Here is a 112799-nt window from a genome sequence, read left to right on the forward strand (position 1 = left end):
ATACCAACCTCGATTTCCTCGACTTCACCCTTCTAACCCGTGATATCAGCTGATTAGATCGCTCTTCAACAGAGCAGGATCAAGGACCTTCAAATCCGTCACTCGTCGATAGAATGCGCCGAGATACTCGTGGGTTCCTGGCTCGAATCCCTGTGATTTGAGATCGTCTTTGATCTCTTCGACCAGTGGTCCAACCGATTCTTCGACAATATAACTCACAACGTAGTCTGGAGTATAGTACGCTCCTGTGGCCTTCCGTTCGCCCTCATCATTGACTACGTACAGCCCCCCTTTATCAACTGTCTCAACCGCATCTGCAACAGAGACGTCAGTAGCTGGCTTCCAGACCTGTCCACCATCCTCCGAAACAGCGGCGTAATCCTCCGGTGCGATCCGAAATTGGTGCTCAAGCAGTCCCTCGTAGACACTGCCGAGATGGCGCGTGCCGAGGTCAGCGTAGTCAGCCAGCACGTATCGCCCCTCGTCGTTTTCGGTCGTTGAAACTCGGTAGATTACTTCTGCGATGTACCGATTGCTGACCTCATGATCCGCTAAGAAGTCATGTTTGTCTTCGTCGAACAGCCCACCATTGTATGGCGGAATCCCGAGTGACTCTTCACCTTCGTCGACGAGCTGGAAGAGGTCTTCAAGTCGACTCCACATCGTTGTCGAGTACTCGCTGTAAGCGCTGTCAAACCCGTCGTCAACTTCTCCGATCTCGTCATGGATCTCAAGTCGAAGCTCATCCAGACTGAAATTGTCTTCATACTCTTCGATCGAGTCCTTGCCTTCTGGGTGAATCAGGCCTCGAGACTCAGCGTAGAGAACGAACATCAGACGATAGAGCAAGACGAGCGATTGCTCTTTGAGTTTCTCGAGTCCCTCATCGTCGTCAGGATCGATTTCGAGGTCGTTTGTTTCTACGAATCCACGTCCAAGAACTCGTACAGCAGTGAAAACGTTGTCTTGTAGATCCTCTCCAAGTTCTTGTGCAACTGTCTCGCTCTCGGACCAAACCGAATCGAGAAACGTCGTCCCACCAGACTCTCGGAATGCGTCCGGTCGGAAGAAGGAATAAAAGTATTTGAACGTCTCAAGATCATCTCGCTCGAGTAGCTCCGGGAGATCAACTTCGTAATACGTCTGCGTTTCGTAATCTTTGGTTCCGTAGAGCCGCCACTTGCGACCGTTAGTCAGAATGCCCCACTGAATATTGTCAGGCGTTTTCTCGAGATAGTGTTTGATTTGATGGGAGGCGTTTCTGTATGGCCGTTGTTCGCTAAATCGCTGTGTGAAGTCAGCATCCCACTGTTTCGCTTCAAGAAGCCCGACTCCGCGTTCAAACAGATCGGATGTCTCCTCGGAGTCAAGATATACAGATGCGGCGTTCCGTCGCGCATCTTGATCTTCGAAAAGTAGCGTGTCTACGTATCCCCCTCCATCTGGGAGGGTCGCTTCGACTTGTGTTCCAAAGTCAAGAATGTCGAGTACTTCACTGATCCAATTATCAATCAGTGCATCTTCGCCATAGCTATCGAGTAGTTCACCTTCCAGCTCATACAACGACTGAAGCGAGTCCATTGCTTCTCTCGCCTCGTCATCGCGATCCCACTCGTCTCGATGCTTCAGACGCTCATCGAGGTAATATCCAGAAAATAGATTTGAGTTTTGATACGGTCGTTTAGAGAGTGTTGCTTGACTCATTCGAGATACTTGTAGCTACTTCAGTCAAGGGTCATGTAACTATTGGATAGCTATCGTTTCACCCAAGTCTTGTCAATTAAGTACCATAGTGTATTCACAATAGTTATATTATAGTGTAAGTTCTAACTGGTAGTAATGCTGAAATCCAAGGCCCTTCTCGTCGTCGACGTGCGCCAGCTCGCCATGATCTATGAGACGAGTCGTGACATCATGGAAGACGAGAAAGCCCACCATAGCGAGCGTCAGACGGCTGCTCGGCTGAATGAGGAGTGTGCCGATCTTCTTGAGCAAAAGAGATAGCTCGTCAAACTCGTCCCAAATATTTTATGTAAGAGTGTCGTATTTTCAACCATAATGAGTGGAGCAGACCGTGGAGCAGTCATTGCTGTAGTTGGCGGAGCAATGGTAGTTGTCGCTGGACTGCTTTCTCTTTCGACTGCAAGGGACCTACTCAATGGAGACATGACGGCACTGGAACCGGGCTGGATCGACTTCGCTGTAGCGTATCCAACAGTCTTCGCCGTACTGATCGTACTCCTAACCCTGGTATTCGGTGGATCGTTCGTTGCACTGCTTGACGCGGCATGAATGAGTGACCACCAACAACTGTCTCTCTTTTCCCAGTGATTAGTGGTGATTAGTGACTACACTTTCTGTTTCGAGAAGGCGGCAGACCACATACAGCAACCGTTCCCAGCACCGCCAGTCACTCTCTGGATACAGTCACCGGTCACTCACTGGGAACAGTTGCTGTAGCGGTTCGGTAGCGGTCTGTTGCGGTAGTTGTTGTCCGCCGCCTTCTCGAACCAAGTCCTGTAGAACACTATTTACCGCTGATTATCAGCTACCACTGTCACTAATTAGTACAGTTATTCGGCTGTTTGTTCCCACCCGCAGCTTCGCTGCGCATCCTATTAACTGTATCCTATAAGGTGACTCATATATGCCGTCTGTGTTAGTATAGCATGGCACATTGAGGTATGGCATGGCCGATCGTCGTTACAGTAGGGCAGCGAATACTGTCAATCAGATATAAACAGGATTGCCGGAATAGTTGCAGCTATATTTGCCGCTTGTGATATCTAAACGATCGCAGTACGGTGTGGATGCGGAGTCGATCAGGGGTTCAAATCAAACGGTGATATCTTACCCTGAATGACAGCGAACCCGCTCACGTCTATCGATTATAAATCCAGAAGCGGTAAAGTGGGGTCGGAGGGATTTGAACCCCCGATCGACTGATATCTCCGGTGCGCCTCGGAACTCCAGAGGGTCATCACACGGACACTGATCAGGTGCCCGATCAGTATATCAGTCTGGAGTGTCGTCCCGGGCGCGGTGCCTCTGGAGTCAGTCGCCATGCCGGGCTTGGCCACGACCCCTCGCTACTCAGTTGGGGCATGTACCCTAAAGTGGTTTCGATTCCGAACGCTCACAGCCACGGGGCACGACCCTCGGTGTCCGTCGAGTCGTCACCCGGATACGTTTCCGCAGCGTCCTCGGTCGTCTCCTCGACCGCGAGGTCCTCGAGTGCAACGTCGACTGCCGAGTCGCCGTCGCCGCCGTCAGTGACCGGATCGACGCCATCCGTTGGACCGATCTCGTCGCTCGAGTCACTCGAGTCGCCGTCGAACGGGATATCCAGCGCGAAGATCCCGGCGACGATCAGTGCAGCCAGGGGCGCCTGTCCGAAGGCCATCCCGAGCAGGGACAGCGGGAGCAGTCCCAACGCGACCGCGCTACCGAAGCGGAAGCGATCGATGTCCATGTACTCGCGCAGGTACGGCCCGCCGAGAGCGATCGACAGCGCGAAGGCGACGCCGACGGCGGCCGCAAGCGTCGCGTTCGCGACGAGTGCGGGGTCGTCCATCACGGCGAGTTCGGCCCCGCTCGGATCCAGACTGGCGACCAGGCCCAGTCCGATGATGACCATCGGGTTGGGGAGGTACTCGCCGATCGTCGCGCTGGCGGTCTTTGCCGCGATGGCGGCGATGACGAGTGCCGCGAAGCGCTCGAAGATGTCGATATTAAGGACGCTCTCGATCGCCGGTGCCAGTGCCGCCTGGACGGCAGCAAGCAGTATCAGCGGCACGCCGACCAGCAAGACGATCGCCGCCTGCTCCCGTGGCGTACCGCTCATCTCTGCTAAGATCACCGCGACAGTCGCGCTGCCGCCGAAGATCAACAGACCGACCTGGATCGCACCGAGTGGGTCGTCTAGCGCGCCCGCGAGGATCAGCGCCGGGAACACGCCGTCGATCAGCGGCAACATCATCACCAACGCCAGCAGTCTGGCGTCACCACCCACGATGCGCTCTAAGTTGAGGGCAACCGGGTGTCGTGAGGTACTCATCGGTCAGGGACGATGGCCATGACCCGAGGCCGGTGGGCAATAGGGTGGACGATCCCGAACTGACTGGCGCGGCAGCCAGCACATGGGATTGGAATTGCGGCCTCGCGCTGTGAGTTTCAGTGTAAATTTCCCGAACTGGAAATTGGCGGCGTCGCTGTCGACGCTCGTCCGACCAGCGGTTCGGGGTGCACTGAAACTCACAGCGATCATACCGAGACGGACGACGGGATTGTCAATAAACGTTGCGTGGGATACAGTTACACGTCCCATCGGATTCCCGACACTGGAGTCCAAATACGGGCGGTGATGGGCAGCGTTGTACGCAAGATTCGAGACCACGAGCCTGCAACGCCTCGACTCGAGTGGGACACCTCGTCGACTGACCGCGAGTGTCGACGAAGTTCCACTCGCTAACGGGCCGAAACCAACCGAATCAGACTCTGAGGGGCCTGTTACCTGCTCACACCCTGTCGCATCTCGCAACGTTTTTCCCCCGTGGGTTCCGACGGTTTACATGGCGAACGACGTTCCAGAGCACGAGCCCTATTCTGCGAAACTCGACGTACCGGAAGCGCTAACGTTCGACGACGTCCTCCTGCGGCCGAAGGAGAGTCGTGTCGAACCGGACGACGCCGATCTCACCTCGAACGTCTCGAAAAACGTCGAGGTCTCCGTCCCGATCCTCTCGGCGGCGATGGACACCGTCACCGAGAGCGGCATGGCCATCGCGATGGCCCGCCACGGCGGCCTCGGTGTTCTCCACCGAAACATGAACGTCGACGAGATGGTCGAGGAGATCGAGCGCGTCAAAAGCGCCGACGAGCTCATCATTCCGCTGGATGAGGTCGTCACTGCCGATCCCGAGATGTCCGTTCGTGAGGTCGACGAGCTGATGGCCCACGAGGGCGTCGGCGGGGCTCCCGTCGTCAACACGAACGGCGAGGTACTGGGGATCATCTCGAGTACGGACATCCGCCCACACCTCGAGGTCAACGAGGACGACCCGGTCACGGCGGCGATGACCGACGAGGTCATCACGGCACCAGAGGACATCGACGCCCGCGACGCGTTCGACCTGATGTACGAGCACAAGATCGAGCGCGTTCCGGTCGTCGACGACGAGAACCTGTTGGTTGGCCTCGTCACGATGCAGGGCATTCTCCAGCGCCGTGAGTACCAGGAAGCCGTCCGCGACGAGGAGGGTCGACTCCGCTGTGGCGTCGCGGTCAGCCCGTTCGAACAGGACCGCGCCGAGGCCGCGGACGAAGCCGGCGCTGACGTCCTCTTCATCGACACCGCCCACGCCCACAACCTGAACGTCATCGAGGGCGCCCGCGAGATCAAGGAGTCCGTCGACGCCGACGTCGTCGTCGGTAACGTCGGCACTCGCGAGGCCGCCGCGGATCTCGTCGACTTCGCGGACGGGATCAAGGTCGGCATCGGACCGGGATCGATCTGTACGACTCGCGTCGTCTCCGGTGCCGGCATGCCCCAGATTACGGCCGTCGCACAGGTCGCCGACGTCGCCAGCGAACACGACGTGCCGGTGATCGCCGACGGTGGAATTCGGTACTCCGGCGACGCGATCAAGGCGATTGCCGCAGGCGCTGATGCAGTCATGCTCGGCTCCTACTTCGCCGGTACCGACGAGGCCCCCGGCCGCGTCGTCACGATGAACGGCAAGAAGTACAAGCAGTACCGCGGCATGGGCTCGGTCGGCGCGATGAAATCCGGCGACAGCGACCGCTACCTCAAAGACGAGCCCGACGAGGAGGAAGATTACGTTCCCGAGGGAGTCGAGGCGGCGACGCCGTACAAAGGCACGCTCAAGTCCGAACTCCACCAGCTCGCCGGCGGCATGCAGTCGGGTATGGGCTACGTCGGCGCGGAGACGATCCCCGAGTTCAAAGAACGCAGCGAGTTCGTCCGCGTCTCCTCGGCCGGCCAGGCCGAGAGCCACGCCCACGACGTCGTCATCACCGACGAAGCACCGAACTACTCACCCGACGGCGACTGATCGGCTCGCACCCCTCACACGCTTTGCGGAACCACAACGCGGCCGACCGTCCCCGTTCCCGCTACCGTAACTCCGTTCTGCGGATCTTCCCGGTCGTCGTCGTTGGCAGTTCGTCCCGAAACTCGATCTCCCGGGGGTACTCGTATTCCGCCAGCCGTTCTCGAACGAGGTCCCGTATCTCCCCGCGCAGGTCGTCCGTTCCCGTCACATCCTCGATCGGCTGGACGACCGCCCTGATGATCTCGCCGCGAGTCTCGTCGGGCACACCGACGACGCCGACCTGTTCGACCGCGTCGTGCTCGAGGATCGTTTCCTCGACCTCTCTGGGCGCGACGCGGTAGCCACTCGTGATGATGAGGTCGTCGTCCCGGGAGGCAAACCAGAGATAGCCGTCCTCGTCGCGCTCGGCGAGATCGCCGGTGAGATGCCAGACGTCGCCAGCAGACGCCCCGTCCGATGCTGATCGTATCGTATCGCTTTGCTCACCGCCGTCGGGGCCGTCCTCGAGGGTTACCCGGGCGGTCTTCTCGGGGGCGTTCCAGTACCGCTCGAAGATCACGGGATCGTCGCCGCGACGAACCGCGATCTCGCCGATCTCGCCCGTCTCGACGCGCTCGCCCGTCTCGGTGTCGACGACCGCGACGTCGTGGCCCGGCACCGGTTTCCCCATGCTCCCCGGCTTCGCGGGGAACCACTCGCGACAGTTCGCCACGAGCAGGTTCGCCTCCGTCTGCCCGTAGAGTTCGTTGACGACGACGCCCTCGAGTTCCGTGTCGGCCCACGCTACGATCTCACGGGTCAGCGGCTCACCCCCGGAACAGATCGCCTCGAGCGAGAGGTCGTATCGCTCGGCGGGGTCGTCGACGCCCATCAACAGCCGGATCGCGGTCGGCGGGAGGAAGGCGTTCGTGACGTCGAAGTCGGCCATGATCTCGTAGGCGCGTTCGGGGTCGAACGACCCCATCGGGTGGCCGACGACCGACTGGCCGTAGTGCCAGGCCGGAAAGAGGAGGTCGCCGAGCGCGCCGATCCAGGCCCAGTCGGCGGGCGTCCAGTAGACGCCCTCGTCGGCGGCTCGTTCGAAGTACATTTCGAACGCGGGACAGTGGCCGAGCCAGATGCCGTGGGTGTGTAAGACGCCTTTCGGCTCGCCCGTGCTACCGCTCGTGTACATGACGATCGCGGGTGTGTCGACGTCGGTGTCGACCGGTTCGAACGCCGTCTCGGTCCAGTCGACGGCCGCGTCGAACGAGGCGACCGAGACGTCGAGATCACCGTCTTCGAGGGCGGCCTCGTCGCCGTCGACGACGAGGACGGATTCGAGTGCGGGACAGTCGGGTGCGACGTCGCGGATCGTCTCCCACTGGGACCTGTCGACGACAGCCACGCGGGCCTCGCTGTCGGTCAACCGGTAGCGAAGCGCGTCGTCGCCGAACAACACCGATAGTGGCAGCGAGATCGCCCCAAGCTTCCAGCAGGCCAGATGCGTAAGCGCGTTCGCGGGCTTCTGTGGAACGACGACGGCCACGCGGTCGCCCCGTTCGATACCGCGGTCGGCGAGTGTGTTCGCGACGGCGCTCGAGCGTTCGTCGAGGTCGTCGAAGCTGTACCGTTCACGGTCGCCGTCGGCCGTGAGCTGATAGAGTGCGGTCCGGTCGCCGTCCTCGTGTTTGCCGACCAGATCCGTCGCCGCGTTGAACCCCTCGGGGACGTCCCACGAGAACGACTCGCGAGCGTCCCCGTACGTCTCGGCGTCGATCGTGACGTGATACGCCATACCTTGTAATTGACACACATGACAAGAAAGAACTGTCGTCGAACTCCACGTCCTGACGCTGCAGTGTCTGCAGGCGGCGTCTCGGTCGGACGGATCGCCTCCGTCAGGTCGGTCCGACCGTGACCCGGCGACGGTCGCGCCGGGCAAGACAGCGGTCCGTCTCAGTATCGGTCCCACTCGCGGCGGGCTCGAGCCGACCTAGTACCGTTCCAACCGTCGACTGATGGGTCGAATCGGACGACACCGCAGGATTCGACCCATCAGTTCAGGCGTGGACCGCCACTAGTGGCGGTCCACGCCTGCACTGCTGGGTGAAACGGGACTAGAGATCCGCTTCCGGCGTCTGGAACGCTCCCTCGTCGAGGTCAGGATCGTACTCCTCGAGTGCGGTGCGGACGAGCTGGAACACGCCCTGTTTGCTCCAGCGGGCGGTGTTGATGTTCAGGTCGTAGAACGCGCGGTTGTCGATGTTGATCTCGTAGTAGGACTCGTAGCGACCGGCCTCGCTGACCTCGCGGACGCGCATTTCGGCTTCTGTCTCGATGCGGTCCTCGATGCGCTCCGAGCGGACGTCCTCGGGGGCGTCAAGCCAGATCCGGAGGTCCGCGCGGTCGCCAGCGAGCCAGCCTGCAAGGCGGGACTCGAGAATAAAGGGTTTGTTCGCCGTTCCCCACTTCTCGGCGATCTGCTGGAGGCGCTGATCGAGTGCACGATCGATCTCGTCGGATTCGTCGGCTTTCGCCGTCAGCTGGTTCAAGCTCATGTCCCGGTCCTCGGCGAGCTCCCGGAAAATGTCGCCGCCGGAGACGTACGGACAGCCCATCGCCTCGCTGAGCTGTTCACACAGTGTCGTCGCGCCACAGCCCGGCGGACCGGAGACGGTGATGAACAGTGTGGTGTCGATCTCGACCGTCGTCGTCGCTCCCGTGGCCATGCCTGGCACCTCGACGGTCAGGGTAAAAAGCGGTCCGGCCGCGACGCGTCGTGAGAGGGGTCCACGAGGAGTCGCGTACCGATAGATAGTGAAAACGGCGGATAGAGACGCCTACTGTTGTGAGAGCGCGTTGTCAGGGTACCCTGCTCGCCGCCGTGCACTCTGTCGTTCCGCTTCGGTCAGCCGATATCCGGACAGTTCCTCCTCGAGTGAACCGAGCGCCGCCCGACGCTCTTGGTGATCGGCAAGAAAGTCCGCGATACGCTCTGCTGCTACCTCCTTGAGTTCACCACTCAACAGCGTCCCTTCACGATACGCCGCTGCGAGCTGTTCGATCCGCTCGTCGCTCTCCTCGAAGAAATAGTATAAGAATAGATACGCGACGTCTACCTCCGGATCCCCTCCCTTTGCCCGGTGTTCTTCGATACTCGCCTGTCCACCCGAGTAGGCGTATGTGTGGATTTTATCGACGACCGTCTCGCGGTCATCCGAAAGGAGAATACTCGGGGCATCGTCGGACGTGCTCATCTTCCCCGGCCCGTCGAGACTCGGGAGGAACTTCGAAAGCAAGGCACCGGGCTTGGCTACGTCATACCGTTGTTTGGCCGCAATGTCACGGCAGACGCGAACGTGAGGGTCTTGATCGACCGCAATCGGCACGAGCGTCGGATGCCGACCGTCCACGAGTTGTGGGAGGAGCAGATGAGTCGCTTGGACGGCAGGGTAGAACGAGAGGCCAATGTTCTCAGGTTCTCCGTACGTCGCGTCTACTGTCGATTGAGTCACCTCCTTCGCGAAGGAAGCGGCGAGTGGATACACCACGTCGGCATCTGCTGTATCGACGATAATGCGAGTACGGTCGGGATCGAAGCCGACCGCGAGGAGGTCGCGGAGATTCTGGCGAGTGTAGTCACTAATTTCGTCCAGCGATTTCTCTTTGACAAAGTGTTTCTCGTCATCGGAGAGGGGAATATAGACGAGTGCGCCGGTTTGTTCTTGGAGATATTTTGCGAAGTAGAACGGAAAGATGTGGCCGATGTGCATCGGCCCGGAAGGGCCGCGTCCGGTCACAATCGAGTGCGCTTTACCACCGTTTGCGGCCTCGAGGAACGAGTCTATATCTCGTTCAGCATAGAATACGTCCCGGCGGACGAGCGGATGGCCAGGGTCGGGAAACCGCGTTTTCTGTTCGTGAGTGAGACGGTCGGCTCCGAATTGGTCACGGAGTCGGTCGTAATCGACGTCGCCTTCGACGGCGTAGGGCGTGACGGTGAAGTTTTCTGCTGGCATTGGTGTTGTTGATGAGGTGATTATACTGTCGGACAGTGGTCGCGCGACCGACCGTTACATCGTTGCTGTCCGACAGTAGTACTCGGCGTGCAGTACAGCAAAGAAGCGAGTGAGCATCGCAGTGGTGTCCGTCGGGTGACGCCCGACCGACCCTATACCCCGATACTGTCCACTTCCCGTAGTGCGTACCAATGCCAGCAGTTGGCGTGGGAAGTGGACACCGTACGCTGACTGTGGCGTACTGCAGACATATAATCTGTGGTTCGATTGTCGTGTCAACCCAGTTGCTGGATTTTTGTGACTCCGAATCCGTCCTGCTGGATACACACCCCGTCCTGAAGCGCAATCGAATGTCCCGGCACAGCCCCGATCCGTCCGTAACTATGCCGGGATCGGCGGACAGCGGTCCGTATCAAAGAAACGACCAGCGAGGTGACTCGAGTTCGATCTCGACGTGTTCGAGTCGCGGGTCCTCGTCGAGTTCGGCGACGAGTTCACGCTGAGGATCGGCATCGGCCGTACTGACCAGCGTCATCTGTCCGTCGTACCGGGTGCCGTTTTCGTCGACCCACTCGAGTTCGAGTCTGGCGCGGCGAAATCGCGTCCCCTCGACGTGGCGGATGCGTTCGAGGTCCTCGATCGGGGCGACGAAGTTGTGTTCGTCGCGGGCCTCGAGTTCGGCGAGTTCGCTCTCCGCGACGACGTCCCGTTCGCGATCGCCCATGTTCGCTCGCAACAGCATCGATCGATACGACTGACCGACGTAACACCAGACGAGGCGTTCGTCGGTCAACACCAGCTCCCAGAACTCGATCGAGTTCGGGCGCTGGCGGATCCACTGCGTGAACCGCGCGATCACCTCTTCGGAGCGTGTCATCATCGTTCGAACAGTGGGTGCAAGTCGTCGGGGAGCTTCCGTTCAGGCGACGTGAACTGCTGTGCGGCTATCGAGACGAAGATGAACACGATCATCGCGACCAGCAGGGAGATCGCCTCGGCCGGGACCTCTGCGGGGTAGGGGTACGTCCACATGACGATCTCGTTTGCCGACTGCACCGCCCCGTTGTCCGTGATCGCTGCAGCCTCGGGGATCACGTTGTAGATGATGTTGAACAACATCCCGACGACGAGCGCGGCGATGGCACCCCACTTCGAGGCGCCTTTCCAGTTCAGTCCCAACACGACGATCGGGACGAACGCGGCGGCGAAGAAGCCCCAGCTGATCGCGCCGAGGATGCCGACCAGCGCCTGCGAGTAGAAGACGACGATCGTCGCGAGCACGGTAAGCGTCGCGAGTGCGGCCTGGGTGACGCGGAGTTCGACCCGGTCGTCCGTGATCGGTCGGCCCAGCGCACGCGGGATGTCGCGTGCGATGGCCGCTGCACCGATGTTGAGAAACGAGTCGCTGGTCGACATGATCGCCGCGAGCAGCGCCGCGAGGATCAGCCCGGCGATGATGCTCCCCGTATGATCGAGGACGAAGACCGGACCGACCTCCGAGGCGGCGAACGTTGCCTCCCGCTCGCCGGCTTCGACCATCGCGCGCATCGAGAGCCCCGCCGAGAAGGCGATCAGACTCGAGATGGCATAGGAGATGGCGGCGATCGGAGCGCCCCACTTGAGGATGGTCATGTCACGGCTCATGTAGAACTTCGTGATGAGGTGGGGCTGGCCAGCAGCGCCGACGGAAAACAGGATCCACCAGGCGATGCCGACGAGGACGGCCGTCTCGGCACCGCCCAGGGTACCGAACGGCGAGACGAGCGCCGGATCCGCGTTCGCCAGATTCCGCGAGATGTTCTCCATGCCCCCGCCGAAGGACATCGCGTAGGCGAAGACGAACCCTGCGCCGACGATCATCGTCAGCGCCTGCAGGAAGTCGGTCCAGACACCGGCGATCATGCCGCCGAGCATACTGTACAACAGGAGGATCAACGCGCCGCCGAGCAGGCCCCAGATGACCGGGATACCGAAGATCGCACGCATGACGAACTGCAGCGCCGCGAGGTTGACCGCGAGGTAGGCGACGACGCCCAGTGCGACCGCGAGTCCGGAGAGACCGCGAACCCACTCGCTCTCGTAGCGGACGTACATCGCGTCGGGCAACGTCAGGACGTTGCGGATGTCGGCGAGCAGGCGCATGCGCTTGGCGAGGACGATCCACGTCAACAGAAAGCCAAGCGGCGCGGTAAAGAAGATCCACAGCGCCGTCGTTCCGAACTCGTAGACCAGTTCGGGACCGCCGACGAAACCGAACCCGGACTGGATCACCGAGAACGCGGTCAGTGCGAGCACCCACGTTCCGATGCTCTTGCCGGTGATCAGGAAGTCACTCGTCGAGTCGGTTCGCTTCCAGCCCCAGACACCGATCGCGATGACGATGAGTAGATAAACGGTCCCGAACCCGATGATGATCGGGTCGTCGGCGACCGGAATCCCCTCCTGCTGGAGCGGTGCCGTCGCCAGCGAGAGCGATTCACTCATCGTCTTGCTCACCTCCGTCACTCACTTCACCGCCGTCGGCCACTCCGGCCGGTGCCGTCGGTTGCTCCGGTGCCAGCGGGAACGACTCCTGACGCTGTCGTTCCCTGGCCGACTCGATGATATCGTCGATGATCTCTTCGCTTGCGATTCGGTGGAAGATCAGTGAGTAGTAGATCGCCGCGGCCAGCGGTAACGCCCAGATGAACGTGAAATAGACGAGCGTCGGGATCGGAACCCCGAGGACGTAGCTGTAGTCGGTGACGCCCGGTTCCCACGTCAGCCAGATCCCGACCAGACCGATCAGGAACAACACTGCCAGTCCACCGATCAGTCCAGTGTACGGCGCAAGATCCGGATCTCGTTCTCTTCGCTCGATCGTCGCTACGGCGATCACCGAAAGAATGATCCCCGCACCGACAAACGAGAAGACTCTGTACCACCCGAGACTCGCCGTGATCAGCGCGCCCAGTGACAGCACGCCGATCGCACCCATTGTCGTGTTTCGTGCCATTGTTTTGTGTTACCGTAGCTTATCGTCGGAAGCGTTGCTCGAGTGACGGCCGACCAGCTCCTCGACCATCACGAGCGCTCGTCTCGACGGTTCCTCCCGTCATATGTCGCCACCGACCGTGGTGATTAATATCACACCACACTGTATGGAGAATGTCATCGTTAACATGTCAACTGTTGGCTTGCAGCCGCGGTGTGGGCGACTGGATCCGAGCAGCGAAGAGAAACGCCTACGGTCGTCGGTCCCCGATCCTCGAGTGTGAACCGCCGTACGGTACTCGGACTCGCCGGAGCGTCCGTCACCGTCGGGCTCGCGGGTTGTCTCGACGGCGTCCGCGAACACTTCGGTCTACAGGGCGTCATCCCGATCGAGATCCACAACGAAGGCGAGCAATCCCGGAACCTCCACATTCAGGCCAGGGAGCACGAGACGAGTCGCGACAGCTACGAACAGAGCTTTACCGTCACACCGGGCGAGACCGTCGGTCCGCCCCACCTCGACGAGTCGGAACAGAGCTTTCGCGCCGCCATCATCGAAGACGAAGAGCAAGCGACGGTCAGAACGGCCTCGATCACGCCGGATACCTCACTCGTCGTAATCCGTATCTCCGACGACGACCTCGTGGTCGAAGTCCAGCGCGACGACGGCGAGGACGAAATCGCCGACGGCGAAGACGACGATGCGGTCGGCGAAACCGACGTTGACGAGACGGACGACGAAAGCGACGATGCCGAAACGGCCGCAAACGAGACCGAGACCGAAACCGAGACTGACGAAACGGACGAGTCGTAGTCGTCTCGTCCGACCGGGCCGTACGGCCGAGTCAGGGATAGGGGTGGAACGCCCGCTCGAGTCGCGGCTCGAAGCCGAGATCTTCGGGTACCGTCCGCGCCCGGTCGCCGAAGTACGGATCACCGGTAAACAGTGGCTGGGCGCCGGGAACGACGACCCGAACCGCCTCGAAACCGATGCGCTCGACGTCACGGGTCGTCACTCGTGCCGCGAACGGCGTCAGTCCGGCGTCGGTCGTCCGCTCGACGAGTTCCTCGAGTCCGTCCTGTCCCGACGGTGTGGTGTCCGGACCGACGCTCTCTGCTGGGACGGTTCGATCGACGTCGACGAACGACCGTGCGGCCTCGGGGAAGGCGGCGTACTCCGCGATCGCACCCGACGCGTCCTCGGCCTCCTCGGGGCCGAGACTCCGGAGCTCCATCCAGTTCTGTAACGCTTCCTCGAGTGCCGAGCGTACGGCGTCGGTGGCGTCGAGTCCCGCCGCCGAGCCGACGGCAAAGGCCGGCCACTCGTCGTCGGTCGGATCGACGTCCGTGACGTCCGGGTCGCGATGGACTGCCACGGCGACGACGGGGACGTCGATATCCTGCGTGACCAGCAACGGCGTCACCGACAGCCCCTCGCTTCGGGCACGCCGCTCGAGGACGGCGACGCGTTCGTCGTCGACCGCCAGTCCGAGGGGCTCGAACGTCGAGTACCACGCGAGCATCGTCGCGTCGCGTTCGATGACCTCGGTCAGTCCCGACCGGAGCGCGTCGACGGTCGAGGAGCCGAGCCCGAGGCCGGTCGTGATCGACGGGACGAGGGCATCGCCGGGCTGGGGAAACTGGACCGCCGCCGCCGGAAGCTGTGCGGGGTCACCGGTCGCGAGGTTCTCGCCGGGCACCCACCGATACGTCTCGCTCGAGTCAGAGGCGGGTGCGTCGTCAGGTCGGACGAGGTCGGTCGGAGGGATCGCGTTCTCGAGATCGTCCTCGCTCGCGTGGACGAACTCGTCGTCACGGAAGACGCCGGCACAGTAGCGCTCGAGGCCCTCGCCGACGGCTTTCATCAACGCCGCGTTCCAGTCGTCGGCGACGCCTGCGGCCTGGGTCGGTGCGCTGGCATCTGAAAAGCCCTCGGTGTCGGTCGTCGTCGCGAGGTAGTACGGCGCGGGGAACGACTCGACTTCGCCGATCGTCCGGACGACGCCGACGCGATCGTCGATTGCCGCCTCGGCGTGTTCGACGGCCGCCTCGAGTTCAAGCGAGTCGTCGTCGCGTTCGATCGTGCGATCACGGTCGCCGTCCTGGCAGTCACAGCCCGGGACGGGGAGAAACCGACGCCTGTGGTGTGGTAACTCGACGACGTGGCCGATTACGGATTGCTCCTCGCCCGAGAGGACACGGACACACTCCCGACCGGCAAGCGCACCCGCCAGCCGCGCCGCGCTGCGGTCGCCCTGTGCGGTCTCGGCGACCGTCTCTTCGGTCAGGTTCGCGTGGACGCGCTGGCGCAGACAGTCGAAACAGCCCGTCGACGGGGCAAAGCCCGACACTGCAGCGTCGACGTCCGCTATCGGGTGACCGCCGACGCCACCGATCTCGACGGCGATCCACGGCGTTTCGCCGGTCCGCGCCGCGTTGGCCGCCTGCTGGAACGTGGCTGCGCCGGCGACGTCGCTGACGATTCCGAAGCGGGCGTCGGCGAGCTCGTCGGCCGTTGCGTCCCTGACGGTGACGTCGACGTCTCCGAGGGCGGCGACGATCGCCTCTCGGACCGGATCGTCACCGACGACGTGTACGTGCATACGGGTACGATCACAGGCGAACGTCAAAAGCGCCGCGCTCGTTCGCAGCGGATCGACGTCGCGAAAACGGTGACGAGGACCGACCGAGATGCGTCTCTGGGGCCGCTTAACGGCTGTCGGCGTCCGTGTCGGTGTCGGTGTCTGTCTCCTGGCGCGTCTCCGAGATGTCGACGACGTCGCCGGTCTGGGCCGGCATGTCCTCGCCCTCCTGGATCGCTTGGGCCTCCTGTTCCATCGCCTCGACGTCCATCTCGATCTCCTCGATCTCGCCGAGGATTTCGGAAATATCGTCGAGGCCGATCAGTTCGCGGGTTTCCTCGTCGAACTCGAGGCTCTCGAGTTGGCCGTCGGCTTCGGCGACGTCGCTGCCGGTCAGGTGTTTGCCGTAGCGGCCGATCATCGAGGACAGTTCCTGTGGCAGGACGAACGTCGTCGACTCGCTTTGGCCGATCTGTTCGAGGGTCTCCATCCCCTTGTCGATGACTGCGCGTTCGCCCATCGCTTCGGCCGAGCGAGCGCGCAACACGGTCGAAATCGAGTCACCCTGGGCCTCGAGGATCTGGCTCTGTTTCTCACCCTGTGCGCGGATGATCTCACTTTGCTTGTCACCTTCGGCCTTCTCGACGGCGCTGCGGCGTTCACCTTGGGCCTCGAGGATCATCGCGCGGCGTTTGCGCTCCGCGGAGGTCTGTTGTTCCATCGCGCCCTTGACGTCACGCGACGGCGTCACTTCCCGAACCTCGACGCTCTCGACGCGAATCCCCCACTCGTCGGTCGGTTCGTCCAGTTCTTGCCGAATGCGTTCGTTGATCGTCTCCCGTCGACTGAGTGTATCGTCGAGTTCCATATCGCCGATGACCGCACGGAGGGTCGTCTGGGAGAGGTTCGAGACCGCTCGCTTGTAGTCGTCGACCTCGAGGAACGCGCGTTTGGCGTCCATCACCCGAATGTAGACGACGGCGTCGGCGGTGACCGGCGAGTTGTCCCGCGTGATCGCCTCCTGGCTCGGCACGTCGATCGTCTGGGTTCGCATATCGAACGTGTACACCCGCGAGACGAACGGCGGGACGATGTTCAGTCCGGGTTCGAGCAGTTTCCGATACTCGCCGAGGACCGTGAGTGCACCCCTGTCGTAGGCGTCGACGATCTCGACCATCGACCAGACGGTCGCGATCACGACGGCGACCACGAGCGCACCGACGAACAACAGCGCGTCACCTGTCTGTAGCGGCAGAGGTGTGAGTTCGAGTGACACCATCATGTGATAAACGGACCCAAGGCGAATAACGCTTTGCCCAACACGGGAGCAGCCGTCGGCCGGGGATACAGAGTCGCCGCGTCGATCGTTACAACGGACCGTATCGGCGACCCGACGCCTGCAAGCCACCACGGTTTGTCAGTCCTCGGCGTGATATCGACCGATGGCGACGACACGTACTCGCTCCGACCGCACCGAACTGCTGAAAAACGCGGGCGTCGTTACGACGGCAATCGACGGCCTGATCGAACTTACGAAAGGGCGTCGGAAAAGCGGTCTCCTGTTGCTTGGCGCCGCCGCCGTCTCCTCACGAATTCCTGGCTTCGGAACGGCCGTTTCCGTCCTGTTGCGTGCGTACCGCCGACTCCGGTAGCCGTTACGCTCCTGGCTCCTCGTCGCGCAGTCGCTCGAGGACCGCTTCGGCGTTCTCGACGGCCTGGTCTTTCTTCGCGGGGTAGGCCTCGACCTTCCCACGGAACGTGATCCCCTCGCCCAGGCGGACGTCGCCCTCGAAGGCGGCTTGCTTGTCGAGTCGCAAGAAGAGTTCGGTGTTTTCGGTAACCCGATCGTCGAGTTCGTCGATCAGGTCGTCCAAGTTCTCGAGGTCGGCGAGTCGCGAGAGGACATGCCGGACGTCGTCGGCGTTCTCGACGCGGGCCGAGAGGACGAGGATGCGGTCGCCGTAGTGGCCTTCGCTCTCGACGCGCTCGATCTCGAACGGTTCGTCTTCCTCGCCCTCGTCGGGGAGAAACGTCCGCAGCGCCTCTTCGACGCGTTTCTCATCCTCGGTGGCGTAACAGAACGTGCGTAAGTCGACGTAGTGAAGCGGGATCTGTGGCATCTGACCTCTCTGAAACCTGATCGAAATACGCGCCGATACCAGGTCGTGGCGCGGTGACTCGAGTCGTTATTCGTCGTCTGCGTCCTCGTCGGCCGCCTCGAGAGCGTCCTCGGGGACGCCGGTCTCCTGACCGTCCTCGAAGCTGATCGTGTAGGTGACGTCGCCGAACATCGACTCCATCGTCTGCGTGATGGTGCCGGTCTCGCCGTCGAATTCGCTGTGCTCGTCGTGTAAGACGACGCGGTCGTCTTCCTCGAAGCTCATAACCAACGCTTCCCCGCCATCGCGTAAAAAGGGACTGATTCAGTTCGCGTCGCCGTCACGGACACTCGAGTCCGTCGTTGCGGCGAACCATCGCTCGTAGCCGAACCCGACCGCGACTGCTACCCCGTAGCTGCCGGCCAGAAACGGCAGCCAGTAGAGCCAGAACTCGAACCGCGGGGCGACGGCGTTACCGATCGCCGTCCCGACCGTAAACAGCAGGTAGCCCGGCAGCGCAAGCGGGGAGAACAGCGACGCGTCGTGCCAGCCGATCGCGAACGGGACGACCAGCAACGCGTACGTCACGACCGTTGCCGGACTCGTGGCGGCGCGCCGAAGCGAAGCGGCGTATCGTCGACCGTCGAGAGTCGCCGGGTTTCCGCCGTCAGTCATGCGCGATCACCGTCGAGCAGTCCGTGCATCGCGAGGACGTGAGCCGTCGCCAGCCGCGTCGTCTCGACTTTCGTCTCGTGATCGAGCAGGAACGCCGTCGTCTCGAAGAGATAGGCGCTGGCTCCGAGCTCCCGGGCAGCGTGTTGGAACAGCAACGAGCCCGACTCGTTCGTCTCCTGGGCCCGAAACCGGTGAAACGGCAGGTACCAGGGGACGGCGTCCGAATCGAGGCGGTCGGCGAGTTCCGCGCCGCGGGCCTCCGGCGAGTGGAAGACCGCCTGACCGACGTACTCCCGGTGGAGGCCGTAGACACCAAGCGACCGGTGGAGGTCGAGGACGACGTCGGGCTCGTGTCGTTCGACGGCGTCCCAGATGCCGCGTGCGAGTTCGCTACGTAACTCGCCGTCGGCCGGGAAGTGGCGGTTCAGATCGCCGTCGATACCCTCCCGTTCGTTGGCCTCGACGGCCACGCGATCGGTCTCGGGGACGACGACCAGCGTCCCCGCGTCGGGATGCCAGTCGGTGGCTTCGTGGGCGACCTCGATCCCGCTTCGTTCGTCGCCGTGGACGCCGCCGAAGACCATCGCCGTCGGTCCGTCCTGTGGTGCCTCGATGGCGTACAGCATCGTCTCGTGGTCGGTGCCCGAGAGCAGCTGCTCTGTGGTCGTACTGGCCGTGCCTGCATCGCCGGGCTCACGGGCCGCAGTCAGCAGTTCCTCGTTGCTCGAGGGACGACTCACGACACCGGCCGTAGCCGCACCGAGCAGTACGCCGCCGGCTGCCAGAAACGTGCGACGTCGCATCGGTCGACCGATGGGCGCACTGGTACAAGCACGTTCCCATCGACGACTGACTGTTTAGTCCTCCGACATCTGCGATCTGTTAGTTGTAGTCGAAACTGACGCGGTTTACATAGTAACAGGAGAAAGCCCACGGCTTCAGCCGTGTGGAGGAGGTCAAACGCCGATCGCGTTGGGACCGTCGTACGCAGGCGAGTTCATCGCCTGTTCTCGAGTGCGACGACGGTATCGGACATGAGCCACGCGTCGTCGTTGTCGGCGTCCTCGATACTGAGGGCAAAAAACGACTCGCGGCCGTCGTCGACCGTAATTCGGTAGCTGCGACTCTCTAGCTGGGACTGTACGGACGGGTTCGATTCGACAGGGACCACATCTACTCTCAGGAATCGCCGCGTATAACGGACTCGGTCGGCAGGCGTTGTAGCGCGACGAGCGGTTCGGCTCAGCTCTCGAGTTCCTCGAGCAGCGTCTCGGCCGCCGCACTCGAGGACTCGGGGCCGCGGGCGGTGAGCAAGTCACCGTCGACGGTAACGCTTACGTCCTGCTCGAGTTCGGCGTTCCAGTTGCCGCCGGCGGCGGTGACCTCGTCTTCGACCCAGTAGGGGAGTTTCCGGCCGCTGGGCATGACGTCGTTCTCGTCGACGATCTCCGCTTCCCACTCGTTAGGGAAGCCGGTGACGTCGCGTCCGCCGACGAGCAGGTCGCCGTCGCTGGTACGGGTAAACGCGAGGATGCCAACGGCGTGGCAGACGACCAGTGCCTTGCCGTCGTCGCCGTCGACGGCGTCGCGCAGGAGCCGTCGAGCATCGTGGTCCTGGTTGACGTCCCACTCGGTACCGTGGCCGCCGGGGAAGACGACAGCATCGTAGTCGTCGGCGTCGGCCCGGGCTGTCGGGATCGGATCGTTCAATCGGTCGTCGGTCTCGTGGACCTCGCGGACGTGTTCGGCGGTCTCCTCGCCGACCTCGTCGGGATCGATCGACGTCTCGTCGATCTCCGGCGGTCCGCCCGACGGCGTTGCGACCGTGATCTCGACGCCCGCGTCCGACAGCGTCTCGAGCGGTTCGACGCACTCTTCTCCCCAGTAGCCTTCCTCGCTGACGACGAATAGTGCAGACGTCATTGTCGTGTCGCGGTAGGGACGGGGCCCTAAAAACGGCCAGCCCCTCCCTCGGTTCTGCCGCAATCGCTCGGACCGATATATTCATTTTTCCGACAGTCAGGTGCCCCGAGAGTGAGGCTTTTTCGCTGCCGACGGCGAATAACATGGTAGACAATGACAGATAGAAGAGGGACCCTCGACGGTCTCGAGGAACTGTTCGAACGACTGAACCGACAGCTCGAGACTGCTGCCCGGACGTGGGAGTCGGAACTGGAGAGACGGAGCCAACTCGACCTCTCGATGGGCGGTGTGGCGACGCGGCTGGATCTGGCCGATCACGGCGACGCGTTCGTCGTGACGGTCGACGTCCCCGGCTACGAGACCGACGACCTGGCGTGTCGGCTCCGTGGCCAGACCCTGCAGATCAGCGGCGAACGCGAACGAACGCTCGAGGACGAGACCACCGAGGACGGGACGTATCTCCGCCGCGAGCGCGAGACACGGTCGTTCACCCGGGAGATCGACCTCCCCGAGCCAGTCGACGCCGACGACGTGACGGCATCGGTCACAAACGGCATCCTGACCGTTCGACTCCCCAAACTGGAACCGACCGAGAGCGCACGCACGATCGACATCGAGTAACCCGACGGCTCGAAGAGCTCCGAGCGTCCACTCCCGTCGACCCCGCTACCAGACGTGTGCTCGCATCGACTGGCGCGCGGTCATACGGTCTGCTGTCGTCATACTCCTGGTCATGGTCCATTTAGCGTGACTACTGCCAGAATGGCGTTTGAGGGTATGTTTCGGTAGAATCTGGCCACCGCGTGTTAACTAAATTATGACCAGGAGTATCAGTTACCGCCGATCGCCGACCGCGTCCTGACGATCAGCGGGACAGCAGTCCGTATCAGTGGTCATCGTCGAGGTTCAGCGCGTCGAAGAACCGACGCGTGAGCCGACCGCCGGCGAACTCGAGGAGTTCGTCGGTATCGTCGCCCTCGTCGGCGAACAGCCCGAGTTCGATCCGGCCGCCGGCCATGTCGTGGTGGCCACCAACTGCGCCGAGTTCGCCGAAGGCAGTCTGGAGCGTCTCCCCGATGTGGACCCGCGGATCGATCGAGCGGGCGCTCAGCCGGATCGCATCGCCGACGATCCCGTAGACGAGGACGGTGTCGACGCCCTCGAGGTTCAGCAGGTAGTCCGCGGCCTGTGGGAGCGCATCGCTCTCGCCGGTCTTGCCGGCGCTCGCGACGAGCGAGGAGCCCCGGCGCTCACGGGTGGCGATCGCCCGCCCGATCGCGTCGAGGGTTCCCGGCGAGAACGCGCTGCCGTACAGCTGTTCTAACGTCTCGAGGTCGGCGTCGGGATACACTGTGAGGGCGGCTTCGTACTCCAGTCGGGTCGGTTCGCGGACGAAGTCGAGTCGCTCCCGGTGGAGGGCAAAGAGCAGCGCCGACGCGAGTCGCACCGTCAGTTCGGTCTCCAGTTCGCGGAGGTACTCGATGAAGATCGTCGCGGTCGCACCGATTCGGGTGCGGACGTCTTCGAAGGTCGCATCGACCGTCTCGCCGGGGTGGTGGTCGACGACGATCTCCGGCGTGACGTCCGCCGACAGTTCGGTGTTCTGACCGGGCTGGGAGTGATCGACGAAGCCGAGACAGTCGTAGTCTTCGATCGTGGTGGTTTCGAGCGGCTCGAGGGAGATATCGAGCATGTTGATGAACGCCCGGTTTTGCTGATGGGAGATCTCCCCACCGTAGGTGATCGTCACGTCCTCGACGCCGTGGTCCGTGGCGATCGCCTCGAGGGCCAACGCGCTGGCGAGACAGTCCGGGTCCGGATTGTCGTGACAGACGATCGCCAGTGACGCCGTCGTCTCGAGGACGGACACGAGCTCGGCCGCACGGGACATAGACCGGAATACGGGAGCGAGACGCTTGAACTTCGTGTCGGAACGCGCCGTCCGCAAGTGGGACCACGACATCAAATCGGTGGCCGACAGAGGTATCGACGGGACGGGCCGTGAGACGCGCTCGGATCGGTATATCGTTACAGCAATCCGTATCAATTACCGGTCAGCGCGTCGCTCGCCGGCGCGAACTCGATCGTTCGACCGACGTCCTCGCGGACGGCGCGCTCGTAGAGCATGTACGCCGCGGCGACGGTCTCGATTCCCGTTCCGCCGCTGTCGAAGACGGTGATTTGGTCGTCGCTCGTCCGGCCCGGCGCCTCGCCGGCGACGATCTCGCCCAGTTCCGCGTGGATGTCCCCCTCCGTAACGGCGCCCTCCTGGACGGCCAGCAGGAACTCCCCCGAGTCAAACGTCGCCCGGTCGCGCAGGTCGGGGACGTAGGTCGCTCGCTCGATGGTCGTCGTGTCTAGTTCGCGTTTCTCCGGCGAGTACTGACCCATCGCCGTTACGTGGGTCCCGGGATCGAGGGTTTCACCGTCGAAGACGGGCTCGCTCGCTCGAGTGGCCGTGATCACCACGTCTGCGCCGGAGACGGCAGCGTCACTCGAGTCGACAGCCCGGACGTCGGCGGCGAGCTCGTCGTCGAAGTCGACGGCGAATGCCTCGCGGCTCTCGGGAGTTGGCGAGTAGACACGAACCTCGTCGAACTCCCGGACGGTTGCAGTCGCTCGAAGCTGGCCACGGGCCTGAGCGCCGCTACCGATGACGGCGAGGGTGGTGCTATCCTCGCGGGCCAGTTCGTCGATGGCGACGGCCCCGGCAGCGCCGGTCTTGTGGGGGTTCATGCTCGCTCCGTCGAGCAGGGCAAGCGGTGCGCCGCTGTCGGCGTCGAACAGCGGCGTCATGAACCACGCGTCCTCGGCGCCGAAGCCGGCGGTGTACATGTAGCCGCCCATCGCGCCGGTGTCGGGAAGCACGGCGGCGTAGCTGGTGAGCATCCCCACGGGGTCGGTCCGGAAGAACTTCGACCGCGGCTGGGCGGGAGCGCCCTCGCCGCGCTGGCAGTACCCCTCGCGGACGGCCGCCACGTAGTCGGCCGGTTTCGCGAGGTCGGTAACGTCGTCGCTCGAGAGAAACAGGGTGTCGGTCACGAGAGAGAACGGAACGCGAACGGAGATAAAAGACGGGGGGGGGAGGAGAGAAAGGGAAGAGCGCAGTTCGTGATCAGTCCGCGTTAAGCGGCGGACGCGCAGATTTGGGCTCCTCGGAGCTGTCGGCCGGCGTGTTGACGAACATCGCGTGACCGATGATCACCATCGCGACGAAAGCGCCGGCAGGCACCGCAGCCGTCAACGAGATGCCCACGAGCGTGAGGGCTGCGGTGATTCCGAGCAGTGCGACTGGGATGAGGCCAAGAACAATGTCGTAATATCCAGTCATAATCTATGCTATAGTATGGGAAATAGGCATATAAGCGTTTCCCATAATTACCTGATACTGGATCTATTTCTAATTTGTATTTGCTGCGTTGGATACTCATAACTTATGAGGTGGTTATTTCGGGATTTCGAACCTGATATTTTTAGCAACCGACGACACTGTTCGGTTCGATGACTGATATTAGATTGCGAGAGTGTACTGCTAACCACCCGATGGAACGGGAACGATATTGGTAACATATACAATAAGTAGTAAATAATACATAATGGTCGTATATTTACTTTATTTCGGCCGTACTAACGGTGTATTCGGTTCGTGACAATTTCAGTGAGCGGTCCGATGAGAAACTCGATGAGACGTACTCCATCGCAGTCCAGTACCCATCCCGTCGGCGAACACGGGGAGAATACAGATCCTGTCTCGCAGTAGGAAGAACGAACGCGGAATCGTCCAGACGGTATCGAGTTGACGCTACCGACCGAGTCTCGCCCGACGCCCGACGAATCGTCCGCCGATGCCGGGCAAACGTTTCCGGTGGCCGAAACCGGCGAGTAGCCCGTCTTCGTCGCTGCACGTCCAATTATGGTCGCGTTTTGGCTCCTCGAGACACGATCGGACGAAAGCGAATAGCGAACTCGCGAAACGTTATGCGTTGTTCATCCGCTTGCTCTCACGATTCCCACAGCGGACACACTCCCGGACTCGGTACGGCTCTCGAGAGAATTGGGCGGTCTCCTCGTCGCCACCTTCGGTTACGAGCTGTATGGACACCTCGTGGAGCGTATCGGTTCCACAGACGTCACACGGTTCGGTCCGCCCGTTTGATACGCCATCAGTCGTTGCCATACATGAATTTCACGTCCCATCGACATATATCATCGCCAGTGACTTCGGTCGAGGAAAAGAGGTATATATAGGTGTTTTCACGAACTGAAAACACCGGCTCGAAGCGGCGTCTTCGGACGAGAGTCGAGCGGCCATTGACACCCAGCTGATTATATTTGAAACCGATACTGTCTCTTTTACTCGGAAAACCTTTAGCGGAGAACTTCCAAGGCGACTACGTATGGACGACGAATCCTCTATCGAGGAGATTCTCAACACGATCGGGGACGAGCACGCTCGCACCGTCCTCGCCTCGATCAGCCGCGAGCCCGGTTCCGCAAAGGAACTCGCGGAGCGGCTCGATCTCTCCCAGCCGACGATCTACCGGCGTCTCGAGGTTCTCGAAGCGAACGATCTCATCCAGGACCGAACGCTCGTCGCCGACGACGGGAACCACTACAAGGAGTATACGTGTAACTTCAACAGCACGGTCATCTCCTTGGAAGACGACGAATACGACGTCCGTATCTTCCGGGAGGAGAACCTCCAGGACCGATTCACGCAGCTCTGGGACGAACTGGGCGTGAAGTGACCGATAGCTTCCATGACCGTTCACACCACAACCGATCGGACGCCGACAGCAGAGGACGGTGAGATCGGATGACTGGGATCACCGACGCGATCCTCATGCTGATGCAGATGGCCGTTTTCGCCCTCTCGCTTGGCCTGACACTCATCAGCTTTCAGTCGTACAGACAGCGCCAATCGAAGCGACTCGAGTCTGCGTTCATCGGGTTCGCGTTTCTCAGTATGGGCGTCGGGTTCACGACGATCACCTCACAGCTGTCCGGTCCGATGACGCTCTTTTATATCGTCGAGACGGTTCCGTTTATCGTCGGCTTCGGGATGCTTTATCTCTCTCTGTACCGGTGATCGATCGACACGGTCGTCCGGTGACATTCTCGATCATGGTAATACTGTCGGACAGCGGTCCGTTTCATACGGACTACTGTACGTCGGTACCGGCGCAACCGCGACCCGGGCTGGGACTGCGCCGGGAAATCGGTACAGCAATCCGTCTCAGTCGCCGGCGTCGTTCTCCCAGTCCGACTCGAGATCCGTGAGACACGTCTCGGCGTGTGGGTTTCCGTGTGTAATGCCGGCGACGGCGTAATCGTCCTGGTCGGTCGTCAGTCCGGTGATGACCGTCCCGTACTCACCGTAGTCGGGTACCGAAACGACGAGTTCGTCGCCGTTTTCTGAGACGCCGCCGTCGTCCTCGATCTCGAAGACGACCGTCTCGACGCCCGACGCATCGACGTCCTCGCCGATCGTGACGCCGTCCTCGATTACGGTGTTTCCGTACCCCGCCTCGTCGTAGAACCCAGTGCTCGCGTAGACCACGTCGCCGTCCTCGAAGTCGCCGTTGACCGTCGCCCGCCTACAGGAGTCGAACGTAACGCCCGCGTCGGGATCGTCACCGTTCGCGTCGGCCTCGACGACGACCGTCTCGGTGGCTTCGTCGGCGCCCGTATCGACTTCGACGGGGAACGCCTCGCTGTCGCCCGTCGGCTCGCCGGCCTGGAACTCGAGGCCGAGGTCGACGGTCTCTCCCGGCTCGAGAGTCAGTCGTTCGCTGTCCTCGATCTGCGGATCGTGGCCGACGACGAGTTCGACGTCGGTGGTCCCGCGCTCGTCGCCGACGTTTGCGATCGTCGCGGCGACCTCGAGTGACTCCCCGCCACCGATCGGCGAGTTCGTCGTCATCGACGTCACTTCGAACGTCGCCGGCGTCGACTCGGCATCGTCGGTGTCGGCCTCGCCGTTACCGGCGTCGCTCTCTCCGTCCGACGCCTCGGCGGTGACCTCGCCGTCGTCCTCGAGATCGACCGTTTCGTCTGCGTCTCTGCCGTCGCTCGACTCTGCTTCGTTTCCGGCACTATCGTCCAGACAGCCGGCAGCGCCGATTCCGATTCCGACTCCCGTCGTCGCGATGAACGTTCGACGTTCCATACCGACCCCATCGCAGTCGTCCCACATCAAATTGTATCCAATCTGTTAGGTTCAGATACTTTCATCAGCGCTTATCTGACCTGTTTTCGTCAGCGTATAACGAGCTGTGTCGACTTTCAGAGACTGCAGCAAGACCAGCGTACGGGATCGTCTCTTCGTCTTATACTGCTGGACTGCACACACCGATCGCACTCGAGACGCGCTGACGACAGGAGACCGTATGACCGTTGTCCGGTAGTAGTAGCGATCGAAACGCCACGGATCCGTTCGATACCCGTTTGCAGGGACTACGGGTCGAGACCGAATCGTCGTGGCGGGCCTCGCGGGGGTCACGTCCACCGTGAAATCGGCTCGCCACTCCGGGACCGACGAACGTACTCGTCGTGCATCTCCTCGACGGCGTCGGTAAACTGCTTGCCGTCCTCGAGGTGCTCGCGAATCCGCTCGAGTTTCCATCGGCTGGGCGTCGTTCGGTCGCGCCAGCGCGTCTCGAGCGGCGAGAGGTAGTCGTCGATCGTCGACGTCGAGACGTCCTGCTCGCGGAGACCGCGGCGGGCAAACGAGAAGAGTTCGTCGTAGATCACGTTCCGGTCGGTCGTCCGCTCGCCGTCGGCGTCGATCCACGCGAGGTCGGCCTCGAGCCCGTCCTCGACCGCTGCATAGAAGCTCCGTTCGGCGGCGTCGCGCTCGAGGGTTGCGAGTGGATGGTCGGCCGCGACGAGCCCACAGAGGAGGCCGCTGATCAAACACTGGAAGCCGACGATTTCGTCGATCGTCGGCTGTGTGGGAAGCGGCCGGTACTCGAGGCGCATCGACCAGCAATCGCCCGTTCCAACCGGCTGGCCGCCGATGACGGTCCGGAGCCAACGCCAGTAGGTACCGCGTTTGTGGTCGAGTTCCCAGAACCGGTCGCCGAACGTTTCCCGGTCACCGTCTCTTACCCACTCGCGGAGAAACGGGGCACACGTCGGATCGGCGACGAGTCGGTCGACGGTGTCGGTCGCGTCTGTGAGATCACGCGGCATACGAACCTTCTCCCAGGCGTGGTTGATCGACATCTCGAACACCGGGATCCGGAGTTCGTGATAGGTTTCCTCGAGGAGTCGTTTCGGCTCGTCATCGTCGTCGAAGGCGTACAGATCCGGCGGTAACAGCGGCGAGTTCGTCGCCAGCGCGAGCACCGGTCCGAGCGTCCGGAGCGCGAGGTTGTAGTAGCGCGGAAACGACGCCACGTCGGGGATCTGGACGTGGGGTTGGATCGAACTCGTAAGCGACTCGAACAACAGCGACGGAAACTCACAGTCGACACCCGTCACCGAGAGCGTAATCGCCCCCGTCGTCTCCCCCAGAATATCGTTGTCGATCGCGTAGTAGCGCGGCGATGGCGTCATGTTCTCGGCGATCGTCACGTCCTCGCGCTCGGTCGTGGCCGTGAGATACGAATGGGTCCCCTCGGGTGGCGGACACGTCCACATCGCGTCCAAAACGATCTCGAGGCCCGCGTCGTCGGCCGCGTTCTGGACGTCACGGTATTGCTGTCGGAGCTGTGACGCCTGTGCATCGATCCCCGCCTCGTCGAACGCCGTCGCCGTCGTGTTGAGTTCGACGTTGTGCATGCCGAGTTCCCGCTCACAGCCTGCCTCGAAGACGTCGTCTGGGACTCGAGCGAGCCGTCCCGCGTCGTCGATGGCGTATGCCTCGAGTTCGAGACCGAGGCCGAAGCCGGGGCTGTCGAGCCGGCCCGACCGCAGGGCGTCGGTGAGACGAAGGGCCTGTTCGTCGACGCGGCGGTCGAACTCGCGTTGCGTCTCCTCACGCAGTGATCGATCGACGAGGTCGATCGGATCCGCCATTGTAGACCGTACTCGAGCCAGTCGCTTAGAGGGTGGTGTATGTACGTACTCGAGACGGTCGCTTCGGCGAGAGTATCGGCGTTGGGACCGGCGTTCGGTCAAGCCGTGTCGGCGTTCCGTGATTCCCTGACCGAAACGCCGGTCGCAGCCAGTCTCTCGGTGAGCGTAACGTGTCTTTTCTTTCTACCGGTCGACATGCGTCAGAGGGATGGTTCGGCCTCTTCCGCTGGATCGTCGTCGGCTGACGGCGCAGTGCCGTCGTCATCCGGCAGGTCGGTGCCCGCGCTGTCATCCGGTGGGTCGGAGCCGCCGTTGCCGTCCGGTGGCTCGACACCGGTATCGTCGTCCGGTAGGCCGGTGTCCCCGTTCCCGTTCGGCGGCCCAGGATCGGTATCGTCGCCTGGTGGTCCAGGATCGGTATCGTCGTCCGGTGGGCCTAAATCATCGTCGTCGTCCGGTGGGTCGGGCTCGTCATCGTCGGCGGGTAGTTGGTCGTCCCCCTCGTCGTCATCCGGTAGTTCGGGCTCGTCGTCATCATCGTCGGGTAGTTCGTCGTCTTCCACGTCGACTGTCGATTCGACCACCACCGTCGTGGACGCCGTGTCCGCTCCGGTGTCCACTTCCACCGGGAACGACTCGCTGTCGCCCGCTGGCTCGCCCGCCTGAAACGTCAGGGTGAGACCCGCTGATTCACCCGGCTCGAGTGTGAGCAGTTCGCTGTCCTCGACTTGCGGATCGTGACCGACGACGAGCTCGACGTCGGTAGTGCCGGTTTCGTCACCGACGTTCTCGATGGTCGTCTCGACCTCGAGCGTCTCCCCGCCGCCGATCGGAGAGTTCGTCGCTATCGAGGTCACTTCGAACGTCGCCGGTGTCGCTTCCTCGACGACGACCGTCTCGGAAGCCGTGTCCGCACCAGTATCGACGTCGACGGGGAACGCCTCGCTGTCTCCTGCCGGCTCCCCAGTCTCGAAGGTCAGCGTGAGATTAGCCGTCTCGTCGGGCTCGAGGGTGAGTAGTTCGCTGTCCTCGACCTGCGGATCGTGACCGACGACGAGTTCGACGTCAGTGGTGCCAGTTTCATCACCGACGTTTTCGATGGTCGTCTCGACCTCGAGTGTCTCTCCACCACTGACTGGTGAGTTGGTCGAAAGCGCTGTGACCTCGAACGTCGCCGGTAGCTCATCCTCAACGACGACCATCTCCGAAGCCGTGTCCGTACCGGTATCGACCGCTACCGGGAACTCCTCGCTGTCCCCTGCCGGCTCTCCCGTCTCGAAGATCAGCGTGAGATCGGTCGTTTCGTCCGGCTCGAGTTCGACCTGCTCGCTGTCCTCGATCTGTGGATCGTGGCCGACGACGAGCTCGACGTCGGTACTGGCGGCTCGAGGGCCGGCGTTTCGGATCGTCGCGTCCACTTCGAGCGTCTCGCCACCGCCAACGGGCGACTCGGCCTCCATCTCCTCGATCTCGAACGACGTGAGCTGTTCGAACTGCCACGAGTCCGATGCGTCGATGGCTCCGTTTTCACTGAGCACCCACGCGAGAACACCTTCTGGTACCACGTCGTCCGCATCGACCTCGAGCGTCGCCGTGTCGTCGCTACCATCGACGTCGGTGACGTCGAGAACGACGTCTAGTGCCAGGGCCCACCAGACGACGCGGTCCAGGTTTCCGTCGGGATCCGAGACGGCGACCTCGAGTTCGATCGTCTCGTCGGGCGCTCGGGGGAGCCGGTCGTCCGTCGACGGCTGCGTATCGGTGATACTCGGGGCCCCGATCCCGCCCGAAGCGACGTCGACCGTCAACGTGATCGCGTCGCTACCATCGATCTCTGCGGTTACTTGTCGATCCGACTCGAACGTGTGTTGCCAGAACGTGGTCCCTCGATGGTCGACGTATGCGCTCTCCCACGGCCCCATCGACGCCCCAGCGAACTCACCGTCGAGATACCACTCCGGCCACTCACCGATGCCGTCGACGCCGATCTCGAACACGATCGTCGTCCCCGGCTGGACGGAGAGCTCCGGCTCCGGTGGCTGAACGCGCTCGACGCCCTCGGTCTGTGTGTCTGCTCTACGCGTCTCCGTCACCCAGACGTAACCGATGCTCCCACCAGCGACGCCGCTGAGCAGCTCGCGCCGCTCGAGTTGTCTCCCTCCCATGAAACCCGCTACCTGTGTATCATTTGAGAACCTGTGGCACAGTTTCGGTACTCAACCAGCTGTTTTCGTTCGGCGGTCAGTCGACTACAGTCAATAATACGACATTATGTCGGGTAATGATCGTCTTTGTCATACTGCTGTCGACAGTATCAGTAGCGATCGTCTCGAGCGACGACGCGTACGAAGACATCCACCCCTCTCGGCCAGCAAACGGACAGCGAGGAGTAACGCTCCGCAACCACTAAACGCGGCTCCCACCAATCACGTTCCAATGAGCGACTGGACCGAGAAGTACCGTCCGACGACGCTGTCGGAGGTGCGCGGAAACAACAAGGCCCGCGACCAACTCGAGGAGTGGGCAAAGACCTGGGACGACCACCGGGACGCGGTGATCGTCCACGGGAGCCCGGGCGTGGGCAAGACCTCTGCGGCCCACGCGCTGGCCAACGACATGGGCTGGCCCGTCATGGAACTCAACGCCAGCGACGACCGGCAGGCCGACGTCATCGAGCGCGTCGCCGGTGAGGCATCGAAAAGCGGCACACTCACCGGCGGTGAGGCCGGACGCCGGCTCGTGATCTTAGACGAAGCGGACAACTTCCACGGCAGCGCCGATTACGGCGGCTCCCGGGAGGTCACCCGCGTCGTCAAAGACGCCAATCAGCCGATCGTCCTCGTGGCCAACGAGTTCTACGACATGAGCCAATCGCTTCGTGACGCCTGTGAGACGATCGAGTTCCGGGACGTCTCGAAGCGGTCGATCGTGCCCGTCCTACGGGACATCTGCCGGCGCGAGGACATCGAGTTCGAGGAAGACGCCTTGAAGAAGATCGCCGGGAACACGAGTGGGGATCTGCGGTCGGCGGTCAACGATCTGCAGGCGGTCGCCGAAGAGGCAGACCGACTCACCGTCGAGGACGTCGTCACGGGCCAGCGAGACACCACGGAGGGGATCTTCGACTTCCTCGATACCGTGATCAAGGAGGCAGACGCCGAGGGCGCGTTGCGGGCTTCCTACGACGTCGACGAGAACCCCGACGAGATGCTGAACTGGATCGAGGACAACGTCCCGAAAGACTACCACGGCCCGGAACTGGCCGACGCCTACGAGTACCTCTCGAACGCCGACCGCTGGCTCGGACGGGTGCGGGCGACCCAGGACTACTCGTACTGGCGGTACGCGACCGACAACATGACCGCCGGCGTCGCGGCCTCCCGCCGCGAAGAGAAGGGCGGCTGGACTCGCTACGGGCCGCCGAGTTACTGGTCGAAACTCGGTCGTACCAAGGGAACCCGAAACACCCGCGACGCCATCGCCGAACGCATCGCCGAACGCGAGGGGACGAGCGTCGCGACCGCCCGTCGGGAGATCCTCCCGTTTCTCTCGGCGATGACCCACCACTGCAAGAACCGCGATCTGACCGTTCAGATGGCCGCAGTCTACGACTTAGACGAAAACCAGGTCTCGTTCGTCACCGGCAGTGGAAAAGACACGAACAAGGTCCAGTCGATCGTCGAGGACGCCGGGGAACTGCGCGAAGAAGCGGTCGTCGAACACTCGGGATCGGCGTTTTTCGAGGCCGACGACTCGAGCGACGGGACGAACAACGACGAGTCCAGTGACGAAGCCAGCGACCAGGAGACGCTCGCGACGGCCGGCGGAGCGGACGAGGAGCCTACTGCCGACTCGAGTGAATCGAACGACGCAACCGAGACGGACGACGGCCAGTCCGGACTGAACGACTTCCTTTAGCCACCAGCGCGCGGTAGCAAGCGGTCACACGCGGTCTTATCGGTGTTCGGGCTCGAGACGAATCGGAACACCGTCTGTACAGAAAACCCTCTAATTTGACATATCAATTTGTAGTACAACCGATGGTATTACTTTGATCAACGGTGACAGTACCCAACGGTGACCGGCACATGAACGATCGACACCGGTGTCCCCTCTGTACCGAGACGTTCCCCGAGCGAACCGGCCTTCAGGTCCACCTCGAGGTCAACCACCGCAAGTCGGAGGTCGTCACTCTACTGGTCGATCTACACGAAGATACCGCCGAACGTCCGATAGACAGTGGGCCGACGGTCGCCGAAGAGGAGCGGTCGGCCCCGTCTGCTGACTGAACGCGATCGCTGTTCTGCGTCGCTCTAGTCGACCCCACCAGTCACGAGTCGATCCAGAAACGCCGGGGAGAGCGCGTCGGCGACGCCGATCGCCATCTCCTGTGGTGTCTCGTCGTCGAGCGGCGGGACCGTCTCGACGGGACAGTCGGTCATACGCTCGAGTTCAGCGGGATTGGTCCGTTCGGCGACGGTCGCGCCCGCGTACTCGTTGCAGACGATCCCGGCGACGTCGACGCCGCGGGACTCGAGTGCGTCGACCGAAAGTGCGCTGTGATTCAACGTCCCCAGGCCCGAGCGAGTGACGACGACGGCGGTCGCATCGAGATCGGCGACGAGATCGATCACCTCGCGGTCTCCGGCAAGCGGAACCCGCAGACCGCCGATCCCCTCGACGATTGGGACTGCGGTCTCGGCGACGGCGTCCTCACAGGCCGCTCGCACGTCGTCGTACGCGAGTTCTTCGTCAGCTACCTCGGCGGCGACCCGCGGAGCGAGTGCTGGCTCGAGATAGCGTGGACAGGTCGCCGACGCCTCGTCATCGCATGCCTCGGCGACGAACCCCGCATCGTCGTCCGGTGGGTACCCGGTCTGGGCGGGTTTGATCGCCCGGGCGTCGGCGCCGGACTCGCGCAGCCAGCGGGTGATCCCAGCGGTGACGACGGTCTTGCCGACGCCAGTGTCGGTGCCGACGATTGCGATCGGATCGGCGAGCGTGAGTTCCTCGAGATCGGTCATAGCAGTCCGACCTCCGCGCCGGCCTCCCGGAACGCCTCGAGACAGGCGACGACGTCTTCCTCGTCGTGTGTCGCCATCGGGGCGACCCGGATCCGGCTAGTACCGTCGGGAACTGTCGGCGGTCTGATCGCGGGCGCGACGACGTCGCGATCCTCGAGTGCCGATGCGAGCGCGAGCGCGTCCTCGCGGTCGCCGACGAGGACGGGGAGGATCTGGGAGTCACCCAGCACCGTAAAGCCCATCGACTCGAGACCGTCCCGAAGGTGGGATACGTTCTCCCAGAGTCGCTCGCGAGCGTCGCCGTGGCGGGCGACGTGTAACGCTTCGCTCGCCGCCGCGGCGGCCGGCGGTGCAAGCCCCGTCGAGAAGACGAACGACCGCGCGTCGTTGACCAGACACTCGATCAGTTCCTCGCTGCCCGCGACGTAGCCGCCCTGGCTGGCAAGCGCCTTCGAGAGCGTCCCAAGCTGGATCTGGACGCGATCCTCGAGGCCCTCGGCCTGGACGACGCCACCGCCGTCGACGTAGAGACCGGTCGCGTGGGCCTCGTCGACCATCACCCAGGCGCCAAACGCTTCGGCAGCGTCACAGATCTCCGCCAGCGGGGCGACGGTCCCGTCCATGCTGAACACGGAGTCGGTGACGACCAGCCAGGATTCGTCCGTGTCGGCATCGGCAGCGTCGAGTCGACGCTGCATCTTCGACCGGAGACTTCCCGCGTCACAGTGGTCGTAGACGATCGTCTCGGCGTCTGTCAGCCGGCAGCCGTCGATGATACTCGCGTGATTGTATTCGTCGGAGAAGATCACGTCCGGTTCGAGGGCGGTGATCGTCCCGATGTTCGCGGCGTATCCGGAGGAAAAAGCGAGCGCTCGTTCGGTCCCTTTGGTCTCGGCGAGTAGCCGTTCGAGGTCTCGGTGGACCATCGTATCGCCGGTGACCAGCCGGCTCGCACCGGCACCCGTCCCGACGGTCGCGGCGGCCTGGCGGGCCGCGTTCTCGACGCGCTGGTCGTCGGTCAGCCCCAGGTAGTTGTTCGAGGCAAAGACCAGTGCTTCGGTCGAATCCAGCACCGGTAGCTCGCTGCCCGACGGGGGCGCGAAGTAGCCCCGCTCGGCGACCCGATCGACGGGCGTGAGCGAACGTTTCAGCGTGGCGTCCTCGAGAGCCTCGAGTCGATCCTCGAGGTCGAACCCGCGGTTATCCATTCGAGTGTACGGTGTCAGCGCCATGGTTTCACTCTCACGATTCCGTCCAGGACAGACGCAGTCTCGATATTCCGTTCCGGATACTCCTCCGGACCACTGTCCCGACTGTGGTGCACTCGCGAGCGGTCTGTGGTTGTGCCACAGTCGCCCGTCATACGGACTCCTGTAAGTCGGTACCGGCGCAACCGCGACCCGGACTGTGGTTGCGCCGGGAAATCGGTACAGCAATCCGTATCAGAAGCCGGGCATCAGTTCAGCCGGGCCGAAGACGCCGTACTCGCCGGCGCGGTTTCGTCGGACGCCGGCTTTCAGGTAGCCAAGCGCCGGCCCGTTGACGTTCGCCTCCATGCTCGTCTCGTCGCCGAGCTGGAAGGTGTTCGTCGCCGTCTCGCCGTCGAAGGTTCGGCCGGTCACCGACACCGTGGTCGTCGTCGGCTTCTCGTCGCTGCGGACGTCCAAGATCCCGCCGACCTCGACGTCCTCGGCGTCACAGATCCCCGCACGCTCGAGGAGGATGTCGTCGGCGTGTTCCATGTCTTCGAACTCGATGACGCCGTCGTGGTCGTCGATGATCGCCTCGATCTCCTCGTCGCTGAGGTCGCGGGCGGTGTCGATATCGTACTCGGGGAGGTGGGCGATGTCCTCACGGACGGTGCCACGGTTGTCCTCGTAGCCCGACTTGAGGCCGACGCCCCACCAGATATCGACGGATTCGACCTCGACGAACGACTGGGCGGCAAGCGCCGCGGCACCGGTCAGGAGACCGGGCGTCGCCCCGGCGCCACAGATGAAGGTGATCCCCGCGTCCTCGAAGGCGTCGGTCCGCTCGTCGAGCATCCCGATCACGCGCGAGCGCTTGAGCACGTCGATCATGACACCCGAGTAGTCGCCCTCGAGGAACCGATCCGCGACGCGCGGGATGAAGTCGTGTTCGTAGTTCGGGAGCGCGAGCAAGACGGCGTCGATCCCGTCGCCGTGGTCGATCACGTCCTGGATGGGGTCGTCGCTGGGGCGGGCCTGCTTGGAGGCGACGACGCCTTTGTCGTCGCCGTGTTGTTTGACGCCTTCCGTTGTGGCTGTGGCGCCGCCGTCCGTCGCGACGTCGTCTTGTGGCCCGCTGTCGATGTTGCCCTCCGTCGCGGCCAGCAACTCGTCGACGTCGAGCCCGTCGAAGTCGATCGCAGTCCCGTGGCGGTCACAGGCTGCGACCGGCGTCAGGTGGTCTTTGTGCTGGCTCACTTCGAGTGCTCGTCGGCCGATGCCTCCGGTTCCCAGTACTGCAAACGTAACGTCGTCCATTGTATCGATGTCGTATAGTAGTCGTCAGTCGTCGCTCGGTTCTGCGCCGGTACTCGCTGCCGTCTCGGTCGACTCGGTGGCCTCGCCGTGGCGTGCCTTGACCGCTTCGGGGTCGAAGTCGTTGACCTCGCGGTTGGGCTCGAGGCCCGCTCGCTCGATGATCTCGATGTCGTCGCCGGGCGACTGGCCCTCCGTGGTGAGGTAGTCGCCGGTCAGCAGGCCGTCGGCGCCGGCCTCGAGGGGCAGGTGCTGCTCGTCGGGTGCGAGATTGACCTCGCGACCGCCCGTGAGTCGCACCCGCGACTCGGGGTGGAGCAGTTTGTACACCGCGACCGTCTTGACGATCTCCTCGGTCGTGATGTCGGCGCCCTGTTCGTACAGTGGCGTCCCCTCGACGGGGTTTAACACGTTCACCGGGAGCGAGGAGATCCCGATCTCCTGTAACGCGATAGCGGCGTCGACCCGGTCGGCCGGTGTTTCGCCCATGCCGAGGATGACGCCGGCACAGAGGTCCATGCCGGCTTCCTTGGCGACCTCGAGGGTCGCTACGCGATCCTCGAAGCTGTGGGTGTCGACGATCTCGGGGAAATACCGCGGCGAGGTCTCGATGTTGTGATTGTAGTGGTTGATCCCCTCCTCTGCTAAGATCTCCGCTTCCTCTTCGGTCAGGATACCGAGGGAGGCGTCGACCTCGAGATCGCACTCCTCGCGAACCAGCCGGATCGCCTCGATGACCTCGGCCCACTCCTCGGGACGGTGTTCCTTGGAGACGCCCTTCTCGGCGACGACGATGCCAAAGCGTTGGGCACCGTCGGCCTCGGCGCGTTTGGCGGCCTCGAGGACCTTCTCCGGGCCGAGGAAGCCGTAGGTGTCGATACCGGTGTCGAAGTGAACCGACTGGGCACAGAACCCACAGTCCTCGGCGCAGTTGCCCGCCTTCGCGTTGACGATCGAGCAGGCGTCGACCGTGCCATCACCGAAGTGGTCGCGCACGACGGCGCCGGCCTCCGCAAGCGCGTCGGCCGGCTGGGCCAGTAGCGCGATCCCGTCGGTCCGATCGAGCCGTTCGCCGGCGAGCACCCGCTCGAGCGCGTCGTCGACCGTCTCGTTGTTCGTCTCGTAAACCACACCTAGGTAGGTGGTTAACGAGAATATAATTGTTGTGGATTATCACGCAAGCTGAGAAATAGAACCGGCTGACTGGAACGCTACCGGGGTGTCTCCGCGCCCCACTTCTCGAGGGCCGTCGCCAACTCCTCGTGATCGTCAGCGTACGCCTCGAGGGAAACGCCCTCGAGGCTCGCGTCGACGGACTGACGAAGCGCCTTCGCACCCGCGTGGGTGCCGTCGGGATGGCCGTGGATGCCGCCGCCGGCCTGGACGATGATATCCGTGCCGAGCGCGTCGAGCAACTGGTCGACGACGCCGGGGTGAAGCCCGCCGGAGGCGACGGGGAGGACGGGGTTCAGGCCGTACAGATCGGACGTGAGCCACTCGTTGATCCCGGGCGTGTCCTCGTTCTCCAGCTTTCCGAGCCCTGCAGTTCCGGTGTGGAGGTGGTCGACGCCACAGAGTCGCGCGATCTGTGCGAGGACACGCATCGAGACGCCGTGGTGGTCGAGTCGGTCGAACGCGGCGTGCATCGCGCGGTGGGCGTGGATCGCCAGATCGTGTGTTTCCGCGCGCTCGCGGACCGTCTGGACGGCCGACCAGCCACAGGTGATCACGTCGACCATGACGAAGCCGCCGCCGTGTTCGGCGACGAGGTCGACGCGCTCTAGCATCTCCTCGGTCTCGGCCGTGACGTTTACGAGGTAGTCCTTGCGCTCGCCCGTCTGTTCCTGGGCGCGGTCGCGGGCCGCGAGGCTGTCGGCGAGGCGGTCCTCGAAGGGGTTGAAGTCCTGATCGGTGAGGTTTTCGTCGTCTTTCAGCAGGTCGACGCCACCGAGCCAGGCGTCCTCGCCGACCTGGACGTGGGCGTCCGTCGAGAGCCCGACCTTCGGCTTCGGTACTGTCGCCAGCACCGGCCGGTCGTCGGCGTCGAGTTTCTCGTGGGCGACACTCGGCCCGAACTGCGGGCCGGGGAACCCCTCGACGATCGACTCGGGCCAGTGACAGTCCTCGAGGCGGATCGAGTCGACCGCCTTCATGCCCATGATGTTGCCCGCGATACACGAGAGTATCTGTGGCATGCTGCCGGCCTCGAACAGTTCCGTGGGGTAGGCGACGGTGATCTCACCGCCGTCGATCCCGCAGGCGACCGCGCCGAGATCCGTCAGTTCGGCCTCGTCGACGTGTAACGCTGCCCACGTCCCGTTCGAGGACTCCGAGGCGACCCGACTCGCCGCCGCCTCGAGCGAGAGCCCCTCGGCCGGCTCGATCGTAAACTCACAGACGAGATCCGTCGCCGACGAGTCGTACTCGAGGTCCAGAAAGTCGTCGTACTCGATTCCGGTCATGGTAATAGCTCACGTTCACTCTCTCGAGTAATAGGAGTTGTGTAGGACCGATTATGGGTTCGCCCGTTCCCCCCTTCCGTTCGCTGTCTGGGGAGCGAATCGAATATCGTCTACTTCCTGTCGTGATACTGCCGGACAGAAGTCACTGAAGAGAATTCGCCGTACGGAAGCGGCAAATTCTCACAATAGTTCTGTCCGACAGTATGAATCGACCGGCGACGGCCGTCAGGCTAATACGTGCCTGGCTCAGTTCCTCGGCGGTGAAAAAACTCCAAATGCTAAAGTCGTGCTACTATACATTCTTAAAAAGGACGTTCATGACAGATAGTACGATGAACACAAATTCGGGCGAGGGCGCGCTCGACGTCGGTGGGGTCGACGGGCTGTTCGAGGACCTCGAGGACGAGTCACTCGAGGAGGAACCGGCCGACGGGGACGGGACGGGAGACGGAGGGGAGTCCGACGAGCCGTCGCTGTCCGACGCGGTCGAAGATCGGACCGCGTCGGCCGTCTTCGGCCAGCTCCAGGAGCGTGTCTCCGCGACCGACGACGTCGACGACGTCCTCGCCGACGAGAGTCCCGCGGATATCATCGCGAGCGCGGACGAGCCCGAGCCCGAGCGGGAACCGATCGGCGACGAGCTCGTCGACGAAGGCGCCCTCGAGGAGCTCTTGTTGACCGATCGGACGAAATCCGAGGAGTTCCTCTGGGTCGAGACCGACGCCGACGATTCGAATACGGAGGGGTCGGCTGTCGACGACGTCGACGACTCGAGTGTAGACGCGATCGATTCCGTCGACGCAGAAATCCGTCCCGAATCTGACTCGGCGGTCTCCAGCATCGAAACCGAACCGGAAACCACGCAACGGCCTGCTTCCGATCGTTCCGAAGCCGATCTCGATGCGGCGCTCGGAGAGGTGGCCGAGGCGTCCACGGAACCCACCGACGAGATCGACGTTTCCGGATCGGCCGAAGAGACCGACGATACGCTCGAGTCGAAAGACGAGACCGAACGCCCTGCCGAAACGCCTGACAACACCGCGACACCGCCGACCGACACGGCGGCATCGGAACCGACTACGACGGACGAGCCGACGGTCTCGTCGGCCACCGATGACGACTCCTCGTCCGGACTGCTTGGTTGGCTCCGTTCGACGCTCGGTGGATTGTTCTCTCGTGGTGAATAGTCGCTGATACTGTCGGACAGCACGAGTCACCGTCGGTCGCACGACTGCGGCCGTCGCCGACAGTGACGGCCGCGGATTCGCGACCGACGTTTCACTGACTGCTGTTTGGCAGTATGACCGGCCGCTGATCCCCGATCCCGCCCTGGCGCCCGGCGGGACAGCGGTCCGTATGAGTGGTGCGTACTGGATTATGCTCCTTGAAAGCCGATCAGCCGCAGACCGATCAGACAGACGAGCACGGTCGATCCCTCGTGGCCGATCACCGCGAGTGGGAGCGGAATCCCCGCTGTGAGGATCGCTCCGATCATGATCGCAATCGCCCCGAACGCGATGGCGAGATTTGCAAAGAGCGTCTTGCGCGTCTCACGGCTGAGCGCGAGTGCATAGGGTAGTTTGCTGAGCTCGTCGGACATGAGCACGACTTCGGAGGTCTCGAGGGCGACGTCGGTGCCGGCTCCGCCCATCCCGACGCTGATATCAGCCGTCGCGAGTGCCGGCGCGTCGTTGACGCCGTCGCCGACCATCGCCACTGCCTCGTGGCGGTTCTGGAGCCGTTCGATTCGGTCGACTTTCTGCTCGGGAAGCAACTCCGCGTACACCTCGTCGATCCCGAGTTCGTCCGCAATCGATCTGGCCACACGCTCGTTGTCGCCGGTCAGCATGACGATCCGTTCGACGCCGAGCTCGCGCAGGCGTTCGATCGTCTCGGCTGCGTTTGCCCGGATCGTATCGGTGAACGCGAGCCAGCCCAGGACCTCGAGACTGTCCCCGTCTCCGTCCTCGCGGGCGACGAGCACGCTTGTCTTCCCGTCACTCTCGAGCGATCGGACGGCCTCGAGGCCCGCCTCGAGTCCTGCGACCGTCTGCTCTTCGGTCACTGTCTCGAAGTAGCGGGCGTTGCCGATGTGGATCGTCCGCCCCCCGACCGTCGCATGGACCCCCTTGCCGACGACGGCTTCGAAGCCGCTCGCGACGGGCATCTCGAGACCGCGTTCCTCGGCGGCCTCGACGGTCGCCTCGGCTAGGTGGTGTTCCGAGCGGGACTGAACAGCGGCAGCGAGTGCGAGCAGGCGGCCGTCGTCCTTGAGGCTCGCCCCCGCACGAACGGTCACGTCGGTTAGCCGGGTGTTGCCCTCAGTGAGCGTCCCGGTTTTGTCGAAGGCGACGGCGTCGACGGTCGCCGTCCGCTCGACGTGTTCGCCGCCCTTGAAGAGGACGCCCTGGCGTGCGCCGGCGGTGATCGCCGACAGCACTGCCGCCGGCGTCGAGAGGATCACAGCACACGGCGACGCCGCGACCATGAGCGTCATCGCACGGTAGAACGTGGAATCGAACTCGTGACCGAGTCCTAGCGGAATCGCGATCGCTACTGCCGTCATCGCGAAGACGCCGAGCACGTATGGCTGCTCTAACCGGTCGATGAGCCGCTGCGTCGGAGCTTTCTCGCTTCGGGCCTCCTCGACCATGTGGATGAGCTTCGAGATGGCAGATTCTTCGGCCTCGCGGGTCACCCGAACCTCGAGGCTCCCGGTCTCGTTGATCGTGCCGCCGAAGACCTCGTCGCCCGGCGCTTTCGAGACGGGGACGGATTCGCCGGTCAGCGAGGACTGGTCGACCGTGGTCTCGCCGGATTCGACAACGCCGTCAAGCGGGATCCGATCGCCGGGTCGGACGACGAACACCTCGCCGATCTCGACGTCGTCGATAGGGACGGTCACCTCCTCCCCGTCACGGAGCAGTTGTGCGGACTCCGGGCGCATCTGCATCAGCGACCGGATCGCGTCCCTCGAGCGACCGATGGCGTAGTGTTGTAATACGTTCGACAGCGAGAACAGAAAGAGCAACATTGCTCCCTCGAACGGTGCGCCGATGGTGAGCGCCCCGAGTGCTGCGATGATCATCAGCAGGTCGATCTCGACGGCCGGCTCCTGGAGCGCCTCGATGCTCTCTTTGAGGCCGTACCAGCCACCGAAGACGTAGGCCCCGCCGTAACACGTCCAGACGAGCCAGGAGGGCCCACCGAACCAGCCGGCGAGGAGCCCGCCGATCATCCCAACGAACGTGAGGACGACGAACGCTCCCTCCCGGCGGAGCGTCGACTGGTCCGGAACTGCTTCGTCTTCGACCGCCTCCCTACGAGGCTCCGATCGATCCGTCGCCGTCCCGACCGCTTCGTCGACCTGCTCGGGACTCGAGGGCTGTTGCATACTCGTACGTGTGCGCCCCACCGGAATAAGTATTGTCAATAAAAATAAATTTTTTAGGATAGCCTAAATAATAATTAGGCATGCCGAAACACAGCGGCTAAATTCCAAGAACTGCTCTAACACAGCAAGGTCAGGTCAGAGCGGAGTGGAGGTAGCTAGCGATCGCTCGAGTCCGGCGCTGTACTTATACTGTTGGACAGCACTATTCGACGATCGGTCGCGCGACTGCGGCCGTCCCGACGGTGACGGCCGCGAGTTCGCGACCGACTGCTCACTGACTGCTGTCCGACAGTATTACTGTTCCGGGTGCCACGGAATTCCCTCGCGACGGACCGTGTACGACCGACTCCCACATTCGGGACAGGCCGTTCCGCCGCCCGTCGCGTCCGGGCGGTCGGGGATCGTATGTGCGTCGCCGCAGTTGTCACAGACGAGTCGAACTGGCATACCGTAGGAGAACCGACGATCCGCTGGCGTATGTGGCTACTGCCGGGACGTGCGCGGCGCTGGTCGGCGCTTGCGGCCGAAAAAATGAGTCCTCGTCGTCGGCGTTAGTTGAGGAACTCTTCGATGTGGTCAGCGACCTCCTCGGGGGTGTCGCCGACGGGGACGCCCGCATCGTTCAGGGCCGAGATCTTGCTCTCGGCGGTACCGGTCCCGGAACCGGAGACGATCGCGCCGGCGTGGCCCATGCGCTTGCCCGGCGGCGCGGTACGGCCTGCGATGAAGCCGGCGACGGGCGTGTCGACGTTCTCGTCGATGTACGCGGCGGCTTCCTCCTCGTCCTCGCCACCGATCTCACCGCACATGACGATCGCGTCCGTCTCGTCGTCGTTCTCGAACAGTTCGAGAGCGTCGATGAAGTTCGTCCCGATGATCGGGTCGCCGCCGATACCGATCGCGGTGGTCTGCCCGATACCGCGGTTGGTCAGGTTGTCGACGACCTGATAGGTAAGCGTACCGGAGCGAGAGACGAGGCCGACGTTGCCCTCGGCGAAGATGTTACCGGGGAGAATGCCGAGTTTGGCCTCGCCGGGCGTGATGAGACCCGGACAGTTCGGACCGATGAGACGCGTGTCGGTCTCGGAGAGACGCTTGTTGACACGGGCCATGTCCTGGGTCGGGATACCCTCAGTGATCGCGACCGCCAGATCGAGATCGGCGTCGAGCGACTCGAAGATCGCGTCGCCGGCAAAGGCCGGCGGGACGAAGATAACCGAGGTGTCGGCGTTCTCCGCTTCGACGGCCTCGTGGACCGTATCGTAGACGGGGACGCCTTCGACTTCCTGGCCGCCCTTACCGGGGACGGCGCCGGCGACCACGTTGGTGCCGTACTCCATCATCTGCTTGGCGTGGAACTTGCCTTCCCCGCCGGTGATGCCCTGTACCACGACGCGCGTGTCGTCGTCGACTAGAACGCTCATTATTCGTTCACCTCCTCAGCGTACTCGACTGCACGCTGGACTGCCTCTTCTAGGGTCTGTTCGACCGTTACGAGGTCCTCGTTCAGAATTTCCATACCTTCCTCCCAGTTGGTGCCGGCGAGTCGGACGACGACCGGCTTGGGGATCTCGTCGAACTGCTCGAGTGCCTCGTTGATCCCGCGGGCGACCTCGTCGCCGCGCGTGATGCCGCCGAAGATGTTGAAGACGACCGAATCGACGTTGTCGTCCGAGAACACCATATCGAGCGCGTTCGCGATGCGGTCGGCCTTCGCGCCACCGCCGACGTCCAGGAAGTTCGCCGGCTCGCCGCCGTAGTGGTCGACGAGGTCGAGCGTGGTCATCACGAGGCCGGCACCGTTGCCGATGATCCCCGTGTTGCCCTCGAGGCGGACGTAGTCGAAGTCGTACTCGTCTGCCTTCTGCTCGAGTTCGTCGCCGCCGGCCGCTTCCTCTTCCATCTCGGCGAGTTCGGGCTGGCGGAAGAGAGCGTCCTCGTCGATGTTCATCACGGCGTCGGCCGCGATGACCTCGTCGTCGCTCGTGACCATCAGCGGATTGATCTCGGCGTCGGAGCCGTCGCGGCTCTCCCAGAGATCGTACAGCGTCATGAGAACGTTCGAGACGTCACGTGCGACGGCCTGGTCGACACCCGCGTCGTAGACGGCCTTGCGGGCCTGGTAGGGGTGCATGCCGAAGGAGGGGTCGATGTGCTCTCGCGCGATGGCGTCGGGGTCTTCCTCGGCGACTTCCTCGATGTTGACGCCACCTTTCGTCGAGACCATCGCGACGGGCTTGCCCTCGCCACGGTCCATCGTGATCCCGACGTAGAGTTCGTCGGTGAAGTCGACGGCTTCCTCGACGAGGACGCGGTCGACGTGGTAGCCTTTGAGATCCATCCCCAGAATCTCGTCGGCCGCCTCGCGGGCCTCGTCCGTATCCTCGACGAGTTTGATGCCGCCGGCCTTCCCGCGGCCACCGACCTGTACCTGTGCCTTGATCGCGACTGGATACCCGATCTCCTCGGCCGCGGCGACGGCGCCGTCGACGTCGGAGGCGAGTTCCGATGCCGGCGTCGGAATGCCGGCGTCGGCGAAGACCTGCTTCGCCTGATACTCGTGTAGTTTCATGGCCATTCGAACGGCCGTTCCGCCCTTGCTTAAATCCTGTTAGTTTCCACTCGCGACCGAAATCTATCGACGGCTATCAACCGCACCGTGACTACGGATTTAGACCGTTGTCTCACAACACGATTCGTAGGATATCCTCAACCGTAACTGCATGAAACGCGTTCACACGTTGGGGATCGAGTGGGAACCGGTACCATCTTTCGAAATTTCGGAACGTCACGATCGCCGACTCCGCGCTGGCGATCGTCGGGAGATCGGGACAGCAGTCCGTATCGAGAACCCGACCAAAGCGTTTGACTGCGGGCGGCGCTAATACTGCCGAACAGAAGTCAGTGAACCGTCGGTCGCGAACTCGCGGCCGTCACCCGTTGGGACGGCCACAGTAGCGCGACCGATCGGTGAATAGTTCTGTCCGGCAGTATAACGTCGACCTAGGCCGATCGATCCCGATCGGACGACCGTCTCGTCTCGTATGCCCGTCACCGTCATCCGACGCCGGAGGCCGACCTGACGTGACCACCCCGACTGCGGTCCGCGAACGACGAGGCTGGTACGCGTCGCTCCAGCGAACGCTGCGCCTGCTCGTCCACAGTAACCTCTTTATTTCGCTGTCGACGATGAGCGTCGTCGTCACCACGGTCGTCCTCGCGGGTCTCCCACTCGAGGCGTTACCGCTGTTTATCGTCTTCGCGGCCACGCTGTTCGTCTACACCGTCAACCGCTTTACCGACCTCGAGGAAGACGAAGCGAACGTCCCCGAGCGCGCGTCGTTTACCAGACGCTACGGCCCCCTCCTGCTTGCTATCGGCGTGGGGCTCTACGTCCTCGCCATCGCCGTCGCGATCGCGCTGGGACTGCCGGGAGCGGTCTATCTCCTCTTGCCGCTGGTCGTCGCGGTCCTGTACTCCGTCGGCGGCATCAAACAGATCTTTCTCGTGAAGAACCTCTTCGTCGGCCTCGCCTGGGGGGCGATCCCGCTGGGTGTCGGCTACTACTACGGCCAGCTCTGGACCCTCGAGATTCTCAGTATCACAGGCTACGTCATCGCGATGATCACCATCGCGGCGGTGATCTTCGATATCAAGGACATCGAAGGTGACCGCGCCGAAGGCATCGCAACGGTCCCCAACCGGCTCGGAACGGAAGCGACCAGGCGATACTGCCAGTTCGCGAACGTCCTCGTGGCCGTGGCCGTCGTCGGCCTCGTCGCCACGACGCCGCTCTCGAGTGCGTTTCTCGTGTTGCTCGCGATGAACGGCTACGTCGCTGCTTACATCCCCTTCGCGACGCCCGAACGCGGGCCGCTGTACTATGGCTTCGTCGTCGACGGCGAACACGTGTTTCTGGCGGCGGTCGTCCTCACGCTCGAGTGGCTGGTGTGGTGACGTCGGAAATCGAAATCTATCGGAAAGATAGAATATACAATCAATTGAAGGTATCTCGAATTGTGCGAAACTCTCGAATCTCGTAGCAGTTACCTGCTCCAAACAGTCATTTAGAAATATATCTTCTGTGTGAATGAACACTCGAGATGCAGAGCACAGATATCATTCGAATACGTACGATGGGGTATCGGCTTCCATGCTCGACACGTTCATCGATCTCGGGTTTTCGATTCTGGTGACGTTCGATCTCCCGGCGCTGTTCGTGCTGTTTGTCCTCAAGGGAGCGATCATCGGGAAGCCGCTTCCGACGTCTGTCTTTCTCCCCGGGTATCTCGTCGCTATCTCCCCCTCTCAGCGGATGATCTGGACGAGCATTCTCGTCGCATCGGTCGGATACGTCTGCGGACAGCTACTGATCTACTGGCTGGCTGCCCGCCGCGGGACCGATGCGATTCGATCGCTTCCGAAAGTGACGATCTCCGACGAACAGATGGCACAGGCGAAACGCCTGTTTCGAAGCTACAGCGGGACGGGGATCTTCGTGACGAATCTGCTCCCCTATCTTGGAAGTTTCGTCATGATTCCTGCAGGGATCGCCTCGTATCCGATCGAACGAGCGGCGTTGTACGCGTTCTCGTCGACGCTACTCAACTACGTCTTTACCGTCTGGCTCGTTTTCGAGTCCGTACAACTCGTTTCGACGGCCTGACAGGCCGAACGAAATCAGGACACTGATACGGGCTGTTGTTCCGCTGTCGCGCCGATTACCGACCCCGTCTTGGCGACCGGCGCGACGTGACGACAGGAGACCGTATACTTACAGTAGTCCGTATCAGTCCCGGTCGTCTTCGCTCCAGTCGCAGTCCTGGCACTTCCAACCCGTAACCAGTTCGGTCACCGACGGCATGTACGTGACCTCGAGGACGTTGCCGCCACAGTCGGGACACTCCCTGTCGGCCTCGGCGATCGAGTCGACCTCCATGATGGAGTCGTCTTCGATCATCTCGGCGAGTTTTTGGGCCGTTACCATTCGTCCCTGCACGACGCGATTGTCGCTCATACTCCGGCTATCGCGTGCGTGCCCCTAAGCGTTTTCAGGTCGGCCGACGTCGACGGCTTCGAAATCCGGCCTCGAGTTGGGTTCGACCCGATCGGACGATTGAAACACGAAATCGGAATCGGACGATTTAACCTGCTGAGGTGAAAACGAACTAGTGCGTGCGAGGGTAGCCAAGCGGTCAACGGCGGCGGACTCAAGATCCGCTCCCGTAGGGGTTCGTGGGTTCGATTCCCTCCCCTCGCATTGCAGTGAGGCGCAAACCGCGCCGAACGAAATGCACGGGAGGGATCGAACGACGCCAAGGATCTTGGCGGTTGTTCGATTCCCTCCCCTCGCACTGTCACAAAGTGCGGCAAGACGGAGCGTCTTGCCCTCGCAACTTTTCCGACGACGCTATCTCCGACGGAGCCGGTAGGCTATCGGTCGCCACCGAACGGGGCACATAACTGCTTCCGGGCGGTTTCGGCCTCGAGGAGGCTCGCGCGGTCGACATCTTCGAGTCGCCGTCGAAGTCGCCGGAGTCGCCGGACCGAGGGGACGATCGGCAGTCGGGTCTCGAATGGCCGGCCATCTGAGGTTAAACTGTTATTATCAACCTCGTCGTAGTAGTACCCGTATGAGCGACGAGAGTTCAGAATCCCACGAGACGGAGGGACGAGACGTCGAGTTCGAACACTATCTCTCTCGAGAAGAGGTGACCGACCACTTCGAGTCGTTCCTCGAGGGCTTCCGTGAGGGTGAGACCGTGACGATGACGATCGGCGACGAGACGATCGAGATCGATCCGCCGGAACACCTCGGCTTCGAACTGGAGTACGAGGAGGACGGCGACGACCGCGAACTCGAGTTCGAACTCGAGTGGCAGGTCAAAAGCGACGAGCTCGATATCGACTCGTCGTAGTCCCTACGGCGGCCAATAGGGCCCCTGATCCGGATCGAAGAGTGGACAGTTATACGGACTGCTGTAACTATGTACCGCCGATCGCCAGGACGGGGTCGGCGATCGGCAGTAATTGACTACAGGAGACCGTATCACAGACGAATGCAACCTCTTTTGGCGCCGTCGTCCCGATATATCGTCATGAGCGAACACGACGCGGACGCGCGTCGGGCCAGCGTCGCGGTCAGTGCTGCCCGCGCGGGGGCAGACGTCGCGGCGGCGTCCTTCCGAAGTGACCTCGAGATCGAGCACAAAGACAGGAAGACGGACGTCGTCACCCAGGCCGACCGCGACGCCCAGCGACGGGTCATCGAGGAGATCGAGGCAGCCTACCCCGACGACCCGATCGTCGGGGAGGAGGAGGGTGCACTGAAGACGGTCCCCGAGTCGGGACCGGCCTGGATCGTCGATCCCATCGACGGGACGAACAACTACGTCAACGGGATTCGGGCGTTCGGCACGGCCGTCGCCGCGATCCGCGATGGGGAGCCGGTCGGGGCAGCCACCGTCTGTCCCGCCTTGTCGGACGCCTACCGCGTCGGCCCCGCGGGCGCGTTTCGCAACGGCCAGCCCCTCTCGGTCAGCGACGTCACCGATCCCAGGTCCGCGACCGTCTGCCCGACGTTCTGGTGGGACTACGACGATCGCGACCAGTATGCGGTCGCCTGCCGCGCCGTCGTCGAGCGCTTCGACGACATGCGTCGCTTTGGCTGTGCCCAACTCGAGCTCGCGATGGTCGCGTCGGGCGCGCTCGAGGGGACGATGACGAACGTGCAGGCCAACTCGTGGGACACCGTCGCCGGCGTCGCGATGATTCGGGCGGCCGGCGGGACCGTCACCGACCTCGAGGGCGAGCGCTGGCGCCACGACAGCGACGGGCTGGTCGCCTCGAACGGCAGGATTCACGAAGACGTTCTGGCGGCGACACAGGAGATCGAGGCCGCTCTCGAGTAGTTCGACACAACAGAGACCGTCGGACAGCACTATTCACCGTCGGTCCCACGACTGCGGCTGTCGCCGACGGTGACGGCCGCGAATTCGCGGCCGACGGGTCACTGACTCCTGTCCGACAGTATGAACGCCTTCGATCGTCGACTGTCGCGGATTGCAGAAGATCGGAAAGCGTTAAGCGGTCCCCGTCCCGGATAACGGTTATGGGCATACTCGCCGAGTATATCGATCGGTACGGGGCCGAGCGCGTCTGGGCCGCGACCGTCGTTCTTCTCGCCGTCGGCGTCGCGACTGCCGCCGTGTTGTTCCCCCAGCGTGTCTACGTCGACATCATCTGGCAGTATTACTGGGGGCCAGTGGTCGCCGACGCACACGGCTGGAGCAGTGGAATCGCCTGGGCCGACGGCGAGCAGGTCCACATCAGCGAAGCCGGACCCGACGACGGGCCGTTCGCCGAACCCGGCTACACGTTCGTCTCTTATGCAGGCTACATTCCGACGCTGATTCTGGGAGCCATTGGGCTGCTCTTTTTGATCCGGCGTCTCGACATTCGGCGCTACCGTGCGGGTTTCTTCGCGCTGTTCCCGTTCATGCTGTTCGGCGGGGCGCTGCGAACCGTCGAGGACGCGAACGTCGCCGCCTACCGCGAGACGGGTGAACTCGCGATCCAGCTCCCGTGGTCCGGATTCCTGATCAGTCCCCTGATCTACTTCACCGTCGCCGCGCTCGCGGTGATCGCGGTCGTCGTCTCGGTCTGGCTCGAGCGCAACGACTACGTCTCGGGGTATGAGTACCCGCTTGCGGCGATCGGTACCGGACTGCTCGCGATCACCCTCGCCTACCTCGGCTATACGGCGACCCAGGAGTACGCGACGTTCTATCCGTGGCTCCTGGTGACCGTCCTCGTCGGTGCGACCGTCTCGACGTGGATCACGTGGGTCGTCATCGAGCGGTTCGCACCCTGGATCAACGCCGGAACCCGGTATATGGGACTTGTCGTGATCTGGGCACACGCGGTCGACGGCGTCGCGAACGTTATCGGCCTCGACTGGGCGACGGCGTTCGGTCACGAACACAACCTCGCGCCGAAACACCCCGTCAACGCGACGATCGTCGAAGTCACCGGATCGGTGCTGCCCGCCAGTATCGTCGAGGTCACGGGTCAGGCCTGGCCGTTCCACATCGTGAAAATCGCCGCGGCCGTGTTCGTCGTCTGGGTCTTCAACGAGGAGATCTTCGACGAACACCCGCGATTCGCGATCCTGATGTTGATCACCGTCGTCGCGGTCGGTCTCGGTCCCGGAACCCGAGACATGCTTCGGGCGACGTTCGGAATCTGATCGGCCACCGGGCGCCGACGCCTCGTCTCGCCCGTCTCCATCAGGGCGTCAACATCACCTTGATACACCCGTTTTCTTTGTTGTTGAACGTCTCGTATAGCTCCGGTCCGCTGGTCAACGCCTCCTGGTGAGTCACGACGAACGAGGGATCGATCTCGCCGTCTTCGATCATCTCGAGCAGCGGGTCGAGATACCGTTGGACGTGGGTCTGTCCAGTCTTGATCGTCAGCGCCTTGTTCATCATCGGACCCAGCGGGACGTTGTCGCCCTCGCGGAGGTAGACGCCCGGAATCGAGATCGTGCCGCCCTTCCGGCAACACTTGATCGCCTGGCGGAGGACGTGGACGCGATCGTCCTGAAGCCGTAGCTCCTGTTTGACTTTCTCGGTAACGCCTTTCAGCCCGGTTCCGTGGGCTTCCGTCCCGACCGCGTCGATACACCGGTCGGGACCGCGGTTGCCGGTCATCTCCATCAACCGGTCGTAGACGTCCTCGTGTTCGAAGTTGATGGTCTCAGCGTCGCCGTGCGAACTGGCCATATCCAGGCGCTCCGAGACGCGGTCGATGGCGATCACGCGATTCGCGCCGAGCATCCAGGCGCTCTGGATGGCGAACTGGCCGACCGGGCCACAGCCCCAGACGGCGACCGTATCCTCGGGTTCGATGTCGGCGTTCTCGGCGGCCATATACCCAGTCGGGAAGATGTCCGAGAGGAACAACACCTGCTCGTCCGGCAGATCCGACTCGACTTTTACGGGGCCGACGTCGGCGTGGGGGACCCGTAGATACTCCGCCTGCCCGCCGGCGTAGCCACCGAGTAGGTGCGAGAAGCCGAGCAGGCCGGCCGGCGAGTGGCCCATCGCCTTGCGTGCGAGTTCGGCGTTTGGATTCGAGTTGTCACACAACGAGTACAGCTCTTCTTCGCAGAACCAGCAGGCACCACAGCTGATCGTAAACGGAACGACGACGCGGTCGCCGACCTCGAGGCGCTCGACGTCGCTACCGACCGCGACGACCTCGCCCATCGGTTCGTGACCCAGGACGTCTCCTTCGCGCATCCCGGGCATGTAGCCGTTGTAGAGGTGGAGATCGGAGCCACAGATCGCGGTGGCCGTAACCTCGATCACCGCATCGGTTGGATTGACAATTTCGGGTTTGGGGACTTCGTCGACGCGGACGTCCTGTTCGCCGTGCCAGGTGAGTGCCTCCATCGTGCCGTCCATGGTCTCACGAGGGTCTCTCACCCAGCCGACGGGTAAACCGCCTCCCTGTCCTTGCAACAGCGTCAGTGTCGCCCCCGGACGATCGACCCGCTCGGACTCGAGTCCGTCGTACGGTCCTTTCTCCGTCAGCCGGGGAGACCAGGGACGGATCGTGGTTTTAACGGAATCTCGGGGCAGGGGACCGTATCATGCAACGATCACGGCCGTTTTCGATGGCAAACGAACCAGTTAAAGGACGAGTCCCACTTTCTCCATTGTGTTCGCAGCGTTCCGAGCAGCGATTCCGCCCTGTTCGGAAGCGGCGTTCGGTGACTCGTTCCCCGCGGCCGGAGGTAGTTCCTGATACAATAATAATAATCGGATCCGATTCCTGATTCGATACTTTATCTCCCAATCCAATTGGGAAAACGAATCTATTAAGGGAGGTCGCCCCATCGGTCGGAACAACGGGCGTGTAGTATACGCTTCGAAACTCAACTATGTCACTCCACGTACTTCCGATATGCAGTAGCAACTCGCCCTCGAGACGGAGGGATCGACGATGAGCGGCGACGAAGATCTCGCCAAGGACCTCGGCCTGATCTCCGCGCTCGCGATCGGTATCGGGACGATGGTCGGCGCGGGAATCTTCGTCCTGCCCGGCATCGCCGCACAGGAGGCTGGCCCGGCGGTCGTGCTTTCGTTTATCATCGGCGGCATGATCGCCATGATAAACGCGTTTTCGGTAAGCGAACTCGGTACGGCGATGCCGAAAGCCGGCGGCGCCTACTACTACATCAACCGGGCGCTCGGGCCGCTGTTCGGATCGATCTCGGGGATGGGTGACTGGATCGGCCTCGCCTTCGCGAGCGCGTTCTACAGTATCGGCTTCGGCGGGTATCTCGCCGACTTGCTCGATGGAACCGTTATCACGCTTCCCCTCCTCGGGGAACTCGCGTTGCTGCCGACGATTACGCTCGGCCCGCTCGTTTTGACCGACATTCAGATCGGTGCCGTCCTCGCCGGGATCGTGTTCGTCGGCGTCAACTACATCGGGGCGAAAGAGACCGGAGGCATCCAGACTGCTATTGTCACGATTCTGCTCGGGTTGCTCACGATCTTCGCCATCGTCGGCTTCTTCTCCTTCGACTGGGGGACCGTCACCGTCGACGGCAGTTACACGCCGGAGGGAACGGCGGCGATCCTCCCCGGCGCAGCCCTCGTGTTCGTCTCGTATCTCGGCTACGCGAAGATCGCGACGATCGGCGAGGAACTCAAAAACCCCGGCCGCAACCTCCCGATCGCGATCATCGGTAGCGTCGGGATCGTGATGGTGATCTACACGATCCTCGTCGGCCTCTTGATGGGTCTCGTTCCCCACCAGGAGTTCTTCCTCGAGGAGGTCGAGAACGCGCCGATGACGTACGCCGCCGAGATCGTCTTCGACTACGCGTTCACGGTCGCCGGTCTCGAGATCTCGATTCTCGGCGTCGGCGTAACGTCGATCACCGTCGCGGCGCTACTCGCGACCGCCTCGAGTGCGAACGCGTCGATCCTCGCGTCGGCCCGTATCAACTTCGCGATGGGGCGGGACAAGATCGTCTCCGACAAACTCAACGCGATCCACCCTCGCTTCGCGACGCCGTATCGATCGATCGCCGTCACCGGCGGCATGATCGTCGTCTTCATCGTTGCTCTCGGCGAGACCGTCGAGATCCTCTCGAGTGCGGCGAGCGTCCTTCACCTGGTCGTCTACGCGCTGATCAACGCCTCGCTGATCGTCTTCCGTGAGACGAACCCGCCGGAGTACGATCCGGACTTCGAGGTTCCGTTCTACCCGTTTACGCCGATCGCCGGCTTCGTGCTGTCGCTGGCGTTGATCTACTTCATGGATCCGCTCGCAACCGCGATCAGCGCCGTGTTCGTCGTCTTCGCGATCGTCTGGTACTTCGCGTACGCGCGAACCGAAACCGACCGCGAGGGCATCCTGAGCAACTACGTGCTCTCGCGGTCCGAGGAGATGCCCGACGTCGCAGTCTCGGCTGCGAACGTCGCCAAACCGGCTAACAGCGAGGAGTACACGGTCGTCGTCCCGGTCTCGAACCCCCGGACCGAGTCTCAGCTCCTCTCGCTTGCAAGCGTCGTGGCAAAGGCCAACGACGGCGTCGTCAAGGCCATCCACATCGTCGAGGTACCTGACCAGACGCCGCTGCGGGAGGGCTCAGAGCACATCCAGGAAATCGACGCGGAGTCCCAGGCGTTAATGAGTCGCGTTCGTGAAAGCACGACGACACTCGACGTCCCCGTCGACGTCCAGACGGTCGTCTCCCATCGCTCGTTCGAGGAGGTCTTCGACGTTGCCCGCCGGGAGGACGCCGATACGGTCGTCATGGGCTGGGGTGCAGACCGGCCGTGGAGCGCCGGCCGCGCCGAACGCCCCCTCGACGAACTGACTCACGACCTCCCCTGTGACTTCCTCGTGTTGAACGACCGGGGCCTCGAGACTGACCGTGTGTTAGTGCCGACCGCTGGTGGTCCGGACTCCGATCTCAGCGCCGAACTGGCCCGCCATCTGCGCGATGAGTTCGGCTCGGAGATCACGCTTCTCCACGTCGTCGACGCCGACGACGCAACGGAAGGCGAAGCCTTCCTCTCGGAGTGGGCCGACGACCACGACCTCGAGGACGCTGCGATCCGGGTCGACACGTCCGGCAACGTCGAGGAGGCGATCTCGACGGCCGCGGAAGACCACTCGCTGCTCGTCATCGGAGCGACCGAACGCGGCCTGCTCTCGCGACTCCTCCACGGATCGCTTGCCTACGACGTCGTCGACGAGGTCGACTGTTCGGTCGTGCTGGCAGAACGGCCGACGAAGCGGTCGCTGTGGGATCGACTGTTCGGCAGCCGAAACGAGTAGCCGGGTCCACGAACTCACCAGCCCGGTCGCATCGACGACCCGCGCTACTGGGATTCGCTTTCGAACACCGTGAACGTCTCCTCCGAGAATCCACCGCGGGAAAGCACCGTCAGGATATCGCCGGGTCGAATCTCGCTCTCACCACTTGGCGTCAGTACGTCGTCGTCCCGTTCGATCGAGACGACGAGCACGCCGTCGGCGAGCAGCCCCTCGCGGCCGGCTTCAGCCAGGGTCAGGCCGGCGATCGGCGCGTCGTCGTCGACGGTCAGTTCGACGACCTCGTTGCCGCCCGCGAGGCTGATGTAGTTCGAGAACTGCTGGTGGGTCTCGTCGGGGCCAAAGGGATGGTAAGGCTGGAACTGCTCGGTGCGGACGACCTTCTCGTCGTCGATTTCGAGTCCGAGTGCCGTCAGTTCGCGGGCGACGTCGTTTATCGCATCGACGTCCTCGCCGACGGCGAGGATGTGGAGGTTCTCCTGGCCGGCCATGAACTCGCGGACGTTGACGACGCCGGTAATCGTCCGGGTCTGCTGGGCGAGACGCGCGCGGTCTTCGATGGGCGCCGTCGCCACGTACAGCGTCGTCAGCATGTCGTCCGCGACGTCGAAGTCGACGTTCGCGTGGTAACCACTGATGACGCCAGCCTCCTCGAGTTGGGTGATCCGATTGCGAATCGTCGCAGGTGAGACGCCGACGTCCTCGGCGATCATCGGCGCCGAGATGTTCCGGGCGTCGTCCATCAACGCGTGGATGATCCGTTGGTTCACGTCGTCCAGGCGAACACTCATGGGTGGGCATACGCCGACGAGTATGAAGGGTTCTCGTTTTCGGGCTGGCAGACACCGACACCCGTCCGAACACGTGGTGTCGACTGTCGCCACCGGCGGCCGTCTCGAGCGTTACAGCATCTCCGAGACGTCGTCTAACACCGCTGCGTCGACGAAGAGTACGACGTGGTCGCCGGCCTGGGGGACCGTCGTCCCGCGGGGGGTCACGAGGTCGCCGCGACGCGAAATGGCACCGATGACGACGCCGTCGGGGAGGTCGGCCGTCGACGCTTCGATCTTCCGGCCCGTCAGCGCGCTCTCGGGCCCCAGCTCGACCTCGATGACCTCCGCGCGATCGTGTTCGAGCATCGCGATCTTCTCGGTCTGGTCGGTCCGGGTAAAGCGGACGATCTCCTCGGCGGTCTCCTCGCGCGGGTTAATCGCGACGTCGATACCGACAGTCTCGAAGAGATCGCCGTACTCCGTGTTCTCGATGACTGCGACCGTCCGATCGACGCCGACCCGACGGGCCAAAAGCGACACGAGGAGGTTCTTCTCGTCGCTCTCGAGGGCAGCGACGACGATATCGGCCTCGTCGATGTGCTCACGGGCCAGAAACTCCGTATCGGTCGCATCGCTTTCCATGACGAACGTCTTGGGCAGTGCCTCGGCGATCTCGCGGGCCCGGTCGTGATCCTGTTCGATCAGCCGCGGCTCGAAGCCGTGGGCTTCGAACTCGCGGGCGGCCTGGAACCCGATCTCGCTGCCGCCGACGACGACCACGTCGTCGGTACTCGAGGTCGTCTCGGGGACGTTGGCCATCGCGAACTCCTTGACGGAACTGGGGCTACCGATGACGACGATCCGGTCGCCGGCACAGAAGACGGTGTCACCGCTGGCGACGATCATCTCGTCGTCACGGAAGACGCCGGCAAACGTCATCGAGTCGTACTCGTCGGTATCCCGAACGCATTCGCCGGCCAGCGGACTCTCCGGCCCGATCTCGAACTCGGCCATCCGCACCAGGCCGCCGGCGAACGTCTCGACGTCCTGTGCCCGCGGGAAGCCTGAGATCCGAAAGATCGTCTGGGCGACCAGCAGATCGGTACAGACCATGAAATCGACGCCGAAGGCTCCCTGTGACCCTTCCCAGGTGTTCAACAGCGTGCGCCGTCGCACGCGAGCGATCGTGAACGCGTCGGTAGCGGTCTTGACGGTTCCACAGACAACGATGTTCGTCTCGTCGCTGTCGGTAGACGCGACGACTAAGTCGGCCTGCTCGAGGCCAGCCGCCCGAAGCGTCTCGAGTTCGGTGCCGTCCCCTTCGACCGAGAGGACGTCGTAGTCGTAGGTGAGCTCCTCGGCGACCTCAGAATCGCGATCGACCACCGCGACGTCGTGTGAATCGGCGAGGTTCGAGGCGATCATCTGGCCCACCTCCCCGGCACCGACGATCAACACGTACATTACCAGTACTTACGTCGGTCGAGCATTTCTTCACTGTGGTTTTTGCGCCGAATCGAGACTCGTCGAACCATCGGTTTCGAGAACGCATATACGAGCCCGGCGACCAAGGTGTAGGTATGACCGACAGTACTCCCGCGGACGACGGCTGGTTCGCGGGCGCCGATTCCGACGAACCGGAGACGGCTGCGACGGCCGTCCGCGACGGGACAGCCGACGAGCCACGCGACTGGCCGGCCCTCGCCGTCGAGTCGGGGTTCGCCGACGATCGGGACGACTACTACGACGCTTTGCGGGCTGCGACGACCGCGGCGACGGCTGCGGCGGTAACCGAACGGGAGGGTGCCGACGACCGCCAACTGGTTCATGCGGTCCGCGCGATGGACGACTGTACTCGCACCGCAAACGAACTCGCCGAACGCCTCGCCGAGTGGGCCGGGACCGTCGATCCGGACGCCGGAACCGGCGTCGACTACGCCCGCGAACTCGCGGCCCGGGACGAGCCACCGGCCGGCCAGAAGCCCCTCGTCTCGCTCGCCGAACGCGTCGTTTCCCTCGCCGAGGAGGCGGACGACCTCCGCGAGTACGTCGAACGGCAGACGCCGACGGTCGCCCCGAACCTCGCCGCCCTCGCGGGTCCCGTCCTCGCGGCCCGACTGCTCTCGCTGGCCGGCGGCCTCGAGGAACTCGCGAAGAAACCAAGCGGCACGGTTCAGGTGCTCGGTGCCGAAGACGCACTGTTCGCTCATCTGCGTGGCCACGCACCCTCGCCGAAACACGGGATCATCTACACCCACGATGCGGTCCGGGGTACTCATCCCGACGAGCGGGGTTCGGCGGCCCGGGCGCTCGCCGGCAAACTCGCCATCGCCGCCCGTGTCGACCACTACTCGGGCGAGCGCAAACCCGAACTCGACGCCGAACTCGAGGATCGTATCGAGACGATTCAGGCTCGGACCGACGACGGAGGTGACGGCGATGAGTGACCTCCCCGACGGCGTCGAACGACGGACGTTCGACGGCACCGACCGGCTCGCGACACGTGGCGACCCCGTCTACGGTGAGCCGACCGATGGCGAGTGGCGCGCCTGGAACCCGAACCGTTCGAAGCTCGGCGCGATGCTCGAACTGGGGATGGACACCGGCCTCGAGGGCGGCGAGACCGTCCTCTACCTGGGCGCAGCGAGCGGAACGACCGTAAGCCACGTCGCGGACTTCGCCGGACCGACCTACGCCGTCGAATTCGCCGCCCGCCCCGCCCGTGACCTGCTCGAGGCTGCCGACTCCCGGCCGCGGCTGTTCCCGCTGCTCAAAGACGCTCGCAAACCGGCAACCTACGCCCACGTCGTCGAGTCCGACGTCGACGTCGTCATCCAGGACGTCGCGACCCGTGGCCAGGCTCGCGTGGCGCTCGAAAACGCCCAGTTCCTCGCCGACGACGGCCGTCTCCTGTTGGCGGTCAAAGCCAGAAGCGAAGACGTCACGCGCGAGCCGAGTGCGATCTTCGACGAGGTCCGCGACGAACTCGCGGACGGCTACGAGATCCTCGAGACACGTCGACTCGACGACTATCACACGGACCACCTCGGGATCGTCGCGCGACCGCGATAATCCATTGCCAGTCGGCCGGTGTCGTCCGCCCGACTTCTTACCTGTCACTCGAAAACACATATATGGAAGATTGTGGTATCGTCTCGTGGCATGTCTACACATCCCACAATTGGCGACACGCTCGAGGGGACGGTCGAACGCTACCCCGACCGTGAGGCGATCGTCTATCCGCGCAAGGATCAGCGCTGGACGTACGCGGCCTTCGACGAACGGGTAAACCGGCTGGCAAACGCACTTCGCGATCGGGGTATCGAGAAGGGCGATCGGGTCGCGACCGTCCTCCACAACGGCTCAGAGATCGCGCTCACCGTCTACGCCTGTGCGAAGATCGGCGCCGTCTTCACCCCGCTCAACTTCCGGCTCCCAGCCGGCGAGATCGAGTACATCCTTGACGACGCCGGGGCCAAACTCCTCGTCTTCGAGTCCGCAACTCGGGAGGCCGTCGAGAACGCCAGGCCGAACCTCGAGACCGTCTCCGAGTACGTCTCCATCGACGACGACGTCCCGGCGTACGCGACCGGGTTCTACGACCTGCTCGAGACGGGTGCTCCCGAACGGCCCGACGTGACCGTCGAGGAGGACGACGTCTACGCCTTTATCTACACGTCCGGCACGACGGGCCGGCCGAAAGGCGTCGTCCACGAACACCGGGATATGGTAGCGCACAACCTCCTGTGTATCGCCGAGATGAACGTCACCCGGAACGACGTCGGGCTCTCGGTGATGCCGCTGTATCACTGTGCGGAGCTTCACTGTAGCCTGCTCCCGCGGGTCCACCGTGGTGCGACGACCGTCGTCCACCACGAGTTCGAACCGCGTGCCGCCCTCGAGGCGATCGCAGACCACGACGTCACGTTCCTGTTTGCGGCCCCGACCGCGTGGAACGCGCTGTCGCTGACTGCGGCCGAGGCGGCCGTCGACGTTTCGTCGCTTCGCCTCGGCCTGTACGGCGCGGCGCCAATGCCCGAACAGGTCCTCGAGAACTGCCGAGAACACCTCTGTGAGGATTACGTTCAGGCGTACGGAATGACCGAGATCGGTCCCGCGGGCGTCTTCCAGCCGCCGGCGGATCAGTTGCCGAAACAGGGCTCGGCCGGTCTCCCCGCGCTCAACCATCGGCTCCGAATCGTCGAACCGGGAGCCGAGCCGGACCGCGAGGTCGAACCGGGCGAGATCGGTGAAATTCTGCTTTCCAGTCCGTGTGTCATGCGCGAGTACTGGAACCGACCGACAGCGACCGAACGCTCGTTGCGTGAAGCCGACGGAACGACGTGGTACTACACCGGTGACCTCGGCTATCGCGACGACGACGGCTACCTCTACGTGGTCGATCGGAAAGACGATATGATCGTCTCCGGCGGCGAGAACATCTACCCTGCCGAAGTAGAGGACGTCCTCTTCTCCCACGACGCCATCGAAGAAGCTGCCGTCGTCGGCGAACCCGACGACGAGTGGGGCGAACTGGTCGTCGCGTACGTCGTCACCGACGGGGTCGGTGCGGACGATCTCGACGCGTTCGTCCGCGAGAGCGACCAACTCGCGGACTTCAAGCGCCCACGAAAGTACTACTTCGTCGACGAACTGCCCAAAAATCCGAGCGGTAAGGTCCAGAAGTTTAAACTTCGAGACGACAAAGCGGACGCCGAACTCGAGACCGAAACCGTCCCGTCCTGATCGACAGATCGTCCCGAACGGAGGCCCCGAGCCACCGACACACCTCGCTACACGTCTCTGAGGGCGCCGTAGAACGATTGCGCGAGCCGCGGAAACGCAAGCGTCGCGAGGGCCGTGACCGTGATCGCGACGAGCAACGAGAGCGGGGCGTATCCGACCGCGTCGGCGAGTGCGACGCCGCCGAAGACGGCGAGTCCCAGAGCGCAGTTGTAGTAGATCAGCCGAAACCCGAGCAGTACTGGGGTCACCGAGACCCAGCCGAGCGTCTCGGTCGCCAGCGGCGTGATCCAGCCGCCACGGATCGCCGCCCCGACCGCGACCATCGTCGCCCACGCGAGGAGGCCGGCAGCGGTCGCGTCGAAGGCGCCGGCTCCGGGCGCCACCACGATCGCGAACAGGACCGGCAGTGAGAACACGGAGACGTCGCCGAACACGTAGCTGCAGTCGTGGAGGTACCGACCGAAGCCGCTCTTTTCGGCACGCGTGAGGTGGCCGTAGCCGTACCAGGTGCGGCGCGTAGTGCTGTAGGCTGGCCGGGTCTGACGACCGGGAACGCGGTCGGGGTGTCGGTCCTCGTCCACATCTACGACTCCCACAGAAGCGGGGATAAATAGCTATGGGCGAACGTCTTCCCCGGCATCCCAAGACAGCGGGAATTGCTGGTGTCCTTATTTACGGGCTCAAGGGTATCTCGGCGTACGCGACTCACGCACGTGACATGGGATACCGTGATCCCGGGGTCGGTTTCGGCCTCCAGCCCATCGGTGAGCCCGAAACCGACCTCCGGGAGATGCTCGGCGAGCCGATCTCCCGCCGCTCGCCGATCCCGTGTGGCGACCGGCGGTCAGTGACGACAGAGGACCGTACGAGACGGCGGCGGTCGTCCGAGTCGTCCGGACGCGTCGAGTCCAAACGGTATTTACTACCGCGGCCGAAAACGGGAGACGATGGAACGCGGGTCCCGGGATTCGTTTACGCGCATGGGCACACTGGGGATCGAAGAGGAGTGTTTCGTCGTCGACGAGGACGGCCGTCCCACCAGCGGTACCGACGAACTCGTCTACGAGCACGACCCGCCCGAGATCCTCGCAGAGCGACTCGACCACGAACTGTTCAAATTCGTCATCGAGACACAGACGCCGCTGATCGAGGATCCCGGCGACGCCCGGGAGGCACTGCTCGAGATTCGGCAAGCGCTGGTCGACCACGCCACCGACCACGGCTTCCAGATCGCCGCCGCGGGCCTCCATCCGTTAGCGAAGTGGCGTGAACTCGAGCACGCCGAGAAGCCACGCTACCGGTCACAACTCGAGCGAATCCAGTACCCACAGCATCGAAACACGACTGCAGGGGTCCACGTCCACGTCGGCGTCGACGACGCAGACAAGGCGGTCTGGATCGCCAACGAACTGCGCTGGTACGTGCCGGTCATGCTCGCACTATCGGCCAACTCCCCGTACTGGAACGGGTTCGACACCGGCCTCCAGTCGGCTCGGGCGAAGATCTTCGAGGGGCTGCCAAACACCGGCATGCCGACCTACTTCGAGGACTACGAGGCCTTCGACCGGTTCGAACGCCGCATGCTCGAGACGGAGTCGATCAGCGACCGCGGCGAACTCTGGTACGACGTTCGGCCGCATACGGCCCACGGAACGGTCGAACTGCGCACGCCGGACGGACAGGCCGATCCCGATATCGTGATGGCGTTCGTCGAGTACGCCCACGCGCTCGTCGAAGCTCTCGCCGAGGAGTACGAGGACGGCGCGTCGGGCTACGGACGGACCCACCGCCGCGAGCTGTTAGACGAGAACAAGTGGCGGGCGATCCGCCACGGCCACGAGGCCAGCTTCATCGACCGGGAGATGGAGGGCACGATCGAACTCGGCGAAGTCGTCGACCGCGAGTGCGAACGCCTCGGAATCGACGGGATCAAACGCGTCTACGAACGCGACAGCGGTGCCAAAACGCAGCGCCGACTGCTCGAGGAAGCGGGTCCGGACGCGCTCTGTGAGTCGCTGTTGCTCGGAACCGAGTGATACTGTCGGACAGCAGTCAGTGAGCCGTCGGTCGCGGATTCGCGGCCGTCACCGTCGGCAACGGCCGCAGTCGTGCGACAGACGGTGACTCGTGCTGTCCGCCAGTATGAGGAGCAGTCCCACCGCAGGGACGGGCAAGCGCGGTCGCATCGGTGCAAGCCACAGCATCTTTACGCGCGGTACACGAGGGTAGGGGTATGACCGAAGAAGTCGACACGACAACCTTCGAGATCAGCGCCGACGACGGCTCGACCGACGACGTGACGATCCCGTCCGGACTCGTCGATCTCGTTGCGGAAGGCGACCAGACCGACGCCGAGACGGTCGGCGACGTTGCGCTGCTGTCGTTTGCCAGCCGTGCCCACCACATCGTCCACCACGGCGAGGGCGCCGACGAGGAACTCGAGGCCCAGGAACAGCGAATCATGGATCTGTTCGAAGAACGGTTCGGCGTCACCTACGGCGAAGCGACCGGCCACCAGCACTAACACTGCCGCCGGCACGCGATACCGTACTCGAGAACGACCGAACCCGGTCGTCGGCACCGATCTCGAGCGATCGTTTTCGACCGATCTGACCGGAGAGCGGCTGCAACGACCGCGTTTTGTTTTCGGCTTCCGATCGCCGGCTACGCTGCCGTTATCTCGGCGGCTTCCGCGACGGAGCCGTCGGGAGTCGCCGGTTCGGGTTCGGGCTCAGGCTCGGGTTCGGGTTCAGGCTCTGGCTCAGGTTCAGGCTCGGGTTCGGGTTCGGGCTCAGGTTCTGGTTCGGGCTCAGGTTCTGGTTCGGGCTCAGGTTCTGGTTCGGGCTCAGGATCTGGCTCGGGTTCCGGCACTTCGATCGTCACCGACATCGAATCATCAGCGGTCGCGACGGTGTGTTCCGAGTCGGTCTCAGGAAGCGTCGACGTAAACTCCACCGTCGTCGACGCGCCGGCCTCGAGGTCGATGTTCTCCGTGTCGATCTCCTGGCCGTCGACGTCGTAGCTCACCGTCTGCGTGCCGGCTGCGTCGCCAACGTTTTCGATCGTCGCACTCACCGTGACGTCCTGTCCGGGTTCGCCAGTTGCGGGCGCATCGATATCGGTCACCGCGAACTCGGGTTCACCGGGTGCCTCGATCGTGACTGGCGTCTCGTCGCTATCATCTTCACTCGAGACGGTGGCCGTGTAGTCGCCGGGTTCGAGGTCGCCGGTCTCGGCGCTGAGTGTCACCGACTCGGTGGCACCGGCCTCGAGCGTCACCGACGTCGTCTCGACGGTATCGCCATCGACCGCGAGTTCGACGTCCTGCGTTCCCTCGGCGTCACCGACGTTCTCGACGTCGGCGTCGACCTCGAGCGTTTCGCCCTGTTCGACGGGTGCGTTCGTCTCGGTGATCTCGACTTCGAACTCGGGCTCGTCGGGTTCCGGTGGCGCGATCTCGCCGGCTGGTGCCGTCTCGGCGGTCAGGACCTCCTCGTAGTCGTAGAGGGTCATGTCGACCTCCCAGACGAGACGTTCGTCGTCGTCCGTCGGCGTCCACTCGACGGTAACGGACTGAGAGCCGGGCTGGAGTTCCGTGGGCGGTTCGTCGTCGGTCGTTCCCTCGACGAACTCACTGCCAACTAACAGTTCGGCGTCGTTCGGGTTGTCGTAGCCGAACGTGACTGCGATAGTGTCGTCGTCGATCGGTTCCGTCTCCTCAACGGTGAGGTCGGGCTGTTCGGGTCGGACGTCGTCGATGCACTCGCTGGCGTCGGGGTTCGGGTGGTCGATCGATCCCGGGGTCGCGTCGGGCGATGAGAAACCGGTGATCGCGGCGCCGAAGTCACCGTCGGGAACCGTCACGGCCGCTCCGTCCGGAGTCTCCTCGACGGTGAACTCGTCGCCGGTCTCGTAGGTTATCGTCCCCTCGAACGGCGCCTCGACGTCGTCGCCGACCGTAATCGCGTACTCACCCATCGTGTTCCCGAGGCCGCCCGACTCGTAGAAGGTGGTCGCTACGACGATCGTATCGCCGTCCTCGAACGAGCCAGTCACCTCGGCCTGCTGGCAGGTGACGAACTCGACGTCGAACGGCTCCGGATCGGGATCGACCGTGTACGCGAGGGGTTCGCTCGCGAGTGCTGCGCCGTCCTCGTCGACGACGGCGATCTCGAGGGTCGTGTCCTCCTCGAGCGGTGGCTCGAGAGCGAGCGATTCGAATTCGGCGGTCTCGTCGGCTTCGAACACCTCGCTCTCGGCGCGTTGCTCGCCGGCCTCGTCGGTCGCGACGAGGCGGTACTCGACGTCGGCACTCGCCTCGTCGACGGTCACCGTCTCACCGTCACCCGTCTGATCGCTCACGTTCAGCGTCGCCTCCGGCTCTGGCTCCGCTTCGACGGTGTACTCGATCGTCTCTGTCTCGAGGACCTGCTCGTCGTCCTGATCGATCGAAACGACGGCGATCTCGAGGGTCGCATCATCCTCGAGCGGTGGCTCGAGAGCGATATCGATATCACTCACTGTCTCGTCGCTGCCGAACGGCCCGCTCACGCCGCGCTGTTCGCCGTCGGCGTCGGTTACGCTGACCTCGTACTCGACGTCGGCGCTCGCCTCGTCGACGGTCACCGTCTCACCGTCGCCCGTCTGGTCGCTCACGTTCAGCGTCGCTTCCGGCTCTGGCTCCACCTCGACGGTGTACGTGATCGACTCGCTTGCGAGTTCCGTGCCGTCCGCGTCGACGACGGCGACGTCGACCGTCGTGTCGCTTTCGAGGGGCGGTTCGAGCTCGAGTTCGAGCTCCGTTATCGTCTCGTCGGCTTCGAACACCTCGCTCTCGGCGCTCGTCTCCTCAGCCGTCGCGGTGACGGTGTATTCGGTGTCGGCGCTCGCCTCGTCGACGACGAGCGTCTCACCCTCGCCCTCCTGGTCGCTCACCTCGAGTGTCGCCTCGGGCTCCGGCTCGTCGATCGTCACGAACGCCGTATCGAGGATCGGTGCCCCGGCGTCGGTGACGTACGGTTCGTCCTCGACGCCGTCGGTTTCGGCGTACTGGAACGTCTGATCGTCGGTCGTATCGTGGTGGACCACCGCGACGAGCGGTTGATCGGACTCGATCGTCTCCTCGAGTTCGACCTCGACGTCCTCGTGCCCGCCGGGCTCGAGGTAGCCCGACGAGCCGAGCACGGCGGCCGGATCGGCGACGGCGTCGCCCTGATAGACCGCGACGAAGCCGCCTTCGGAGAGGTCGACGCTGTCGACGGTCACCGTCTCGCCGTCGCTGTCCTGGTCGGTGAACGCGATCGACGCCTCGCCCTCGAGTTCGTCGACCTCCTCGATGCGCTGTTCGATCTCGATCTCGACGTACTGGCTGATCTCGACGGCGTCGTCGATGCCCTCCGTGACCGCGTAGTCGGCGGCGTCGGCGGCGGTGTCGAAACTCAGCGTCTGTAACTGTGTGACGCTGATTCGCTGGTACTGGACTGCGCGGGCGGTCTCCTGACAGGCCCCGCGGGCAGCGAACTGGATCTGTTCGATCGTCGCCTCCTGGTGCTGGACCAGGGCTCCGCCCGCGCTGCCGGTCGCTAACTGCTGGACTTGCGTGACGTCGACGACCTGTTTCTGGAGCACGGCGCCCTCACCGGCACCGAAGGAGGCTGCCTGGATCTGCTCGACCTCGACGACCTGCTCCTGGACGGCCGTGTCGACTGCGCCGTGGGCTGCCCCGACCGCGGCGTGTTGGATCTGCGTGATCGAGACCTCCTGTTGTTGGACGAGCGTTCCGCCCGCGGCCCCGTCGGCTGCGGCCTGGATCTGCTCGACGGTCGCCTCTTGGCTCTGGTAGATCGACCCCTTTGCGGCGCCAAAGGACGCCTCCTGAATTTGGGTTATCGAGACGCGTTGGACCTGCTCGACGTCGACGGTCTGGACCTGCTTCAGCGATCCCTTCCCCGCGCCGCGGGCTGCGACCTGGGTCTGTTCGACGGTCACTTCCTGGCGCTGGACGATCGCGCCCTTCGCAGCGCCCGTCGCGGCCTTCTGGATCTGCTTGACGTCGACGCGCTGTTGTTGCTCGACGTCGATGCGCTGGTCTTGCTCGAGGGCCGCTTCGGTACTGCCCTCGAGTGCGCCTGCCGATGCGCCGGCCGCCGCGTGCTGGACGTGCTCGAGCGTGACTTGCTGGCGCTGCTCGACGGTGATCGTCTGGTACTGCTCGAGGACGCCGTAGGCCGCACCCTGTGCGGCCTCCTGGATCTTCGGCTGGTCCTCGATCTCCTTGTCACCGGCCTCCTGGGCCGCACCTGCGGCGGCGCCCTGGGTCGCCACCTGTATCTGTTCGAGTTCGACGCGCTGTTCCTGGGCGAGCGCACCGTGGGTCGCACCCCACGTCGCGCTTTGCATCTGGCTCGCGGTCACCGTCTGGTGTTGGGCGAGTGCGCCGTCGGTCGCGCCGCCGACCGCGACCTGAATCTGCTCGACGTCGACTTCCTGGGACTGCAACAGCGAGCCGTGGACGGCGCCTTTCGTCGCGTCCTGGATCTGTTCGACGTCGGCTTCTTGATGCTGAACGACCGACTCGCTGGCGCCCTCGATCGCGGCCGCGCGCTGTTCCTGGGTCACCTCGATGCCCTGTTCCTGGGCCAGTTCGATCCCGGCGTCGACGCCGTCCTCGACGGCATCGGACTGGTCCTGGGCGAGCGACGCCGTCGCGGCTGCAGCGTCGCTGTTGGCGTCGCCGGTCGAGTTCTGATTCGCCGACTCGGTCTCCGTATCGCCGTCAGCCGCCGTCGGCTCCATCGACACGAGCTCGAGGTTCTCGCCTGCACTGTCGGCGTCCGACCCGTCGGCGCCAGTATCGCCGTCGATACCGACTCCGGCCGTCTCTCCGTCTCCCTCGGCGGCTTCGGTACCGTCGCCGAACGGCGCGATTCCACCACCGAGCAACGGCAGCGCCAGGACGCTCGTTATCATCAAACCGGCGACGACGATCGTCGCGACGGCCGAACCCACTCCCCTGTTCATGAGCCTCGACTCCGATCACTGTCGATACTGCCGTTCGCGTCGGCTGTGAGGCGATCTCGACATCGGGTCCGTACGGATGGCATTTCCCATCACCGGGGCGAACCAGCGCATAAGGGGCGCCGGTCGTTTCGATCAGTACATGGACACAATGGCATATTACCCCGCTCGAGACCGGCGATTTCGTCCCTCGGACGTATAATCGTGTCAGCTACCAGGCCATCGCTCGAGTCAGCCGGCACTCGAGTAGTAGGTGAAGTGACACGAATCACGCTGTTACAGCCGTTCTCACGGCGCTGGGGTACCTTCCAGGGGGCGGCAATCGAAGCGACCAGCCACACTCGGAAACCGAAGTGTTGAACAGGGTTTACGAGAGTGGGGGTGGTATGGCAACACACGAAAGTACGGTCGACCTCGTCGAGGGCGACGTCGTCCGGCAGTTCGCACGCGCGGCGGTGCTCGCGGCGTTGATCGGCGTGCTAGGTGCGATCCAGATCCCGTATCCACTCTCGCCGGCGCCGATCACCCTGCAGGTACTGTTCGTCTTCCTCGCTGGCCTCGTGCTCGGTCCCGTCTGGGGGACCGCATCGATGTTACTGTATCTTGCCGCCGGCGCGGTCGGGGCGCCTGTGTTCTCCGGCTGGGAAGCTGGACTCGGACCGCTGCTCGGACAGACCGGCGGGTTCCTCTGGTCGTACCCCCTCGCCGCCGGGTTGATCGGCCTCGTCGTCCACCGGGGCACCGACCTCCGCGATCCCGCCTCGGTTCCGCTACCGATCGTCGTCGGGGCGCTCGTCGCGGGGACGGTCCTCGTCTACGCCATGGGGACGGGGTACGCAGCCTGGCTGCTGGCCCTCGAGCCATGGGAGGCGATCGCCGGCTTCGCGCTCCCGTTTATTCCGGCCGAACTACTGAAGATGGCCGCGGCGATCGCGATCGTTACAAGCGGTCGCATCGAACCGGTCCAGTCGTGAGCCGACGACGTTTCGCGATCGTCTCTCCATGATCGAATTTCGCTCCGTCTCCTACGCCTTCGACGACGTCAACGTCCTCGAGGACGTCTCGCTGACGATCGACGACGGCGAGTTCGTCCTCTTTGCGGGCGCCAACGGCAGCGGGAAGACGACCCTGCTGCGCCACTGCAACGGGCTGTTGACACCCGACTCGGGCGAGGTACTGGTCGACGAAACGCCCGTCTCGGAGAACCTCGTCGCCGCCCGGTCGAACGTCGGCATGGTCTTTCAACACCCCCGTGATCAGTTCGTCGCCGCGACGGTCGGCGCCGACGTCGCCTTCGGACCCGAGAACCTCGGCCTGTCGCGCCAGGAGATCGACCGCCGGGTCGACGCCGCCCTCGAGGCCGTCAACATGGCCGGACGAGAGGACGAGCGTATCGACGCGCTCTCGGGGGGCGAACAGTCCCGCGTGGCCATCGCAGGCGCGCTCGCGATGGAACCGACCCACCTCGTGCTCGACGAACCCTTTACCGGGCTCGATGACCCCGCCAAACGGTCCGTCCTCGAGCGCCTCGAGTCGCTGTCGGCCGACGGCACCGGCGTCTTGCTTGCGACCCACGATCTCCGGGACGTCCTCGCGCTTGCCGACCGCGTCGTCGCCATGCGCGACGGACACATCGTCGTCGACGAACCACCTGCTCGCGCACGCGAGGCGCTCTCGGGACTCGAGGTTCGCGTGCCGGAGGCCTGACCGCCACGATGCTCAGCTACGAACCCGACGGGACGCTCGCCCATCGCCTCGATCCCCGTTCGAAACTGGCGATCCAGATCGGGTTTGCGGCGACCGCGCTGGCCCACACCGGCCTGCGAGCCCTGGCTGCGCTGTCGGTCGTCGCCGCCGTCGTCTTACTCGTCGCTCGCGTCTCCGTGCTCGAGGCGCTGTACGCCTACCGGTACGCGCTGGTCTTTCTCACGCTTGCACCGCTTTTGGCGGCGGTCACGTTCGGCTCACCGTGGATCGACCTCGAGGATGGGGCCACCTCCGCGCGAGCGAGCTACCGGGTACTGCTCATTCTGCTCGTTAGCGCGGCGTACGTTCGGTCGACTCCGGTTCGGGCCTCGCGGGCCGCGATCCAGCGGACGATCCCCGGGAAACCAGGCCAACTGCTCGGGATCGGCGTCGCACTCGTCTTCCGGTTTCTCCCCGTACTACAGGCCGACCTCCGGACGATCCGCGACGCGATGGCGGCCCGTCTCGGGGACGAACGCAGCGCCGTCGACCGTGCCAGTACGATCGGGATTCTCGGCCTCTCACGGGCGTTCGACCGCGCGGACCGGCTCGCACTCGCCATGCAGGCGCGGTGTTTCGCGTGGAACCCCACGCTGCCGGCACTGTCGCTCTCGCGGCTCGACTATCCGGCTTTCGCCGTCGCCGTCGTCCTTGCGCTCTCGGCGTTCCTGTAAGCGCGGTCCCGTCGATCAACGGAGTTTACCGCCGAGTACTTTCGCGGCGACGAGCACCGGATCCCACGTCGTGTTAAATGGCGGCGCGTAGGCGAGATCGTAGTTTTCGAGGTCGAAGACGGTGGCACCCTCCTCGAGCGCGCCGACGATCGCGTGGCTGCGGTGGACGGCGCCTTCCCCGTACTCGCTGACGAGACACCCTCCGAGGACGCGACCCGTCTCGCGGTCGGCGGTCAGCGTGATCGTCACGTCGCCGCCCGCCGGATAGTACCCCGCACGCGATTTCGCCGTGATCGTCTCGGTGACCGGATCGAAGCCGGCCTCGCGGGCCACCTCGTGGTCGAGAACACCGGTCCGGGCCGCCTCGACCTCGAAGGCTTTGAGGGCCGCCGTGCCGGCGATGCCGCCCCCATCCGTTGGTCGTCCGGTGACGGTCTGACCGACCGCGCGTCCGTGACGGTTCGCTGTCAGTGCCAGCGGGGCGTAGGTCGGCTCGTCCGTGACGACGTGTGTCGCTTCCGCACAGTCGCCAGCAGCGTAGACGTCGGGGACGTTCGTTTCGCGATCGGCGTCGGTTGCGATCGCACCCGTCGGCCCGAGTTCGACGCCCGCGTTCTCGGCGAGCGCCGTCCGCGGGGCGACGCCGGTACCGAGTAACACCATCTCGACCGGGTATCGATCGTCGTCGGTGACGACGGCCGTCACGCTCTCGTCGTCTCCGCCGGCCAGTTCCCGGACCTCGCTGCCGAGATGGACGATTACGTCCTGCTCGCGGAGATGGGCTGCCACCTCCTCGCTCGTCGCCTCGCTGAACCCCGTCAGCACTCGATCGCCGCGCTGGAACAGGTGCACCTCGAAGCCGTTGGCCGTAAGCGCCTCGGCCATCTCGATGCCGATGTAGCCGCCGCCGACGACGCCGACGGGGCCAGTACAGTCCTCGAGGTACCGACAGGCGGGGCCACGATCGGGTTGGTGGAAGGACTCGTCGCCGCGCGCTCGCGCGACGTACTCGCGGAGTTCCTTGCCGTCGCTCATCGAGCCGAGCGTGTAGACACCCTCCCGGTCGGTCCCCTCGATCGACGGCACGACCGCCTCGGCGCCGGTGGCGATCAGCAGGTGATCGTACGACTGGACGACGTCGCCGTCGTCGCTCTCGGCGGTGACCGTCCGAGCGTCGGGATCGATATCGACTACTTCGTGGCCCGTCCGCAGGTCGATGTCTCGCTTCTCGCGGAACTCCTCGGGCGTCACCGAGACGAGGTCCTCGAGCGACTGGATCTCGCCTTTCACGTAGTATGGCAGGCCACACGCACCGTATGACACCCACTCGCCTTTCTCGAAGACGACGACCTCGAGATCGGGATCGTCCCGTTTCGCCTTGCTCGCCGCCGACATTCCCGCTGCGTCACCACCGACGATAACGAACGTCTCCGTCATGGGCGACACCTCGTCGGGCGCCGTTGTAAGCGTACTCGAATCGTTCGCTCACGACACGGATCGTGCTACCGAGTCTCACTACTGGCGTCGAAACGGTTGGCCGAAAAATCGAACCTGCACCCCCACTGACGGGCCGCCGAAGAAATCGTGCTACAGATCGATACCGCCGTTGACGTCGATTACCTCGCCGGTGATGTACCCCGACTGTTCGTCGGCGAGATACCGGACGAGTCCAGCGACCTCCTCGACTGTCGCGAACCGATCGACCGGAATCTCCTCGAGCAGTTCCGCTTGGACCTCATCCGGGATAGATTCGACCATCTCCGTCTCGGTGAAACCGGGTGCGATACAGTTGGCCGTCGTTCCCGTTCCCGCCAGTTCGAGCGCCAGCGAGCGAGTGAACCCGAAGAGACCGCTTTTCGCTGCCGCGTAGTTGGCCTGTCCGACGTTACCCTGCTTGCCGATCACGCTCGAGATGTTGATGATCCGCCCGTCGTCGGCAGCCTTGAGATCGTCGTAGAACGTCTTCGTGCAGTTGAACGCGCCGTGAAGCGACACGTCGAAGACCTGGTGCCAGTCCTCTGCGGTCATGTTCTCGAACGTCCGATCGACGTTGATCCCCGCGTTGTTGACGAGAACGTCGATCTCACCGAACGTATCGTCGACGGCCTCGCGCATCGTCTCGATCTCGGCGCGGTCGGTCACGTCGGCCTGGACCGGATGTCCCGTCCCCTCGGTGTCGGCGTTGGTGATCTCGTCGGCGACCTCGTGGGCGGCGGCCTCCGAGGATCGGTAGTTGACGACGACGGTCGCTCCGTACCGACCGAGTTCGCGCGCGATTCCGCGTCCGATCCCGCGTGAGGCGCCGGTCACGAGACACGTCCGCCCTGCGAGTGGCTGTCGGGGCGGCTGTGTGACGTCGTGCGATCGCTTCTTTGTCTCGAGGCTCATTGGTGACCCTCCAGAGCCGTCGGCCCGTCGTGTTGGCTCGTCCGTGCGGTAGCGCCGGGTCCGTCCGATTCGACGATCGAGAGCCATTCGTCGACGGTGTAGGTCCGCGAGCGGCCCGGTTCCGTCCGTTCCGTATACGGAACGACCCCCTGGAGCGACGTCGACTCGGCGTCAGTTTCGGGCGCACATTCGTCGCCGTCGGCCGCCGAGACCGCCAGTGCGATGACCGGGACACGCACGCGCTCGTTTTGATCGGTCTCGACACCGAACGACGTAGCTGGAACCTCGCGCCGACGGAACGCTGGCTCGAGCGAGTGGCCGTTCCGGGCGGCCCAGTGTTCGAACGCGGTGACGAGGTCGTCCCGCGTTGGCTCGTCGTCGGTCGCTTCCTCGATCGCCGGACACTCCGACGGCCAGTGGGTCACTCGATACGTCTCGATACGGTCGCGGTCACTGAGCCGCTGGAGCCGCTCGACGACGCTGTTGACCGTTTTCGTGACCGTCGGGGGCACGTCCGATCGAACGTAGCAGTCGATCCGAAGCGACGTCTCCGACTCGAGGTCGACGGCCGGTGCCTCTCCGAGGGTTGCGTTATCGGAGTGCATATCCTTCCTCCGTTCGCTGGGCGAGATCCGCCGACAGAAGCGACTCGAGAACGGACAGCAGTGTGAGTTTCGAGAGTCCGAGGAGCTCGTTGAGCTCCGCCACGGTCGCTTCCTCCTTGACGAGTAGGGACAGATAGACGAGTTTCGTCTGCGGTGCTGCGATATCGCTCGGCAGCGCTAATTGTTGTTCGGTCGTGGACATCATCCATAGATGACGCCAACGGACCGACGTATAAAGTTGACTGAGGTATGAAAACAAATACCACAAAGTCAGCCCCGTCGGGGGTATTCGCGACGACTATCATTCGGTCGTCGGAACCGATCCTGCCGGAGTTCATTGACAACAAGTAACAAGATTTGGAGAGGTCGTCCCTGGCTCTCCGTTCCGGATGGGGAGAAGAACCGCTATTGGACGACCTTTCGACATGAACTTCGATGCCGTCCGTGGAGGAAAGTGGATGATGTCCACGAGTGACCGTTGCCGGCGGTCAGTCGTGTCTGGCGGGACCAGTATTCACGACTCTGGTATGCCCGCAGTTGACCATATGGTTCGACGGGAAAAGATTTGGCCCCAACATGGTTTGGTACGTGTGAAGCCGACGGATAGCTGCCCCCCTCTCTGTGCTCGAGCGGCAGTGGCTGCGATCCGTTGCTGCCGACTGTTGGCCACTGTCTCCTCAGTCACCCTAATTCCATCCTTGATCAGTTTTTCATCTCCCTCTCAGCCGTACGTTGTCCTCCTTAACCCGAATCTAAATGCCGAATCTCTTTTTGAATAGCAAATCTGAGGCCATTCAATTTCTGTATCGAAATCAGCTGCAGTAGATTTATAAATTCCACGCCGATACGAACTGATATACAGGTGGGCGGAACAGAGCCCGAGTCGATCCACAGCCGTCCACTACTCCAGTCGAGACGCGACAACCGCTCCGGGCTTACACACGATCTCATATGTGCAGTCTTAGTGAAAAGAAACGAGGGTGGTATCGATGCGCGTGATTATCGTTGGTGCTGGTGACGTCGGCAGATCGATCGCCGAAAATCTCGAGACCGCACACGATGTCGTCGTAATCGACCGCGACGATACCATCGTCGAGGATCTCACCTACTCGCTTGACGTCCTCGCGATCCACGGCGACGGAACCGAACTCGAGACGCTTCGAGCGGCTGGCATCGATCAGGCCGGTCTCGTAATCGCCTGTACGGACAGCGACGAAACGAACGTCGTCGTCTGTGGGGCGGCGAAGACGGTTTCGGATACGTTTACGATCGCTCGCGTCCGGCGTCGAACTCTGCTCGAGACGTGGAACGACTCGGACGACGCGTTCGGCGTCGATTTCATGGTCTGTACCGATCTGCTGGTCGCCCAGACGATCTTTCGGATCTGCGGACTGCCAGCGGCACAGGACGTCGACCTGTTCGCAAGTGGTCTCGTTCGGATGGCCGAGTTCGATATCGACGAACACAGCCCCGTAGCCAACGAACCCGTCCACGAGGCCGATCGGTACGACTCCCTTACGTTCGCGGCGGTCTTCCGTGACGGGGAGATGATCGTCCCCAGCGGTGACACCGTTCTCCGACCGACCGACCGGGTAGTCGTGATCGGCAGCCACGAATCCGTCGCCGACTTCGGTACCGATATTGCGGTGGCGGGCGGCGATCGAGCGGACGAGATCGTCATCGTCGGGGCCAGCGAAATCGGATACCAGACCGCTCGCGAGTTCGAATCCCACGGCTATCGGCCACGACTCATCGAGCAAGACCCCGTCCGAGCTCGCGACGTCGCCGAAACACTCACCGACACGTTGGTACTCGAAAGCGATGCGACCGATATCGAGTTTCTCGATCGAGAGCATATCGACGAGGCGGATATCGTCATTTCGGCCCTCGATGGTGACGAAAAGAACTTACTCGCCTCACTGCTTGCTCGCCGACTCGGCGTCGACCGCACCGTCGCAGTGATCGAAAATCTCGAGTACGCCGACCTCTTCGAAACGGTCGGTATCGACGTCGCCGTAAACCCTCGTGAGGAGACCGCCGAGGAGATCGTCCGCTTTACACGTGCCGATCACACGGAGAAACTCGCGATGCTCGAACACGATCGCGCGGAGGTTATCGAGTTCGAGGTCAGCGAAGACAGCGAACTCCTCGCCGGACCGATTCAGGACGTGACCGATGAGCTCCCCGATGGGGTCGTCATCGGCGCTCTCTGCCGCGATGGCGAACACATCACACCCCGAGGGACGACCGTCATCCAACCCGGGGATCACGTCGTCGTCTTCGTCGACGCAGCCGTTCTCGACGAGATTCTGGAGGCGATCTGAATGCGATGGACCCTCCACGTCGACTGGCGGGCCGGGTTGAGTCTCGTCGGGACGATCCTCGCGTTCGTCTCGCTCGCGTTTACGGTGCCGATCGTCGTCGCGCTTCTCTACGGCGGCGACGACCTGTGGGTGTTCGTCGTCTCGATGCTCCTCACCGCCGGATTCGGTCTTGGACTTCGCCAACTCGATCCCGACCCCGATCCGGGTGCGCGGGAGGCGTTTTTCATCGTCGCGATGGCGTGGTTGCTCGTCGCCGTCTTCGGTGCCGTCCCGTACGTCCTCGCGGGCAACGGGACCGTCTCACAGCCGGTAAACGCCCTGTTCGAGAGTATGAGTGGATTCACGACGACTGGCGCGACGGTCATGGGCGACATCTCGTTCGACACCCACTCTCGAGCGATGTTGATGTGGCGCCAGCTTACCCAGTGGATCGGCGGCATGGGGATCATCGTCCTCGCGGTCGCGATCCTCTCACAGCTGGCGGTCGGTGGAGCACAGTTGATGGAAGCCGAAACGCCCGGTCCGGGCGTCTCGAAGCTGACGCCACATATCGCTGAAACCGCTCGCGTCCTCTGGATCGCATACGTCGGTCTCACGGCCCTGTTCATCGCGTTGCTGTATGCGCTTCATCTGCTTGGCTACGCGCCGAATATGGATCTCTACAACGCGTTCGCTCACGGCTTCACGACGCTCCCGACCGGTGGCTTCTCGCCGGAAGCGCGGAGCATCGAAGCGTTCTCTCCCGCGGTTCAGTGGCTCGTCGTTCCGTTCATGTTCGTCGCGGGGGTCAACTTCGTGCTGTGGTGGCACGTCATCTCGGGCGACCCGTGGCGGCTCGTCCGCGACAACGAGTTCCGACTCTATCTCGGAGCAGTCTCGGGTCTCACGATCGTCGGGACGGCGATGCTCTTTCTCTCGGCACTCGAAACGCCCGCGACCGGCCAGATCGGCGGCAACCTCGAGCGATCGGCACGGTATGCCGCCTTCCAGATCGCTTCGCTGACGAACTCGACGGGGTATGCGAACATGGACTTCGACGCGTGGAGCGGTCCCGCGAAGGGACTCTTGCTGTTTGCGATGTTCATCGGCGGCTCCACCGGGTCGACCGGCGGTGGGATCAAGGTGCTTCGCTGGCTGGTGATCCTCAAGACGCTTCGCCGCGAACTCTTCACGTCGGTTCATCCAGAAGCGGTCCGTCCCGTGCGAATGAACGGCCGTGCCCTCGACGAGGAAGCGATCCGTGGGATCTACGCCTTTACCCTGTTGTACATCGTGATCTTCTTCGTCGGCGTGGGTCTGTTCGCAGCCGACGCCGCCCGCGTCGGGTTCGAGGTTGAACTGCTAGACGTCATCAGCGCGTCGATCGCGACTCTCGGCAACATCGGCCCAGGACTTGGAACGGTTACCGGACCGATGGGCGGTTATCTCGAGTTCCCGACCTCTTCGAAACTCCTGATGATCCTCTACATGTGGATCGGCCGACTCGAGATCTTCCCAGTACTCGTGTTACTGACGAAAGCGTACTGGCAGTCCTGATACTGCCGGACAGAACGATTCACCGATCGGTCGCGCGACTGTGGCCGTCCCAACGGGTGACGGCCGCGCGTTCGCGACCGACGTGTTACTGACTGCTGTCCGGCAGTATGACCGACTCGCTCTCCTCGAGGCGACGACGCCGAACGAAATCGCGGACGTCTGGACAGTAGACATCGTAGAACACGGGCCGGTGGAGGGATTTGCCGCTCACGAGTTTGCTCGCGGCAAAAGTAAGCCGGTGGAGGGATTTGAACCACGGTCGGAGCAACCTCCTCCCTGATTCAAATCCCTCCACGGCTCGCTTCGCTCCTCACGTGATGTTCGTCGCAGAAGACAAGCCGGTGGAGGGATTTGAACCCTCGACCTAATCCTTACGAAGGATTCGCTCTGCCAGTCTGAGCTACACCGGCACGCGTCGTGTCCACCTAATCGTAGGGGCGATACCAGCCATAAGGATTGCGAATCGTTCCGGTCGTGGGGATTGTTCGCGTGCGACTCGAGTCAGGTCAGCGCTCGAGGCGGACGTCCAGACAGACGTTCAGTTCGTGTGGGGCATACGAGCGAACGACACGCTCGGTCTCGACTGTGACGTCGTACTCGGGGTCGGCGGCCTCGCGGATCGCCTGCTCTCCGGGCCCGAAGGGGTCGTCTTCGTGTTGGATATCGTAGTAGTGGAGGGTACAGTCGTCGCCGGCGATGGTGACGGCCGACTCGAGGAACTCGTCGGCGCTGTGTGGGAGGTTCATCACGATGCGGTTGGCCCACCCCTCGTACTCGTCGGCGATCTCGGTCACGTCCGCACGAATCGCCGTGACGCGGTCTTCGACGCCGTTTCGACGGGCGTTTTCCCGCAGATACTCGATCGCGTCCGCGTTGACGTCGACACCGACACACTCCGCGCCGCGTTTCGCGAACGGGATGACGAAGGGACCGACGCCGGCGAACATGTCGAACGCCCGTTCGTTCGTCGTTTGTTGGTGCTGCCCGTTTGCGCGTTCCGAGGCGCGACGCGTCCCGCTTCCGATCTGCTCGGCGACTCGGTTCCGTTCGGTTGCCAGCCGCGGCGAGAAGTATACCTCGGCGAGATCTAACGCGAACTCACAGCCGTACTCGCGGTGGACGACCTCCGTGTCGTCGCCGGCCAGCAGGTCCCAGTCGCGGACCCGTGTCTCACCTTTGACCTTCGATTGCTTGTTCAGGACGGTCTCGAGGGGGAGATCCGACTCGAGGATCGCGTCGGCGATCTCGCGGGCGCGCTCGTCGTCGTCCTCGTCGAGTAAGGCCGCCCGCCCGAGTCGCTCGTAGGACGGCTCGTATCCGAGCAGGTCAGCAGGCGTGGTCTGGCTCTCGCGTTCCTCGAGCGGCCGGGAAGCGACCTCGAGGTCGTCGGGAACCGCTTCGGGGTCGGTGACGGGAATGTAGAGACTGCCGTCGTCGACCGTGAGCTCGTAGCCGTCGTCGATCAGGTCCGCGTCCGCGAGTCGCTGTCGCGTGGCTTCGCCCTCCTCGCGCGGGACGCGGACGCAGGGCACGTCCATACCCGGACGGAGCCGACGAGTCGCCGTAACGGTGACGTTTCGCGACGCTCCGGCGGTGGACCGCCCACGACCCGTCGACGTGCAGCGTGAACGGTTTTCCGGCGGCCGAACGCAAATAGGCGATATGCGGGAGCTCACGACCGTGGCGACAGTCCTCGAGGAGGGATCGTGGCTGTTTACGGTACGAGACCAGTACGGCGACTGCGAGGAGGCGATCCTCGTTCCTTGCGAGGATAGCGTGGAACACGATTCCACTGGCAGTCGGACTCCGGCCGACAACGACGTCGAGGCGTGGATCAACCGCTGTACGCACCAGGACCAGCGGTTCGACACCGGTGATGGCGTTCCGATGCGGGAAGGACAGCTCATCTGTCCGCGACACGGGTCGATGTTCGACGCCTGCTCGGGCTACTGTGACAACGGCGAGGCAGCCGACACGACGCTACCGTCGGTCGAGATCAGCATCGGCGACGACGGCACGATCCGTCTCACCGACGACGAGTTGTCGTTCGTTGGCGAGGGTGGTATCGACGACAACGATACCGAAGACGAGGGTGGGCCGACGTCGACGTCACACATCTCCTTTTGATCGGGATCGAACTCGTCTGACGAGTGACGACGATTGCTCTGGGGAACGTGACAAGGGACAGGATCGTGTGAAATCGAGGGCAATGCACGAAACCGCTCGATTCTGTCCGACGAGAGTGGGACTGACCGTCCAAGAGGCACGATCACCTGGCGCTGCAGTGTTCCGGGGAGCCGGACCACGAGTCGATTCCACACTCCGGCTTTCCGGAGTGCAATCGTTGCTACGCCGAACGAACTATTAAAACTAGGGTAGGATAGATTTTGATTTAGTCTTATCAAACTCTCATTAGCTATGGGTGGACCAGACGATAGTCAGTTCGAGAAACACAACAGACACTAATCGACAAGGTTGAGATAGCATGGTCCGAGGGAAATGGACGAAACCGCTCGATTCTCGAGAGCGAGACTGACCACGAACGCTCTCGTCCCTTCTCGCAGGAGTTCACCTGGCATTGCAGTGATCCGGGAAGCCGGAACACGAGCCGATTCCACACTCCGGTCGTCCGGAGTGCAATCGTTGCTACGTCGAATGGGATATTAAAGCTAGGGTATAGAAATTATATTTTTAGGCAGAGCTAATTCGGTCGTTAGTCATAGGTGTGGGACGACCGGTTGTCATACTGTCGGACAGGAGTCCTGAAGCGGGGTCGCCGGACGGAAGCAGCGAACTCTCACAATAGTTTTGTCCGGCAGGAGAAATCACTGCTAGCTACCGCGTGCGAGTGAGCCGAGGTAGATGACGATCGCGGTGATGATGATCATGGGACCGGTCGCGACACCCAGGTCGTACGAAAGGAGAATGCCGCCGATAACGGCGATCTGACCGAAAACGACCGAGAGGACGAGCCCGCGGTTGAAGCTGTTGGTGATCTGCATCGCTGCGGCGACCGGAATGACGAGCATTCCAGCCACGAGGATCGCTCCGAGGATCTGCATGGCCGCGACGACGACCAGCGCCGTCAGGACGATCAACAGCGTGTCGTAGAACCAGACGTTGATCCGTGCGAGCCGTGCTGCCTCACGGTCGAACGTGATGAACTTCAGCTGTTTGTGGGTCAACCCGATGGTGAGACCAACGAGCAACGCGAGTCCGACCATCAACTGGACGTTCTCGAAGGGAACGAACAGGATGTCGCCGAACAGGTAGCTCTCGACGGTCGCGCTGAAGACGACGCCGTAAGAGATCACCGCGATCCCGACGGCGAACCCGCCAGTGAGCATGATCGCGATGGGAATGTCCGCATACCCGTCGGTTTTCACTGCGATGTACTGCATTCCCAGCGCAGAGATGGCTGCAACGACCATCGCCCACGCGAGTGGGTAGTCCAACGCCGGGACGGACGCACCGACGAACAGTCCGATCGCGACACCCCCGAACGCCGTGTGTGCGAGAGCTTCACCGATGAGAGCCATCTGACGGTTGACGAGGTACGCGCCGACGACCGGTGCAGTAACGCCGATGAGTACGCCCGCGGTGAACCCGTGCTGGATGAACGTACTCCTGACCAGCCAGTGGCCGTTGAATACCGTTTCCATTCCACCCCAGAACAGATCGAAGAGCGGCGGGAAAACCCAGACGATGAACGCGCCGAACGCGAGTAACACCAGCGGAATTCCGACCGCTAGAAGTCCGACGTCCCACCGCTGCCGGCCCTGCTCGACTGCCACCGTCAGTCACCCCCCGCGACCTGTCTCGAGCTGACTGCTCTGGCCGAGCTAAACGCCTGTTCTAACGCGCCGCTCTCGAGAAACGGCCCCGTCTCACAGTGTTCGTACAGCTCACCGTCGAGACAGGCCATCGTGTCTGCGTACTCGCTGACGGTGTTGATGTCGTGTTCGATCAGGACGATCGTGATCCCGTCTTCGTTGAGTTCGGTGAGGAGGTCGTAGAACTGTTCGACGACGTCGGCGTCGACGCCGACCGTCGGTTCGTCGAGCGCGAGCAGGTCGGCCTCCGACGCCAGCGCACGGGCGATGTACGCTCGTTGTCGCTGTCCCCCCGAGAGGTTGCTGATCCGTCGGTCGGCGAACGGCTCCATTCCGACTTTCGCTATCGCCTCGTCGATGATGGCGTGATCGTCCGAACTGAGTCGCCTGAGACCGGCGTGTGGATATCGCCCCATCTCGACGACCTCGCGGACGGTGACCGGCATCATCGAGTCGGCGTCCGTCGAGTGTTGCGAGACATATCCCAGTCGTGTGCCCTCGGTAAACTCCTCGACGGGTGTATCGAACAACTCGACGTGACCGGAGTCCGGCGACCGTAATCCGAGCATGATCTCTAGCAGGGTCGTCTTCCCCGACCCGTTGGGACCGACCAATCCCAGAAATTCCCCTTCCTCGATCGACATGGAGACGTCTCTCAGCACCGGTTGGTTGCTGTAGGCGAAGCTGACGTTCTCGACGGAAATAGCAGATGTCATTGTGGCTGTTTCGTCTTAGTGCGTATTTGGCGGCTATAAGGATAAAGTTGTGTCTCTCTAAACGTTACTCGGCCTGGAGGGCCGTTTCGAGCGACGGGAGGTTGATTTCGTAGAAGTGGTCCATGTAGCCCCAGTCCGGTTCCATCGTGATGCCGGTGTCGAGTTCCGGGGCTCCGTCGATCTGCGTTTCGATGGGGGAAAGCGGGAGGATCTCTGCACCCGTCTCCTCGGCCAGCGACTCGGCGAGCTTTGCCGGCTCGCCCACGTCGTAGAGGACGTGTTCGATGTCCCGTTCGTCCATGAGCTCTTCGATCTCCTCGACTTCGTCCGGACTCGCCGAGTCGTCCGGCGACGTCCCGACGGGTGACTCCACCCGGATGTCGTACTGTTGGTACCACCACTGGAAGGAGTCGTGCGTCGCGACGACAATCGAATCGAGTTCCGCCCGGTCGACGATGTCCTGCATGTCCTCGTGGAGTTCCTGGAGTTCGTCGTTGAACGCTGCCGCGTTGTCCCGGTAGTATTCTTCGTTGTCGGGATCCATCTCGACGAGTCCGTCGGCGATGTTGTCGACGCCATCCTGACAGTAGACGGGATCCATCCACCAGTGTTCGTCGTTGTCTTCGGCGGGACTGTCGAAAAACTCGATTCCCTCCGAGGCGTCGATCACGGTCGTGTCGTCGTCCGCCTCGAGCTGTTCGGCAGCGTCGTCCTGCCAGGAAGCGAAATCCCGCATATAGACGAAGCCGCCAGCGTGGTCGATGTCTTCGACCGTCGCCGGCTCGGGGTTCCAGTCGTGACCGTGTTTACCGACAGGGACGATGTCGAACGACTCGAGCGTGTCGTCGTCCTCTCCTACCACTTGCCGGGTAAAATCCCAGAGCGCTGGCATCGATGCAATGACGGTGTTCTCGTCGACGTCGAGTTCCGGATCGTCGTCGCCGCCGAGACAGCCTGCCAGTCCCGCGACGAGCGTCCCACCGCCCAGCAGCGTGAAATCTCTCCGCGACAGTGCGCCAGTGCGTTGGTTCGAGTTCTTTGTCATCACCACCACCTTCCGCCAACTAGTACAAGAGTTTTCCGAACAAAATAGATGAATTAGCCTAGTCTAATTCCGTTGTGTAATAGTACAGTCTGGGGTTCGCCAGACTGACTGGTCCGTCGTTCTACTTCGTGACGGCTCGAGCACCGATACGCCGGGCGACGTGGGTCGGCAACGCAACGGACGTATCTGTCGACGATGGAACGACGGTCACCAGATCGATGGGCGACACCTCGTCGACGACGAGTCGCGTCCCCGGACCGATTCGATGTTGCGAGAGGTACTCGCGAACGTCCGGATCCCGGTGTGGCACCTGTTCGACGGTCACGTTGTCACCGGGTTCGTACTCGGTTAATGGGGTGTACGGCGACTCGTCGGGCATCCGCAGGTCTGCGTCCGGAATTGGATCACCGTGTGGGTCCGTCGCCGGTTCGCCGAGAAATCTTGCCAGCCGTCGCGTGAACTCGTCGCTGACGTGGTGCTCGAGGCGGTCGGCTTCGTCGTGGACCGTCGACCACGAGTAGTCGAGATACTCCATCAGAAACGTCTCCAACAGTCGGTGGTTCCTGACGAGCTGGAGGACGATCTCCTCACCACGGTCGGTCAACTCGACGCCCTGGTACGGGGTGTAGTCGACGAGTCCACGCTCGTCGAGCGAGTCGAGCATGCTCGTGACCGTCGGTGAGGTTACGTCGAGTTCCTCACTGATCTCGGTCGTTCGAACCGAACGGCCGTACTCGTCCTCGAGATGGTAGATCGCTTTGAGATAGTCCTCTGCAACCGGACTGAGATCCATTATCCTAAAGTTCGATTAGATGACTAAGTATATTTCCTAGCTCCAGAGATGGATTTAGACCAGGCTAATTATTCTCCCGTGGGGACGAGACCCGTCTAGTTCCACCACCGTAGCGATCGACACTGACGGCTGGGACGCCGCTCGAGGGACAGTACCGAATTGCCGACTCGAAACCTTATAACGCCGTCTCGAACTATCCCCTCCATGCTCACGTTCATCGGGCTCGGACTCTACGACGAGCGCTCGATCACCGTCGAGGGCCAGGAAGCGCTACGAAATGCTGATCGGGCCTACGCCGAGTTCTACACCAGCAAGCTGATCGGAACGTCCGTCGACGACCTCGAGTCCCACCACGGGATCGACATCGAGGTCCGGGACCGGGCGGGGGTCGAACAACACCCCGAAGACATCCTCGAGGCCGCCGAGACGGAGGATGTGGCCTTCCTGACCGCGGGCGATACGATGATCTCGACGACTCACGTCGATCTGCGGCTGCGGGCTCACGAACGCGGCATCGAGACGCGGGTGATCCACGGCGTGACAGCCCAGACGGCAACCAGTTCGCTGACCGGACTCCAGAACTACCGCTTCGGAAAGGCGACGACGCTCCCCTTCCCCTACGCCCACGGGGCCGACGGGCTTCCCGCAAGCGTCACGGAGACGATCGACGCGAACCGCGAGGACGGTCTGCACACGGTCGTCTATCTCGACATTAAAGTCGGCCACGAACGAACCGAAGAGGACGAGTACATGACCGCAGACGTCGGTGCCGAACTCCTGGCCGAGGAGTATCCCGACCTCGTCGGCGTCGTCGTCGCCCGCGCGGGCAGCCCCGATCCGCTGGTCGAGGCCGGCACGATGACCGACCTCGCCGAGCGCGAGTTCGGTGATCCGCTGCACCTGCTCGTCGTCCCCGGGGAGTGTCACCTGCTCGAGGCCGACGCACTCGTCGAACTCGCGGGTGCAGACCGGGACGCGTTGGACGTCGTCTGAGACGGTCCCCTGTCGTCACGTCTTGCCGATCGCCGACCCCGCCCTGGGGATCGGCGGGACAGCGGGACAGAAGCCGGTATGAGATGCCGCGATTCGCGCTCGCCGCGACTCATACTGCCGGACAGCAGTCACTGAAACGTATTCGCCAGACGGGAGCGGCGACTGCGCACAGTAGTTCTGTCCGGCAGTATTACTCGAGGACGGCCTCGAGTTCCGCGAGGAAATCCCCTGGAACCTCGACGTGTGGCGTATGGCCGGTGTTCCCGAAAACGACCTCTTCGAACTCGCCGCCGGCGTCGGCGTACGCCTCGAGGACGGCACGGGTCTGGTCGACCATCGGCTGTGGCGGGAAGACGTCCTCGCCGGGCCAGTCGGGGATCTCTCCCATCCGGCCGAGCGTTCCGATGTCGAAGACGGACTCGTTGGAGACGATCTGGTCCGAGTCGCCACGGACCCACGTCACGGGCGGCTTGGCGTCGGGCTCGATCTCGGTGATCTCCTCGAGCGAGCAGTACTTCGGCGAGATTGCGTTGTTGACGCCACGGTCGCCGGGTGCGACGCCGGGCCAGTTGTCACTCGGCGTCGAGTTGCCCGGATAGTTCTTCTCGCCCGTGACAGTGTCGAGCATCCCCGTCAGGTACGACTCCTCTCGCTCCTCGTCGAAGACGTGACTCGGATCGACGTAGAAGGTCCGCAGGACCTTGCGCGGTGAGGATTCGCCCTCTTCGCCGCGATCGCGCTCGGCCAGCCCCGCGACGAACTCGTCGTTGCCGAGCCCGCCGCCGGAGCCGGCGTAGTCGTCGAAACACGGCGTCCCCTCCTCGTCTTTCGTCCCGCCGAAGCCGTAGGGCGAGAGCGGGTTGACCAGGACGAGTTCGTCGACGGCCTCGGGGTTGTCGATCGCATACCGCATCGCGACGCCGCCACCGTTGGACCAGCCGACCAGCGTGACCGACTCCTCGTCTTCGAGGTCCAGTTCCGAGAACAGCGTTCGGAGATCGCCCGCGAAATCGCCGAGGCCATTTGTCGCGTCGACGGGTCTGGTCTCCGAGTCGCCGTACCCTCGCAGGTCGGGCGCGACGGCGCGATACCGATCCGGCAACTCGACCATGACGTCCTCGAAAAATCGCGAGGACGAGACGTTACCGTGAACGAAGACGACGGGGCCCTCGGTCTCGGCCGAATCGGCCCCGCCGGACTCGAGGAAGTGGGTCTCGAGGCGGTCGGTCTCGACGATTCGTGATTGTACGCCGGCGAGGGTATCGTCCCGGGTCATAGGCCGCGGTACCACGCCCCCCGCAATAACTGTCAGCCCTGAGACTCGCGGTCCCGGCCTGCAGTCGGGCGTCCGTCGCCGGTGTCATCACTCCGGCAGTAAGTATTACAGTCGCTCGATGATCGCCTGGGTGACGTCTTCGGTCGAGGCGTCACCGCCCAGGTCGGGCGTCCGCGGTCCGTTCTCGAGGGTGTCCTCGACCGCTTCGTGGACGGCCACGCTCTCCTCGTCGTAGCCGAGGTGCTCGAGCATCATGGCGGCGGAGATGATCGTTGCGGCCGGGTTGGCGACGCCCTCGCCGGCGATGTCTGGGGCGGTGCCGTGGACGGGTTCGAACAGCGCGCGCTCGGGACCGACGTTGGCGCTAGGAAGCAGGCCGAGCCCGCCGACGAGGCCGGCAGCGAGGTCCGAGAGCACGTCGCCCGCGAGGTTCGGGCAGACGACGACGTCGAACTGTTCGGGATCGAGACAGACCCGCGTCGCGAACGCGTCCATCAACACTTCGTCGGTCTCGACACCGTTCTCGTCGGCTACGTCCTTGACGGTGTCGCGGAACAGGCCGTCGGTCTCGCGCATGACGTTTGCCTTGTGGACGATCGAGAATCCGTCGTGGTCGTCGGCCTCGGCGACGTAGTCACAGGCGAACTCGGCGAGCTGCTCGGAGGCCGACTCGGTGACGACCCGTGTCAGCGTCGACACGTCCTGGGTCAGTCGGTCCTCGTGGCCCGCGTAGACGCCTTCGGTGTTCTCCCGCAGGAAGACCAGATCCGTCTCGGGACGAACGGCGTCGATCCCCGGATACGCCTTCGCCGGCCGGATGTTGACGAACGAGTCGACGGCTTCCCGAAGTGGGAGGATGACGTCCGCGGCCGTCTCGCCGGCCGCGCCGAACAGCGTCGCGTCGGCCGACGCCGCCAGCTCGTAGGTCTCGGCTGGCAGCGCCTCGCCGGTCTCTTCCTTTACCGCGTCGCCCGCGTCGGCCTCGACGAACTCGAAGTCGATCTCGAGGGCCTCGAGGACGTCGACTGCGGCCGGCGTCACTTCCTGCCCGATTCCGTCGCCCGGAATGACGGCGATTTCGTGAGTCATACCCAACCATCACGCCGGGTATGAAAAGAGGGTATCGATACGGTGATCGAGGCCGGAATCGATCTCGATTGGTGGCACCCGATATCAGTCGACGGTTGCGTCTGAGCGACGATCGGCTACGCTACACTATTCGGCTTCCGGAATCGCTTCCTCGGGAACGTAGGGCAGTTCCTCGGCCAACTTCGTGACTTCGCCGGCGTTGGACTTCATCAGTGCCGTCGTGTCCCAGACACCCTCGACTAAGGCCTTGCGCTGGGCGTCGTCGACGGTGACGTCGATCGTCTTCCCGTCGTAGGTGACGGTTTCGGCGTCGACGTCGATCTCGATCTCCTCGTCGGGGTTTGCTTCGACCCAGTCCTGTAGTTCCTGGATCGTTTCGCTGTCGGCGGTGACGGTCGGAATGCCGAGTGCCAGACAGTTACCCGCGAAGATCTCGGCGAAGCTCTCACCGATGATCGCGTCGATCCCCCAGCGCATCAGCGCCTGGGGTGCGTGCTCGCGCGAGGAGCCACAGCCGAAGTTACTGTTGACGACCATCACCGAGGAGTCCTGGTACTGCTCCTCGTTGAACGGGTGGTCTTTGGGGTCGTCGTTCTCGTCGAAGCGCAGGTCGAAGAAGGCGAACTCTCCTAACCCGTCGAAGGTGACGACCTTCATAAACCGTGCGGGAATGATCTGGTCGGTGTCGATGTCGTTACCGCGGATCGGAACGCCCGAACCGGAGACGTGATCGACTTCGGGAATCTCGACGTCGTCGCCGCCGTCAGTTCGAATCTCTCGAACCTCGGCGTCGATACTCGCGGGCGTTCGCCCACTCGCTCGTTCCGAGGCCTCGCGGTGCTCGTCCTCGTGACTCATACGGTAGTCACCTCCTTCAGTTCGCGCACGTCAGTTACCTCTCCGTTCAGTGCCGCGGCAGCGACCATCTGTGGGTTCATCAGAACGGTCCGGCCGTCCTTGCTGCCCTGGCGGCCGATGAAGTTTCGGTTCGAGGAGGAGGCACAGGCCTCGTCGCCCTCGAGTTGGTCTTCGTTCATCCCCAGACACATCGAACAGCCGGCGTTGCGCCACTCGAATCCGGCTTCCTCGAAGGTGTCTTTCAGGCCTTCTTCCTCGGCGGCCTCCTGGACCCGCTGGCTGCCGGGGACGACCATCGCGCGGACGTCGTCGTGGACCTCACGGCCCTCGATGATGTTCGCCGCACGGCGCAGGTCTGGCAGTCGGGCGTTCGTACAGGACCCCAGGAAGGCGACGTCGATCTCGTAGCCTTCCATCGTCTCGCCGGGCTCGACGCGCATGTGCTCCTGTGCGCGTCGGGCCGTGTCCTGTTTGTCCTCGGGCAGCGCTTCGGGTTCCGGAATCGGATCGGTCACGCCGACGCCCTGTCCGGGCGTGGTGCCCCAGGTGACGACCGGCTCGAGCTCGCTCGCGTCGATGGTGACGACGTCGTCGTACTCGGCGTCGTCGTCGCTTGTGATCGACTCCCAGTAGGGTTTGAGCTCGTCGAACTTCTCGGGGTTGTCCTGGAAGTAGTCGGTCGCTTCGAGCCACTCGTAGGTGGTCTCGTCGGGGTTGACATAGCCCGCACGGGCGCCGCCCTCGATCGACATGTTACAGATCGACATCCGACCTTCCATTCCGAGGTTCTCGATGGCCTCGCCGGCGTACTCGTAGACGTAGCCGACGCCGCCTTCGGTACCGAGTCGGCGGATGATCTCGAGGATGATGTCTTTCGCTTCGACACCGTCGCCGAGTTCGCCGTCGACCTCGATCTTGCGGACCTGCTGTTTCTCCATGGCGACGGTGCCCGTCGCGAGCACGTCCCGGATCTGGCTGGTCCCGATCCCGAAGGCGAGTGCGCCGAAGGCGCCGTGAGTCGAGGTGTGGGAGTCCCCACAGACGATCGTCTTGCCGGGCTGGGTCAGCCCCTGCTCCGGTCCGATGACGTGGACGATCCCCTGATCGCCCGTCGAGGGGTCCGAAAAGTCGATGCCCGCCTCACGGACGTTCTCCTCGAGTTCGGCCATCATCGTCTCGGCCGCGTCGTTCTCGTAGGGTCGGTCGCGGTTGGCCGTGGGGACGATGTGGTCGACCGTCGCGTGGGTCAGGTCGGGATAGGCGACCTCGAGGTCGCGCTCGCGGAGCATCCCGAACGCCTGCGGACTCGTGACCTCGTGGATGAGGTGGAGTCCGACGAACAGCTGGTCCTGTCCCGTCGGCAGCGTCGTTACTTTGTGTCGATCCCAAACCTTGTCGTACAGTGTGCGTTCGCTCATTCCTCGTCCTCTACAGGGTCTACAGTGTGATCTCGCCCGCGCTCGAAGACGCGGTTCGCGTCGTCTGCGTCGTGTGGCGGCGTGTGATCGACGTCCGCCATCGTCTCGGTCGGTCGCTCGGCTGTGCGTCCGTTCGAATCGGCCGCGGCCGCCTCGCCGCCCTCGGCCCGTCGCTGTCCGCCGTCGGCGGCGACGGTTGGGCCGCGCCTGAACAGCCGACCAGCCGTCTCCCCGGTGTAGGGGTTGGTGTGGCTGACGTCGGCCATCGTGTCGGTCGTCGGTTCGTTCTGGCTCATTGTGGTAGTCGGTAGTCGATGGTCGTACTCGATTTCAGTCGTCGGCCTGGGCCTGGACCGGCTCGTCCTCGGCGTCCGATTCCTCGTCGGCCCACGCGAACAGGTCGCGCAGTCGCTCGCCGACCTCTTCGATCTCGTGGTTCTGTTCGGCCTGGCGGAGCTGGCTGTAGGTCGGTCGTCCGGCCTGGTTCTCGAGGATCCACTCGCGGGCGAACTCGCCGTTCTGGACCTCTTCTAAGACCTCGTCCATGTTCTCGCGGACGTGCTCGTCGACGATGCGCTCACCGCGGGTGAGACCGCCGTACTCGGCCGTATCGGAGACGGAGTTCCACATCTCCATGTTCCCGCCCTCGTACATCAGGTCGACGATGAGTTTGAGCTCGTTCAGACACTCGAAGTAGGCGATCTCGGGCGAGTAGCCCGCGTCGACGAGCGCCTCGTAGCCGTGTTTGACGAGCGCGGTAACGCCGCCACACAGCACTGCCTGCTCGCCGAAGAGGTCGGACTCGACCTCTTCCTGGAACGTCGTCTCGATGACGCCGGCACGGGTACAACCGATTCCCTTCGCGTACGCGAGGGCCCGTTCTTCGGCGTCGCCCGTCGTGTCCTGGTAGATCGCCATCAGGCCGGGCGTTCCCTCGTCGTTCTCGTAGTTTCGTCGGACGAGGTGGCCCGGGCTCTTCGGCGCGACCATCGTCACGTCGACGTCCTCCGGTGGCTGGATCTGGTTGTAGTGGATGTTCAGCCCGTGGGCGAACTGGAGGGTGTCGCCGCTCTCGAGGTTCGGTTCGATCGCGTTCTCGTAGACGTCCGACTGGACGGTGTCGGGAACGAGTACGGAGACGTAACTCGCCTGTGCGACCGCCTCGGCGGGCGTCGCAACCTCAAGTCCGTCGGCTTCGGCGGCCGACCGCGAAGAGGAGCTCTCACGGAGGCCGACGACCACGTCCACGCCGCTGTCCGAGAGGTTCAGCGCGTGGGCGTGTCCCTGGCTCCCATAGCCCAGTACGGCTACGGTCTCGTCGTCGAGCGTCGATACGTCTGCGTCGTCGTCGTAGTAGATGTCGGTGGTGAATTCGTCAGTCATCGTCTGCTGGATACTCTTGTTGGGTCGATTGTTCGGTTGCCGATTCGGTTGCGCTGATAGGCGCCGCAGTCTCTTCGGTGCCGCGGGCGAGTGCCGTCGTGCCGGTTTGGGCGATCTCGCGGATCCCGAACTGGCTGAACGTCTCGATCGCAGCCTCGATCTTCTGGCGCGAGCCCGTGATCTGGAACGTCGCCGTCTCGGGACTCGAGTCGACGGTGGTCGCGTCGTACATCTCCGCGACGGCGCTGACCTGTGCGGGATCGTCGGCGTCGACTTTGATCAACGCAAGCTCTCGTTGCATCGCGTCGGGCTCGAGTTCCCGAACCGAGATCACCGGCACCAGCTTCCGCAGCTGCTTTTTGATCTGGTCGATGCCGGGATCTGGCTCCTCGACGACGACCGTGATCCGCGCACGTTCGTCGGTCTTCGTCGGTCCGACGGTCAGGCTTTCGATGTTGAACTGCCGTCTCGAGAACAGTGCCGAGACGTCCGACAGCACGCCGGGTTCGTGTTTGACCAGCGCCGAGATCACGGTCCGGCGTGGCTCGCGTTTCGCCTCGACCTCGGGGTCGATACGAATGCCCTGTTTGTTGCGTCGACCCTCGGGGGTCGGTCGTTCCTCCGGAGCCGGTCCCTCTAATCCTCGTTTCATAGCTGATCCTCCGTGAGTGCGAACTGTCCGTTGTCGCCGCCGCTTGGCACCATCGGGAAGACGTTGGCCTGTGGATCGATGTGGACGTCGATCACCGAGGGGCCGTCGTAGTCGATCGCCGCCTCGATGGTGTCGGCGACTTCGTCGTAGTCGTCGATTCGGAAGCCGGACGCGCCGAACGCCTCAGCGAGTTTGTCGAACTCCGGCATCCAGCCGTAGTCCGACGCCGAGTGACGGCCCTCGAAGAAGGCGTCTTGCCACTGGCGGACCATCCCGATGTACTCGTTGTTGAGCACGGCGACGGTGATATCGAGGTTCTCTCGGACCGCGACCGACAGCTCCTGCATCGTCATCAGGAACGAGCCGTCGCCGTCGATACAGACGACGTCCTGGTCGTCGTCGGCCGCCAGGCGGGCGCCGATCGCCGCCGGCAGGCCGTATCCCATCGTACCCAGGCCGTGACTCGAGACCCACGTACGGGGCTCGGTGTACGTCCAGTACTGGCAGGCCCACATCTGGTGTTGGCCGACGCCGGTCGTCACGATGGTGTCGTCGTCGGTCGCCTCGTCTAAGGCCTCGACGACGAACTCCGGCTGGATCGGTTTGTCCTCGGGTGCGTCGTAGGCCATCGAGTAGTCGGATTTCCACTGCTGACACTGGGCGCGCCACTTCGTCGCCTGTGGCGACTGGGAGACCGCTTCCGAGAGCTGTTCGACGACCGTCGCTGCGTCGCCGACCAGCGGGTAGTCCGCGTGGATGTTCTTCGAGATCTCGGCCGGGTCGATGTCGACGTGGATGAGCTCCGCGTCGGGCGCGAAGGTCTCGATGCCGCCGGTCAGGCGGTCGTCGAACCGGGTCCCGATCCCGATCAGCGTATCACAGTGGGTGATCGCCATGTTGGCGTAGCCGGTGCCGTGCATGCCCGCCATCTCGAGGGAGAGTTCGTGGTCCTCGGGGAACGCACCGATGCCGGGCATCGTCGTGATGACCGGAATCTCGTGTTCGGTGGCGAACTCGCGACAGGCCTCGCTGGCATTGCCTTTGATGACGCCGCCGCCGAGTAGCATGACCGGTCGCTCGGCGTTTTCGATCCGTTCGGCTGCGGCCGCGACGATTTCGGGGTCGGCCCGTTCCTGGACCTCGTAGGTGTCGGGCGTCTCCGGGGTATCGGGCTCGCGGTCGGTCTCGCCGTTGGTCACGTCTTTCGGCAGGTCGACCAGCGTCGGTCCGGGTCGACCCTCACTCGCGAGGGCAAACGCCTCGCTGACGTCGGAGCCGACACGATCCGAATCGGTCGCGAAGGTGTTGGCCTTCGTGACCGGCGTCGTGACGCCCGTGGTGTCGGTCTCCTGGAAGGCGTCGTTGCCGACGAACTCCGTCGGCACCTGGCCCGTCAGGGCGACCATCGGGTCCGAGTCCATGTCGGCGTCGGCCAGTCCCGTCACGAGGTTGGTCGCGCCGGGTCCCGACGTCGCCAGACAGATGCCCGGCTCGCCCGAGACGATGCCGTAGGCGTCGGCCGCGTGGGCCGCGCCCTGTTCGTGGGCCATCGTCACGTGCGTAATGTCGGAATCGTAAAGCGCGTCGTAGACGGGCATGATCGCTCCGCCTTGCACGCCGAAGGCGTACTCGACGCCCGCGTTCTCTAAGGCACGAACGACTGCGTCGGCGCCGTTGGTGACGGGCTCGGGCGTCGTCTCCGACTCTGTGTCGGCGTCGCCCTCGCGGGCTGTGTCCGGTGTTGCACTGTCGGTGAGGTGTTCGTCGTCCTGTTCGTCCGCGTCGGCTGGTGTGATCTTTGCTGCGCGTTCGCTCATCGATTACCTCCCGCCGCGTGACGGCGAGTGTGGATCGCTCCGGATGACGAAGACGTCGCCATCCGGTCGTGGTGGTGTCGCTGTGAAAACGGTGCGACGAGTTCGGATCCGAAGCTACGAGGTACTAGAAGTGGGGCGAAAGCGCCCCTACAATACGAATCGGAGCGAGCGCGCTGGTGTCGACCGTGCTGACACGAGCCGACAGGGAAGCGCGAACTGTCATTATCGTTCTCGTAGGACCGTCGAGTACCATAACACTTGCGAGTCATGGCGATCCGAGACGAGCCCCTGGTTGGACGACTCGAGTGACTCGAGTCACTCGAGCGCGACAGCAGGGGCTCGCGGACGGTGGCAAACGGGGAGGACATCCGTTAAACGCGCACCTCCTCCTCCTCCGTTTCGGACTGGCGTTCGACGCCGGCCTCTTCGGCGAAGCGCTCTAGATCGTCGACGGTGACGCGACGCTTTTCGGCGCCGAAGTCCTTGACACGGCGGGTGACCGCTCGTACCTGCTCGTCGGTGGGTACGAAGCCCAGTTCGTCCAAGCGCTCGCGGACCGAGTGGGTGCCGGTGTGTTTGCCCAGGATCAGGCGGCGCTCGGCGCCGACCATCTCCGGGGTCATCACGCCGGGTTCGAAGGTATCGGAGTTCTCGATGACGCCGGCGGCGTGGATACCGCTCTCGTGGGAGAAGGCGTTGTCGCCGACGACGGGCTTGTTACCCGGCGTCGCCATCCCGCTTTTCTCCTCGACGACGTTCGAGAGCTCGGTGATTCGCGTCGTGTCGATACCGGTATCGGTCTGGTAGAGCGACTCGACGGCCATCACGAACTCCTCGTAGGCGGCGTTGCCGGCCCGCTCGCCGATCGAGTTGACCGACACCTGCGCCTGGTCTGCTCCCGCTTCGATACCGGCCAGGGCGTTTGCCGTGGCCAGTCCGAAGTCGTCGTGGGTGTGGACGTCGACCCGCGCGTCGGTGTGGGTACAGACCTTCTCGATCATGGCCCGGAACCGACCGGGGGTCGCGACGCCACAGGTGTCCGGAACGTTGATCCAGTCGACGCCGGCTTCGGTGACGGCCTCGATGATCTCGATGAGGAACTGCTCGTCGGTTCGCGTCGCGTCCATCGGCGAGAACATACAGGTAGTCCCCGTCTCAGTGACGCGTTCGACTGATTCGACTGCGCGTTCTACGACTTCGTCTCTGGTCGCGTGCATCGAATCCTCGATCTGGACGTCGCTGGTGCTGACGAACGTATGCACCATCTCGACGCCCGAATCCAGTGCGGCCTCGATGTCCGCATCGACGACGCGGGCTAGCCCGCAGGTCGTCGTCTGGGTCGATGACGCGATATCACGAACGGCCTCGAACTCCGCGTCCGAGTTGACGGGGAACCCGGCCTCGATAACGTGGGTTCCCATGTCGTCCAGAATGGACGCGATCTGCCGTTTGTCGTCGTAGGAGAACGAAGTTCCGGGCGACTGTTCGCCGTCCCGGAGGGTCGTATCGAAGACACGTGCTGACTCTATTTCGTCAGTGGAATCTAACGTGCCCTGGAAGAACTCGACCCCCCTGACTGGTGTCAGAGGACTGAGCGTCGTGTGAAGACATTGTATCTGAATTCGAGGGGCGACAACCTATATAAAACTAACGCTGATGCGGCCGATCAGGGCCGTGATACTGACACCCACTCGCTCGCCGCTGGCGGGAAATCGCAAGACACCAACGACCTAATACACACTATGTTCGATAATATCATATCACGGCTGATCCCACAGCTGTCGATTCGCCGCTCGAACGGCCCCGGTTACCGGTCGATCGACGGACTCGAGCGCTGGCGCGCGCACCCCAGTGGACGTTTGCACGAAAACACGTCCTGAGTGCGCGATCGACTGTCTGGATATCGTCCTATATCGACTATCGGTGGCCGTTCATCCGAGAACAGCGCGTGTTCTCCGTCACTGTTCGGTTTCGAGGGCGGCTCGATCACTCGAGGGCATCGCGGTGTGACTCGTACTCGGTGACGTACCGATCCTCACAGGACGGACAGCAAAACGTCTTCACCTCGTCGTCGATCGTCGCCGTGACGCCGTCACCGGTGACCGTCTTCCCGCAGACAACACATTCGAGGGAGAACCCAGCCGCAGAGAGTCCGACGACCCGATCCGAGCGAGCAAGCAGCGTGACGTCGTAGCCGTCGAGTCGGTCGAAGTCGATCTCGGACTCGAGCCACGACCGCGTCGCCGCGTCGGATACCGTCGCCCGGACGAGCACACGCCCGTCCATCCCTTCAGCGACCGTGTCGACGCCCGGAAGTTCGATCGCGCTCGCGTAGACGTCGTCGACGGCGTCGGGCTCGGCCTCGAGTTCGACCAGAACGGAGACGTCGCCACGCAGTTTCTCCCGATCGATGTCGATCGTAAACCCCTGGATGATCCCCTGATCCTCGAGGCGTGCGATGCGGTCCGAGACGGCCGGCGGCGTCAAGCCGACTTGCTCTGCGATCTCCTTGTACGGCCGCCGGGCGTCTTCGGTGAGTAACTCGAGGATCTCGAGGTCAGTGTCGTCGAGGTCGCGCATGGAGTGTCGTTGGGCCGGAGCGGGCAAGAGTGTACGGAACAGGCACGCGCGGGTGATACAGTTTTTATCCTCCTCGTGGAAACGGGCCTATGACGTCCGACGAGATCACCGACCTCCTCAAAGAGGCCTACGTCGACGAACTCGAGACCGTGATGAACTACCTGACGAACGCGATCGTTCTCGACGGGATCCACGCCGAGGAGGTCAAAGAGAGCCTCGAGGAGGACATCCAGGAGGAACTCGATCACGCGCGATTGCTCGGCGAGCGTCTGAAACAACTCGACGAGTCACCGCCCGGCTCCGAGGGGTTCGAGGCCAGCCAGCACAGTCTTCAGCCACCTGAAGACACGACCGACGTCCAGTCGGTCATCGAGGGCGTTCTCGAGGCCGAGGACGATGCGATCGAGACCTACCGCGCGCTCCACGAGGCTGCCTCGGAGGCGAACGACCCCGTCACCGAAGACGTCGCGGTAACCATTCTCGCCGACGAGGAGGCCCACCACACCGAGTTCCGTGGGTTCTTGAAGGAGTTTCCACAGGACTGAGACGGACCGCCGGCCAGCCGTCGTCAGCGGTCGGTTCGGCTCGCCGTCGGCCGGAACGTCCGGATCGTGTCTCGTTTGGTCGACTGGACGTCGACCTCGACGAATCCGCGATCGGTGAAAACCGCGCTCCAGTCGCGGTGATAGAGCGGAAAATCATCGTTGACGTAGTTCACGTTCGGCTCGCTCGAGGACGTATGATCGTCCGCGTCCTCGCTCCCCGCGTCACCCTCGATTTCCGCAGTGACGAGTACCTCACCCGTAATCCGGGCCAGTTCGTCGAAGACCCATTCGGCGTCCGGATGGAGGTGCTGGAGCGTCTCCACCGAGTAGACCGCGTCGAACTGATCGTCCTCGAAATCGGCGACGATGTCTTCGATAGCGGTCAGATAGAACTCCCCCTCGGCTGCGAGCGCCGGGTAGACGTCTTCCATGACGTCGATGGCGTCGTCGTTGAGTTCGATCCCCGAAAGCGCCTCGAACCCGGCGTCGTAGAGATGTGAGAGGTGACGGCCCGAACTACAGCCCAGTTCCAGGACGGATGCGTCTCGCTCGAGATGCTGCTCGAACGTTCCGCGCAGAACGTCACTCGTTTCGTCCGGCCCGTAGTAGGCGTAGTACGCCGGCGAAAACTCCCCGGAACGGTCCGCCCACTGTCGTCGCACGTCGTTAGAATCCACAGCTAGTGACCGACGCGGACGCGTAAAGTCCCTTGGAGTCATACGGACTACTGTAAGTCGGTACCGGTGCAACCGCGACCCGGGCTGCGGTTGCGCCGGTACATCGTTACAGCAATCCGTATCAGGGCTACTGTACCGATGTTCCGCCGATCGCCACACGGGGTCTGTGACCGCCAGGACGTGACGACAGGGGACCGTCTCACTGTTCGGATCGCTGACCACTCCACAGAGGCGAACGTTTTTCTCGTATCGGTTCGACCCACCCCGTATGAGCGAATTCGACCTCGACCTCCGGACCGTCGAGGAGCACATCGACGACGAACTCGAGATCGAGGGCAGCATCGTTCTCGGCGTCCTCGACGGGACGACACCGGCCGAGGAGTGGTTCGAGGCGGTCTCGAAGGGTAACGTCTTGATACTCAACGTCGAAGGCGATGTCAACGATCTGGCCTCTGGCTTTGCCCGCGACGTCAAGGAGGCGGGCGGAAGCCTCGTTCACTTCCGTGGCTTTCTGCTCGTGACGCCGCCCGGCGTCGACGTGAACACGGATCGACTCTAACTGTCCTCGAGCGCCGCGCTTGGCGTCGAACGGCGGTCAAACAGAAAAAGACACGTGGGTCTCGTGGCCGCGTCGACTTCAGTCCGAGGCCTCGAGCTCGCCGTAGTCGAACTGTTCGCCGTACTCCGAGAGGGTGTCGAGTTCGTCCTGTTCCTCCCGTAGCGTCTGCTCTAAGGTGTCGGCGACGTCGTCCATCCCGAGCTGGTCGGCCATCGGGATGAGGTTACCATAGGTGGCGATCTCGTAGTGTTCGGATTTCTGGCCGGCGGCGATGTTGAACCGGTCACAGGCCTCGTCGCTTGGGTCGTTGCTCATAAACTCCTCGAGTTCCTCGAGGGCGTCGACGAGGCGTTGTTCAGTGTAGTAGGCGTGTTTCAGTCCGGAGACGAAGAGGTCGTCGGTCGAGTCGATGCTCATGGTGATCCATGAGAGTGGACAGCCCTGGCATCGATAAGCGGCGGGCTTGCACTCAGCAGGGTCGCTTGCGGGACGGACACACGATCGGTCGTGTCGTCAGATCGTAAACGTCAGGGCGTGGCCGTCCGGATCGCGGACGACGACCCGCTCGTCGTCGACGGAATCGACCTGTCGGACATCGTCGGAGATCGCCTCGAGCGCTGCCGTCGGCTCGCTGGTCTCGAATCCGAGATCGACGTGGACGCCGCCGCGAGCGTCGGCGATTCCCAAGTGGGGCTCCCACAACTCCAGCGCCATCGGCCCGGCCATGCGAACGCGCTTGCGGTCGTCACCGACGTCGACCGTCTCGAATCCGAGTTCGGTGTAAAACGCCTCCGACCGGTCGAGATCCGCTACCTCGAGGACGACCTCGAAGATCCCGTCGATTCCTGGCCCGTCGACGTCTCGTTGACCGAGTTCGACACAGTTGCCGTCCGGATCGTAGCAGTACAGTGACCTGGCGGGGCCGAACTGCATCTCCTCGAGATCGTATTCTTCGCTCAAACGGTCCCACCAGTCGTCGTACTCCGCTTCGGGGATCGAGAACGCGTAATGGGTGTGGAGCCCGCCCCGCGGAACGCCGTCGGGTCGTCGGCAGACGAGGTCGGTCTCGCCGGCGGCAAAGACGAGTTCGTCCTCGCGTTCGTCGGTGACGGTCATCGACAGCGTCTCTTCGTAGAACGACCGCGCGCGCTCGAGGTATTTGACCTCGAGAGCGAGCCAGGACAGCCCAGTGAGCATGGCCGAACGTACTCGGAGCAGGGACATAGAAGCGTCGCCGGCAGCGGCCCGCGGCCGTCTCGGCGACCCACGTTTATCACTACAGCAGCCGTAGCATCCGACATGACGTTTCGCGTCGACGAACGTGCGACCGAGTTCCGCGAGATCGACCGCTTCGACGGCGGCGTGGGGTGGATCGCCCACCCCGAGGAGACGATGCAGCGAGCGAGCCACGCCCTCGCGATCGACGGCGACGTCTGGCTCGTCGATCCCGTCGACGCCGCGGGTGTCGACGAGTTGGTCGCCGAGTTCGGCGACGTAACCGGGGTCGTCGTCCTACTCGATCGTCACACGCGCGACGCTGCAGCGATCGCGGACCGTCACAACGTCCCCGTCTACCTCCCCGATATCTTCGACGGCGTCAGCGAGGACCTCGAGGCTCCCGTCGCGCGCTTTTCGGCCGAGCTTTCGGATAGCGGGCTCGAGGCCCACACGGTCGTCGACAACCGCCTCTGGAAGGAGGTCGCACTCTACAACCCTGACGATGGGACGCTCGTCGTTCCCGAATCCGTCGGCACCGCCGACTACTTCCGCACCAGTAGCGAACGGCTCGGCGTCCACCCGATGCGCCGGCCGGTTCCGCCGCGGTCGGAACTCGGCGGCTTCGCTCCCGAACGGATCCTGGTCGGCCACGGCGAGGGTATCATGACGGACGCACCGACGGCCCTCGAGACGGCCCTCGAAAACGCGCTCCGCGGGGCGCCGGTGGTGTACGCGAAGGCGGTTCGACAGTTCCTGCCAGTGTGAACCGAGTCGACGCTGCTGTGAATCGGGCATACAACTAACTACGATCGGTGTGTACGACGACTGTGGTCTACATCACGCGTGCCCTCGTCGACGTTCTGCTCGATCTGGCAAGCGACGCCGACCCCGACCGCGTGGCGACCGGCGTCTCGATTACGCCTGCAGACGACCTCGACGGCGCCGACGACCTGCCGCCGGAGACACCCGTCTTTACCGACTTTTATCTCCCCGATCCCGGCAACCCCGTCAACGCGGTCTTCGGCGTCGACCTCTCAACCCCCGCCCGTCAGGCACAGGGGCAGTTCGTTTCCCACCCGGTCCGGGAACTCGAGGTAACCAAACGCGACGACCTCGCGGAGGTGATCTTCGTCGCCGTTCCGCCGTGGGAACTCGGCGATCGCTCGTTCGCAGCCTTCGATCGGCACGGGGAGCGCCGCCCCCTCGAGGTCGTCGACGCGAAACCGCCTGACAAGTCGCTGTCGGACGTCGAGTGGAAACGCGGCGACTGAAGCGACGCGGTGGAGAACGCCGGCGAAATTGCTCGTCTCAGAACGAAACGCGTCGATACTCGAACACGATCGGGGCGAAACCACAACGCATACAACGGCCGTCGCGAACACACGGCCATGCTCGACGTCGGCGACGAAGCACCCGAATTCGAACTGCCCAATCAGCACGGCGAGCCCGTCCGGCGCTCCGATTTCGAGGGCGAACGACTCGTGGTCTACTTCTATCCGCGGGCGAACACCGACGGCTGCACCACCGAAGCACGCGAGTTCGAGGACGCGAAGGCCGCGTTCGACGAGCACGACGTCTCCATCGTCGGCATCAGCGACGATCCAGTCGACGACCTCGAGACCTTCGCCGCGGACCACGACCTCACGTTCGACCTGCTTTCCGACGAGTTCGGCGAGGTCGCGACGCTGTATGAGTCCTACGGCGAGAAACAGCTGTTCGGGAACACGTTCGACGGCGTCTTCCGTAACACCTACGTCGTCGGTCCGGACGGCGACGTCGAGGCCGCCTACAGTGGCGTCTCTCCCGAGGGTCACGCCGAGGAGGTACTCGCGGACCTTGAGGCGTCGACGCCCGAAGCCAGGCCCTGATACGGTCCCCTGTCGTCGCGTCCCGCCGATCGCCACGCGGAGTCAGCGAGCGGCGAGACAGCGGTACAGCAGTCGTCTGACGCGAGCGTTCGGCTTTCCTCGAGGACGTCTTCGAATCCCGGTCGGCCGGTGTGGACACGTCGTCGGCTCCTGCAAAACGTCGGCCTTTCCGAGCCGCTAAGTAGCCCGAACCGGACGGGCTAGTATCGACTGCCGAACTCGGAATGACACTCGCTGACAACGACAGAGCGATTGCGACGTTTACGATGCTCGCACACGGGATCGTCCACTGGTTCGAACTGGCGATTCCGATCCTGCTCGTAGTGTGGCTCGCCGTCTTCGACGTCAGCGTTGCACTGGTCGGCTTCGTCGTCGCATTGGGGTATGCGCCGTTCGGTCTGGGCGCGTTACCCGCGGGACTGCTGGTCGATCGGTACGGCCCGCGACGCCTCGTCTTGCTCTGTCTCGCCGGCATGAGCCTCGCGTTTGCGACGCTTGCGCTTGCACCGTCGATCTACGCCGTCGCGGCCAGCCTGCTCGTCTGGGGGATCGTCGCTAGCATCTACCACCCAGCCGGGCTCGCGCTCATCAGCACCGGCGTCGAGGAACGGGGAACGGTCTTCGCCTGGCACGGCATCGCCGGCAACGTCGGTATCGCGCTTGGTCCCTTCGCGACCGCGACGCTGTTGCTCGTCTTCGAGTGGCGTCTCGTCGCGGTCGCACTCGCCGTGCCCGGACTGCTCGCGGCCGTCTACGGCCTGCGACTCGAGTTCGATCCGACTGCCGCGACCGACGACGACGGCGCCGACGCGACGGGCTCGCTGTCGGGGGCCGCGTTTCGCTCGAACACCCGCTCGCTGTTCGCGGGGTCGTTTCTGTTGGTCTTTGCAGTCGTCACGATCGTCGGCCTCTACTATCGGGGCGTGCTCACCTACCTGCCGGAGCTGCTCCACGGGCTCCCGGCGATGGAGGGGATCGAACCGCCGGCCGGCCTCGAGGAGCTCTCGCTCGGCGATTACTTCTACGTCGGCCTGCTGGTCGCCGGGATGGCGGGCCAGTACGTCGGGGGGAAACTGACCAGTCGGGTGGCCGTCTCGCGCGGCCTGGTCGCCGTTTTCGTTGCCCTCGCCGTCCTCGCACCGGTGTTCGTCCCGATCTCGAATATGGGTCTCGTCGCCATCTTGCTGTACTGTGGCGTCCTTGGCTTCGCGCTGTTTGCGATCGAACCGTTCTACCAGGAGGCCGTCGCGGTCTACACGCCGCCGGACACACGCGGGCTCTCCTACGGCTACACCTACCTCGGGATGTTCGGCCTGGGTGCGATCAGTATCGCCATCGGCGGCTACCTACTCGATCACACGACGACGGCTGCGTTCTTCGGGGTGCTCTCCGTCATCGCACTGCTCGGAGCCGCGATTGCGCTCAAACTGCTGGTCCGTCCGTCGCCAAGCGACGGCCAGTCAGAACCACCGGAGACTGCCGCTGCCGACGATTGATACGGACTGCTGTCCCGCCGATCGCCAGCACGAGGTCTGTGATCGACGGTCAGTGACGACGGGAGAGTCAGAATAGTTCTGTCCGGCAGTATAAAACAGGACGATACGACCGAGGCGCGCCTTACTGGAAGGTGCGGCCGAGCTGGTCCTGTTCCTGGGCCGGTTCGGCGGTGTCGAACTCCGCTTCGATCTCCTCGTAGCGCTCGCGAGTCTCGGCGGTCACGCTCGCGTTGACTTCCTCGAGTGCGTGCTCGAAGTGTTCCGTGCTGATGCGGACGTTGTCGATGGTGTCGTCCATCTCCTCGGGGTCGACCGAGTTGATGAACTCGCGGCTGGCGGCCATCGACGCCTCGCGACAGACCGCCTCGATGTCTGCGCCGACGTAGCCGTCGGTCTCCGCGGCGAGCCAGTCGAGATCGATCGCGTCGGCAAGCGGTTTGTTGCGAGTGTGGACGTCGAAGATCTTCTTGCGTGCGTCCTCGTCGGGGACGGGGACGTGGATGTGGCGGTCGAGTCGGCCGGGACGGAGCAGGGCCGAGTCGATCAGGTCCGGCCGGTTGGTCGTCGCGATGACGACGACGTCCTCGAGTTCCTCAAGCCCGTCGAGTTCGGTTAGCAGCTGGGAGACGACGCGCTCACCGACGCCGGAATCGGTTTGCTGGCGGCCGCGTTCCCCGGCGATGGAGTCGATCTCGTCGAAGAAGATCACGGTCGGGGCGTTCGACCGCGCCTTCTCGAAGATCTCGCGAACGCCTTTCTCGGACTCGCCGACGTACTTGTTCAGCAGCTCGGGGCCCTTGATCGAGATGAAGTTCGACTGGGCCTCGTTGGCCACTGCTTTGGCGAGCAGCGTCTTGCCGGTCCCCGGCGGACCGTACATGAGCACGCCCTTGGCAGCCTCCATATCCATCTGATCGAAGACCTCGGGATAGTCGAGTGGCCACTGGATCGTCTCGCGCAGCCGTTCTTTGGTGTCCCCGAGGCCACCGACGTCGTTCCAGGTGACGTCGGGGACCTCCACGAAGACCTCTCGCATCGCGGAGGGCTGAATGCCCTTGAGGGCCTCCTTGAAGTCATCCTCCGTGACCTGCAGCGACTCTAAGACCTCCGCGTCGATCTCGTCTTCCTCGAGGTCGAGGTCGGGACGGATCCGACGCAGGGCGTTCATCGCACCCTCACGGGTCAGGCTCTCTAAGTCGGCGCCGACGAAGCCGTGGGTGTTCTCGGCGTAGCGCTCGAGGTCGATCTGCTCCTCTAAGGGCATCCCGCGGGTGTGGACCTGCAGGATCTCCCGACGGCCGTCTTTGTCCGGGACGCCGATCTCGATCTCGCGGTCGAACCGACCGCCACGGCGGAGCGCAGGATCGATATCGTCGATGCGGTTCGTCGCGGCGATGACAGTGACGCGTCCGCGTTCCTCGAGACCGTCCATCAACGAGAGGAGCTGTGCGACCACGCGTCGCTCGACGTCGCCGCCGGCCTCCTCGCGCTTGGCGGCGATGGAGTCGAGTTCGTCGATGAAGATGATCGCGGGCGCGTTCTCCTCGGCCTCTTCGAAGACCTCTCGGAGCTGCTCTTCGCTCTCACCGTAGTACTTCGACATGATCTCCGGCCCGGAGATCGTCTCGAAGTGGGCGTCGATCTCGTTGGCGACGGCCTTCGCCATCAGGGTCTTCCCGGTGCCCGGCGGGCCGTGTAGCAGGACGCCTTTGGGCGGTTCGATGCCGAGTTGCTGGAACAGTTCGGGGTGGCGCATCGGCAGCTCGATCATCTCGCGGACCTGATCGAGTTCGTTGTCTAAGCCGCCGATGTCCTCGTAGGTGACGTCCGGAACGCCCTCGGGCGAGGCGCCGCCGCCGGCACTGACCTGTTCGGCCGGCGTCTCGGAGATTTCGATGTTCGTCGAGTCCGTGATGACGACGGTTCCCGACGGCGAGGTGCTCGCGATCTTCAGCGGTACCGACTGGCCGGAGCTGGCCATCGGGCCGAACGACAGCGAGAACGGGACCGTCTGTCCCTCGGCGACGGCCTGACCGGAGAGTTTGTCGCGAACGAGTGGGCCGATATCCCCGCGAATGCGGAGGTTCTGCGGGAGCGCGACCGTGACCGATTTGGCCGGGTTGACGTCCGCGGGTTCGATCTCGACGCGGTCGTCGATCCCGACGTCGGCCTCCTGGCGGAGCCGGCCGTCGATCCGGACGATCCCTCGTCCTTCGTCCTCGGGATAGCCGGGCCAGACGCGGGCGACGGCCTGACTATCGCCGCTGCCTCGGATGACGATGTAGTCACCGTTCTCGAGTTCGAGTTCGCGCATCGAGACGCGATCGATCGCGGCCAGTCCACGCCCTGCGTCCTTCTGTTTCAGTGGTTTGACAGTAAGTTTCATAGATCGCCCTCCACTTCGATAGTGAGGACCCCGTTTTTCATAAACGTGTGCGCGTCGTCTGCGCCCTCGGGGAGCTCGAGTTCGTACTGCTCGTCGCCTTCGGGCGACCCGTCGTCCGAACGGTCCGTGCTCTCGACGACGACGATAACCGTGTCGTCGGCGACGTCGACCGAGGCCTCGGGGTGTTCGGCCCCGAAGTCGACGGCCAGTACCGAGCCATCGTCGTACTCGTACTGGCGTGCAACCACTCCTTCGTCGCGGGTGAATTGGTCGAGAGTCATGATCCAACTAACCCAAGGTAAGCACTACTAACATATAAATCTTTACTCGGATGGGTCGGGGACGGGAGCGCTTTCGAAGAAAGAACACTGTTCGTAGTTCACACCGAATCGGGGTCTCGAATGACCCCTCGAGAGAACGTGTTGCCATCGCCGCTATCCACGTGTCCCCGTCTGAATCGATTCGTCGTGGCAGCCGTCTGGTGACGAAGGCCAGTGAGCGAACCGCAAACTGCCTCGAGCGTTTAAGCCCATCCCCCTCGTTCGTAGACGTATGGAGACTGTCTCACATCACGGCCGGGAGACGGCCTACGAGGTCGCCGATCGCGGCGGGAACGGTCCACCGATCTGTTTCGTCCACGGAAGCGGCGGTTCGCGTGACGTCTGGGCGTCCCAGCATCGCCTCGCTGATCGCAACCCCGTCATCACGCTCGACCTAAGCGGTCACGGCGACTCCGAAGACATCGACGCCGAGCCGGGGTACTCGACGCTATCGGCGTATGCCGACGACATCCTGTCCGTCGTCGAGGCCACCGACAGCCGCGTTCTGGTGGGCAATTCGCTCGGAGGGGCCGTCGTTATGCACATCCTGACCGAACGCGATCCCGACCTCGACGCGGCGATCCTGACTGGGACGGGCGCTCGACTCGGCGTCCTTGAGGACCTCCTCGAGTGGCTCGAGAACGATTTCGAACGCGCGGTCGAGTTCCTCCACGAACCGAAGCGGCTCTTCTACGACCCCGAGCCGGACCTATGCGAGGAGTCGAAAGCCCAGCTGTACGAGACGGGACAGGCAGTCACTTATCGGGACTTCCTGACCTGCCACCAGTTCGACGTCCGCGGCGAGCTCTCGGCGATCGACGTTCCCACGCTTGCAATCTACGGGGAACACGATCGATTGACGCCGCCACGGTATCACGAGTCCCTCACAGAGGAGATCGACGACGCCTGGATCGCCGAACTCGAGGGCGCAGCCCACCTCGCGATGCTCGAGCAACCTCGGGCGTTCAACGCCGCCCTCGAGGAGTTTCTGGATATCGTCTACGAACGAGGCGGCGAGCAATAACGGCGAGGGAGAGCAGCTCGTGCTGATATGCAGCGAGCGCAGGCCCACAGCTTCAGCTGTGGGAGACGGTCAAGAGCGGATATCCGGGACGGTCAGAGATCCATCCCGCCGTTGACGTCGATCACTTCGCCGGTGACGTACGACGACTCCTCGCTGGCGAGAAACCGCACGACTGCGGCGATGTCTTCGACTTCCGCGAGGCGCTCGAGTGGAATGCCGGCGACGATCCGCTCTAAGACCTCGTCCGGAACGTTTTCGACCATGTCCGTACGCGTAAAGCCGGGTGCGACACAGTTGGCCGTCGAGCCGCCCTTGGCGAATTCGAGGGCGATCGTTCGCGTGAAACCGAACATGCCGCTTTTCGCGGCGGCGTAGTTCGCCTGGCCGAAGTTGCCCTGTTTCCCGACGACGCTCGAGATGTTGATGAGGCGGCCTTCGTCGGCGTTCCAGATGTCGTCGAAGAACTCCTGGGTGCAGTTGAACATCCCGCCGAGGTTGACGTCCATAACCCGGTCCCACTCCTCGCGGGTCATCTCCGTGAACTGCTCGTCGGCGGTGATGCCGGCGTTGTTGACCAACACGTCGGCGGGACCGAACGCCTCGTGACAGACCTCGCGCATGTGTTCGACTTCCTCGCGGTTTGCGACGTCGGCTTGGGCAGCGACGGCGCTGCCGCCTGCAGTCTCGATCGCGTCGACGGCCTCCTCTGCCGCCGCCTCCGACGACCGATAGTTGACCACGACGTTTGCACCTTCCTCTCCGAGGTACTCCGCGATACCCCGACCGATACCGCGCGCTGAACCAGTGATAACGCAGGTTCGCCCTTCCATGGACATAGGTCGACCGTTCAACGTCCCGTGATAAATAACGTCCTGTTAGATATCAACACTCAATAAGGAACCGACAACGGTAGATCGGTGACGGGAGTCCGCCATCGGACGGATCCAGTCGTGCCCTCTACCGGTCGCTGGCCTGGTCGATCCAGTCCTCGAGTCGGTTGGGCGAGATCCCGGTCTCGGTAGCCAGGTCGGCGGCGTCGGCGTCGGCGAGTTCCTCGAACGTCTCGATGCCGGCGTCGGCCAGGTCGGTGGCGTAGGCCTCTCCGACACCGTTGAGATCGGTCAGATCGTCGGTCTCGTCGTCGGCCGCGACGTCGACGTCCTCGTCGGTGACCTCGTCGACGAAATCGTCGTCCAGTGTCATCTCGTCGGGTTCGGTCTCGGTCTCGGTCTCGAGGCCCGAACCGCCGTCGGTGAGGTCCGCGGGACCGGTCTCGTCGCCGGCGGTGTCCTCGACGAACGCTGCGTCTTGGGCGTCCGGATCGGGTGTCTCGGGTTCGCTCTCGACGTCTTCCGGTTCGTCTTCGACGGCCGAGCGCTCCTCGAACCACTCGCAGACGTCGGGCCAGAGTTCGTCGTGACTCCGCGAGGAGACCGACATTCCGATGTGGCCCGTCGCGAACTCCATGATCTCGGTGTCGTCGGAGGCGACGATCTCGTTGAACGGCTTGGAGGCTCCCGGTGGGATGAGGTGGTCGTACTCCGCGACGATCTGGAGGACGGGCATGTCGATGTTCGTGATGTCGACGTGCTCGCCGTTCAGGTGGAGTTCGTTGTTGTAGAGTTTGTTCTCCTGGTAGATGTCGCGGAGGAACTCCTCGTAGGCCCTGCCGGCGACGTCGATCCCCTCGTCGAGCCAGCGTTCCATCCGGGCAAAGTTCTCGACGAAGTCCTCGTCATCGACGTTGTCGTAGAACCGGACGTACTTCGTTACGTTGTTCGCGACGGGGTCCATCAACGCGAAGCCGACGTCTAAAAACTCCGCAGGGACGTTGTCGAACGTCTCGGTGACGGTATCGGGCTCGTAGTAGTCCTCGCTGCCCCAGAGTTCGAGGACGCCGCCCTCGCCGGCGAAACAGAGGCCAGCGGCCATCAGACCGAGGTTTCTGATCTTCTCGGGGTACAGGGAGGCGTACATGGCCGACATCGTGCCGCCCATACAGTAGCCGAGGAGGTTGATCGCATCCTGGCCGGAGCGTTCGCGGACGACGTCGACGCAGTTGTCGATGTAGCGATTGACGTAGTCGTCGAGCCCCAGCGTGCGATCGAGCTTCGAGGGCTCACCCCAGTCGATCAGGTAGACGTCGAAGCCGTTCTCGAGTAACGTCTGGACGACCGAGCGGTCGGGCTGTAGGTCGAGGATATACGGCTTGTTGATCAACGCGTACGTGATCAGAATCGGAACGTCGTACTGTTCTTCCGTCAGCGGCTCGTAGTGGAGCAGTTCGAGCTTGTTCTCCTCGTAGACGACTTCACTCGGCGTCTGTCCGACCTCGACGTTCTCGAGGGTCTCGGTTCGCTCCGGCGCAACCGAACTCTTGTCGGCCAGGTTGGCGGTCGCCTCCCAGGCCTGCCGTTGCACGTTCAGAGCGGTGGCGAATGGATTGTTCATTGCTCGTCTTCGAGGTGTTCGAGAACGCGGTCGAGTTTCTGCTCGACGGCGTGCTGGCGGCGCTCGAGTTCCACCAGTCGGTCACCGACTTCGACGACGTCCTCCTCGGTCGCGAAGCCGATCGACCGCAGGGTCTCCTGGGATGCCTCGTCGGCCTGCTGCTGGAGTTCGAGGACGTCGCCGACCGTCTCGCCGGTCATCTTCGCGAAGGCGGTCGTCGACATGACGTCTTTGAACGCCTCGTTGGCCGTGTTGAGCCAGATGTCACGGAACTCATCAACGTCGACGTCCTCGCCTTCCAGACTGTCGTTTACCCGATCGACCATCTGCTGGGAGGCGTTCATCCACGTCTCGTAGGCCCGCGCATACCCCTCGACGCCGTCGGAGAGTTCGTTCTCCTCGGTGACCTCGCCGACGGCATCCGACCAGCTCTCGACGAACTGGGCCTGTGCTTCCATGTTCTCCTCGAGTGCCTCGAGGAACTGTTCGTTCCACTGTTCGACGACCGCGTTCCAGTTTTGCGCCTGGGGCTGTGAATCTGTCATCGTGATAAAATCGAACGGCGCCTGTGAAAAGGCTGGGGTCGGTTGTAGTCTATGCCGAGATGTCGATCTCTTCGGCGGCGCCCTCGACGTTTTCGGCGACGGAGGAGACGTTCTCCTCCATCTGTCCGTGTGCCTCGAGGAACGCGTCGAAGGAGGTGTCGACGACTTCGGCGTAGCTGGCGGCGAACTCGTCGTAGGCGGCTTCGGACTCCTCGATGGCGTCGACCATCGCCTCGAGCGACTGGGACTGGGCCTCGGTGGCCGACTCGAAGCCTTCGTCGACGAGTTCACGCAGTTCGTCGAACTCGGCGGCTTCCTCGGGCATCGTCGCCTCGAGGGCGTCGAAGTAGGCGTGGACGGCGCCTTTTGTCAGTTCGGCGTTGGACTCGGCGAGTGCGCCCGAGGATTCGACGGCGTCACCGAAGGCGCTCATCGAGACCTTCTGGGCCTCGATGGCGTCGTGAGTGAGGCTCTGGGACTGTTCGAGTGCGGTGCGCTGAGCGTCGAAGACGGCGGTGAATGGGTTCTGAGTCATTGGTCTTTCTCGCGGTTTCGTTTGACTGGGACGACGATCGTCTGGACGATATCTCCCTCTTCGATGTCGAGGGCTTCCCGTTCCGGGCCGGGAATGCTGATCCGACCGCCGCTCTGGACACGGGCTTTGAACGTCGCCGTACCCATGTTCATCGGTCCGAGGCTCGACCCGACATCGAAGGGGTTCGAACCGCCGGCCTGCATCAGCTGCTTCATCAGTTCCTGCTGGGATTCGGCGACCTGCTCGCCCGCCTCCTGCATCTGTTCGGTGAACATCGCAGGGGGGAACCAGAGCGATCGATCGGAGTCGTCCGTCATCACACAAACCAACGTGCTCTCCACATATAAGGTTTTCCGCTCTATACCATTGAATGGTTTCTGATGGCAACAGTTGTTCTCTAGCGACGGTCAATGAACTCAGATTCCGTACTCGAGCAGTTGCCGGCGATCGTGGCCGTTATCGCGTATTGTGGTAATTCAGGCTCGAGAGCCCCTCTAGTGATAAACTACTAGCGATGAGACTGAGTAACAGTGAACTGTGAAGCCAAAGAAGTCATAATGATGACTCACCTACCGATATGTAGATGTCCCACCAGAACGCTGCGAAGCGCAACCTCGCTGCCATGACTGACGCGTGGACGGCGATGACACAGACGTTCCTCCAGAGCGCGACCGCTGCGAACCGGGCGGCCATGTCGGCGATGCTGGCGACGGATTCCTCGAACGGCACCGACGAGGAGGCGGTCGAGCCGCCGATCCCGTCGATCGACCACTCCTCGCTGGACTGGCAGTTCGACCGAACCGTCGACGAGGCCGACCAGATCTCCGTCGGTGACACCGTCACGTTCGAGAAGGAACTCAGCGAGGACGACGTCCGAGCCTTCGCTCACGTCAGCGGAGACACGAACCGACTCCACCTTGACGAGGCGTTCGCGTCCGAGACCCGCTTCGGCGAACGGATCGTCCACGGTACGCTCGTCTCCGGGCTCATCAGCGCCGCGCTGGCGCGACTGCCCGGGCTCACCATCTACCTCTCTCAGGATCTCGAGTTCAGCGGTCCGGTCGGTATCGGTGACCGCGTTTCCGCCCGCGTCGAGATCGTCGAGGAACTGGGCAACGGCCAGTACCGACTCGAGACGGTCATCCGGAACGAAGACGACGACGCGACGGTCATCAACGGCGAGGCCGTCGTCCTCATCGACGATCTCCCCGACGAATAGTACTGTTCGACAGTATCCACACCGCACCACACGAGCGCCGTTTGACCGACCCGACGGGCAGGGACAGCTCCGGTCATCACTGGGCAGAACGACGGCGTATCGACTGTCTTCCGTGTGCATCGATGTGACGGTTCGCAGCGACCGATTCCATCGGCGCCCTCCGTTCGAGAGTTCTCCCGCTCGAGTGCTGTCACCGTTATCACTGCCGAACAACACCGTTGACTGACCGTTGTCCGGCAGTATAAGTAGTTGCTCGCGGAACGGCCCCATATGACGTTGTTCGGGACTGCAGGGATCCGCGGTCCAGTCGAGGAGATCACGCCGTCGCTGGCGCTCACTGTCGGGCAGGCCGCCGGCGAACCCGGCGCCGAGTTCGTCGTCGGCCGCGATGGACGAGAGACCGGGCCGGCACTCGCCGCGGCGGTCGAGGCCGGCCTCGAGAGCGCCGGCGCGGACGTCGTCCGACTCGGCCAGGTGCCGACGCCGACGCTCGCCTTCGCCTCGCGTGGCCGCCAGGGTGTGATGCTCACGGCGAGTCACAACCCACCCGAAGACAACGGGATCAAACTCTTTGCCGACGGCGTCGAGTACGACCGCACCGCCGAGCGGACCATCGAGGACCAGCTTGCGGCCGACAGCGACGCCACGCCGGCGCTTGCACGCTGGGACGAGTGGGGCCGATCGAACGACCTCGAGATACTCGACCGATATCTCGATGCCGTCGTCTCCTACGTTCGGACGGCGTTCGGCGCCGACGTCGACGAGACGTCCGATTCGGACGCGACTGACCTTCTGGCTGACCTCTCGATCGCCGTCGACTGCGGTAACGGAATGGGATCGCTCGCGACGCCACAGGTCTTAGAGCGTCTCGGTGCCGACGTCGTCGCAGCCAACGCCAACGTCGATGGCCACTTCGTCGCCCGCGAGAGCAAGCCGACCCCGCAGACGCTGACCGACTTCGCCGCCTTCCTCGAGGCGAGTGCGTTCGATCTCGGGCTGGCCCACGACGGCGACGCCGACCGGCTGGTCGTCCTCGGCCCCGACGGTGAGGTGATCCACGAGGATACGATCCTTGCCGTCGTCGCCGAACGCTACACCGCCACCAGCGACGCGGACGACCCCGTCGTCGTGACGACGCCCAACGCTTCCGCCCGGATCGACGAACGGGTCCGCGAGGCCGGCGGGCGCGTCGAACGCGTCCGTCTCGGCGCGCTCCACGAGGGGATCGCTCGAGAGCGCAGTGCAGGCACCGACAGGACGGCGATCGTCTTCGCCGCCGAGCCCTGGAAACACATCCACACCCGCTTTGGCGGCTGGATCGACGGCGTCGTAAGTGCTGCCGTCGTCGCCGCGCTCGTCGCCGACGCCGGCGACACCGACACGCTGCGGGAACCGGTCACCGAACGCCCCTACCGGAAAGTCAGTGTCGACTGTCCCGACGAGCGCAAGGCCGACGCGATGGCCGCTCTCGAAAACGACCTGCCTGCGACGTTCCCCGACGCAGACGTCGACACCGATTACGGTGTCCGCCTCGAGTTCGAGGACGCCTCCTGGATCCTCGTCCGACCGAGCGGTACCGAACCCTACGTGCGCCTCTACGCCGAAAGCGACGCCGTCGACGAACTGGTCGCCGACGCCCGCGAGGTCATCGAGACCGCGATCGTCGACGTCGAGTAACTCTCCCAGACTGTCAACTTCGGTACAATTTTAGGGATCGTCCGTGTCGACGAGCGTATGCGACTCGATGACGTGCGCGTTCTCGATCTGACGCGCTTGCTGCCCGGGCCGTACGCAACCCAGTTGCTCGCAGACCTCGGAGCGGACGTGATCAAAATCGAAGATCCCGAGGTCGGCGACTACGCCAGAGAGCTCCCGCCGAAGACCGAGGACGGAACCGGTGCGGTCTTTGCGGCCGTCAATCGCGGGAAACGTAGCGTAACGCTCGATCTCAAACGCGACGGTGGGAAGGAGACGTTCTACCGATTGCTTGAGGACGCGGACGTCCTCGTCGAGAGCTTCCGCCCCGGCGTCACAGAGCGGTTAGGAATCGGCTACGACAACGTCCGCGAGTACAACCCCGAACTGGTCTACTGTTCACTCTCGGGGTACGGCCAGGACGGCCCTTACCGCGATCGAGTCGGCCACGACCTGAACTACGTTGGTCTCGCGGGATTGCTCGATATGACCCGCGCAGATTCCGACGCCTCACCCGAGATCCCCGGCTACCCGATCGCGGACATGGTCGGCGGGATAACCGGAGCCTTTGCGATCGTCTCGGCGCTGCTCTCGCGGGAGTTAGGAGACGGATCCGGCACCGCTCTGGACCTCTCGCTGACCGACGCCGTCCTTTCGGCCTCCCAGGTCGTGACCCTGCCCGCGATCCTCGGCGACGACCCCCGGCCGGGTGAGACGCCCTTGACCGGCAAACTCCCATGGTACGACGTCTACGAGACCGCCGACGGGCGGTACGTCACGCTGGCCGCACTCGAGGAGAAGTTCTGGGCCGCGTTCTGCCGCGTCGCCGACCGGCCGGACCTCGAGTCGGTCCATGGCACCGACGACCCTGCCAAACAGGCTGCACTCCGGGAGGAACTCGAAGCGCTGTTCGCGAGCCGACCCCGCGAAGAGTGGGCCGCCATCGACGATCCAGACGTTCCGATCGAGCCCGTGTTAACACCGAGCGAGACCCTCGAGCATCCCCAGACCGAGGCGCGCGGGCTCGTCGACCGCGGGGCGACGCCGGGGATCAGATCGCCGGTCACGACTGACGGTTCTGCGGAAGGGCCGATCCCTGACCACGGCGAACACACGGCCGAGGTGCTGGCCGAAGCCGGATTCACCGCCGAGGAGATCGAACGCGTACTTGCGGATGGCACGTAGTCGTCGGTGGCTTCTTGGCAGCTGTCGGTCTATCGGGGCCCATGGACGAAGAGACCGAGGCGCTGATCGAGGCCGCACGCGAGATCCGATCGGCCGCCCACGTTCCGTACTCCGAGTATCCCGTCGGCGCCGCCATCGAGACCACAGACGGCGAGGTCTTCGTCGGCTGCAATCTCGAGAACGCCAACTACAGCAACAGCCTCCACGCCGAGGAGGTCGCGATCAGTGACGCGGTCAAGAGGGGCCACCGCGACTTTACCCGGCTGGCGGTTAGCTCCGGCCGACAGGACGGCGTCACTCCCTGCGGAATGTGTCGTCAGACCCTCGCCGAGTTCTGTGACGACGACCTGCGCGTGATCTGTGACGAGGGCGCGGACGCCGAGCCGAGTGAGTACACGCTCGGCGAGCTCCTGCCGAATACGATCACTGAGGAGATGCTCGAGTAGTACCCGCCGCCACGACGGCCTCTTGGCGTCTCGGATCGGTGTCGCCCGAACTCATACGGTCTCCTGTCGTCACTGGCCGCCGATCGCCACGCGGGGTCGGCGATCGGCGAGACGTCGGAACAGCAGTCCGTATCACCGTGCCGTCTCAGAACTGCCGTTCGAACTCGACGGGCTCGGAGACCGTATAGTAGGGACCGCCGAGCCGACCGAGAGTGTCGAGGTCACGCATGTCGAGTTTTCCATCGGAGAGCAGGTCCTCGTCGACGTGGACG

At 63.4% G+C, this 112799-nt stretch carries 108 protein-coding genes, 3 tRNA genes and 1 pseudogene (1 of these 112 running past the window's edge); 41 read left to right on the forward strand and 71 right to left on the reverse strand.

Translation table 11 applies throughout. The features are described from left to right. Window positions 1-69: 69 nt before the first annotated feature. Window positions 70-1704: pseudogene (locus RBH26_RS13510) on the reverse strand (restriction endonuclease); the annotation flags it as partial. Window positions 1705-1839: 135 nt separating this feature from the next. Here RBH26_RS13510 and RBH26_RS13515 point away from each other — a divergent pair. Together RBH26_RS13515 and RBH26_RS13520 are read left to right on the forward strand one after the other, a co-directional pair. Then, window positions 1840-2004, forward strand: coding sequence for a hypothetical protein (locus RBH26_RS13515; protein WP_306758874.1), 165 nt, complete (start codon window positions 1840-1842; stop codon window positions 2002-2004). 54 nt (window positions 2005-2058) lie between these two features. Continuing rightward, complete coding sequence (locus tag RBH26_RS13520; RefSeq protein ID WP_306758875.1) at window positions 2059-2292, forward strand: hypothetical protein; 234 nt, start codon at window positions 2059-2061, stop codon at window positions 2290-2292. Window positions 2293-2911: 619 nt separating this feature from the next. On the opposite strand, the gene RBH26_RS13525 is transcribed toward RBH26_RS13520, so the two are convergent. Then, window positions 2912-3086, reverse strand: a tRNA-Trp gene (locus tag RBH26_RS13525). A 50-nt stretch (window positions 3087-3136) separates the two neighbouring features. Further along, entirely contained in the window at window positions 3137-4057 is a 921-nt protein-coding gene (locus tag RBH26_RS13530) for a DUF5794 domain-containing protein (protein ID WP_306758876.1), read from the reverse strand. 514 nt (window positions 4058-4571) lie between these two features. On the opposite strand from RBH26_RS13530, the gene guaB reads away from it, so the two are divergent. Beyond that, window positions 4572-6074 carry an IMP dehydrogenase gene (guaB, locus tag RBH26_RS13535; RefSeq protein WP_306758877.1) on the forward strand — a complete coding sequence of 501 codons (1503 nt, stop codon included), beginning with the start codon at window positions 4572-4574 and terminating at the stop codon, window positions 6072-6074. Window positions 6075-6135: 61 nt separating this feature from the next. Here guaB and RBH26_RS13540 read toward each other — a convergent pair whose 3' ends face one another. The 6 genes from RBH26_RS13540 to RBH26_RS13565 form a co-directional block, all read right to left on the reverse strand. After that, window positions 6136-7851: an AMP-binding protein gene (locus RBH26_RS13540; protein WP_306758878.1), complete on the reverse strand. Its 1716-nt coding sequence runs from the start codon at window positions 7849-7851 to the stop codon at window positions 6136-6138. A gap of 322 nt (window positions 7852-8173) precedes the next feature. Continuing rightward, window positions 8174-8785 (reverse strand): (d)CMP kinase, encoded by a 612-nt coding sequence (gene cmk, locus RBH26_RS13545; RefSeq protein ID WP_306758879.1) that lies wholly within the window; start codon window positions 8783-8785, stop codon window positions 8174-8176. Between the two features lie 111 nt (window positions 8786-8896). Beyond that, window positions 8897-10075 carry a tryptophan--tRNA ligase gene (locus RBH26_RS13550; RefSeq protein ID WP_306758880.1) on the reverse strand — a complete coding sequence of 393 codons (1179 nt, stop codon included), beginning with the start codon at window positions 10073-10075 and terminating at the stop codon, window positions 8897-8899. 412 nt (window positions 10076-10487) lie between these two features. Further along, complete coding sequence (locus RBH26_RS13555; RefSeq protein WP_306758881.1) at window positions 10488-10955, reverse strand: hypothetical protein; 468 nt, start codon at window positions 10953-10955, stop codon at window positions 10488-10490. Further along, on the reverse strand, window positions 10952-12559 hold the full coding sequence (locus RBH26_RS13560; protein WP_306758882.1) for a sodium/proline symporter: 1608 nt from the start codon (window positions 12557-12559) through the stop codon (window positions 10952-10954). Before RBH26_RS13560 ends, RBH26_RS13555 begins: the two co-directional genes overlap by 4 nt. Beyond that, window positions 12552-13070, reverse strand: coding sequence for a hypothetical protein (locus tag RBH26_RS13565; RefSeq protein ID WP_306758883.1), 519 nt, complete (start codon window positions 13068-13070; stop codon window positions 12552-12554). Before RBH26_RS13565 ends, RBH26_RS13560 begins: the two co-directional genes overlap by 8 nt. Window positions 13071-13328: 258 nt before the next feature. Here RBH26_RS13565 and RBH26_RS13570 point away from each other — a divergent pair, with 258 nt between their 5' ends. Then, entirely contained in the window at window positions 13329-13862 is a 534-nt protein-coding gene (locus RBH26_RS13570) for a hypothetical protein (protein ID WP_306758884.1), read from the forward strand. Between the two features lie 31 nt (window positions 13863-13893). Here the strand turns inward: RBH26_RS13570 and RBH26_RS13575 are convergent, their stop codons facing one another. Together RBH26_RS13575 and RBH26_RS13580 are read right to left on the reverse strand one after the other, a co-directional pair. Then, a complete protein-coding gene (locus RBH26_RS13575; protein WP_306758885.1) occupies window positions 13894-15651 on the reverse strand; it encodes a YcaO-like family protein in 1758 nt (585 codons plus the stop codon). A 106-nt stretch (window positions 15652-15757) separates the two neighbouring features. Beyond that, the gene (locus RBH26_RS13580) at window positions 15758-16909 is read right to left on the reverse strand and encodes an SPFH domain-containing protein (protein WP_306758887.1); all 1152 of its coding nucleotides are present in this window, start codon (window positions 16907-16909) and stop codon (window positions 15758-15760) included. Between the two features lie 163 nt (window positions 16910-17072). On the opposite strand from RBH26_RS13580, the gene RBH26_RS13585 reads away from it, so the two are divergent. Beyond that, entirely contained in the window at window positions 17073-17282 is a 210-nt protein-coding gene (locus tag RBH26_RS13585; RefSeq protein WP_306758888.1) for a hypothetical protein, read from the forward strand. 3 nt (window positions 17283-17285) lie between these two features. Here the strand turns inward: RBH26_RS13585 and RBH26_RS13590 are convergent, their stop codons facing one another. The 6 genes from RBH26_RS13590 to RBH26_RS13615 all read right to left on the reverse strand — a co-directional run bounded on the left by RBH26_RS13590 (window position 17286) and on the right by RBH26_RS13615 (window position 20327). Beyond that, window positions 17286-17750: an RNA-binding protein gene (locus RBH26_RS13590; RefSeq protein WP_306758889.1), complete on the reverse strand. Its 465-nt coding sequence runs from the start codon at window positions 17748-17750 to the stop codon at window positions 17286-17288. Between the two features lie 66 nt (window positions 17751-17816). Further along, window positions 17817-18014, reverse strand: a complete 198-nt coding sequence (locus RBH26_RS13595; protein WP_306758890.1) for a DUF1918 domain-containing protein — start codon at window positions 18012-18014, stop codon at window positions 17817-17819. A gap of 39 nt (window positions 18015-18053) precedes the next feature. Beyond that, window positions 18054-18404, reverse strand: coding sequence for a hypothetical protein (locus RBH26_RS13600; protein WP_306758892.1), 351 nt, complete (start codon window positions 18402-18404; stop codon window positions 18054-18056). Further along, window positions 18401-19207 carry a succinylglutamate desuccinylase/aspartoacylase family protein gene (locus RBH26_RS13605; RefSeq protein ID WP_306758893.1) on the reverse strand — a complete coding sequence of 269 codons (807 nt, stop codon included), beginning with the start codon at window positions 19205-19207 and terminating at the stop codon, window positions 18401-18403. Before RBH26_RS13605 ends, RBH26_RS13600 begins: the two co-directional genes overlap by 4 nt. Window positions 19208-19401: 194 nt before the next feature. Then, window positions 19402-19575 carry a hypothetical protein gene (locus tag RBH26_RS13610; RefSeq protein ID WP_306758895.1) on the reverse strand — a complete coding sequence of 58 codons (174 nt, stop codon included), beginning with the start codon at window positions 19573-19575 and terminating at the stop codon, window positions 19402-19404. A 71-nt stretch (window positions 19576-19646) separates the two neighbouring features. Beyond that, window positions 19647-20327: a DJ-1/PfpI family protein gene (locus RBH26_RS13615; RefSeq protein WP_306758896.1), complete on the reverse strand. Its 681-nt coding sequence runs from the start codon at window positions 20325-20327 to the stop codon at window positions 19647-19649. Window positions 20328-20480: 153 nt separating this feature from the next. Here RBH26_RS13615 and RBH26_RS13620 point away from each other — a divergent pair, with 153 nt between their 5' ends. Next, a complete protein-coding gene (locus tag RBH26_RS13620) occupies window positions 20481-20948 on the forward strand; it encodes an Hsp20/alpha crystallin family protein (protein WP_306758897.1) in 468 nt (155 codons plus the stop codon). Between the two features lie 265 nt (window positions 20949-21213). On the opposite strand, the gene RBH26_RS13625 is transcribed toward RBH26_RS13620, so the two are convergent. The 4 genes from RBH26_RS13625 to RBH26_RS13640 all read right to left on the reverse strand — a co-directional run bounded on the left by RBH26_RS13625 (window position 21214) and on the right by RBH26_RS13640 (window position 24504). Next, the gene (locus RBH26_RS13625) at window positions 21214-22218 is read right to left on the reverse strand and encodes a bifunctional oligoribonuclease/PAP phosphatase NrnA (RefSeq protein WP_306758899.1); all 1005 of its coding nucleotides are present in this window, start codon (window positions 22216-22218) and stop codon (window positions 21214-21216) included. Window positions 22219-22370: 152 nt separating this feature from the next. Then, on the reverse strand, window positions 22371-23369 hold the full coding sequence (locus RBH26_RS13630; protein WP_306758900.1) for an ornithine cyclodeaminase family protein: 999 nt from the start codon (window positions 23367-23369) through the stop codon (window positions 22371-22373). A 73-nt stretch (window positions 23370-23442) separates the two neighbouring features. Beyond that, window positions 23443-23658: a hypothetical protein gene (locus tag RBH26_RS13635; protein WP_306758901.1), complete on the reverse strand. Its 216-nt coding sequence runs from the start codon at window positions 23656-23658 to the stop codon at window positions 23443-23445. Window positions 23659-24303: 645 nt separating this feature from the next. Next, complete coding sequence (locus RBH26_RS13640) at window positions 24304-24504, reverse strand: hypothetical protein (RefSeq protein WP_306758902.1); 201 nt, start codon at window positions 24502-24504, stop codon at window positions 24304-24306. 220 nt (window positions 24505-24724) lie between these two features. Here RBH26_RS13640 and RBH26_RS13645 point away from each other — a divergent pair, with 220 nt between their 5' ends. Both RBH26_RS13645 and RBH26_RS13650 read left to right on the forward strand, forming a co-directional pair. Next, a complete protein-coding gene (locus RBH26_RS13645) occupies window positions 24725-25075 on the forward strand; it encodes a winged helix-turn-helix domain-containing protein (RefSeq protein ID WP_306758904.1) in 351 nt (116 codons plus the stop codon). 68 nt (window positions 25076-25143) lie between these two features. Beyond that, window positions 25144-25416: a hypothetical protein gene (locus tag RBH26_RS13650; protein ID WP_306758905.1), complete on the forward strand. Its 273-nt coding sequence runs from the start codon at window positions 25144-25146 to the stop codon at window positions 25414-25416. Window positions 25417-25563: 147 nt separating this feature from the next. On the opposite strand, the gene RBH26_RS13655 is transcribed toward RBH26_RS13650, so the two are convergent. From RBH26_RS13655 to RBH26_RS13665, 3 genes are all read right to left on the reverse strand, one after another. After that, window positions 25564-26496, reverse strand: coding sequence for a hypothetical protein (locus RBH26_RS13655; protein ID WP_306758906.1), 933 nt, complete (start codon window positions 26494-26496; stop codon window positions 25564-25566). Between the two features lie 329 nt (window positions 26497-26825). Beyond that, on the reverse strand, window positions 26826-28349 hold the full coding sequence (locus RBH26_RS13660) for a hypothetical protein (RefSeq protein ID WP_306758907.1): 1524 nt from the start codon (window positions 28347-28349) through the stop codon (window positions 26826-26828). 200 nt (window positions 28350-28549) lie between these two features. After that, window positions 28550-30514 carry a hypothetical protein gene (locus RBH26_RS13665; RefSeq protein ID WP_306758908.1) on the reverse strand — a complete coding sequence of 655 codons (1965 nt, stop codon included), beginning with the start codon at window positions 30512-30514 and terminating at the stop codon, window positions 28550-28552. 271 nt (window positions 30515-30785) lie between these two features. Between RBH26_RS13665 and RBH26_RS13670 the strand changes: the two genes are divergently transcribed. Next, window positions 30786-32267: a replication factor C large subunit gene (locus tag RBH26_RS13670; protein WP_306758909.1), complete on the forward strand. Its 1482-nt coding sequence runs from the start codon at window positions 30786-30788 to the stop codon at window positions 32265-32267. Between the two features lie 170 nt (window positions 32268-32437). Continuing rightward, a complete protein-coding gene (locus RBH26_RS13675; RefSeq protein ID WP_306758910.1) occupies window positions 32438-32638 on the forward strand; it encodes a hypothetical protein in 201 nt (66 codons plus the stop codon). 24 nt (window positions 32639-32662) lie between these two features. Here the strand turns inward: RBH26_RS13675 and bioD are convergent, their stop codons facing one another. The 5 genes from bioD to rbcL form a co-directional block, all read right to left on the reverse strand. Beyond that, window positions 32663-33373: a dethiobiotin synthase gene (gene bioD / locus RBH26_RS13680; protein ID WP_306758911.1), complete on the reverse strand. Its 711-nt coding sequence runs from the start codon at window positions 33371-33373 to the stop codon at window positions 32663-32665. Continuing rightward, window positions 33370-34581: an 8-amino-7-oxononanoate synthase gene (locus RBH26_RS13685; RefSeq protein ID WP_306758912.1), complete on the reverse strand. Its 1212-nt coding sequence runs from the start codon at window positions 34579-34581 to the stop codon at window positions 33370-33372. The genes bioD and RBH26_RS13685 overlap by 4 nt, the downstream gene beginning before the upstream one ends. 234 nt (window positions 34582-34815) lie before the next feature. Then, window positions 34816-35880 carry a transcriptional regulator gene (locus RBH26_RS13690; protein WP_306758913.1) on the reverse strand — a complete coding sequence of 355 codons (1065 nt, stop codon included), beginning with the start codon at window positions 35878-35880 and terminating at the stop codon, window positions 34816-34818. 24 nt (window positions 35881-35904) lie between these two features. After that, a complete protein-coding gene (gene bioB, locus RBH26_RS13695; protein ID WP_306758914.1) occupies window positions 35905-37008 on the reverse strand; it encodes a biotin synthase BioB in 1104 nt (367 codons plus the stop codon). Between the two features lie 80 nt (window positions 37009-37088). Continuing rightward, a complete protein-coding gene (gene rbcL, locus RBH26_RS13700; RefSeq protein WP_306758915.1) occupies window positions 37089-38339 on the reverse strand; it encodes a type III ribulose-bisphosphate carboxylase in 1251 nt (416 codons plus the stop codon). Window positions 38340-38671: 332 nt separating this feature from the next. Here rbcL and RBH26_RS13705 point away from each other — a divergent pair, with 332 nt between their 5' ends. Beyond that, window positions 38672-39526: a hypothetical protein gene (locus tag RBH26_RS13705; protein WP_306758916.1), complete on the forward strand. Its 855-nt coding sequence runs from the start codon at window positions 38672-38674 to the stop codon at window positions 39524-39526. A 188-nt stretch (window positions 39527-39714) separates the two neighbouring features. Here RBH26_RS13705 and RBH26_RS13710 read toward each other — a convergent pair whose 3' ends face one another. The 4 genes from RBH26_RS13710 to sucC form a co-directional block, all read right to left on the reverse strand. Further along, window positions 39715-41733 (reverse strand): heavy metal translocating P-type ATPase, encoded by a 2019-nt coding sequence (locus RBH26_RS13710; protein WP_306758917.1) that lies wholly within the window; start codon window positions 41731-41733, stop codon window positions 39715-39717. A 294-nt stretch (window positions 41734-42027) separates the two neighbouring features. After that, the gene (locus tag RBH26_RS13715; RefSeq protein WP_306758918.1) at window positions 42028-42180 is read right to left on the reverse strand and encodes a hypothetical protein; all 153 of its coding nucleotides are present in this window, start codon (window positions 42178-42180) and stop codon (window positions 42028-42030) included. 104 nt (window positions 42181-42284) lie between these two features. Further along, entirely contained in the window at window positions 42285-43157 is an 873-nt protein-coding gene (gene sucD / locus RBH26_RS13720; protein ID WP_306758919.1) for a succinate--CoA ligase subunit alpha, read from the reverse strand. Continuing rightward, complete coding sequence (gene sucC, locus RBH26_RS13725; RefSeq protein ID WP_306758921.1) at window positions 43157-44305, reverse strand: ADP-forming succinate--CoA ligase subunit beta; 1149 nt, start codon at window positions 44303-44305, stop codon at window positions 43157-43159. The genes sucD and sucC overlap by 1 nt, the downstream gene beginning before the upstream one ends. Before the next feature lie 512 nt (window positions 44306-44817). Between sucC and RBH26_RS13730 the strand changes: the two genes are divergently transcribed. Together RBH26_RS13730 and RBH26_RS13735 are read left to right on the forward strand one after the other, a co-directional pair. Continuing rightward, window positions 44818-45690: a UbiA family prenyltransferase gene (locus RBH26_RS13730; protein WP_306758922.1), complete on the forward strand. Its 873-nt coding sequence runs from the start codon at window positions 44818-44820 to the stop codon at window positions 45688-45690. A gap of 196 nt (window positions 45691-45886) precedes the next feature. Further along, window positions 45887-46399, forward strand: a complete 513-nt coding sequence (locus tag RBH26_RS13735) for a VTT domain-containing protein (protein ID WP_306758923.1) — start codon at window positions 45887-45889, stop codon at window positions 46397-46399. Window positions 46400-46522: 123 nt separating this feature from the next. Here RBH26_RS13735 and RBH26_RS13740 read toward each other — a convergent pair whose 3' ends face one another. Next, window positions 46523-46750 (reverse strand): DUF5795 family protein, encoded by a 228-nt coding sequence (locus RBH26_RS13740; RefSeq protein ID WP_306758924.1) that lies wholly within the window; start codon window positions 46748-46750, stop codon window positions 46523-46525. Window positions 46751-46910: 160 nt separating this feature from the next. Here RBH26_RS13740 and RBH26_RS13745 point away from each other — a divergent pair. The 4 genes from RBH26_RS13745 (at window position 46911) to RBH26_RS13760 (ending at window position 49981) form a co-directional block, all read left to right on the forward strand. Then, window positions 46911-46993 (forward strand) — tRNA-Leu (locus tag RBH26_RS13745). Between the two features lie 373 nt (window positions 46994-47366). Next, on the forward strand, window positions 47367-47651 hold the full coding sequence (locus RBH26_RS13750; RefSeq protein WP_306758925.1) for an amphi-Trp domain-containing protein: 285 nt from the start codon (window positions 47367-47369) through the stop codon (window positions 47649-47651). A gap of 180 nt (window positions 47652-47831) precedes the next feature. After that, complete coding sequence (locus RBH26_RS13755) at window positions 47832-48644, forward strand: inositol monophosphatase (RefSeq protein WP_306758926.1); 813 nt, start codon at window positions 47832-47834, stop codon at window positions 48642-48644. Window positions 48645-48844: 200 nt separating this feature from the next. Continuing rightward, window positions 48845-49981: a DUF63 family protein gene (locus RBH26_RS13760; protein ID WP_306758927.1), complete on the forward strand. Its 1137-nt coding sequence runs from the start codon at window positions 48845-48847 to the stop codon at window positions 49979-49981. Window positions 49982-50021: 40 nt separating this feature from the next. Here RBH26_RS13760 and RBH26_RS13765 read toward each other — a convergent pair whose 3' ends face one another. After that, window positions 50022-51191, reverse strand: a complete 1170-nt coding sequence (locus tag RBH26_RS13765) for a zinc-dependent alcohol dehydrogenase (RefSeq protein WP_306759043.1) — start codon at window positions 51189-51191, stop codon at window positions 50022-50024. Window positions 51192-51744: 553 nt separating this feature from the next. Between RBH26_RS13765 and RBH26_RS13770 the strand changes: the two genes are divergently transcribed. Continuing rightward, window positions 51745-54099 carry an amino acid permease gene (locus tag RBH26_RS13770; RefSeq protein WP_306758928.1) on the forward strand — a complete coding sequence of 785 codons (2355 nt, stop codon included), beginning with the start codon at window positions 51745-51747 and terminating at the stop codon, window positions 54097-54099. A gap of 44 nt (window positions 54100-54143) precedes the next feature. Here the strand turns inward: RBH26_RS13770 and RBH26_RS13775 are convergent, their stop codons facing one another. Together RBH26_RS13775 and trkA (RBH26_RS13780) are read right to left on the reverse strand one after the other, a co-directional pair. Next, on the reverse strand, window positions 54144-54887 hold the full coding sequence (locus RBH26_RS13775; protein WP_306758929.1) for an Lrp/AsnC family transcriptional regulator: 744 nt from the start codon (window positions 54885-54887) through the stop codon (window positions 54144-54146). A gap of 111 nt (window positions 54888-54998) precedes the next feature. Continuing rightward, a complete protein-coding gene (gene trkA, locus RBH26_RS13780; RefSeq protein WP_306758930.1) occupies window positions 54999-56333 on the reverse strand; it encodes a Trk system potassium transporter TrkA in 1335 nt (444 codons plus the stop codon). Between the two features lie 116 nt (window positions 56334-56449). On the opposite strand from trkA (RBH26_RS13780), the gene RBH26_RS13785 reads away from it, so the two are divergent. From RBH26_RS13785 to RBH26_RS13795, 3 genes are all read left to right on the forward strand, one after another. Then, window positions 56450-57316: an NOP5/NOP56 family protein gene (locus RBH26_RS13785; protein WP_306758932.1), complete on the forward strand. Its 867-nt coding sequence runs from the start codon at window positions 56450-56452 to the stop codon at window positions 57314-57316. Then, window positions 57309-57941: a fibrillarin-like rRNA/tRNA 2'-O-methyltransferase gene (locus RBH26_RS13790; protein WP_306758933.1), complete on the forward strand. Its 633-nt coding sequence runs from the start codon at window positions 57309-57311 to the stop codon at window positions 57939-57941. The genes RBH26_RS13785 and RBH26_RS13790 overlap by 8 nt, the downstream gene beginning before the upstream one ends. Window positions 57942-58031: 90 nt before the next feature. Then, window positions 58032-59615 carry a long-chain-fatty-acid--CoA ligase gene (locus tag RBH26_RS13795; protein ID WP_306758934.1) on the forward strand — a complete coding sequence of 528 codons (1584 nt, stop codon included), beginning with the start codon at window positions 58032-58034 and terminating at the stop codon, window positions 59613-59615. A 47-nt stretch (window positions 59616-59662) separates the two neighbouring features. Here the strand turns inward: RBH26_RS13795 and RBH26_RS13800 are convergent, their stop codons facing one another. Continuing rightward, entirely contained in the window at window positions 59663-60196 is a 534-nt protein-coding gene (locus RBH26_RS13800; RefSeq protein WP_306758935.1) for a hypothetical protein, read from the reverse strand. Window positions 60197-60562: 366 nt separating this feature from the next. Between RBH26_RS13800 and RBH26_RS13805 the strand changes: the two genes are divergently transcribed. Together RBH26_RS13805 and RBH26_RS13810 are read left to right on the forward strand one after the other, a co-directional pair. Further along, window positions 60563-61651 (forward strand): glutamate--cysteine ligase, encoded by a 1089-nt coding sequence (locus tag RBH26_RS13805; protein ID WP_306758936.1) that lies wholly within the window; start codon window positions 60563-60565, stop codon window positions 61649-61651. Window positions 61652-61848: 197 nt separating this feature from the next. After that, the gene (locus RBH26_RS13810) at window positions 61849-62139 is read left to right on the forward strand and encodes a hypothetical protein (protein ID WP_306758937.1); all 291 of its coding nucleotides are present in this window, start codon (window positions 61849-61851) and stop codon (window positions 62137-62139) included. 140 nt (window positions 62140-62279) lie between these two features. Here RBH26_RS13810 and RBH26_RS13815 read toward each other — a convergent pair whose 3' ends face one another. Next, window positions 62280-66635, reverse strand: a complete 4356-nt coding sequence (locus tag RBH26_RS13815; protein WP_306758938.1) for a CARDB domain-containing protein — start codon at window positions 66633-66635, stop codon at window positions 62280-62282. A gap of 383 nt (window positions 66636-67018) precedes the next feature. Here RBH26_RS13815 and RBH26_RS13820 point away from each other — a divergent pair, with 383 nt between their 5' ends. From RBH26_RS13820 to RBH26_RS13830, 3 genes are read left to right on the forward strand one after another with little or no spacing between them, the layout of a single operon-like run. Beyond that, window positions 67019-67606 (forward strand): biotin transporter BioY, encoded by a 588-nt coding sequence (locus tag RBH26_RS13820; protein ID WP_306758939.1) that lies wholly within the window; start codon window positions 67019-67021, stop codon window positions 67604-67606. 28 nt (window positions 67607-67634) lie between these two features. Continuing rightward, on the forward strand, window positions 67635-68339 hold the full coding sequence (locus RBH26_RS13825) for an ABC transporter ATP-binding protein (protein ID WP_306758940.1): 705 nt from the start codon (window positions 67635-67637) through the stop codon (window positions 68337-68339). 8 nt (window positions 68340-68347) lie between these two features. Beyond that, window positions 68348-69052 carry an energy-coupling factor transporter transmembrane component T gene (locus RBH26_RS13830; protein WP_306758941.1) on the forward strand — a complete coding sequence of 235 codons (705 nt, stop codon included), beginning with the start codon at window positions 68348-68350 and terminating at the stop codon, window positions 69050-69052. 15 nt (window positions 69053-69067) lie between these two features. Here RBH26_RS13830 and RBH26_RS13835 read toward each other — a convergent pair whose 3' ends face one another. From RBH26_RS13835 to RBH26_RS13850, 4 genes are all read right to left on the reverse strand, one after another. Continuing rightward, window positions 69068-70489 (reverse strand): FAD-dependent oxidoreductase, encoded by a 1422-nt coding sequence (locus tag RBH26_RS13835; protein ID WP_306758942.1) that lies wholly within the window; start codon window positions 70487-70489, stop codon window positions 69068-69070. Window positions 70490-70639: 150 nt separating this feature from the next. Beyond that, window positions 70640-71440 (reverse strand): beta-ketoacyl-ACP reductase, encoded by an 801-nt coding sequence (locus RBH26_RS13840; protein ID WP_306758943.1) that lies wholly within the window; start codon window positions 71438-71440, stop codon window positions 70640-70642. Further along, the gene (locus RBH26_RS13845) at window positions 71437-72045 is read right to left on the reverse strand and encodes an HTH domain-containing protein (protein ID WP_306758944.1); all 609 of its coding nucleotides are present in this window, start codon (window positions 72043-72045) and stop codon (window positions 71437-71439) included. The genes RBH26_RS13840 and RBH26_RS13845 overlap by 4 nt, the downstream gene beginning before the upstream one ends. After that, window positions 72032-72250 (reverse strand): helix-turn-helix domain-containing protein, encoded by a 219-nt coding sequence (locus RBH26_RS13850; protein ID WP_306758945.1) that lies wholly within the window; start codon window positions 72248-72250, stop codon window positions 72032-72034. The genes RBH26_RS13845 and RBH26_RS13850 overlap by 14 nt, the downstream gene beginning before the upstream one ends. 784 nt (window positions 72251-73034) lie before the next feature. Here RBH26_RS13850 and trkA (RBH26_RS13855) point away from each other — a divergent pair. Beyond that, entirely contained in the window at window positions 73035-74369 is a 1335-nt protein-coding gene (gene trkA / locus RBH26_RS13855; protein ID WP_306758946.1) for a Trk system potassium transporter TrkA, read from the forward strand. After that, window positions 74370-75905 (forward strand): TrkH family potassium uptake protein, encoded by a 1536-nt coding sequence (locus RBH26_RS13860; RefSeq protein ID WP_306758947.1) that lies wholly within the window; start codon window positions 74370-74372, stop codon window positions 75903-75905. Window positions 75906-75990: 85 nt separating this feature from the next. Here RBH26_RS13860 and RBH26_RS13865 read toward each other — a convergent pair whose 3' ends face one another. From RBH26_RS13865 to RBH26_RS13875, 3 genes are all read right to left on the reverse strand, one after another. After that, on the reverse strand, window positions 75991-76200 hold the full coding sequence (locus tag RBH26_RS13865; RefSeq protein ID WP_306758948.1) for a hypothetical protein: 210 nt from the start codon (window positions 76198-76200) through the stop codon (window positions 75991-75993). Between the two features lie 41 nt (window positions 76201-76241). After that, window positions 76242-76315 (reverse strand) — tRNA-Thr (locus RBH26_RS13870). A gap of 96 nt (window positions 76316-76411) precedes the next feature. After that, window positions 76412-77443, reverse strand: coding sequence for a class I SAM-dependent methyltransferase family protein (locus RBH26_RS13875; protein WP_306758949.1), 1032 nt, complete (start codon window positions 77441-77443; stop codon window positions 76412-76414). A 124-nt stretch (window positions 77444-77567) separates the two neighbouring features. Between RBH26_RS13875 and RBH26_RS13880 the strand changes: the two genes are divergently transcribed. Next, on the forward strand, window positions 77568-78032 hold the full coding sequence (locus RBH26_RS13880) for a Rieske (2Fe-2S) protein (protein WP_306758950.1): 465 nt from the start codon (window positions 77568-77570) through the stop codon (window positions 78030-78032). Between the two features lie 704 nt (window positions 78033-78736). Here the strand turns inward: RBH26_RS13880 and RBH26_RS13885 are convergent. The 4 genes from RBH26_RS13885 to RBH26_RS13900 form a co-directional block, all read right to left on the reverse strand. Continuing rightward, entirely contained in the window at window positions 78737-79699 is a 963-nt protein-coding gene (locus RBH26_RS13885) for a metal ABC transporter permease (protein ID WP_306758951.1), read from the reverse strand. 2 nt (window positions 79700-79701) lie between these two features. Beyond that, window positions 79702-80454 (reverse strand): metal ABC transporter ATP-binding protein, encoded by a 753-nt coding sequence (locus RBH26_RS13890; protein WP_306758953.1) that lies wholly within the window; start codon window positions 80452-80454, stop codon window positions 79702-79704. 64 nt (window positions 80455-80518) lie between these two features. Next, window positions 80519-81499 carry a metal ABC transporter substrate-binding protein gene (locus RBH26_RS13895; RefSeq protein ID WP_306758955.1) on the reverse strand — a complete coding sequence of 327 codons (981 nt, stop codon included), beginning with the start codon at window positions 81497-81499 and terminating at the stop codon, window positions 80519-80521. A 121-nt stretch (window positions 81500-81620) separates the two neighbouring features. After that, the gene (locus tag RBH26_RS13900; protein WP_306758956.1) at window positions 81621-82292 is read right to left on the reverse strand and encodes a metal-dependent transcriptional regulator; all 672 of its coding nucleotides are present in this window, start codon (window positions 82290-82292) and stop codon (window positions 81621-81623) included. A gap of 204 nt (window positions 82293-82496) precedes the next feature. Here RBH26_RS13900 and dph5 point away from each other — a divergent pair, with 204 nt between their 5' ends. Next, the gene (gene dph5 / locus RBH26_RS13905) at window positions 82497-83285 is read left to right on the forward strand and encodes a diphthine synthase (protein ID WP_306758957.1); all 789 of its coding nucleotides are present in this window, start codon (window positions 82497-82499) and stop codon (window positions 83283-83285) included. 190 nt (window positions 83286-83475) lie between these two features. Here the strand turns inward: dph5 and RBH26_RS13910 are convergent, their stop codons facing one another. The 10 genes from RBH26_RS13910 to RBH26_RS13955 form a co-directional block, all read right to left on the reverse strand. After that, entirely contained in the window at window positions 83476-84561 is a 1086-nt protein-coding gene (locus RBH26_RS13910) for an alpha/beta hydrolase (protein WP_306758958.1), read from the reverse strand. 105 nt (window positions 84562-84666) lie between these two features. Continuing rightward, entirely contained in the window at window positions 84667-85650 is a 984-nt protein-coding gene (locus RBH26_RS13915) for an isocitrate/isopropylmalate family dehydrogenase (RefSeq protein WP_306758959.1), read from the reverse strand. Between the two features lie 126 nt (window positions 85651-85776). Further along, window positions 85777-86508: a 3-isopropylmalate dehydratase small subunit gene (leuD, locus tag RBH26_RS13920; protein ID WP_306758960.1), complete on the reverse strand. Its 732-nt coding sequence runs from the start codon at window positions 86506-86508 to the stop codon at window positions 85777-85779. Continuing rightward, window positions 86505-87926: a 3-isopropylmalate dehydratase large subunit gene (leuC, locus tag RBH26_RS13925; protein WP_306758962.1), complete on the reverse strand. Its 1422-nt coding sequence runs from the start codon at window positions 87924-87926 to the stop codon at window positions 86505-86507. Before leuC ends, leuD begins: the two co-directional genes overlap by 4 nt. After that, entirely contained in the window at window positions 87923-88222 is a 300-nt protein-coding gene (locus RBH26_RS13930; protein WP_306758963.1) for a hypothetical protein, read from the reverse strand. The genes leuC and RBH26_RS13930 overlap by 4 nt, the downstream gene beginning before the upstream one ends. Window positions 88223-88256: 34 nt before the next feature. Beyond that, window positions 88257-89309: a ketol-acid reductoisomerase gene (gene ilvC, locus RBH26_RS13935; protein WP_306758965.1), complete on the reverse strand. Its 1053-nt coding sequence runs from the start codon at window positions 89307-89309 to the stop codon at window positions 88257-88259. Further along, a complete protein-coding gene (ilvN, locus tag RBH26_RS13940; RefSeq protein ID WP_306758966.1) occupies window positions 89302-89961 on the reverse strand; it encodes an acetolactate synthase small subunit in 660 nt (219 codons plus the stop codon). Before ilvN ends, ilvC begins: the two co-directional genes overlap by 8 nt. Further along, entirely contained in the window at window positions 89958-91778 is a 1821-nt protein-coding gene (gene ilvB, locus RBH26_RS13945) for a biosynthetic-type acetolactate synthase large subunit (RefSeq protein WP_306758967.1), read from the reverse strand. The genes ilvN and ilvB overlap by 4 nt, the downstream gene beginning before the upstream one ends. Window positions 91779-92149: 371 nt before the next feature. Then, the gene (locus tag RBH26_RS13950) at window positions 92150-93364 is read right to left on the reverse strand and encodes a 2-isopropylmalate synthase (RefSeq protein WP_306759045.1); all 1215 of its coding nucleotides are present in this window, start codon (window positions 93362-93364) and stop codon (window positions 92150-92152) included. Window positions 93365-93764: 400 nt separating this feature from the next. Next, window positions 93765-94358 carry an AsnC family transcriptional regulator gene (locus tag RBH26_RS13955; RefSeq protein ID WP_306758968.1) on the reverse strand — a complete coding sequence of 198 codons (594 nt, stop codon included), beginning with the start codon at window positions 94356-94358 and terminating at the stop codon, window positions 93765-93767. Between the two features lie 89 nt (window positions 94359-94447). On the opposite strand from RBH26_RS13955, the gene RBH26_RS13960 reads away from it, so the two are divergent. After that, window positions 94448-94903: a ferritin-like domain-containing protein gene (locus RBH26_RS13960; protein WP_306758969.1), complete on the forward strand. Its 456-nt coding sequence runs from the start codon at window positions 94448-94450 to the stop codon at window positions 94901-94903. Between the two features lie 23 nt (window positions 94904-94926). On the opposite strand, the gene RBH26_RS13965 is transcribed toward RBH26_RS13960, so the two are convergent. Then, window positions 94927-95580 carry a class I SAM-dependent methyltransferase gene (locus RBH26_RS13965; RefSeq protein ID WP_306758970.1) on the reverse strand — a complete coding sequence of 218 codons (654 nt, stop codon included), beginning with the start codon at window positions 95578-95580 and terminating at the stop codon, window positions 94927-94929. A 268-nt stretch (window positions 95581-95848) separates the two neighbouring features. Here RBH26_RS13965 and RBH26_RS13970 point away from each other — a divergent pair, with 268 nt between their 5' ends. Next, the gene (locus RBH26_RS13970; RefSeq protein ID WP_306758971.1) at window positions 95849-96139 is read left to right on the forward strand and encodes a DUF5779 family protein; all 291 of its coding nucleotides are present in this window, start codon (window positions 95849-95851) and stop codon (window positions 96137-96139) included. A gap of 78 nt (window positions 96140-96217) precedes the next feature. On the opposite strand, the gene RBH26_RS13975 is transcribed toward RBH26_RS13970, so the two are convergent. Continuing rightward, entirely contained in the window at window positions 96218-96556 is a 339-nt protein-coding gene (locus tag RBH26_RS13975; protein WP_306758972.1) for a DUF892 family protein, read from the reverse strand. 96 nt (window positions 96557-96652) lie between these two features. Next, on the reverse strand, window positions 96653-97336 hold the full coding sequence (locus RBH26_RS13980; protein WP_306758974.1) for a VOC family protein: 684 nt from the start codon (window positions 97334-97336) through the stop codon (window positions 96653-96655). A gap of 102 nt (window positions 97337-97438) precedes the next feature. On the opposite strand from RBH26_RS13980, the gene RBH26_RS13985 reads away from it, so the two are divergent. From RBH26_RS13985 to RBH26_RS14000, 4 genes are all read left to right on the forward strand, one after another. Beyond that, window positions 97439-98122, forward strand: a complete 684-nt coding sequence (locus RBH26_RS13985; RefSeq protein WP_306758975.1) for a hypothetical protein — start codon at window positions 97439-97441, stop codon at window positions 98120-98122. Between the two features lie 62 nt (window positions 98123-98184). Further along, window positions 98185-98628 (forward strand): hypothetical protein, encoded by a 444-nt coding sequence (locus RBH26_RS13990; RefSeq protein ID WP_306759046.1) that lies wholly within the window; start codon window positions 98185-98187, stop codon window positions 98626-98628. Window positions 98629-98745: 117 nt separating this feature from the next. After that, on the forward strand, window positions 98746-99225 hold the full coding sequence (locus RBH26_RS13995; RefSeq protein ID WP_306758976.1) for a peroxiredoxin: 480 nt from the start codon (window positions 98746-98748) through the stop codon (window positions 99223-99225). A gap of 224 nt (window positions 99226-99449) precedes the next feature. Next, entirely contained in the window at window positions 99450-100721 is a 1272-nt protein-coding gene (locus RBH26_RS14000; RefSeq protein WP_306758977.1) for an MFS transporter, read from the forward strand. Between the two features lie 121 nt (window positions 100722-100842). Here RBH26_RS14000 and RBH26_RS14005 read toward each other — a convergent pair whose 3' ends face one another. Then, entirely contained in the window at window positions 100843-103107 is a 2265-nt protein-coding gene (locus RBH26_RS14005) for a CDC48 family AAA ATPase (protein ID WP_306758979.1), read from the reverse strand. Next, window positions 103104-103388, reverse strand: coding sequence for an Hsp20/alpha crystallin family protein (locus tag RBH26_RS14010; protein ID WP_306758981.1), 285 nt, complete (start codon window positions 103386-103388; stop codon window positions 103104-103106). The genes RBH26_RS14005 and RBH26_RS14010 overlap by 4 nt, the downstream gene beginning before the upstream one ends. 271 nt (window positions 103389-103659) lie before the next feature. Here RBH26_RS14010 and RBH26_RS14015 point away from each other — a divergent pair, with 271 nt between their 5' ends. Next, window positions 103660-104451 carry an alpha/beta hydrolase gene (locus RBH26_RS14015; RefSeq protein WP_306758983.1) on the forward strand — a complete coding sequence of 264 codons (792 nt, stop codon included), beginning with the start codon at window positions 103660-103662 and terminating at the stop codon, window positions 104449-104451. Between the two features lie 92 nt (window positions 104452-104543). On the opposite strand, the gene RBH26_RS14020 is transcribed toward RBH26_RS14015, so the two are convergent. The 5 genes from RBH26_RS14020 to RBH26_RS14040 all read right to left on the reverse strand — a co-directional run bounded on the left by RBH26_RS14020 (window position 104544) and on the right by RBH26_RS14040 (window position 108299). Next, window positions 104544-105287: a beta-ketoacyl-ACP reductase gene (locus RBH26_RS14020; RefSeq protein WP_306758985.1), complete on the reverse strand. Its 744-nt coding sequence runs from the start codon at window positions 105285-105287 to the stop codon at window positions 104544-104546. Between the two features lie 121 nt (window positions 105288-105408). Next, entirely contained in the window at window positions 105409-106902 is a 1494-nt protein-coding gene (phaC, locus tag RBH26_RS14025; RefSeq protein WP_306758986.1) for a class III poly(R)-hydroxyalkanoic acid synthase subunit PhaC, read from the reverse strand. Continuing rightward, window positions 106899-107447 carry a poly(R)-hydroxyalkanoic acid synthase subunit PhaE gene (locus RBH26_RS14030; protein WP_306758987.1) on the reverse strand — a complete coding sequence of 183 codons (549 nt, stop codon included), beginning with the start codon at window positions 107445-107447 and terminating at the stop codon, window positions 106899-106901. The genes phaC and RBH26_RS14030 overlap by 4 nt, the downstream gene beginning before the upstream one ends. Window positions 107448-107496: 49 nt before the next feature. Continuing rightward, window positions 107497-107982, reverse strand: coding sequence for a hypothetical protein (locus RBH26_RS14035; protein WP_306758989.1), 486 nt, complete (start codon window positions 107980-107982; stop codon window positions 107497-107499). Next, window positions 107979-108299 carry an AbrB/MazE/SpoVT family DNA-binding domain-containing protein gene (locus RBH26_RS14040; protein ID WP_306758990.1) on the reverse strand — a complete coding sequence of 107 codons (321 nt, stop codon included), beginning with the start codon at window positions 108297-108299 and terminating at the stop codon, window positions 107979-107981. Before RBH26_RS14040 ends, RBH26_RS14035 begins: the two co-directional genes overlap by 4 nt. 266 nt (window positions 108300-108565) lie before the next feature. Between RBH26_RS14040 and RBH26_RS14045 the strand changes: the two genes are divergently transcribed. The 4 genes from RBH26_RS14045 to cdd all read left to right on the forward strand — a co-directional run bounded on the left by RBH26_RS14045 (window position 108566) and on the right by cdd (window position 112527). Then, window positions 108566-109201, forward strand: a complete 636-nt coding sequence (locus tag RBH26_RS14045) for a MaoC family dehydratase (protein WP_306758991.1) — start codon at window positions 108566-108568, stop codon at window positions 109199-109201. Window positions 109202-109471: 270 nt separating this feature from the next. Continuing rightward, entirely contained in the window at window positions 109472-110878 is a 1407-nt protein-coding gene (locus RBH26_RS14050) for a phosphomannomutase (RefSeq protein ID WP_306758993.1), read from the forward strand. A 57-nt stretch (window positions 110879-110935) separates the two neighbouring features. Beyond that, on the forward strand, window positions 110936-112081 hold the full coding sequence (locus tag RBH26_RS14055) for a CaiB/BaiF CoA-transferase family protein (protein WP_306758995.1): 1146 nt from the start codon (window positions 110936-110938) through the stop codon (window positions 112079-112081). 41 nt (window positions 112082-112122) lie between these two features. Further along, window positions 112123-112527, forward strand: coding sequence for a cytidine deaminase (gene cdd / locus RBH26_RS14060; protein WP_306758996.1), 405 nt, complete (start codon window positions 112123-112125; stop codon window positions 112525-112527). 145 nt (window positions 112528-112672) lie between these two features. Here cdd and RBH26_RS14065 read toward each other — a convergent pair whose 3' ends face one another. After that, window positions 112673-112799, reverse strand: partial view of a flavin reductase family protein gene (locus RBH26_RS14065; protein ID WP_306758998.1) — the end only. 467 nt of this gene lie beyond the right edge of the window; 127 of the gene's 594 nt are visible here — the last part of the coding sequence; its start codon lies off the right edge, out of view; its stop codon occupies window positions 112673-112675.

Origin of the sequence: Natronolimnohabitans sp. A-GB9 (assembly GCF_030848565.1) — an archaeon.
In the GTDB taxonomy this organism is placed as follows: domain Archaea; phylum Halobacteriota; class Halobacteria; order Halobacteriales; family Natrialbaceae; genus Natronolimnohabitans.

Bases quoted from the DNA above. Each gene is read 5' to 3' on its own strand.
- RBH26_RS13970 (WP_306758971.1), top strand. From the start codon at position 95,849: ATGAGCGAATTCGACCTCGACCTCCGGACCGTCGAGGAGCACATCGAC.
- RBH26_RS13715 (WP_306758918.1), bottom strand. From the start codon at position 42,180: ATGCCAGTTCGACTCGTCTGTGACAACTGCGGCGACGCACATACGATC.
- RBH26_RS13860 (WP_306758947.1), top strand. From the start codon at position 74,370: ATGCGATGGACCCTCCACGTCGACTGGCGGGCCGGGTTGAGTCTCGTC.
- RBH26_RS13850 (WP_306758945.1), bottom strand. From the start codon at position 72,250: ATGATGTCCACGACCGAACAACAATTAGCGCTGCCGAGCGATATCGCA.
- RBH26_RS13975 (WP_306758972.1), bottom strand. From the start codon at position 96,556: ATGAGCATCGACTCGACCGACGACCTCTTCGTCTCCGGACTGAAACAC.
- trkA (WP_306758946.1), top strand. From the start codon at position 73,035: ATGCGCGTGATTATCGTTGGTGCTGGTGACGTCGGCAGATCGATCGCC.
- RBH26_RS13660 (WP_306758907.1), bottom strand. From the start codon at position 28,349: ATGGCGGATCCGATCGACCTCGTCGATCGATCACTGCGTGAGGAGACG.
- RBH26_RS13790 (WP_306758933.1), top strand. From the start codon at position 57,309: ATGAGTGACCTCCCCGACGGCGTCGAACGACGGACGTTCGACGGCACC.
- RBH26_RS13710 (WP_306758917.1), bottom strand. From the start codon at position 41,733: ATGCAACAGCCCTCGAGTCCCGAGCAGGTCGACGAAGCGGTCGGGACG.
- sucC (WP_306758921.1), bottom strand. From the start codon at position 44,305: ATGAAACTACACGAGTATCAGGCGAAGCAGGTCTTCGCCGACGCCGGC.
- RBH26_RS13665 (WP_306758908.1), bottom strand. From the start codon at position 30,514: ATGGGAGGGAGACAACTCGAGCGGCGCGAGCTGCTCAGCGGCGTCGCT.
- RBH26_RS13550 (WP_306758880.1), bottom strand. From the start codon at position 10,075: ATGCCAGCAGAAAACTTCACCGTCACGCCCTACGCCGTCGAAGGCGAC.
- bioD (WP_306758911.1), bottom strand. From the start codon at position 33,373: ATGACCGATCTCGAGGAACTCACGCTCGCCGATCCGATCGCAATCGTC.
- RBH26_RS13985 (WP_306758975.1), top strand. From the start codon at position 97,439: ATGACGTTTCGCGTCGACGAACGTGCGACCGAGTTCCGCGAGATCGAC.
- phaC (WP_306758986.1), bottom strand. From the start codon at position 106,902: ATGAACAATCCATTCGCCACCGCTCTGAACGTGCAACGGCAGGCCTGG.
- RBH26_RS13575 (WP_306758885.1), bottom strand. From the start codon at position 15,651: ATGCACGTACACGTCGTCGGTGACGATCCGGTCCGAGAGGCGATCGTC.
- RBH26_RS13880 (WP_306758950.1), top strand. From the start codon at position 77,568: ATGCGGGAGCTCACGACCGTGGCGACAGTCCTCGAGGAGGGATCGTGG.
- RBH26_RS14035 (WP_306758989.1), bottom strand. From the start codon at position 107,982: ATGACTCAGAACCCATTCACCGCCGTCTTCGACGCTCAGCGCACCGCA.
- RBH26_RS13685 (WP_306758912.1), bottom strand. From the start codon at position 34,581: ATGGATAACCGCGGGTTCGACCTCGAGGATCGACTCGAGGCTCTCGAG.
- RBH26_RS14005 (WP_306758979.1), bottom strand. From the start codon at position 103,107: ATGAAACTTACTGTCAAACCACTGAAACAGAAGGACGCAGGGCGTGGA.
- RBH26_RS13585 (WP_306758888.1), top strand. From the start codon at position 17,073: ATGGCGACGACACGTACTCGCTCCGACCGCACCGAACTGCTGAAAAAC.
- RBH26_RS13595 (WP_306758890.1), bottom strand. From the start codon at position 18,014: ATGAGCTTCGAGGAAGACGACCGCGTCGTCTTACACGACGAGCACAGC.
- ilvC (WP_306758965.1), bottom strand. From the start codon at position 89,309: ATGACTGACGAATTCACCACCGACATCTACTACGACGACGACGCAGAC.
- RBH26_RS13705 (WP_306758916.1), top strand. From the start codon at position 38,672: ATGAACACAAATTCGGGCGAGGGCGCGCTCGACGTCGGTGGGGTCGAC.
- rbcL (WP_306758915.1), bottom strand. From the start codon at position 38,339: ATGACCGGAATCGAGTACGACGACTTTCTGGACCTCGAGTACGACTCG.
- RBH26_RS13635 (WP_306758901.1), bottom strand. From the start codon at position 23,658: ATGACTGGATATTACGACATTGTTCTTGGCCTCATCCCAGTCGCACTG.
- RBH26_RS13930 (WP_306758963.1), bottom strand. From the start codon at position 88,222: ATGAGCCAGAACGAACCGACGACCGACACGATGGCCGACGTCAGCCAC.
- RBH26_RS13980 (WP_306758974.1), bottom strand. From the start codon at position 97,336: ATGCTCACTGGGCTGTCCTGGCTCGCTCTCGAGGTCAAATACCTCGAG.
- RBH26_RS13955 (WP_306758968.1), bottom strand. From the start codon at position 94,358: ATGCGCGACCTCGACGACACTGACCTCGAGATCCTCGAGTTACTCACC.
- sucD (WP_306758919.1), bottom strand. From the start codon at position 43,157: ATGAGCGTTCTAGTCGACGACGACACGCGCGTCGTGGTACAGGGCATC.
- RBH26_RS13625 (WP_306758899.1), bottom strand. From the start codon at position 22,218: ATGTCCCGTGCGGCCGAGCTCGTGTCCGTCCTCGAGACGACGGCGTCA.
- RBH26_RS13820 (WP_306758939.1), top strand. From the start codon at position 67,019: ATGGCAACACACGAAAGTACGGTCGACCTCGTCGAGGGCGACGTCGTC.
- RBH26_RS14010 (WP_306758981.1), bottom strand. From the start codon at position 103,388: ATGACTCTCGACCAATTCACCCGCGACGAAGGAGTGGTTGCACGCCAG.
- RBH26_RS13915 (WP_306758959.1), bottom strand. From the start codon at position 85,650: ATGACTCACGAAATCGCCGTCATTCCGGGCGACGGAATCGGGCAGGAA.
- guaB (WP_306758877.1), top strand. From the start codon at position 4,572: ATGGCGAACGACGTTCCAGAGCACGAGCCCTATTCTGCGAAACTCGAC.
- RBH26_RS14000 (WP_306758977.1), top strand. From the start codon at position 99,450: ATGACACTCGCTGACAACGACAGAGCGATTGCGACGTTTACGATGCTC.
- RBH26_RS13600 (WP_306758892.1), bottom strand. From the start codon at position 18,404: ATGACTGACGGCGGAAACCCGGCGACTCTCGACGGTCGACGATACGCC.
- RBH26_RS13815 (WP_306758938.1), bottom strand. From the start codon at position 66,635: ATGAACAGGGGAGTGGGTTCGGCCGTCGCGACGATCGTCGTCGCCGGT.
- trkA (WP_306758930.1), bottom strand. From the start codon at position 56,333: ATGTACGTGTTGATCGTCGGTGCCGGGGAGGTGGGCCAGATGATCGCC.
- RBH26_RS13670 (WP_306758909.1), top strand. From the start codon at position 30,786: ATGAGCGACTGGACCGAGAAGTACCGTCCGACGACGCTGTCGGAGGTG.
- RBH26_RS13565 (WP_306758883.1), bottom strand. From the start codon at position 13,070: ATGGCACGAAACACGACAATGGGTGCGATCGGCGTGCTGTCACTGGGC.
- RBH26_RS13835 (WP_306758942.1), bottom strand. From the start codon at position 70,489: ATGACGGAGACGTTCGTTATCGTCGGTGGTGACGCAGCGGGAATGTCG.
- RBH26_RS13655 (WP_306758906.1), bottom strand. From the start codon at position 26,496: ATGGAACGTCGAACGTTCATCGCGACGACGGGAGTCGGAATCGGAATC.
- RBH26_RS14040 (WP_306758990.1), bottom strand. From the start codon at position 108,299: ATGACGGACGACTCCGATCGATCGCTCTGGTTCCCCCCTGCGATGTTC.
- cmk (WP_306758879.1), bottom strand. From the start codon at position 8,785: ATGGCCACGGGAGCGACGACGACGGTCGAGATCGACACCACACTGTTC.
- RBH26_RS13900 (WP_306758956.1), bottom strand. From the start codon at position 82,292: ATGGATCTCAGTCCGGTTGCAGAGGACTATCTCAAAGCGATCTACCAT.
- RBH26_RS13615 (WP_306758896.1), bottom strand. From the start codon at position 20,327: ATGACGTCTGCACTATTCGTCGTCAGCGAGGAAGGCTACTGGGGAGAA.
- RBH26_RS13770 (WP_306758928.1), top strand. From the start codon at position 51,745: ATGAGCGGCGACGAAGATCTCGCCAAGGACCTCGGCCTGATCTCCGCG.
- RBH26_RS13690 (WP_306758913.1), bottom strand. From the start codon at position 35,880: ATGGACGACGTTACGTTTGCAGTACTGGGAACCGGAGGCATCGGCCGA.
- RBH26_RS14055 (WP_306758995.1), top strand. From the start codon at position 110,936: ATGCGACTCGATGACGTGCGCGTTCTCGATCTGACGCGCTTGCTGCCC.
- RBH26_RS13540 (WP_306758878.1), bottom strand. From the start codon at position 7,851: ATGGCGTATCACGTCACGATCGACGCCGAGACGTACGGGGACGCTCGC.
- dph5 (WP_306758957.1), top strand. From the start codon at position 82,497: ATGCTCACGTTCATCGGGCTCGGACTCTACGACGAGCGCTCGATCACC.
- RBH26_RS13960 (WP_306758969.1), top strand. From the start codon at position 94,448: ATGACGTCCGACGAGATCACCGACCTCCTCAAAGAGGCCTACGTCGAC.
- RBH26_RS13645 (WP_306758904.1), top strand. From the start codon at position 24,725: ATGGACGACGAATCCTCTATCGAGGAGATTCTCAACACGATCGGGGAC.
- RBH26_RS13895 (WP_306758955.1), bottom strand. From the start codon at position 81,499: ATGACAAAGAACTCGAACCAACGCACTGGCGCACTGTCGCGGAGAGAT.
- RBH26_RS13605 (WP_306758893.1), bottom strand. From the start codon at position 19,207: ATGCGACGTCGCACGTTTCTGGCAGCCGGCGGCGTACTGCTCGGTGCG.
- RBH26_RS13810 (WP_306758937.1), top strand. From the start codon at position 61,849: ATGACCGAAGAAGTCGACACGACAACCTTCGAGATCAGCGCCGACGAC.
- RBH26_RS14015 (WP_306758983.1), top strand. From the start codon at position 103,660: ATGGAGACTGTCTCACATCACGGCCGGGAGACGGCCTACGAGGTCGCC.
- RBH26_RS13760 (WP_306758927.1), top strand. From the start codon at position 48,845: ATGGGCATACTCGCCGAGTATATCGATCGGTACGGGGCCGAGCGCGTC.
- RBH26_RS13910 (WP_306758958.1), bottom strand. From the start codon at position 84,561: ATGACCCGGGACGATACCCTCGCCGGCGTACAATCACGAATCGTCGAG.
- RBH26_RS13755 (WP_306758926.1), top strand. From the start codon at position 47,832: ATGAGCGAACACGACGCGGACGCGCGTCGGGCCAGCGTCGCGGTCAGT.
- RBH26_RS13995 (WP_306758976.1), top strand. From the start codon at position 98,746: ATGCTCGACGTCGGCGACGAAGCACCCGAATTCGAACTGCCCAATCAG.
- RBH26_RS13750 (WP_306758925.1), top strand. From the start codon at position 47,367: ATGAGCGACGAGAGTTCAGAATCCCACGAGACGGAGGGACGAGACGTC.
- RBH26_RS13515 (WP_306758874.1), top strand. From the start codon at position 1,840: ATGCTGAAATCCAAGGCCCTTCTCGTCGTCGACGTGCGCCAGCTCGCC.
- RBH26_RS13890 (WP_306758953.1), bottom strand. From the start codon at position 80,454: ATGACATCTGCTATTTCCGTCGAGAACGTCAGCTTCGCCTACAGCAAC.
- RBH26_RS13675 (WP_306758910.1), top strand. From the start codon at position 32,438: ATGAACGATCGACACCGGTGTCCCCTCTGTACCGAGACGTTCCCCGAG.
- RBH26_RS13555 (WP_306758881.1), bottom strand. From the start codon at position 10,955: ATGATGACACGCTCCGAAGAGGTGATCGCGCGGTTCACGCAGTGGATC.
- RBH26_RS13740 (WP_306758924.1), bottom strand. From the start codon at position 46,750: ATGAGCGACAATCGCGTCGTGCAGGGACGAATGGTAACGGCCCAAAAA.
- RBH26_RS13785 (WP_306758932.1), top strand. From the start codon at position 56,450: ATGACCGACAGTACTCCCGCGGACGACGGCTGGTTCGCGGGCGCCGAT.
- RBH26_RS13825 (WP_306758940.1), top strand. From the start codon at position 67,635: ATGATCGAATTTCGCTCCGTCTCCTACGCCTTCGACGACGTCAACGTC.
- RBH26_RS13620 (WP_306758897.1), top strand. From the start codon at position 20,481: ATGACAGATAGAAGAGGGACCCTCGACGGTCTCGAGGAACTGTTCGAA.
- RBH26_RS13845 (WP_306758944.1), bottom strand. From the start codon at position 72,045: ATGCACTCCGATAACGCAACCCTCGGAGAGGCACCGGCCGTCGACCTC.
- RBH26_RS13765 (WP_306759043.1), bottom strand. From the start codon at position 51,191: ATGGAGGCACTCACCTGGCACGGCGAACAGGACGTCCGCGTCGACGAA.
- RBH26_RS13520 (WP_306758875.1), top strand. From the start codon at position 2,059: ATGAGTGGAGCAGACCGTGGAGCAGTCATTGCTGTAGTTGGCGGAGCA.
- RBH26_RS13875 (WP_306758949.1), bottom strand. From the start codon at position 77,443: ATGGACGTGCCCTGCGTCCGCGTCCCGCGCGAGGAGGGCGAAGCCACG.
- RBH26_RS14045 (WP_306758991.1), top strand. From the start codon at position 108,566: ATGTCCCACCAGAACGCTGCGAAGCGCAACCTCGCTGCCATGACTGAC.
- leuD (WP_306758960.1), bottom strand. From the start codon at position 86,508: ATGAGTCACGAGGACGAGCACCGCGAGGCCTCGGAACGAGCGAGTGGG.
- ilvB (WP_306758967.1), bottom strand. From the start codon at position 91,778: ATGAGCGAACGCGCAGCAAAGATCACACCAGCCGACGCGGACGAACAG.
- RBH26_RS13795 (WP_306758934.1), top strand. From the start codon at position 58,032: ATGTCTACACATCCCACAATTGGCGACACGCTCGAGGGGACGGTCGAA.
- RBH26_RS14030 (WP_306758987.1), bottom strand. From the start codon at position 107,447: ATGACAGATTCACAGCCCCAGGCGCAAAACTGGAACGCGGTCGTCGAA.
- RBH26_RS13580 (WP_306758887.1), bottom strand. From the start codon at position 16,909: ATGGTGTCACTCGAACTCACACCTCTGCCGCTACAGACAGGTGACGCG.
- RBH26_RS13775 (WP_306758929.1), bottom strand. From the start codon at position 54,887: ATGAGTGTTCGCCTGGACGACGTGAACCAACGGATCATCCACGCGTTG.
- RBH26_RS13805 (WP_306758936.1), top strand. From the start codon at position 60,563: ATGGAACGCGGGTCCCGGGATTCGTTTACGCGCATGGGCACACTGGGG.
- ilvN (WP_306758966.1), bottom strand. From the start codon at position 89,961: ATGAAACGAGGATTAGAGGGACCGGCTCCGGAGGAACGACCGACCCCC.
- RBH26_RS14050 (WP_306758993.1), top strand. From the start codon at position 109,472: ATGACGTTGTTCGGGACTGCAGGGATCCGCGGTCCAGTCGAGGAGATC.
- RBH26_RS13590 (WP_306758889.1), bottom strand. From the start codon at position 17,750: ATGCCACAGATCCCGCTTCACTACGTCGACTTACGCACGTTCTGTTAC.
- RBH26_RS14020 (WP_306758985.1), bottom strand. From the start codon at position 105,287: ATGTCCATGGAAGGGCGAACCTGCGTTATCACTGGTTCAGCGCGCGGT.
- leuC (WP_306758962.1), bottom strand. From the start codon at position 87,926: ATGAGCGAACGCACACTGTACGACAAGGTTTGGGATCGACACAAAGTA.
- RBH26_RS13560 (WP_306758882.1), bottom strand. From the start codon at position 12,559: ATGAGTGAATCGCTCTCGCTGGCGACGGCACCGCTCCAGCAGGAGGGG.
- RBH26_RS13530 (WP_306758876.1), bottom strand. From the start codon at position 4,057: ATGAGTACCTCACGACACCCGGTTGCCCTCAACTTAGAGCGCATCGTG.
- RBH26_RS13735 (WP_306758923.1), top strand. From the start codon at position 45,887: ATGCTCGACACGTTCATCGATCTCGGGTTTTCGATTCTGGTGACGTTC.
- RBH26_RS13650 (WP_306758905.1), top strand. From the start codon at position 25,144: ATGACTGGGATCACCGACGCGATCCTCATGCTGATGCAGATGGCCGTT.
- RBH26_RS13640 (WP_306758902.1), bottom strand. From the start codon at position 24,504: ATGGCAACGACTGATGGCGTATCAAACGGGCGGACCGAACCGTGTGAC.
- RBH26_RS13840 (WP_306758943.1), bottom strand. From the start codon at position 71,440: ATGAGCCTCGAGACAAAGAAGCGATCGCACGACGTCACACAGCCGCCC.
- RBH26_RS13830 (WP_306758941.1), top strand. From the start codon at position 68,348: ATGCTCAGCTACGAACCCGACGGGACGCTCGCCCATCGCCTCGATCCC.
- cdd (WP_306758996.1), top strand. From the start codon at position 112,123: ATGGACGAAGAGACCGAGGCGCTGATCGAGGCCGCACGCGAGATCCGA.